The organism is Dyadobacter sp. CY356 (assembly GCF_021440195.1).
Classification (GTDB): Bacteria; Bacteroidota; Bacteroidia; order Cytophagales; family Spirosomataceae; genus Dyadobacter.
The window spans coordinates 1-115,343 of sequence record NZ_JAJTSZ010000003.1 but is presented as its reverse complement, the minus strand read 5'-3'; the positions used below and the strand labels follow the sequence as shown (position 1 = coordinate 115,343).

Genomic DNA, 115,343 nt, shown 5'->3' with positions numbered 1-115,343 from the left:
GTTTGACTTTGAGGAGCCTTATGGAATGCTGACACTCTCGACAACCCGGGAACAAATTATTCCGGTCCTTGAATATTTGAATAAGCATAAAAACTATCAGATAAACTTTCTAACAGATTTGACAGGTGTCCATTATCCTGACAATACGGGTAAGGAGTTTGCTGTGGTTTATCACGCGCATAGCTTCGTCCATAATTTCAGGATCCGTATCAAAGTTTTCATTGCAGAAGCAGATATTCATATTCCAACAGCAACGGTGCTGTATGCCTGTGCAAACTGGATGGAACGTGAAACCTATGATTTCTTCGGAATTCTTTTTGACGGACATCCTAATCTTGTACGTATCCTGAACATTGAGGAAATGGATTATTTCCCGATGCGTAAAGAATATGCATTGGAAGATGCTACCCGTGAGGATAAAATTGATGCGCTTTTTGGTCGATGACCCTACCTATCAGGAAAAGAGTAAGCTATGGCAGATATCGAATTATTACCGCATAATGTTCCTTCTCAATCAGAATTACCTGAATTGATCGAGGAACTTACAACCCTTAACCTTGGCCCTACCCACCCGGCAACCCACGGTATTTTTCAGAATATCCTGCAAATGGATGGTGAAAAGATCGTTTCCGGTGAGCAGACCATTGGTTATATTCACAGAGCTTTCGAAAAAATTGCTGAAAGACGTCCGTACTATCAGCTGACTACACTTACAGACCGCATGAACTATTGCTCGTCGCCAATCAATAATTTTGGATGGCATATGACGATGGAAAAGTTCCTGCAGATAGAAGTTCCGAAACGTGCGCAATACATCCGCGTGATCATGATGGAACTTGCCCGTATTTCTGATCATTTGATCTGTAATAGTATTCTGGGTGTGGATTCAGGTGCGTTTTCAGGATTCCTTTACGTGATGCAAAAACGTGAAGATATTTATGAGATCTACGAAGAAGTCTGCGGTGCTCGTTTGACAACAAACATGGGCCGTATCGGTGGTATGGAACGCGATTTGTCAAGTACGGCAATCCGTAAGATCCGTGAATTTATTAAAAGCTTTCCTCCCGTTCTAAGTGAATTTGACAAGTTGATGAGCCGTAACCGTATTTTTATGGACCGGGTTATCAATGTTGGACCAATTTCTTTGGAACGCGCACTCTCCTACGGCTTTACGGGACCAAATCTTCGTGCTGCGGGACTGGATTATGACGTACGTGTCATGAATCCATATTCTTCTTACGAAGATTTCGATTTCAGCATTCCAATCGGACAAAGTGGTGATACTTTTGATCGCTACAATGTGCGTATGGAAGAAATGTGGCAAAGTCTGAAAATTATCGAGCAGGCTTTGGAAAATCTGCCGGAAGGACCCTATTTCGCTGATACTCCTGAATATTATTTGCCTGCTAAAAAAGAGGTTTACAGCAATATGGAAGCGCTTATCTACCATTTCAAAATCGTTATGGGAGAAATAGATGCGCCAATTGGTGAAGTTTACCATGCTGTGGAAGGTGGAAACGGAGAACTTGGATTCTATTTGATCAGTGACGGTGGAAGAGCACCTTATCGTTTGCATTTCCGTCGCCCTAGTTTTATATATTATCAGGCCTATCCTGAAATGTGCAAAGGAAGCACACTTTCAGATGCTATTCTTACCATGAGTAGCCTGAACGTTATTGCAGGAGAACTGGACGCATAAAATCAGATTGATTATTTGATTTTCAAAAGATCGCATTAGAAATGACTGAAACACCAAATCCCGTTGCGTTTACCCCGGAACGACTTGCGAAAGTAAAAGAAGTTATAGCCCGTTACCCGGAAGGCCGCCAAAAATCGGCCTTACTCCCTGTTCTACACATTGCCCAGGAACAATGGGGATGGGTAAGCAGCGAAGTGATGGATCACGTAGCTGAAATATTGAGTATAGAGCCAGTTGAGGTTTATGAGGTAGCTTCGTTTTACACGATGTATCACCTTGACCCGGTGGGAAAACATGTGATTGAATATTGCCGTACTGGCCCTTGCTGCCTGATGGGCGGTGAAGAAATATATGATTATCTGAAACAAAAATTGGGAATCCAGGCTGGACAAACTACTGCGGATGGTTTATTTACGATCAAAGAAGTAGAATGTCTTGCAGCTTGCGGCTGGGGACCGGTTTTCCAGATCCGTGAGCAGTTCTATATGAACCTGACCCGCGAACGTGTTGATGAGATCATCGAAGAATTGAGTAAATAAGCCTTTTTATAAGCTGAAAATATTACCCTGAAAATGGCTAGAAAAATATTGACGGAGCATATCAATGTTCCAGGTATTGAAACCTTTGAGGTATATCGCAAACAAGGCGGTTATGCTGCTGTTGAAAAAGCGATAAAAACCATGTCCTCAGAAGAGGTTGTGGAAGAAGCTAAGAAATCCGGGATACGTGGACGTGGTGGTGCAGGATTTCCAATGGGAATGAAGTGGGGCTTTTTGGCGAAACCGGAAGGTGTTCCCCGTTATTTAGTTTGTAATGCTGATGAATCAGAGCCTGGTACTTTCAAAGATCACCACCTGATGAAATCGATTCCCCACTTGCTTATTGAAGGCATGATCGTTTCCAGCTATGCTTTGGGAGCGAATAAGTCTTTTATATATGTTCGTGGCGAACTTATGTATGTGATCAGAATCCTTGAAAAAGCCATTGAAGAAGCAAAAGCAAATGGTTTTCTTGGTAAAAATATATTAGGGAGCGGTTACGACCTAGAACTTGTGGTTCAGCCAGGAGGCGGTGCCTACATTTGTGGTGAAGAAACTGCTTTGCTTGAATCTTTAGAAGGTAAAAGAGGAAATCCTCGTAACAAACCACCATTTCCTGCGGTGAAAGGTTTATATCAGAGCCCAACCGTAGTTAATAATGTTGAATCCATTGCCAATATGCCCTGGGTTATCAACAATGGCGGTGATGCTTATGCTGCCATCGGAATTGGAAGAAGTACCGGAACAAAACTTATTTCTGCTTCCGGACACATCCAGAAACCAGGCGTTTATGAAATTGAATTAGGACTGAGTGTTGATGAATTCCTTAATTCGGATGAATATTGCGGAGGTATCCGTAAAGGACATTACTTGAAAGCATTGGTTGCGGGAGGTTCGTCAGTACCGATTTTACCTGCACATTTGATTACAAAAACCGCAGCCGGCGAAGACCGTTTGATGAGCTACGAATCTTTATCGGATGGTGGTTTCGCTACAGGTACCATGTTAGGTTCAGGCGGTTTTATTGTTTTTGATGAAACAGCTTGTATCGTTCGTAATACCTGGAATTTCTCCCGTTTTTATCACCACGAATCTTGCGGACAATGCAGTCCTTGCCGCGAAGGTACTGGCTGGATGGAGAAAGTACTTCACCGTATCGAACATGGTCACGGAAGCTTGCATGATATTGATCTGCTGGTTGATGTTGCTAAAAAGATTGAAGGAAATACAATTTGCCCATTGGGTGACGCAGCTGCATGGCCAATCGCCAGCGCCATCCGTCATTTCCGTGAGGAATTTGAATGGCATATCAACAGTCCAAAAGAAGCTACCCAACCGGGAGCTGTATTTATGGGTGCGGTACTAGCCTAAATATTAAGAGGTTCAGAAAGATCCCGAAGTTTTTAAATCATTTTAAAAGAAAGCGGGATCAGATATATAGATTTAAGTTACTAAGACGATTATTGAAGTCTTGATATGGAAGAAGTAAAACCTCAGTTAATAAAAATAACTTTCGACGGCATTGAGGTCGAAGTGGAACCGGGAACTACCATCATGCAGGCGGCACGTAAAATTGCCGAAGCAGATGAGAGCCAGGGACATTTGGTACCTCCTGCCATGTGTTATTACAAACCGCTTCCGACATCGGGTGGTAAATGCCGTGCTTGTTTGGTTCGCGTTGCCGCTGGTTCTGCAAAAGATCCGCGTCCAATGCCTAAGCTGGTTCCGTCATGTATCACACAGGTTCAGGAAGGTATGATCGTTGAAAATACGACCAATCCGGCCGTGCTTGATACACGTAAAAGTATTGTTGAATTCTTGTTGATCAACCACCCGCTTGACTGTCCGGTATGTGACCAAGCTGGAGAATGTCATCTTCAGGATTTCTCTTTTGAGCACGGATCTGTAAAAACACGTTACGAAGAAGACCGCAGAACTTTTGACAAAATAGATATCGGACCATTCGTTCAGCTTCACATGACACGTTGCATTCTGTGCTACCGTTGTGTTTATACTGCTGATCAGATTACCGACAAACGTGTTCATGGTGTGATGAACCGCGGGGATGCTTCTGAAATCAGTACCTATATCGAAAAAGCAATTGATAATGATTTCTCAGGAAACGTGATCGATGTTTGTCCGGTTGGTGCGTTAACTGACAAAACATATCGTTTCAAAAGCCGTGTATGGTTTTCAAAACCGGAAGATGCACATTGCGATTGCGATAAATGCAGTGGAAAAGTTACGCTTTGGTATCGTGGAGACGAAGTGATCCGCGTTACGGCCCGCAAAAATATGTGGGGCGAAGTGAACGAGTTCATTTGCAACAAATGCCGTTTTGAACGTAAAAAAACCAGCGATTGGGTTATTGAAGGTCCAACAAAGGTGAAACGTAGTTCGGTAATTTCTGCAAACAAGTATCGTAAAGATCTCATTGCAAAACCTGATTTTGCACTTAAACTTGCCGCAACGCAGTTTAAACCAATTGACGACGAACGCGAATACACAACAGACAGCGAGACAATCCGTCATCAAAGCATAGAAAATAATGATAAAGCAAATCATCGTTCGCTATTAACCGATAACAGGAATTAATTTCTGCCATCAATATTTAACTGTGAGGTAAAAAATGGAATTAACGGAGTTTATTATCAAGACTTTAACAATCCTGGTTGTTTTTGTTCTAACACTGGTGATCGCAATGTACTCAACCTGGGGAGAGCGCAAAGTGGCTGGTTTCATCCAGGACCGGATGGGACCAAACAGAGCGGGACCGGGCGGATTATTGCAACCCTTGGCGGATGCGGGTAAAATGTTTTTTAAAGAGGACTTTATCCCTGCACTTGCTAACAAATGGCTGTTTATTTCCGGACCAAGTTTGGCGATGTTAACAGCTCTGCTGGCTAGTGCGGTAATTCCTTTCGGAAGTACTTTTCGTTATGGAGGAGCAGAAGTGGTTCTTCAGGGTGTTGAATCAAACATTGGAATTCTTTACGTTTTCGGTGTTGTAGCACTTGGAGTATATGGAATTATGATTGGTGGCTGGGCTTCAAATAACAAGTTTTCGTTGCTTGGTGCAATTCGTGCAGCTTCTCAAAATATCAGTTATGAAGTAGCTATGGGACTTTCCCTGATTGCTATTTTGATGATGAGCAGTTCTTTATCTCTTGGTGATATCGTTGCTCAACAACATGGTGGAAACTGGAATATTTTTTACCAACCGTTAGGTTTCATCATTTTCCTTACCTGTTCTTTTGCAGAATGTAACCGCGTACCATTCGATTTACCTGAATGTGAAACGGAACTTGTAGGCGGATACCATACGGAATACGGAAGTATGAAACTTGGATTTTATCTGTTCGCGGAGTATATCAACATGTTCGTTTCTTCGGCTATTATTTCTGTGCTTTATTTTGGCGGCTACAATTATCCGGGAATGGATTGGGTATATAACCAGTTGACGGCTGCGTTGGGTACGACAACAGGCCACAATATTGCTACACTAATTGGTACAGGCGTATTTTTTGGAAAAGCATTATTCTTTATCTTCTTCTACATGTGGGTTAGATGGACACTTCCACGTTTCCGTTATGACCAATTGATGAATTTAGGTTGGAAGAAATTAATTCCATTGGCTATATTTAATATTATCATCACCGGAGCATGTGTGCTTTTCTTAAAACCATACATTACTGCTTTGTTGAACTAAGTAACAAAAAATCCATATTGCCATGCAATTGACAAATCGCTCTAAGCAAGTAAGCAATAAAGAAATGACGCTGATGGAGCGCGCCTACCTACCCGCTATTGCGACTGGTCTTGCGATTACTCTGAAGCATTTTTTCGCTAAAAAAGTAACAATTCAATATCCAGAGGTAAAACGGTATTTAGGACCGGTTTTCCGTGGAAGACATATACTTAAAAGAGACGAAGACGGCCGTGAACGTTGTACTGCCTGTGGCTTATGCGCAGTTGCATGTCCGGCGGAAGCAATTTCTATGGTTGCTGCTGAACGCGTGAAAGGTGAGGAAACCCTGTATAGAGAAGAAAAATATGCTGCGGTTTATGAGGTAAATATGCTGCGCTGTATTTTCTGCGGACTTTGTGAGGAAGCTTGTCCGAAACAAGCAGTATATTTGCGTCATGATGAATTTATACCTGTTTTCAACGACCGTAATCAGGTGATCTGGGGGAAAGATTTATTGGTAGAAGATATGAACAATCGTTATACCCGTGAAGCCTGGACAAAAGAGGAAGCTCATATTCTAGACCGCAAAAGAGCTGATGGCGAAGTAACCAATGTTATTCCAAGAGCTATTCCCTGATTTTCAAAACCTGAATCAGCAATTCAAAAAATACTATGAATCCGACGCTATCATTTTTTTACTTTTTGTCTTTTTTAACTGTGCTTAGTGCATTGATGGTTATCCTGTCAAAAAACCCTATTCACAGCGTACTTTATCTTATTCTGACGTTTTTTACGCTTTCAGGACACTATATTTTATTGAATGCACAGTTTCTGGCAGCGGTGAATATCATCGTTTATGCAGGGGCAATCATGGTACTATTTCTTTTTGTGATTATGTTCCTTAACGTGAAGGATATTCATGAAGAAGCTAAAAATAGTCTGACCAAAATTGCAGCAGCGATTGTAGGCGGAACAGTTTTCGTAATTCTTTTCGGAGCTTACCGCAAAACGATCATCGCCCCGGCAGATCCTAATACGTTTGACTCGCAGGTGGGTATGATCGAAAGTTTGGGAAAACTTCTTTTCCGCGAATATTTACTTCCTTTTGAATTAGCCTCAATTTTGCTTTTGGTAGCGATGGTGGGAGCTGTAATGTTAGGTAAAAGAGAGATTGGAGAGAGACATTTTTGATCGGTTTCAACATAAGTTTATAAGCAGAAAGCGGATCGTAATTGATTCGCTTTTTTTATTAATCCCCGGTTATTAATTGGCTAAAAAGTCAGTTCTAATTTAGAACTGCTCGATAGAGCATCCTGTTTATAGAAAAGAATTCTCAGAAGCCAGATCAAAACTCTGTAAGAGTTTCCTGATTTCACAGCTTGAATAAGGAGGCTCCTATGGAGCCATGCTAACCCCAACTCTAATGATCAGCGATAAACTGGATGCTCCGAAAGGAGCAAATCAATAAAAAGGAGCCACCTCTCACGAAATGGCTCCTTCTTAAACTTTTACATTTACTTTTCCTATCCCCTACTCTACCTCAGCATAAGCCTCAACGGGAATACAAGAACAAATCAAATTTCTATCTCCAAAAGCGCTGTCGACGCGACTAACGCTTGGCCAGAATTTATTGAAACGTAAATGAGGTAACGGGAAAGCAGCTTTCTCGCGACCGTAAGCATGTTCCCAAACATCTGCAAGTACAACACGCGATGTATGAGGAGCATATTTAAGTACGTTATCAACTTTATCAGCCAAACCTTCTTCCACTTCACGCACTTCATTTCTGATCGCGATCATTGTATCACAGAAACGATCCAATTCAGCTTTGGATTCAGATTCTGTTGGTTCAATCATTAATGTGCCAGCAACCGGGAAAGATAAAGTTGGTGCGTGGAATCCATAATCCATCAAACGTTTTGCCAAATCTTCCGCTTCAACACCGAATGCTTTAAACGGACGACAATCCAGGATCATCTCATGCGCACAACGTCCGTTTGTTCCAGTGTAAAGAACCTCGTAGTGACCGGCAAGACGTTCTTTAATATAATTGGCATTCAGAATCGCATATTTTGTAGCATTCGTAAGACCTTCTGCGCCCATCATTGCGATGTATGCATAAGAAATGGTCAGAATACTTGCACTTCCATAAGGTGCCGCAGAAACCGCTCCGGCTTGTCCGGCTTCCAGATGTTCAGACTGTTTGCCCAAATTAACATGACCTGGAAGGAATGGGATAAGATGCTCTGCAACACCAATTGGTCCAACACCTGGTCCGCCACCACCGTGAGGAATACAGAATGTTTTATGCAGGTTCAGGTGACAAACATCCGCGCCGATAGAAGCAGGACTTGTCAAACCTACCTGAGCATTCATGTTGGCACCATCCATATAAACCTGTCCACCGAAGGAATGGATCATCGAACAGATTTCAATGATACTTTCTTCATAAACACCGTGTGTAGAAGGATAGGTTACCAACAGACAAGAAAGCGAGTCTTTGTATTGTTCCGCTTTTGCTTGTAAATCAGCTACATCAATATTTCCGCGTTCGTCACATTTGGTAACAACCACCTTCATACCCGCCATAACAGCAGAAGCCGGGTTTGTTCCATGTGCAGACGAAGGAATCAAGGCCACGTTACGGTGATGGTCACCTCTGCTTTCATGATATCCGCGAATGGCCATCAATCCTGCATATTCACCTTGTGCGCCTGAGTTTGGCTGCATCGACATCGCCGCGAAACCTGTAATTTCACATAACCAGGCACTCAATTCTGCAACCAATTGTCCATATCCCAACGCCTGATTTGCAGGAACGTAGGGATGTATTGCACCAAATTCCGGCCAGGTCAATGGAATCATTTCAGCCGTTGCATTCAATTTCATGGTACAGCTTCCCAAAGAAATCATCGAATGAACCAAAGAAAGATCTTTGTTTTCCAGTGATTTCAGATAACGAAGCATCTCGTGTTCTGTATGATAAGAACTGAAAACCGGATGTGTCAGATAAGAGGAAGTACGAACCAGATTTTCAGGAATATTAAACTCCATTTCTTCGTCAATGACCATCTCCCCCTGAAATCCGGAAACTTCTGCGAACAGATTCAAGAGTGCTATAACATCTTCAAAAGTTTTAGCTTCATCAAATGATACACTAACGCTGTCATCTTTATTATAACGAAGATTAATTCCCCATTTCAAAGCATTTTCTCTAATCTTGGCTGACAGCGGCGTTTTGATCGTAACGGTATCAAAATAATTGGTAGTTACTACGTCGTAATGGAATTTCTTGATCGTATCTACAAACAATCGTGTCAACCCGTGAACGCGTGAAGCAATATTTTTAATTCCTTCCGGACCGTGGTAAACGCTATAAGCTCCTGCAATTACTGCAAGAAGAACCTGTGCAGTACAAATATTTGAGGTCGCTTTTTCACGACGAATATGCTGCTCACGTGTTTGAAGCGCCATTCTCAACGCACGATTTCCTTCCGCATCAACAGAAACACCAATGATACGTCCTGGAATATTACGTTTAAAAGCATCTTTTGTAGCAAAGAATGCTGCATGAGGACCTCCATAACCCATCGGTACGCCAAAACGCTGCGATGAACCAACTACCACATCAGCACCCATTTCACCAGGAGCTTTTAGTAAGGTTAACGCTAACAAATCCGCAGCAACAGCAACTGTAACATTCACATCATGCGCAGCAGCTATAAAATCAGTATAATCAATCACTTCTCCATCGGTAGCCGGGTATTGCACCAATACGCCATATAGATTTTCATCAGTCAAATCTACGGTTGCGTGGTTTCCAACGACAACTTTTATTCCAATCGGATTGGCTCTTGTGTAAATCAAATCAATGGTCTGCGGATGACAAAGCTCGGAAACGAAAAATGTATCTGCTTTTTTCTTTGAACCCGGGCGCAGGCTGTGAAGCATCGTCATCGCTTCTGCTGCTGCTGTTGCTTCATCTAACAGAGAAGCATTCGCAATTTCCATTCCGGTTAGATCGGTTATCACCGTCTGAAAATTCAAAAGCATTTCCAATCTTCCTTGGGCAATTTCTGCCTGATAAGGCGTATATGCAGTATACCAGGCTGGGTTTTCCAGAATATTTCTTAAAATCACATTGGGCGTGATGGTGTCATAATATCCTGTTCCTATATAAGTTTTCAGGATCGCATTCTTACGCGCCAGTTTCTTGATTCCATCCAAAAAATCTTTTTCAGATTTTGGATTTGGCAAATTCAAAGGCTTTTGCAGACGAATGGCTGCCGGCAGCGTTTGTGCTATCAATTCATCCAGAGAAGATGCTCCAACCGTGCGCAACATTTCCTGTAATTCCTGCTCATTCTTACCGTGATGACGGTTTTCGAATTTATCCTGGCTTCGAAGATTGATTTTCATTATTTGGGCTAACGAGACCGTTATATAGTTGGTTATAAAATACAAAAGTAAGCAAATCCGTGCAAATCTCAGAGAGATTGTCGGGAATGCTTACTCTTGAATATGTTCAAAAATCAATAAAATTTTCTTTTTAATGTTTGGGACAACCGCAGTCCGTTTTGCGTTTGAATATTCCAAGGAATTTTTTGGATTTCGGTTTTTGATATCCTCTGTTTTTCTTCCTGTTGTTAGAAAACATTTCTGACTTAACATGCTTAGGAGAAGCTTTTACTTCCTGAACACCGGAAAAGCCTAAAAGAAATCCCGACAGAATAAATAATGCAACAAATTTTTTCATAACTCTATAAATTAAACCCTTTAACCTGAATATTGAACGACTTTAGATATGTTGCAAGTATGTATAACAGAACATTAAAATCCTGATTTACAAAGATCTTCATTATTTTTAACCTCTTACCAACTCAATGATTGTAATCTCTGGCAAAATCCCTACACGTCCGGGATATCCCAAATAGCCAAATCCCCGATTTACGTATAGATGCTGGTTATTTTCAGTATATAAACCTGCCCACTCTTTGTAACGATATTGAACAGGACTCCATTTTATCCCCGCTACTTCAACTCCAAACTGCATTCCATGCGTATGACCGGCAAATGCTAAATCTATGTCATTATACTTTGGCAAAACCTGCGCGCGCCAGTGACTTGGATCATGGGAAAGTAATATTTTAACAGGGTAATCTTCTGTACCCTGATAGGCTTTGTCAAGGTTACCATATTTGGCAAAATTTCCTGCTCCCCAGTTCTGAATACCAATCAATCCAATTTCTTCATTATCAACCCGAATCGCGCGATTTTCATCAAGCATTAAATTCCAGCCCAGTAATTTATGAGCTTTTTTCAAATCAGCAAGGTTCCGATCTTTCTCTTGTTGCGAACTCCATTGATAATAATCGCCGTAATCATGGTTACCTAACGTTGAATGCACGCCAAGCGGTGCTTTCACTTTTTCAAAAATGTTGATATAATCCTTAACCTCAACGGCCCTGTCATTAACCAAATCTCCGGTAAAAAATGCGATATCCGGTTTTTCTTTTAACAACATTTCAACACCACCTTTTACCGCCGTTTTATTGAAAAAGCTCCCCGAATGGATATCAGAAAGCTGAGCGATCTTCATTCCGTGAAATGCTTTCGGAAGGTTTTTCAACACAACTTTCACCCGGCGTATCCGGTAGTCATGTGCGCCGGATAAAATTCCGAAGGCAAAGGTGCCCATCAAAGCCGTTCCTGCTACCAAGGCGGTAGTCTCCAGAAATTGCGAGCGGGGAATACCAGGCTCCGCAGTAGTAGTTGGATCGACCGGCGAAACGGATGGAATAAAGTGACCTACAACCCATTGGATCAAACGTCGAACATCATCAATCAACAAAAAGAAAACCACAAGCAGTTTTGACAAATAAGGAATTGCGATGCCCGCGATGATGAAAGTTCTGGTAATGCGATTGAAAAAGTCAGCCGGAAGAAACTGCATCATCACATAAGCAAACAATGTTAAAGACGTAAATCCCCAGTAAGCAAGGGTGATCCATCTTTGTGTCGGCTGGGAAAGATTCCGGATTACAAAACGTAAAGCCTGCCAGACATACCAGTCGATGCCAAAAAGCACAACTGTTAATAGTATAAAAAAAAGAGTACGGTTCATTCCAGTCAAAAAGGTGTATATGACGAAATTAACATCCAATCCGTTTTTCTCGTTCGGATGAAGAAAACTTTATTGAGTAAAATAGTTTTGAAGGAAAAAAATTAATGCTGAACGGTAAGGTTATTTATGTAAAAGGTGGAATTTTGTAGTTTTGTACTTTATTAAAATTTTATGTTATGCCTGATTTCGATTTTAAACGTTTCCATATTCGTTCCATGAACGCTTCCGGTGAAGAGCGTGCCGCTATCAATCAGGAATTAAAAGATCTTTATGCCTCGCTTTCGGAAGAGGATAAAACGGTTTTTAATGAACAGCTTCAAAAATTCCTTATCAGTGAAACAGCCCGTGTGAAGTCAGATTACGAATCTATTCACGGTCTGAATAGCCCGAATTAAGTTTTTAGCTATCAGCTGTAAGCGTTTAGAATTAATAATCCAGGGTTGGTAGCTTATTATAATGTCAACAAATATTGCTGCTACTTTCTAATTTAAGGTTGGATCAATTGGATAATGCGCAATTGAGCGATATTCACCACCCATATTTTTTAAAATTTCCCGCCAGAAATTAGCAGGTGGCGTTGTAAATAAAAAATCAGAAGTAGTCTGGGTAATAATCCACGAATTCTGAGAAAGCTCATCTTCAATCTGCCCCCCGCCCCATCCGGAATAACCAATAAAAAAACGGACATCATCTGCTTTCAATGTATTGATATTAAGCAGTGTTTTGACCTGATCAAAATCTCCTCCCCAAAAAACATTGGGCATAATTTCAGCTCCTCCAGGAATTAGATCCGGTTTACGGTGAATAAAATGTAAAGTATTCTTTTCAACCGGTCCGCCTAAATGCAAAGGAATATCCTGGTAGATTGTATCATCAAGCACATCTCCTAAAAACAAGTCCGTCACCTGATTAAGAACAAAACCAAAACTTCCCTGTCCGTTATATTCACATAACAGAATGACGCCCCGCTCAAAATTCGGGTCACCCAAATAGGGCTTGGCAATCAGCAAAGAGCCTTTGAATAGATTTTCTGTCATGGCCATGTTGTGTGAATTTAATTAATTAAAGAACGAAATATATTTATTTTTAAGTAACATTACCTGTGTTTTATATTTCTCGTTGATTAACGAAAAAAGGAAATATTAATTAGAAAAACGAATATATAATCATTTAAATATGGCGCTGATCAGATCGGTTCGTGGAAATCATCCTGAGTTTGGGGAAAACTGCTGGCTCGCAGAAAATGCAACAGTTGTCGGTGATGTTATTATGGGTGAGCACTGTACGGTTTGGTTTAACGCCGTAGTTCGCGGTGATGTAAATAGTATCCGGATCGGTAACTATTCCAACGTGCAGGATGGTGCAGTCATCCATTGTACTTATCAAAAAAACGGTACCTATATCGGAGATTATGTTTCCATAGCACACAATGCAATTGTTCATGGCTGTGTTATTGAAGATCACGTTTTGATTGGTATGGGATCAATTGTGATGGATGGGGCGGTAATTGGAACTGGCTCCATTATTGCAGCAGGTGCTATTGTTACACAGAATACCAAAGTTCCGCCCGGAACAATCTATGCCGGAAATCCAGCGAAATATTTGAAAGATGTCTCTCCTGAATTAGGATCTATTATTGACAGGACTGCGAATAATTATATTACTTATTCGGGCTGGTTTAAGGGGGAAGAATAAAAGATCAATCTTCCTTTCCAATCAATAAGTCAGGACTATTGTCTGTTTTTTTGAAGGATATAGGGCCCAAAAATAGGTATGTAAAACATGCTTGTAAAATACATAACCAAAATCCAGAAGTTCGCGGATCGAAGCTGCCACGGTCAAGGATGGCCATTAATCCTAATGCCATAACAACTATCATTCCGATGTTGAAATTGCGCTGCTTCTTATTATAATAAATTTTCATAGTGTGTCTTTTTCAATACTGAATTAAAAAAGTTCTACTCCTCAACCATTCCCTTTCTTGCGTTTAAGTATCCTTTGATTACCGTGAAAGTAGTAATCGCTAAAAAGAATAAAATGATATAGTGGACATAGTCAACAATCCATGGAAAGCGTTCACCAAATAAAAATCCGCCACCGGTAAGTGCGCCAATCCAGACCGCCCCGCCAATTACATTGTTCAAAAGAAAAGCGGGAAATGACATTTTTGCTACACCGGCCAAAATCGGTGCAAAAGTTCTGACAATTGGCAAAAAGCGACTGACGATCAATGTTCTACTACCATATTTATCAAAATATTTCCGGGTTGTATCAAGGTGTTTTTTCTTGAAAAATAATGAATCCGGCCTGTTCTCAAACATACCTCCAAAATATTTTCCAAAAATATATCCGGTAAGCGAGCCGAGCACAGCAGCCGCGAACATACATAACAACAGAATTCCGATCGGTACCTGTAAAATTCCTGTTCCGCAAAAAACCCCTGCAAGAAATACCAGATAATCACCCGGAAGGAAAAAAGCAAAGAAAAGTCCGTTCTCTGCAAAAACTATAAAAGTAATAACAAGCAAACCGCCGGTCCGGATTAACTCTTCCGAATTCAGCAGGTACTGGAAAAATTCTACAATTGAATTCATAGGGTTTTTACTCTAAGTATCCATTATTTTTAAGATAATGAATCACTGTACTAACAAAATGGCGGGCTTTGTGTAAAGTTTCTAAGGCTTCTTCATCATTCATTAAACTTAATATGTGCTCCTTTATGCGATTTTGAAGTTACATTTTTAGTTTCTAAAAGGGCTATCAAACAGTAATAAAGCGCATAGTAACAGCGATTCACAGTTGCAGAATAAAAACCTCCTTCGAGATTATAAACCGCGTTGTCAATACTGTCCTCAGCTTTTAATATGATTGAATTAATATCACTCATATTTCAATTCCTTCTGAACGAATATTTCGGTAAAGTGGCATAGTGCTATCTTCAAATTTCCTCTTACTCGTTGGAACAACGCTAAATACTTTATGGTAATGCCTTAAAATTTCCCCCAATACAGGGGAAATTTTTGATATTTCTGTCAAGGGACGAACTTCATCTTTATTTAAAACAACCAGGAAATCAACATCAGAATCATCACGAAAGTCATTTCGGGCAAATGAACCGAACAAAATCACTTTGTAGAGCAAGTCACCATACAAAGTTCTCATTTCATCTTTAAATTCCTTTGAAACCGTTTTGATATTCATGACGATCGCTGATTATCTTTTTCAAAATTAAGCATTTTCAGACAGTTCCAGCCAGCGCATTTCTTTATCAGATTGCGCTTGTGTTATTTCTTCAATTTGCATTGCCCATGAAGTAACCTCTACATGAGAGCCACCGTTTTCCAGTTTTTCCAACAACTGCGCTTTTTTCTTTTCCAAAGCTGCCATTTCACCTTCCAGCATTTCAAATTCACGCTGTTCTTTAAAACTTAATTTTTTCTTCGGAGCAGCAGGCATTATAACTTCTTCTTTTACAGGTGCTGGTGCGGCAGCCTGTGGACTTTTACCTGATGCAACATTTTTCTTTTCAGCCTCAACCTCGTCCTGATAATCACGAAGTTCAGTATAGTTACCCGGGAAATCGCTGATTTTTCCTTCTCCTTCAAAAACAAAAATATGCTCAACCAAACGATCCAGGAAGTACCTGTCGTGAGATACGATCATGATACATCCCGGGAAATTCATTAAAAATTCTTCCAGAACGTTCAAACTTGCAATATCCAGATCATTGGTAGGCTCATCCAGAATCAGGAAGTTTGGCTGTTTGATCAGGGTTAGTAACAATTGCAGTCGTTTCTTTTCTCCCCCACTCAACTTTGCAATAAAATCATATTGCTTGGATGGCGAAAACAAAAATGCCTGCAACAAATGTCCGACCGTGACGGTTTCTCCCGTACCAAGCTGAACGACTTCTGCAACATCCTTCACAATGTCAATAACACGCTGCGTTTCGTCAAAAACCAGATCCGTTTGTTTGTAATAACCAAACTGAACCGTTTCTCCTTTTACAATTTGTCCGCTATCCGGTTCCAATTCACCTGTGATCATGTTCAGCAACGTGGACTTACCCATACCGTTCTGACCAACAATACCGATCCGGTCACCTTTTCGGAAAGTGTATTCAAAGTTTTTGATAAGCTGACGATCACCAAATCCTTTACTTACATTTTCCATTTCAATGATTTTACTTCCCAAACGCGCTGTGCGTACGTTAAGCTCCATCTGCGTATCGAATTTTTTCTGGCTTGCTTTCTCCTTTAATTCCTCAAAAGCATCCACACGGTATTTTGCTTTTGTACCACGTGCTTTCGGCTGACGTCTGATCCAGTCGAGTTCCTTACGCATCAGGTTTCTTGCCTTATCAATTCCGGCAGCTTCGGATTCTTCGCGTTCAGCTTTCTTTTCGAGGAAATATGAATAATTTCCTTTGTAAGAATATGCCGAACCGTGATCCAGTTCCAGTACCTGATTACAAACCGTGTCAAGGAAATACCTATCGTGGGTTACTACCAGAAGGGTAGTATTTTGTGTATTCAAATATTTTTCAAGCCATTCAACCGTATCCAGATCTAAGTGGTTGGTTGGCTCATCGAGAATTAGCAATTCAGGATCTTCCAGTAGAATTTTAGCCAAAGCGACACGCTTCTTTTGCCCTCCTGAAAGGTTTCCATATAAATTTTCCGTGTCATGGATTCCCAGTCTTCCTAAAACCTCTTTGGCCTTATACTCAAAATCCCAGGCTTTGTAGGTATCCATATCTTCCATCGCGGTCGCCAATGCATCATGGTCGTCCGTCTCAATAGCATGCTCGTATTTTTTTACAGCAATCGCAACGGGATTGTTTGACGAAAAAATCACTTCCAAAACTGGTAGTAACGGATCAAAAGAAGGACTTTGATCCAGATAGCCTACACGGATATCTTTTCTCAGACTGACAGATCCTTCCTGTGGGGGAATTTTGCCCGTTAAAATATTAAGAAATGTCGTCTTTCCAGTTCCGTTTGTTCCGATAAGTGCCACTTTATCACCGCGACTGATTCCGAAACTGATATTTTTAAAAAGCCATCTGTCGCCAAACGACTTCGCAATATTTTCTGCTGAAAGGTAATTCATAGGTAAATTTTGGATTCTATAACTGCAAAGGTAGGATAGATATTAGAGAAGAAAGAAAAAATTCGTTTTCATAGGGTAAATACCATAATATTGCTACTTATTCTTTGTTATATGGTTCAATGAGAACACATTTTAAAAAATTATGTACAAAAAAATCTTAAACCTAATCCCTGTTTTTTTTCTTTGTTTAAATGCATCTGCGCAAGACAATTTCAAAAGTTACACGCAGGTAATCGGCGGAAGCCCACAAGTTTATGACATGGTTGCCATTCCGGGCGGAGAGTATACCATGGGCAGCCCTGCCACCGAAAAAGGCCGCAGACCAGATGAAGGGCCTCAGCATAAAGTTAAGATTGAGCCATTCTGGATGGGAAAAGTTGAATTGAGCTGGGATATTTATGATTTGTATGCTTTCAAAAATATGGAAAAAGAAATGGCCTTACGCCATCCTGATCCAGAAAAAAGCGTTGCAAAAACGGATGCAAGTACACGCCCCAGTCCTCCATATGTGGATATGTCATTTGGAATGGGCCGTGCCGGATATCCGGCAATTAATATGACACAATATGCAGCCATTCTTTTTTGTAAGTGGATGTATGAGAAAACCGGCGTTTTCTACCGTCTTCCAACCGAAGCTGAATGGGAATATGCTTGTAGAGCTGGATCAAACACAGCTTACTCCTTTGGAGATGACGCTACGAAACTGGATGAATATGCATGGTATCGCAAAAACAGCAGTTCGGCATATAAAAAAATCGGAACTAAAAAACCGAATGCATGGGGATTATATGACATGCACGGAAATGTGATGGAATGGACACTTGACCAGTATGTTCCGGATTATTATACCAAACAACCGGCAGGAGAAAAGTTTGCACCGGTAACAGAACTTTATCCGACTGCTGTACGCGGAGGATCATGGGATGATGAACCGGTTGATTTGAGAAGTGCGGCTCGTACGCCTTCAAAACCGGAATGGAAAGTTCTGGATCCACAACTTCCTAAAAGTGAATGGTGGATGACAAGTGCATCTTTTGTAGGTTTCAGATTGGTAAGACCTGTTAAAACGCCTTCGGCAGAAGAAATTGCCAAATATTACAGTCCTGCATTGATAGAAGATTACTGATATATAAACTCTTAATTTAACTTTAAAATGGAACAAAACAGACGCGAATTCCTTAAAGCATCCGGCCTGGTTGCAGGCAGCGTGATCCTGAATCCTTTCACGGGATATGGATATAACAGCGCAGTTGGCGAAACCATCAGAGTGGCTTTGATTGGCTGTGGCGGACGCGGAACAGGTGCTGCGGCGCAGGCTTTAAGCACAAAACAAAATGTGCAGATCGTAGCGATGGCTGATGCTTTCAAAGACAGGCTGGATGAATCTTACAAAAATCTTACTGCCAAAAAATATAAAAACGCGGCCGGTACTGTTGTAGATATAAAAACAAAAGTAGACGTTCCTGAGGATCGTAAATTTGTTGGATTCGATGCTTTCAAAAAAGCAATTGCATTGAAAGATGTGGATGTTGTTATTTTGGCAACACCTCCGGGATTCCGTCCGTCTCATTTTGAAGAAGCGGTTAAGAACAACAAACATATATTTATGGAAAAACCGGTTGCAACAGATGCGCCGGGTATCCGTAAAGTTTTAGCTATTGCAGAAGAAGCTAAGAAAAAGAAATTGAATGTGGTTGTCGGTCTTCAGCGTCGTTATCAGGCCAATTACCTGGAATCGATCAAACGAATTCATGACGGGGCTTTGGGTGATATCGTTGGCGGACAGGTTTACTGGGTTGGAAGCAGCCCATGGATGAAAGAGCGTCAGCCAAACCAGACTGAAATGGAATATCAAATGAGAAACTGGTATTATTTTAACTGGCTTTGCGGTGATCACATCAACGAACAACATGTTCATAATATTGATGTGGCGAACTGGGTAAAAAATGCTTACCCAACACAAATTCAGGGGACAGGCGGACGTGAAGTGCGTACAGGAAAACAGTATGGCGAGATTTTTGACCACCATACACTGGATCTTGTCTATGCCGATGGAACGACAATTTCAAGCCAGTGCCGCCAGTTTGAAGGTACCTGGAACAAGGTGGACGAGGCTTTTGTAGGAACAAAAGGACGCATTGACAGCTTTGATGGCAAGAAAACAGTTCTTAAGGATTACAAAGGTGGTGTGATATATGCACATGACGACAAAGGTGATATCAACCCATATCAAGTTGAACACGACGAATTATTTGCTGCTGTTGCAAAAAGTGAATATAAATTCTGGGATGCTGAAAGGGCAGCCAAAAGTACTATGACTGCCATCATGGGACGTATGGCTACGTATTCAGGAAAACTGATCAAGTGGGATGAAGCCTTAAATTCTGATATCAATCTATTCCCGGACAAGCTTGCATGGGATGCAAACCCTAAGCTGATGCCTGGACCAGATGGATTGTACCCAGTTGCAGTGCCTGGAAAAACCGTGGTTATCTAAAATTCTACTGTTAAAATAAGAAAGGCTGCGATCTAAAACCGCAGCCTTTCTTATTTCTGATTTTAATGAAATTATTTTATAGTATTCCAGGTTTGGATCTTGTCATCTTTTGTCTCCACCAGCCAGACCTTATTATTTGGAAATCGTTTCAAATATTTCTTTCCTTCTTTAATTCCGGATACACTGAACGCCGTTGCCAGCGCATCAGCTTCAACTGAGGTTGGAGAAATCACGGTGGTTCTCACATGATATAGAAGACCAATTCCAGTCTTTGGATCAACAATATGAGAATACCGTTTTCCATTATATTCCAGATACCGATAGGTCGGGCCGGAAGTTGCCATGCCAACATTGGAATATTCAATCGTTTCAATGGAATCACGACCCGAAGAAATTACAATTTTCCATCCTTTTTCACCGGGAGGCGCATCCATTAAGGCAAGTTTTCCACCTGCGTCGATCATTCCGGATTTAATACCATATTGTTTCAAAACTTTCACCGCCTCATCAGCCGCATAGCCTTTTCCCAATCCTCCGATATCCAGCCGCATCCCCTTATCTTTAAGTTGAATGCTTTGTGTTTTTTTGTCAAATTTAATTTTTTGATAACCTGTTCTGGCCAGCGCATTTTTGATCAGATCCGCATCCGGCAAATAACCTTTTCTCGTAGCACGCCGCCATTCCTGAACGATCGGTCCAAGTGTAGCATCAAAAGCTCCATTTGTTTTTTTACTAATATCGTCCGAAATAAAAAGAATATCAAAGAGGTCCTTGCTAACCGGAATCCATTTATCGGTACCGGATTGCGCGGAGACCGCATTTATTTCGCTGTCATCACGATAATCGCTTAATGCCAGATTTAGATCCTCAATCCTTTTAAAAGCACTCTGAGCTGCTTTATTAGCAGTTGAATCGTTGTTAGAATAAATGATAATCCTAAAAGGCGACCCCATTAATCCTCTTTCAAAAGTGTAGCGTTTTTCCTGGGCGAAAGTTTGGAGAGGAAAATAGCAAAGTAAAAATAGAATCCCTATATTCGATATATAGTGTTTCTTTGAACCAAAGTTAGTTAAAAGGTGGAACGAAAGATATAACCGGGTGAAACTGAATCTACTAAATGCTATTATCATCTTATCAGCAGGTCTGCTATTAATTGCCACAGGTGCACTTATTAAACCTGCACATGTGCAATTTAGTAATCCCACCATGTTGAGTGGGCTCATTATTGAATTTCTAGGAACAATTTGGCTTGTGCTCAGTCTTAACCAGAGACGAAAAAAGAATTAAAGCTTGCTGGCCTTGTTCCTTAAATAGAAATCTGCCAGAACCAACGCGGCCATGGCTTCGACAATAGGAACGGCGCGCGGGACAACACAAGGATCGTGACGTCCTTTGCCCTGCACAACAGCGGTATCTCCATTTGAATCCACACTTTCCTGATCCTGCATAATCGTTGCTACCGGCTTGAACGCAACTTTAAAATAAATATCTTCACCATTAGAAATCCCCCCCTGAATGCCTCCGGAATGGTTTGATCGGGTATGAACTTCTCCTTTGTCATCAATAAAAAATGCATCATTATGTTCTGATCCCAGCATCGCAACACCATCAAAACCGCTGCCATATTCAAAACCCTTAACGGCATTGATACTTAACATCGCTTTTCCAAGTTCAGCATGCAGTTTGTCAAAAACAGGCTCACCCCATCCGGCCGGAGCACCTTGAATTACACAATTTACAACGCCTCCGATAGAATCGCCTTTTTTCCGGATGTCATCAATGTATGTAAACATTTTTTCTGCCATTTCAGGATCCGGGCAGCGTACAGCATTATTTTCGGTTTGGGTTAAATCAAGCCCGGTGTAAAATTTATCAAGTTTCAAAGCCCCTACCTGAGAAACATATGCTTGGATATTAACTCCAAAATTGGCAAGAAGCAATTTCGCCAAAGCACCGGCTGCCACCCTTGCAGCAGTTTCTCTTGCCGAACTTCTTCCGCCTCCACGATAATCCCTCACGCCATATTTTACCTGGTAGGTATAATCTGCATGAGAAGGGCGAAATTGTGCTGCTATATGTGAATAATCCTTACTCCGCTGATCCTCATTTCTGATGATCAATGCAATTGGAGTACCTGTGGTTTTCCCTTCAAATACGCCCGACAAAACCTCAAATTCATCGGCTTCTTTCCTTTGGGTTGTGATACGCGACTGGCCTGGTTTTCTGCGTGTCAACTCGCTTTGAATAAAATCTGTATCAAAATCGACGCCGGCCGGACAGCCCTCCACGATTACTCCGATCCCTACACCATGTGATTCCCCGAAAGTAGAAATCTTGAATATTTTTCCGTATGTACTACCCATGAAATTATTTTCTTAATACCCAAACCATAGTAAACAACAACAGAATTACGATGGCGTTGGTTATTTCTTTTAGTATTTTTTTAAAATCAAAATGCTCCGCACTGCTATCTAATCGTTCGAGATTGTCATACAACCCTGTGGAGCCATGTAACGATATGTTGCCTAATTTATAATCTTCACCTTTCACCTGAAGTGTTTTTTGGGAAATCAGTGTATCGTACTTTGCTGCTTTGGGATCAAAATAAACCCATTGAAAATATCTTCCCATTGGAAAAGTCCCATCCTGGCGTGGTACTACAAAATAGTCAAAGCTCTTTTCTCCTATTACGTTCTGGTTAGTTCTTTTTATAAGCTGACTGATATCAGGCGGATAAAAGTCAAACGATGAATTGGCGATAATTTCCGGTGTTGGAATTGCTGCTATATTTCCTTTTCCTTCAATCCTGAACAAATATCTTATGCTTTCTCCGGGATACACAAGTGCACTGGACAGTCGCTCAAAAAGTTTATATTGTCCTACCGCCACCTGGTCCTTTAATGGATGTGGAGGCAATGGTTTAACATTCACTTTAACAACTTTCGACCGAAAACTTTTAAGTACTTTGCCTTCCCCTGCTTTGCCACTACCCACCAACATTTCCAAAGTTACCGAAGGAAAAATAATATCCTGCAACGTCATTGGGAAAAACTGGGCCTGATATAAATTGAATTCGGTATATTTTCTGCCGCCAATTTCAATACGACGCTTTGCAATTTCTTCAATACCAACATTTTCTTCCCAACATCCAACAGGGCGTATTTTTTTCAAAATTGACTGTAACTGAACGTTTACCTGATAAAAGTCCATTTGTATCGGTGCATTTTCGGCTACATACAGAGAAATTCCAAGTGCAAAACCTTCACGCATGAAAACGCTCTTTTTATTAGCACCTACGGAAAGAAAAACATCCTCTTCATTATTCTCAATTTCCGGCAATAGTGCGAGATCTTCTTCGCTAATCACTTCCGGGTTTATTAATACCCTGGTATTGTACTCAACCGTTATACCTTCCGACTTGATCTTCAATCCATTCACTGTCACAAAAAATGGCGGAATTACATATGTGCCTTCCTTCAGAGCGAAATACTGCTGGCTAATGGTTTGCACGACAACTTTTTCCCCACCTACTGTGTTTATTGAACTGGTGGCAGATTTGCTTCGCTTTTCAAGCCCATTAATTTCCGGAAAACTTACCGAAGGCCGGTTTTCTTCACCAGGAACAACAACTGAAATGGTAAAAGGCTCATCCATTTTGAGATTTTTAGGCCCAAATTCGATTGTTGGATCATTATTTATTATTTGCGCATGAATAGTACAAGAAAAACACAAAATTATGCTTAAAATTACATATAATTTCATCGTAAATATTCGTTACACTTATTTATGATACTTATATGGATTAATAATCTGTTCAAGTTTTTAAACGTTGTGTCATACCTAAACCGCAAAACTACATAATACTATGGCCTCTATGCTTGAATACATTAAAATTATTCTGCAAAAGGTTAGTTTCGACCGCAGATTGTTCGAAAAAGAATTAAGAAAAGCAATTCGCATGTTAATGCCTGCCGAAGTAAAACGTTTAAGAAACTGGTGTTATGAGAATTATAGCTCAGTACATTTAGCGACGCTAAATAATTGCTTTCCGCTTCCATCTACACTGGGCTGATCCACTGTAATTGAATAAGAATAAAACGAAAAGACCCGCCGAAACTGGCGGGTCTTTTCGTTTTATTCTTAAAGCCGGCTTATTTCTTAGGAGCTGGCTTTTTTGTTGTTGCTGGTTTAGTCGCAGCAGCAGCAGTTTTACCTGTTGTTTCGGTTGCTGCCGGTGCCATACCTAATGCTTCTTTTGCAGCTGCACTGGTAGGATCGATAGCAAGCAATTTGGTCCAGTATTCTTTTGATTTCGCTTCGTCCTTCAATGTAGTCTGGCTATAAAAAGCAAGGTAGTTATAAGCCAGTTTCAAGTAAGACTTGTATTTCGATGGATCCGGATCTTTTTCTGCCAGTTCAGCAAGTTTAAGATAATACGGAGCTGAAATTCCTTTATCAATATTCTCTTGTTTGTCATATGCATTGTAAAGCGCACTTGCTCTCCAATAGTAACCATATGGCCAATCCGGAAGTTTTTGAGTTACAGTCGCAAACGTAGAATCAGCAGATAGATACATATTTCTTTTGTTAGCAGCAATTTGAGCGCTATCGCCAGCAGTATTATCCAAAGATCCCAAAGCACCAGCTAACTGGAACTTGGAAAGACCTAAATAGTAATAATCATTTGCAGACGCCTTAGAAGTATCCAGTGCTATACCTTTATAGTACGCCGAAGCAGAATTACCAAAATCCTTCGCAGCGTAATACAACGCACCAACTTCTTTATAAGTCGTTGCAGCATCTGCTTTACTTGTGTCCATATCTGCACCTTTCAGGATGTAAAGCACACCTGTTGAGTCGTATCCTTTTCCGTCGGTTACTTTGGCATTGTAAGCACGACCAAGATATTTATAGTCATCTCCGATTACTTTGTCCGGAGCCACTTTGATAAACTCATTCAGGTTCTGAATAGCCATATCAGGATTATTTGTCTTGGCATAAGACCAACCGTACATACGTAATGTAATAGGGTTGTTAATCTTTCCTTTCATCTCATCCAAAATCTGCAAGGACTTTGTATAATCATCCGCAGTAAAGGCAAATTGAGCTGCACGAAGCTTCGTTTCAGGATCAGATGCAAGACTTTTTTGCATGTAAAGATCGTAGTTCTCAGCAGCCTGTTTGTATTTCCGGGCAAAGAAATAAAGCTCAGCAAGATCCTGGTATGCAGGTGCAAAATTAGGATCAGCTTCTAATGCTTTTTTATAGTTTTCCAGTGCCAGGTTATAGTTCTTACCTCTCAAATAAACCGAACCGATTCTGTTATGTGCAACGGCGTAATTAGGCTTTGCAGTTAACGCGTATTCGTAGGCAGTAACAGCAGCACCACCTTCATTACGCAACATCAAAGCATCACCTTTCACAATATATGCATCAGCAAGATTTTTATCTCTTTTGATCGCTTCATCAGCCAATCTGATTGCTTCTGCCGGATCATTGTTCTTTTCAAAAAGAGTATAAGCTTCAGCTATACGCAAAAGAACTTCAGCATCTTTACCTTTTTTCTTTTCCGCAGTTGCAAACAATTCTTTTGCTTTGGCCATATCGCCTTTTCCAAGCGCAACCGTTCCAAGACCAACCTGGTTAAGATATGATTTCTCGTCTAGTTGAGCACCTTTTTCAAAAGCTTTCTGAGCTTCATCCAATTGCTTATTAATTACATAGTAGTAACCAAGATAGTATTGATTATCTGCCGAAGGAGTACCTGTGGCAAGTTTTGTAAATAATTCACCTGCCTCTTTATTACGTTCAGCATGTATTAAGGCCAAACCATCCTGCACTGTCTGCGCATAAGCATTTACAACTGAAAAAATGCATAATACCAGCGCTACTAACTTTATTCTCATGTTTCTGTTCATTTTTACCCGGTTAATATAATGACAAAAGATTTGGTTTTTCAATAAACAAGTTCCAAATGTAATAAATTGTGTAAGAAGACTAAAGATTTTGTCCAGTCCTTATTTCCAGCTCCCTGGGATACACTACCGTAGGAATTAACCCCATCTTCTGAATAATGAGCCCACCTACGTCCCTGGCAATATAATTTACCATACCGCTGCCAAGTCCTGCGTATCCCTCCCGGATAATAATATATACATCCCGGGAAAGTGGATAATTTTTTAATTCAAGTCCATTTTGAAAAGGCTGATAATACTCCTGAATTGAAGCAGGGTTTGGATTTTTAGAAACACCTAAAACCCGTATTCCCTTTGAAAGCTCCCTTGCCAAGGCATCATGACCATCACTTATCCAGTTAACCCCAATAAAACCCAGGCTTAAAGGATTTTTCTTAATTTCGTCAATGACCTTCGAATTTGATCCGGCTGACGTTATTCTAAGTTTCTGAATACTTTTCAAATTGAATTTACTCATTACAAAGTTAAGATTGCTGGAATTAGCACTATCAAAAACAAGCGTAATGGGACCTTCCAGATTGCTACCTTTTAGCTGAGACCAATCGGTAATCTTACCTTCAACAATAGATTTCACTTCATCCATTGTTATTAAACTATCAGCATTGCCTCCGTTTACTACAAGAGCTAATCCGTCTAAAGCAATATGATGTGCTTTCTGAATTCCTTCCTGCTGGCGCACCATTGAGATCTCATTCTCACTTAACTGCCTGGTAGCAAAAACCAATCTAACGCTATCTTTCAATAATTCCAGAATAGCTTCCTGCTCTGGCTTATAAACTACGTTGAAATGAGCTTTTGGATAAATTCCCTCGTAAGCCTTTGTCAAGGCGTCTACAAGAGGTTTAAATGATTCGTCCGCCGCTATCGTGATTGTACCCTGAACAGGATTATCGCGCTCCTTTGAAGAAGTTTTGGAACATCCTGACGCCAGGATTAAAATACACAGGAAGATTCCTATGCCTGCACTGATTGGATATTTCATGCTTCTTGTGTGTAATAACTCATTTCTTCCAAACCCTGTACCCTCGGTAAAAACCGTACAAAATAAGTGTGCCAGCAAAGGCATATCGTTGCATGCTACCGACAGGGAGCAACTTAAAAGATAAGGAGGAGGAGATCAAAAAGATCCCTCCTCCCATATATACTAGAGCCATTAACAAAGAAGCAATATTGATCACTTTCTCATGCAATGGTTTTTCCTTCATGAGTTACTCAAGTTGGAAGTTGATTGGCAAGTTGTACTTCACCCTAACTGCACGTCCTGACTGCTTACCTGGTTTCCACTTTGGCATTGCTTTCACAACACGGATAGCTTCTTCATCGCAACCAAAACCTAAACCTTTGAGTACCGCAACATCCTGAATACTTCCATCCGTATTAACAACGAATGACATAAATACTCTACCAGATACGTTGGCACGAGAAGCAGCACTTGGGTACTTAATATTCTTACTTAAGTACTTATACATTTCAGTAGTTCCTCCTGGAAATTCCGGTTGTTGTTCAACCACAGTAAATACTTTTTCCTCAGCAGGAGCGGCTTCAACAACAGTACCTTTACTAGGTGCTGCAACTTGTTCCGGAGCAACGATTACCTCGTTAGCATTTGGATCACCTTCTACTGTTTTATCAGCAATTACTGCTTCCTTCAAATCCTCAACCGTTGGAGGAGGTGTTTCTTCAGGAACCTTTTCATCCATCTTCACCTCGGGAGGCAAAAACTTAACCGTTGCTACTTTCGGCTGCTCAATTGGCGGCGGCGGTGGCGGTGGCGGTTCAGTCGGATCTATTGGCGGTGGCGGCAAGTTCATTAAATCCACGTTAACCATTACTTCCTCTTTTACTTCATCGCCTTTCAGTGCATTAATAAGTGCAGGTGAAAACATTGCGAAAACAAAAAGAGCAGCGCCGATCAAAGTTGATTTGGTAATATCTGCACGATATCCCTTTCTCAGTGAAAATGCACCATACGCCTTATTACGATTGGCAAACACTATATCATCCAGTGTCGCATTCGGGCTAACTTCTGCCATGGCGTTAAAATTAAATGTTAAAAATATTAACTACTACCCTGAATTCGATCAAGGTTTAACTTTGTCTCCAAGTAACTTTTTCTCGGAGTCTGTAAGGTTGTCTACAAGTGCATACTTTTTAGACTTGGTGATAGCCATTTCATCAAGCACATCAACCATGTTTTTGTAAGTAGACACAACCGTAGGCTTAATTACGCAAACAAATGCGCCATAACCTTTTTCGTCCTTTGCATTTGCAGCATTGATACGAGTTGCCGAGTTAAAAATTACACTTCTCAAATCAGAACCAAAACGAGTTGTTTTTAAGGACTCTTCTGCTTTTGGATCATCAGCTGCAACACCATCCAGGTAATAAACATCATCGTTTTTCCCTAAAAAAAGTGTCAACACCTTAGAAGCCTTCAATGGTTCGGTTTCTTCCTGCTTCTCCGTTTTATCAGGCACGTTCAATGTCATCGACGTAGGTTTAGACATTGTTGTTGCAAGCATAAAGAACGTAATAAGCAAGAAACCTAAATCCACCATAGGCGTCATATCAACATTGGTAGATAATTTCTTACCGCGAACTTTACCGTCGCCCTTACCACCACCACCACCGGTTTCAACTATTGCTGACATATTATTCTTTTATTTCAAGTGAAATACTTAATCCATCTTAAAACCAGCAGGAGCTTGTTCGCTGCCTGTGATCAAATTGAATCGGTTAATATTCTGAGATTGAAGATTTCCTAGCACATCCTTGAAAACAGGGAATTTAGCAAGATTATCTCCTTTCAAAGCGATTCGTAATCCCGGATCCGCTTTTCTCGCAGCATAAACCCAGTCAGCAAGCTCACTTGTTCCTGTTGAATCGACAGGAATCCCTGGTTGTTTGATCTGAGCCATTTGTGCATCTGGTGTGTTCAACCAAGCCTTCAACTGATTAAGAGGAAATCCGAAGCTCGACTGAAGCGAGAACTTGCTTTTTTCCAAATCTGTAAAAGTAACTCCTTTTGATTGAGCGATGTTGTCTAACATGGAAATCCTGGTCGACTGCGCATCCACACCAAAGAAAACTTTACCCTCTTTGTCAATACTAATGATCATAATTTTATCATCCGGCACTTTAATCGTCGATACCGAACTTGGAGTAGTAACCTCCGCGTCATTGGTTTTGAACGTCGCCGTCATAATAAAGAATGTCAGTAGCAAGAACGCCAAATCCACCATAGGCGTCATATCCATGTGAGGCGGATGTTTCTTGGGCTTAACTATTGCCATAACTTTACAAATATATAAGTTTTTTTAATATTAACGATAATTATATATCAATAGTATATAATTATTAATAATGAGCTGCAAAATTTTGCTGAATGCTCAAACCGATTTCGTCAATACTGTAAGTAAGGTCATCAACACGGCTGTTCAAATACGCATAAGAAACAGTTGCAATCGCAGAAGTACCGATACCAATCGCTGTGTTGATAAGGGCCTCAGAGATACCCGCTGCAAGAGCACTTGAATCAGCAGCACCACCAGCAGCACCAAGAGCTGCAAACGCCTTGATCATACCAAGTACCGTTCCAAGAAGGGCGATAAGTGTAGAAGCTCCGGCAAGTGTTGCGATAATTGTAAGGTTCTTTTGTAGCATAGGAAGTTCAAGCGTAGTAGCTTCATCAACTTCTTTTTGCAAAGCAGCAAGTTTTTGTTCTTTATCTAGTCCGCCATCAAGAGCAAGTTGTTTGTATTTAACTAAACCAGCCTTGATAACATTACCAACTGAACCTTTTTGCTTGTCACATTCTTTAATTGCTTCGTCAACTTGATTTTTATCAAGAAGCGCTTTCACTTTACGCACGAATGAATCGATGCTACCAGTACCATTTGCTTTTCCAATTGTGATCATACGCTCAATTGTAAACACAAGAACAATAAGAAAACAAGTCATTAAAATTGGTACAATAGGTCCTCCTTCGTGAACAATACCGAAATAATCACCTGGTTTTGGTCCTTTTTCGTGATCTCCGTCGATAAAGTGATCAGGAGCTCCTAAAACGAAAATGTAAACACAAAGGGCAATAACAAATAGTAGGGGGATTACCAATGCCGGGTTCAAACCACCTGAGCCTTTTGGTGCTGCATTTGCAGGCTTTGGTGCTGGTGCCGGAGTCGTTGCTTTCTTTTCCATCAGACTTACTTTTAAAGGTTAAATTGAGATTTTGGTTGTTAATTAAATAAAAGTTTTGGTTAAACCGTGTTTTTGTAAAATAAAATTTTGATTGTGGTGTTACGATTTTAAGTCCTACAAAAGTATGAGTTTTCCTTTTAAAAAAAAGCAAGCTTTTGACGGGTTTTTTTATTCTATATTTTTATTAACTGTCATTCAATTGTATAATTTTAAGATTACTACTTAAAATAATTTGCCGCTTAAATGCCTTTTTTTCCTTGATTAAGAATGATATATAAGTAAATTCAAGGCTTATATAAAATTGTACTATCCGCCTCAAATCCTGTGAACATCTTTTTTTAAATTGGCAAAAGCATTTTAAATTATTTTCTCATATGGGTTCAAAAGCAAATATTATTCGCCTTCTACTTATTTAAGATTATAATATTTTTAAGAATCTGTTGCCCAAAAATTATCAACTATACAAATTCGGATTATTTTTAAGTCAGGCAATCTGTTTTCATACCACCATTGTGCTTAAAAAAATGCACTTTCGTTTGAGTTCGCAAAAATGTGGTATTTTCGTGACCCGATTCGCCAGGAATTACGAACATAACAAATTCTTAATATTATGAAAATTGATCACGAGTCTCTTAAAAAAATTGCAGGTCTTGCAAAACTTCATGTAAAACCAGAAGAAGAGACTGCTCTACTTACCAGTATGGATAATGTTTTAACCTGGATGGAACAACTTAACGAAATAGATACCGAAAATGTTGAGCCACTTACCCATATTATGGAGGAAGTCAACAATTGGCGTGAAGATAAAGGTAATAACAGCCTTTCGAGAGAAGAAGCACTGGCAAATGCGCCAAGTAAAAATGACACCTATATAAAGGTACCCAAAGTGATTGAATAGGTTACCTTATATCAAACGCATCAGCGTCGAGATAAGCGGGGAAAGAATCTTTATAGCTTTGTAAAGCCAATCCGGAAAACCTGATTACCTTTTCAGATTCCTTATCGCCCATGTTAATAAGCGGTTCACCCAGAAAATCCAGCGCGACGGAGTCTCCCTGGTAATCAATCCCGTTTCCGTCCTGACCCGTCCTGTTAACCCCAACCACATAGCTGAGATTTTCAATTGCCCGTGCCCGAAGCAGAACGTTCCATGCATGCGCCCGGCGTTTCGGCCAGCTTGCGATATAAATAAGCAGATCATAAGGATTATCCGAAGAATTCCGGCTCCATACCGGAAATCTCAAATCGTAACAAACCAATGGAAAGATATTCCATCCTTTCCATTCCACGATTAATTGTGCATTTCCAGGCGTATAAGTATTATGCTCTTCCCCCATTCTGAAAAGATGGCGTTTGTCGCTGTGAACAAAAGATCCGTCCGGGCGGACGCACATTAATCGGTTATAGAAATTCCCTCCCTCCTTCACAGCAAAACTTCCAATAATTAAAGCCCCGGTCTGCAAAGCCATGTGCTTCATCCATTTGGTAGTCGTCATATTCATATGCTCAGCGATCTTCGTGTTCATCGTAAAGCCCGAATTAAACATTTCAGGCAAAACGATAACATCAGCGGGATGATCAATGGCAGCAATCTTTTCTTCAAGCGAAGAAAGATTTGCTGTTACATCTTCCCAAAATATATCTGTCTGAATAAGACAAACTGCAAGTTCGTCAACCATTGGAGTGGCCATACTGATCAGTTGGATACAAAAATTTTTATCTGCGGCCAGGAAAGCGCATACGGTAATCAGCATCCGTTTTTCCTTTTGAAATATCAGTCAGTTTCTTTTTGATCAACTGTTTTTTCAATGTTGGAAGATAATCCACGAAAAGTTTTCCAAGCAAATGGTCATATTCGTGCTGGATAATTCTTGCCGCCATGCCTTTATATTCTTCCGTGATTTCGTTCCAGTCCGTATCTCTGTAACGAATTACCAACCTTTCAGGTCTGTAAACATCGCCACGGATCCCGGGAATACTCAAACATCCTTCCTCGAAAGCCCATTCTTCTCCATCTTCTTCCAGAATTTCCGGATTGATAAATGTTTTTTTAAAACCTACAAGGCTCAAATCAACTTCGTCGTCGTCATCATCATCCTCATCTTTTTCGCTGAAAGGCGTTCCGTCGGCAACAAAAACACGGATATTTAATCCCACCTGTGGCGCAGCTAATCCTACACCATTGGCAGAATACATGGTTTCGAACATATCGGCCGAAAGCTTTTGAAGATCCATTTCATCTTTTTCAATAAAGCGGGTTTGCTTTCTTAATATAGGGTCGCCGTAGGCAACAATTGGGTAAATCATCTGATTAAAATATGAGATTTCTAAATATTAATTCTTTAACTAATTAACTACCTGCGACTTTCCATAAAGGATTGCAAAATAATGGTAGCACTGATCTTGTCTATATTTCCTTTTTCTCTTCTTTCACTTTTTTTGGAACCGCCGGCAATCATGGATTGTAAAGCCATTGACGACGTAAATCGCTCATCATGGGTATGAACCGGAATATCAGGAAAACTTTTTTTCAATAATTTTATAAAAGTATGCACTCTGGCCGCATTTTCGCTTTCTGTATTATCCAGTTTTCGGGGCATTCCTATCACAAATGCTTCGATAATTTCGGTCTGGGTATATTTTTTCAAAAAATCCAGCAAGTCATGTGTTCTTACCGTATCCAATGCCGTTGCTATAATTTGCAAGGGATCAGTTACCGCAATTCCTGTGCGTTTCGCACCATAATCAATAGACAGCAGACGAGGCATTTTTTAATCGATAAGTGAGTAGTCAAACTTTGACTAAAATAATTTTGCAAAGATAAGACCTTTCACTTAGCTTTCCCTGATTCAGTACGCGATAATAGATTTTGATACATGCATCACAGAATCCCATTATCTTTGCAGATATGATTGACAAGCGTTGGATACAAATCCCTGAATTACCCTCTGATCAACTTGAAGTTGCACGTGAACTGGCTGAGGCTTTAAAAGTGAATCCATTTTTGGCTACACTTCTGGTACAGCGCGGTGTTAAAGATTTTGAACAATCCCGCAATTTTTTCCGCCCTGATCTTTCACATTTACATGATCCATACCTGATGCAGGATATGGATATCGCTGTTGAGCGCTTATCAAAAGCTATTTCCAATGGCGAAAAAATCCTGGTTTACGGAGATTATGATGTTGACGGAACTACTTCTGTCACCCTGTTTTATGGATTTTTGAAAAAAATATATGACAACCTGGATTATTATATTCCGGACCGTTACAATGAAGGTTATGGCGTTTCCTGGCAAAGCATCGATTTCGCTCAGGAAAATGGTTTCAGTCTGATTGTTACACTGGACTGTGGTATTAAATCGGTTGACAAAGTTACAGAGGCGAATAAAAGAGGAATCGATTTTATAATCTGTGATCACCACCGTCCCGGTGATGAGCTGCCTCCGGCAATCGCTGTTCTGGATCCCAAAAGAGAAGATTGCTTATATCCTTACAAAGAACTGACTGGCTGCGGTGTCGGTTTTAAATTATTGCAGGCCTTTTGTATTCAGCACGATATTCCCCAGGAATCACTTTTCGAATATCTTGATTTACTGGTTGTTAGTATCGCCGCAGATATTGTGCCCATTACCGGCGAAAACCGGATTCTGGCTTATTACGGGCTTCAACGCCTGAATGCCGCACCGCGTGTGGGTATGAAAGCTTTGATTGATATTGCTGGAATTAAAGGTGTGCTGGATATAACCAATGTCGTTTTTGGACTTGGACCGAGGATTAATGCTGCCGGAAGAATTAAACATGCGAAAGAAGCGGTCAGGCTTTTACTATGCGAGGAAGAACAGGAAGCCGTCGATTTTGCTTATGAAATAAATCAGCATAATAGCGACCGCCGCACTTTCGACAGCAGCATAACGGAAGAAGCACTGGCCATGATTGAAGGTGATAACTGGTTTACAGAGGCCAGAAGTACGGTACTATATAAGGAAGACTGGCACAAAGGTGTGATTGGAATTGTGGCGAGCCGGTGTATTGAAAAATATCACCGACCAACGATTATCCTGACACAATCACATGGAAAAGCTGCCGGCTCTGCCCGTTCAGTGCCTGGTTTTGATGTTTATGAAGCGATTGAGGAATGCGCTGAACTATTGGAACAATTTGGCGGGCATACTTTTGCCGCAGGATTGACGATGCCGATTGAAAATATTGAAGCTTTTCGTGCCAAATTTGATCAGATTGTAAGCAGCAGAATTTTGCCGGATCAATTAATTCCCATGATCAATATTGATCTTGAACTGGAATTAAGTGCAATTACTCCAAAGTTTTACAATATTCTGCGCCAGATGGGGCCGTTCGGACCAGGGAATATGACGCCGGTTTTTGAAAGCAAAGAGGTTTCACTGGCTGGTCAGCCTACGATCATGAAGGAAAAGCATATTAAATTTGATGTAAAACAAAATGGCTCTCCGATTTTTACGGCCATTGGATTTGGTATGTCACAGTATTATCAGGATTTGATCAAAGGCAGAACATTTTCTATTTGTTACAACCTGGAAGAGAATAACTTTCGGGACAAAAAAACGTTACAACTATTCCTGAAGGATATTAAATTTAATTAGGCCGTTGCGTTTTTGAATTACTAAAATCGAACAATGATATTAAGAACCGAAAATCTGGTAAAAAAATACGGTGCCCGTCTTGTGAATAACAATGTGAGCTACCAGGTTGAACAGGGCGAAATTGTAGGATTACTTGGTCCGAATGGAGCAGGAAAAACGACGTCTTTCTATATGGCTGTTGGTCTGGTTAAACCAAACAGCGGAAAAGTTTTTCTTGACGACAGGGATATTACCGATCTTCCAATGTACAAACGAGCACGTTTGGGCCTGGGATATCTTGCACAGGAAGCTTCTGTTTTCCGTTCATTAACGGTTGAAGAAAATATACGGGCGGTTTTGGAAATGACTAACCTATCCAAAAGCGACCAGAAAGCGAAAGTGGAAGAATTACTCGAAGAATTTCACTTGCAGCACGTACGCAAAAGTAAAGGAATGGTTTTGTCGGGAGGAGAACGCCGCCGGACTGAAATTGCGCGCTCTCTTGCAGTAGATCCTAAATTTATTCTATTAGATGAACCGTTTGCCGGTGTCGATCCGATTGCGGTTGAAGATATTCAAAGTATTGTTGCCAAACTGAAAACCAAAAATATTGGTATTCTCATTACCGACCACAATGTGAATGAAACACTTTCAATTACAGACAGAGCATATCTTTTATTTGAAGGGAAAATTCTGAAACAGGGAAGTGCGGAAGAACTAGCGGAAGATGAACAGGTAAGAAGAGTTTATCTTGGACAGAACTTTGAATTAAAACGAAAAGTTTAATTTAAAAATGTCTCAAGCATAGAAAAGGGAACGCTCTGGGCACTCCCCCTCTTATAATTATTCACCATGAACTGTATTATTTTTTAGGGCACTTTTTACAGTATTTCCCTTTCTTTTTATAGTTTTTGCAACAATCCTTAAATACGCATTCATCGTTCAGAATCAGCGATTTTGACCATAAATTGATTGGCTCAACAAGTACTGTTGGTTCATTCGAAAGCAACGCGTTCATTCCATCTCCGTTATTGATGAGACAAATGTAGTATCTATTTAGAATCAGTCAAAAGCTTTTTAAAAATTATTTTGAACAAATCTAAATAGATCATGCAAATGATGGTGAAATACTGATTACAAAACAGGAAAAAGATCAGGGAATTTTTCGCCTTTTACGTCCGGATGGTTTATGAGGATTTACAAACCAATCTTTCCGATATTGTGCACCTCAATTATATATTAAAAAATGTGAAGGCCATAAATTAAAAAAGGTCCTTCCATATCATAAAGACTGGAAAGACCTTTTTAGCTGTTTTTAAAATCGAATTATCTTTTCTCCCAAATCTCGTGGATTGGCTTCCCTGCGGTATTTGTTCCTTTATAATCCCAAACGCCATTATCTAACTTAGCGTCAAAAACCTGCGTTGTTCCTACCCTGTTGTTATCGCTTGATAAAAACTCAATTCTTTCGGTATATTTCCCGTTTTTGAAAGTATAAGTTCCACCCCCGGTTTTGTAAAATATTTTTTCTACTGTATCAAAAACAATCCATTGGAAACGAGTTCCTGACAACAATTTAACTGCTTTTCGGGTACCAGTTAGCTGCGGTTTTAAATCGCCATCTTTATCAGAAACTTTCCAGGCTCCTGTTAAAGCTGAATTTCCTCCGTCATCAATTTTCATCCAAACCATGGCTTCGTCATATTTCAAAGTCAGGATTCCGTCTTTCATTGTTACCGTATAAATAATGGGAATACCAACCTTTGCTGTATCCGAAGGATTAAATTCCGGTGTGTAAGTCATCTGATCACCCTGAATTGTAAATGGCCCGCCCTCTGTTCTTTCGTAGGATTTGTTCAAAACACTGTAAGAAGCAATGATCATATAATTGTCTGTCACAATCAATGTGGAAGTACTACCAGTTGGCTCCTGAGATTTCCATGCACCCTTTGGTGATTGGGCCATTACCACCGCGCTGCATAAAAAGAATGTAAAAATAAGAAGATGTTTCATTCGATATTTAGTTTACGTTTATCATCAAAGCGTATCAAAAGTATGCCAGGGCGCTCTGGAAAATCCTTTATTAATCATACCTTATCATTTCAAAACTTCTCTCAGAACTTCCAGCGAGCGGATTTCACCAAGGGAATCCATGTGGATTTTATAAAAGAAAATCAGTTTTTCGAGAATATCCACCCGACGGTTACGGTCAAGCAAAACAGAGATTCCATAAGGGTTATGCAGCAGATATTCCGTTGCATTTATCTCTTTGGCATCAGCAATTTGCGGAAAATGATTTTCCTTTAATTCATTTTCCAGATCTTCTATCGTTTCCACACCAAAGCCGAGATAAGAAGCATATTGAAGTAAGAACTGAATATGAAAATTTTCAAATCCATCTTCGGCTTCATCCAGATATAAAACCGAATCCTCAATAAACTGAAATAAAGGCTCATTTGGCTCTTCTTCTCTCAGCGTTTTCCCCAGAATTTCAGTAACAAATAAAGCCAGACTGGATTTAAAAACATCATAGGGCAGACTTTGAAATGGTGCATAACATTTAAGTTCAGAGATCCGGTGAATTGTCGCCTCTTTACTTTTATGATATACAACCATATCAAGCAAGGTAAGTGGCTGAAAGAGAGCAATTCTATTCGTCTTGGATTTACTGCTTCTCACACCATTTACAATATAACTCTGTATACCAAAGGCTTCCGTATAGACCTTCGCAATAATGGAAGACTCACGATAACGGATATAATTCAGGGCAATTCCTCTGGTTTTGTATAACATACTTACCGTTTATGCTTTTTTGGAATAAAAAATCCTGTTACACCAGAATATATCCTATGTGTGCCTGAATATTATCGCAGTATTAACAAATTAATTAAAAAAATTTAAAAACTTTTTTCGAATACTGACTTCAGACTTACCCTCTTAATATATAAATAAATGATGTTAATCTTTTCATAAACATAGCACATTGTAGCCGCCACGCCGATATAGAATACTTGTATCATTTTAATATCCACATAACCTTAAAAAATCAGACGTATTCGAAGTTTTTTAAGAGAAAGGATTTGTACCTTTATTCTGGGTTTACGAACTAACGACGATTTTCGTTCGTTAACAAATTATTAAAAGGAATAAGATTTGCAGCCAGCAAATGTTCATATTTCTAACTCATTATTCTTCTCATGAGCGACGCCATAAAGCATGAGTGCGGTATAGCACTTATCCGTCTAAGAAAGCCATTTCAATACTATATTGACAAGTACGACACGCCGCTATATGCCGTGCACAAGCTTTCAGTAATGATGGAAAAACAGGTTAACCGGGGACAAGATGGAGCCGGAGTTGCCAACATCAAAATTGATGTTCCACCTGGAAAGCGCTATATCAGCAGATACAGATCCGTTGAACCTCAGCCACTTACCGACATCTTCTCGAAAATTCACAAGAAATTCCGGAAAGGACTGAAAAATAACAAAGAGCGTATCACAGATGCTAAATGGTTACAGGAAAACCTGGCATTTACCGGAGAAGTCTGGCTTGGACATTTGCGTTATGGAACGCATGGCACGAATGAAGTAGAGAACTGTCATCCGATGTTACGTCAAAGTAACTGGAGAAGCCGGAATCTGGTAATGGCAGGGAATTTTAACATGACCAACGTAGACGAACTTTTTGGAAAACTGGTATCCTTAGGCCAGCATCCAAAAGAAAAGGTTGACACGGTTACGGTTATGGAAAAGATCGGACATTTCCTTGATGAAGAAAATCAGCGCGTCTTCGATCGTTTCAAAGGAATATATGAAAATCCGACCTTATCGGATGTTATTGAAGAAAATATTGACTTACAAAGATTGCTTTACAGATCCTGCCGTGATTTTGATGGCGGATATGCCATGTGCGGTTTAACAGGATACGGAGCTTCTTTTGTAATTCGTGACCCCGCCGGAATTCGTCCAGCTTTTTATTATGCAGATGACGAAGTGGTTGTCGTTGCATCTGAAAAACAGGCAATCAAGGCAGCATTTAATGTTGAATATTCCCAGATTCAGGAAATTACGCCTGGCTCGGCACTGATCATTGACAAAAACGGAGAGTATAACGAATTCCCGATTTTGCCGCGTTTGGAAAAACGCTCATGCAGTTTCGAGCGAATCTACTTTTCAAGAGGTACTGATCCGGATATTTATTACGAGCGCAAGCAACTTGGAAAACTGCTGATCCCGCAGATCTTAAAAGAGATCAATTATGATCTTGAAAACACTATTTTCTCTTATATTCCAAATACAGCGGAAACCGCCTTTTTAGGAATGATTGAAGGATTGGAAGAATATCTGGCGAAAAAAAGAAAGCAGGCCATTATGGATGGAATTCTTTTTGAAGCTGATCTTGAAAAAGTACTTTCTTTCCGTCCGCGTATTGAAAAGCTGGTGACCAAAGATGTGAAATCCCGGACTTTCATTACGGCTGATGCGCTTCGTGATGATATGGTTTCCAGTGTTTATGATACCACTTTTGAGGTTGTCCGTAAAAACGTGGATACTGTGGTAATTATTGATGATTCAATTGTTCGCGGTACTACGCTTGAAAAAAGTATTTTGACAATGCTTGACAGATTGCAGCCTAAGAAAATAGTCGTTGTATCTTCTGCACCGCAAATCCGCTTCCCTGACTGTTACGGTATTGACATGTCAAAAATGAAAGATTTTGTTGCTTTCAGAGCCGTATTGAAATTGCTTGAAGACCGTGATATGGATTATTTACGCGAAGATGTTTATACACAAGCTGTTGCGTCGATTGCTACAAAAAATTCATTCCATACCAATTATGTAAAAGCACTTTATGATCCTTTTACAGACGAGGAAATTTCGAATTCAGTTGCCGAAATTATTCGTCCAAAAGATCTGAACGCTGAACTTTCTGTTATTTTCCAGACCGTTGATAATCTTCATAAAGCTTGCCCGAACCATGTTGGTGACTGGTACTTCACAGGAAATTATCCAACACCTGGCGGAAATAAAGTAGTGAATAAAGCATTTGCAAATTCGCACGAAGGGAAGCTGGAAAGAGCTTATTAATAGAAGAATTTCTTATTATATTTTTGATAACCGTCCGCAGTCTGGACGGTTATTTTTTTGTTAAAACGTTAATTACGGTTAAATTCAAAAATAACTTCTAATTTGGCATTTTAATAAAAACCTAAATCTATATGACTCAATTTAACAAATTTTGTTTTAGTAAAATTTTATCTTTTCTGTTTATCATCACGCTGACAAGCTTTTCATCCAATGCACAAACAGCTGCAACAACCGGAAGCCTGAAAGATATTAATTTCCTGGATGGACGCTGGAAGGGCAATTATAATGGCGGAACGATCGAGGCTTCCTGGACTGCACCGGAAGGTGATAATATTGTTGGATTTATCCGTATGGTGAAAGATGGGAAAGCCACACTTTATGAATTATTCGCTTTTGAGCAGACAGAAAAAGGCCCCGTGGCGCATGTGAAACATTTCAAACCAGGCATGATTTCCCTGGAAGAGAAGGAAGTTTCGGATACTTATAACTTTATTGAAGCAAAGAAAAACCAGGCTCTTTTTGAAAAAGATGATATATCGGTTCGAATTATTTACGAAAGAAGAACACAGAATCAACTGGTGATCAGAAGAGGAAAACTTGAAAACAACAAGTGGGAATTTATGGATCTGTTTGTTTTTAACCGTATTCCTTAATTTTTAAGGATCAGATAGACGCCTGCAATTAATAATAATCCGCCGCAAATTCTGGGAAGACTTATTGGATGTACAGCAAAACCTTGCAAGCCGTAGTGGTCTATGACCATTGCGGCTAACATTTGTCCGGCTATTACCAGACAGATTAAATTGGCTGGACCAATGTCTTTCACAATAAAAATAACGGTGACAACGTAGAAGGCCCCTAAAAATCCGCCTGCGTATTTCCACAGGCTTACGTCGCGGAATGTGGCTAAGGTGGGTACAGGATTTTGGTTAAAGAATGGAAAGGCTACTAACAAAACGAAAAGGCCAAAGCTGAATGAGGTAATTGCAGCCATCAATGGATTTCCCAAAGCGACACGAAGTTGGGCATTTACACCAGACTGCAATGTATTAGCCATTCCAATCATAAAAGCCAGTGCCAGGAATAACCAATTCATGATAAAAGAAGATCTAAATTCATTTTACTTTTTATTGCTTTAACTCATTTACCTTATCAGGATCCACAGACCGGAAATGTCCGTAAACACGCAGAATTATCGCAAGTGCTACCGTAACTTCTGCCGCTGCAACAACAATCACAAAGAGCGCGAAAAGCTGTCCGCCGATTTTTTCAGGGTCATGGCGACTGAATGCGATCAAATTAAGATTGACTGCATTAAGCATTAATTCAATACCCAATAAAATTCCGATTAAATGCTTTTTGGTTATGGCAATGGCCAGGCCAATGCTAAATAATGCAGCTCCAACGATCAGATAATGTTCTACCGGAATATTAATCATGAGCTGGATTTCTGTTTAAGGCAAGGTAAGCGGCGCCAACTAAGGCAACGAGTAAAAGTATGGCAGCAATTTCAAAAGGTAAAAGATGGCTTGTCATCAATTCAACACCAATTGTTTTTAATGTTGACCTTGAAGTATTGGTTTCTCCGGTCATCTTAAAATTTGAAATTGCGATAATATATGACAGAAAACCGAACAAACCTGCGCCCACGACAAATCCGGAAAACTGTCTGGTTATAGATACCATCACCCGGTTTGGTGTTGATGAAACTGCCGTTCTATCTGTCTGCTGCGTTAACATGATACCAAAAATAAGCAGCACCAAAATTCCTCCTACGTAAACCATAATCTGCGTTACGGCAAGAAAATCAGCTCCTGCCAAAACATACAGCGCAGCAACGCCCAGAAATGTAAGAAACAAGGCAAAAGCTGCATATATAAGGTTTTTTGAAAACAATATAAAAAGCGCCGATACAATCGCTAATCCCGAGAAAGCATAAAAAGCAGCTATTTCCATTTATCTCAATATAAATTATTCCTGATCCGGAGATTTTGGTTTTGGTTTCATCGTCGGGCGAAACGCCGGTTTCGGCTTTGGCGTTTCCTCCTTTGCTTCCGGTATATCCTGATCCGTTTTATTTTCAACAGTTGTTTCCGGCACATTTTCATCAGTCGGCTCAACCTTTGGCTTCATTGTTGGACGAAATACCGGCTTTGCTTTCACTTCTTCATTTTCTACTTTTTCTGCCGCCGGCTCCGGGATTTCAGAAACCGGTGTTTTCGGTCTCATTGTTGGACGGAAAGCAGGTTTTGCAGCAACAGGTTCCAGTGAAATTTCAGGAATTATTTCAGCAGGTTCAGAAGCTTCAACCTTCGGTTTCATTGTTGGACGAAATGCTGGTTTGGCTTTCACTTCTTCATTCGCATCTTTTTCAACTGCTGTATCCGGAATTTCAGAAACCGGTGTTTTCGGTTTCATAGTTGGTCGAAAAGCAGGTTTGGCTTTTATTTCCTCACTTTTTACGTCTTCACCCAATACTGATTCTTCTGAATTCGTAGCTGGTTTAGGCTTCATTGTCGGTCGGAAAGCTGGTTTCGCCTGAGCAGTTTCTTCCTGATTCGAAACCGTAGATTCAGCTTCGGGAGCCGTATCTGTTTTAGGTTTCATAGATGGCCTGAAAGCTGGTTTTGCTTTCGGAGCCTCACCAGGTACTATATCACTTTCTTCTTTTACTTCCTCTGGGAGAACCCTCGGTTTCATCGTAGGTTTAAAAGGCAATTTAGCCGCCGGTTTTTCTATAATTTCTTCCGAAGTTTCATATGTTTCAGACTTGGCTTCAACCGGAGCGGGTTTGCGTGGCTGGAAAACAGGTTTTGGTCTTGGAGTTTCTACCTCCGGAGATTCCTGTTTCGCAACAATTTCTTCTTGTTTTGGCTTGATTGTAGGCTTAAAAGCAGGACGCTCGGCAGGTATCTTTGCAGTAACTTCCGAAGGCACAGCCGGTTTTTGTGCAGCTTTTAGTGCCTCTTTTTCTTTTTGGAATTGTTCAAGTAAATCTCGTTTCTCCTGTGCTTCATCAGCGGTCAGATTTCCGAAATTATAAACCATATCCCGGATATCGAGTTCGCTATAATCGAAAGTTTTTGTCATTGTAAGACATTCCGTCGGGCAAACCGTTGTACAAAGTCCGCAGTAGCAGCACTTTGCCATATCAATATCAAATTTAGCAGCATATAGACGGATCGGGGAACCGTCTGAAGCACGGCCCACTTCTTCAATTGCTTTGATAGGTTCAATTTCAATGCAATCAACCGGACAAACCTTTACACACTTATCACAAACAATGCAATCGTCTATCTCATTATGCAGGCGGTATCTTCCATTGTCCGGAATCGGGATTGTTTCCTGAGGATATTGAATGGTAACCATCCCATCCTGCATATCATAAAAATTACCTGAGCGGATATCATTATTCGTCCGACGTTTTCTTGCATCAAACAAATGGCGCAACGTCAGTTTCATACCCGTTAAAGTGGTACTGATTCCCTCTGATATATTTTTAAAGTATGTCGACAACGTTAGCAGGTCTCAATTTTCAATTCATAACTAGATCCGGAAAACCCGGAAATAAGCCTATTACAAAGATAGAGTAATCTATTAAAAAACTTACTTTTCAACAGGAACACCTTCCAATATGGCCAATAATTCTTTTTGCACCGAAAGTGTTTTATCGACCGAATACCATTTGTGAATATCCTCAGCGAATTCTTTGAAGGGTTTGTCAGGATTTTCTTTGTATTGCTCCATCATATGCTGGGCACCAGCTGGACGTGGTCCCCAATCAAAAATCTCGTTAAATTCGCCATCAACCGCAATCAATTTTGGAATAGAACGCCCTCCATTTGTAAGATACTGATCCATAACATCCGGATTTTCATCCCTTAAAATCAATTGAAGGCTAATCAACGGATTCAATTTTGCAATGGTAGCCAGAACAGGAATATTTTGTGCAGCATCTCCACACCATGCTTCCGTCAAAACATACCAGGTTTGAGGTGACTTAATCTGATTTACTGCTACTTTTAAACTTTCACTTAATACAACCGTTTTGTTCAAACGCTGCATTCTATGCAAATTCAGCCTGGTGTAATGGTTTAAATCTTCTGATTGTTTTGGACCGGTTGTTCTTTGTTCCTTAACAACCAGTTCCATCAATAACATATAATCGGAATAAGAATAAATCGTTCTTTCTATTCCGCTATTAAATAACTCTGACAGGTTCTTCATGTGTGAATTTTTGTACATAGAAAAAACCATAACCTGCTCATTTCAGTTCAGACGATACGGTTCAAATATTTACTATAATCCGTTTGTTCGGCGAAATAATCTTCATTCATTAAGGGAGAAGTAAATAAAAAATCGGCTGTGGCGCGGTTTGAGGCAACAGGAATATTCCAGACAACACATAAGCGCAGTAAGGCCTTTACATCCGGATCATGCGGCTGAGCGGACATGGGGTCCCAGAAAAAGATCAGCAGATCAATTTTTTCTTCTGCAATCATTGACCCAACTTGCTGATCGCCCCCAAGCGGACCGCTCAAAAGAAGCAAAACCGGTTGATTTAATAAAGCCTCCAATAATTTACCTGTTGTTCCGGTAGCGTATAAAGTACTTTTTGCCAGAAGCTCACGATTGGCCAACGCCCAATCCAGCAGTTCAGTTTTGCGATTATCGTGGGCTACCATTGCAATGCGTTTGCTGGAAGCTATTTTTCTGATATGTGACATTATAAATTAATTTACATGTCGCCAATATACTTCAAATATGTCTTTGCCAGAACTTCGCGGTCAAAATGATTTTTTACGTAAGAATATCCATTTTCGCCCTGCCGATCGATAAGTGCAGGATTTGCCAGATAAAATCTGATCTTATGAGCAAAGTCTTGTGCATTTTCCGGTTCAACAAATAAACCTGCATCTGCTTCTTCGATCAACTTTCTTGAAACTCCATCAATAACCATCAAAACAGGCTTTTTACAGGATAAGTAGTCAAAGGTCTTATTGGAATAAATAGTTTTAAAAATTTCTGTTTTTTTCAAAACGGACAAGCCGACATCGGATGCCAGAATATATTTAAACACTTCATTTTTTGATACAGAATCGAAAAAAAGGATATTTTTAAGTTGCCTCCTGTTAATTTCATCAATCAAGTTTTTCTTTTCCGAACCATTTCCAATAAGCATGAAAACAACATTGGTATCAACGAGCAGTTCCGCGGTTTCCACAACCTGAATCAGATCATTTGCAATTCCATGCGCGCCGACATAGATTATCACAAATTTGTCTTCAAGATTATGCGTTTTGCGAATTGGATAAGGATCAAATGATGTAAGTAATTTGTCAGAAAAAATAAAATCTGCACCGTTTGGAATACAAACAATTTTGTCTGCCGGAACCTGTTTTTGTTTGATCAAGATTTCCTGAAAGGCAGGTGTTAAAACACAAATCCGTTTTGCTTTTTGATACATCAGTTTTTCGAACCAGAATGAAAATCGAATTAAATAGCTGTTTTTTAATACGCCAGTTTCAATGGCAGATTCCGGCCAAAGATCTCTGACTTCAAAAACAAAAGGGATTTTCTTCCACCAACCCAAAAAAATTGCGATAAGTCCAACAAACAATGGTGGAGAGGTGACGATGATCATGTCGTACTTTTCTTTTGTAATAAATAGCCCTGCCAGCGTTCCGGATACTACAAATGAAAGAAATGACCAAAGGCGGCTTGAAAAAGTTTTACTGCTCGTAGTAACATGACAACGAATTACTTTTACGGAATCTCTATTCCTGGAAACATGAAAATATTTGTCGTCATATTTAACTTTCGAATTTTCCATATAATGCGTCATTCCGGCCAGAACCGTCATTTCATGCCCTTCCTCAGTCCAGATTCTAGTCATTTCATTCCAGCGGGAGCCGCCACCCTCATGATCTTCAAGAAAAAACTGATGTATCAATAAAATTCGCATCGCTGGCTTTTTCTTTAAATTTTATACAAATCTCTGTTTTTATATACCGCTCCGTCGTACTGTAAACTATCCGGTGCGCCATTTCTTTTTCTCCATAGTTATCAGAAAACCAGCCTTCAGTCTTGGATAATTTGATCATACTTCCCTCCTTTAAAAAGGCATTGATCATAAATTTTTCAAAAAACGCCGGATATGGATGCCAGATTTGGTGCATAATGATTTCCGTTGGCGCATTTTCAATCCAGTCTTCAATGATCCAATGCAGTTCCCTTTTCAATTTTGTCACCCTGCGTTTGTGAATAATGTTTTTTCCAATTTCCTTATAACCCTCAAACCATCCTTCAAAAATCACCGAATCTTGTTCTTCCTTCCAACCGGCCTCACTTTTTTCAATCCAGTTATACCATATGAATCTTTTCCCTTTTCTCATCTGGTCAAAATTTCCAAGCATTACCGTGTTATGAGACGCCGTTCCTGAAAAGTAACTCGTCCATTTTTTATCTGTATTATATTGAAAAGATCCTGCATCCCGTAAAATATTTTCACCATCAACCCAAACGTCCAGATGTAGGTTATCCGACTGAAACGGACGGTTCTGGTAACTTCCACAGCGAAGAAATGTTATGGTGTTATCGTCGTTTAAAACATAATAACCCCCATTTGGAAAAGATGAAATTTGAAATTCCTTTTTCAATTCTACCTTTTTACAAACAGCCGAATTTAGACCAAGCCAAAAACTTTCCTCTTCCCATCTCCCACCGTTATAAATGGGCTTTTCTTCCAGAACCGTTGACAAAGCCATTAATTGCGGCCGAAAATCCCGGAAATGACAATCCGTTAGTGGGAAAAATAAAGCACCATCATTATTACCATAATTTGGAAGCTGACCAGATTTGCTATCCTGGCAAGTTTGAAGAAATTTCAAAGATTTTCCTGCCCGTTCATACACAACCCTATCCCAGGTTTCCTGATTCAAATGTGCAAGTCTGATTGCCCATGTCAACAGCTGAACGGCAACCCGATGATAATTCATGGAAAATTGAAGAAAAGTGCCGTCTTCATAAATCTGATAAGCAATTTCCTCTGCAAACCACTTTTTCCCATTTTTCCTCCATTGCTCACTTTCATCAAAAAACGGGTATAACAAACCAATTAAATACAAACCCCATGTCTCCGTGAGGGCATGATTATTCCGGACCGCAATGCGTGAAAAATCAATGTTTTCAGCCACGTGCCGCATTTGTTGGTAAATACTATTCAAGATTTTCGAAATAAGCCGATCATCAAGAGCAGATGATTTTTTGTAATACTGTAAAGCGAAAGTCCAGTTCAAAATCCGGAGGGTAATTTCCTGGCTACACTGCCAGTTCGGGCCACAGTTGACCGGATTGTTATCAATCCAGTCTTCAATTTTGAAGAAAACGGTTTTAGATTGATCTCTCCCAAAATGATGGTCGTAGCGTATCAGGTCATACAAAAAAGTAAAACGCGATTTTTCCCATACATACTTTATATCACCGGATTCACGAGACAAATCTGGTATATCGGCCCAGTGTTTTTTGATGTTATACTGAAATCCGTTTTCAGGATTTGTCAGCCAGTCAGAAGTAGAAAAACTTTTTGACCCAAAATGCATATACCTGCTTTGTAAAATCGCTTCAACACGTTTTGCCAACATCCGGTAATCAATAGGCCCGCCTTTAAAAGTTGTTTCATGAAAATGATTTGAAAAGAAAAAATTTACCGGGAGATTTCGCCAATCTTCGAGCGTTATCATTTTCTTTTCAGGCGGATTAACAGGAAACCGGAATTTTAGTATCCGGGTTTTTCTTTGGAACTCAAACCAGATCCGGAACATAAAATAATGCCAGCCCATATTTTTAACAAGCTGAAAAACATCCGGCAAAAAATTAAAAAGCGTTTTCAGCTTTCGAACAAACTGTTTCATTAAAAGTATGTGTATGGATAAGCGACTTTTCAGCTGTCAATTATATTGAATGCAGGACAACAAACTGGATGCAGGTTAGTTAAAGTTCTATTTTTATCATATTGGAATAAAACGCGGGCAAAAAGTAACGGGCAAAACAACGTTGAATGGCTCTCCATTTTAAATTTAACTGTACCTTAATACCCAATTCTAATTTTGGTTTTAATTTGTGATCATGATTTCCAACACCTCTTCCAGATATACCACGCCGGTTTTAAAAAAAGATCAACCTGACGATACCTATAAATTTCAGCCCTTACCATCTCCTTCCGGCCAGTATCCATATCGGTTGACTTTGCAGGAAATTGTTCCAAATGTCAATACTGAAAAAACAATATTTCATATGCTGGGTGATACCGGCAGTATCGGAAGACCAACTTTTCAACATCTGGTAGCAAGTGAAATGGGTCGGCAATATGAAACAAGTGAAGATCAACGTCCACAGTTTTTATTTCATTTGGGCGATGTCGTTTATAGTTTTGGTGAAGCGAGCCGTTATCAAACACAGTTTTTTGAACCATATGAAAAGTATCCCGGACCAATATTTGCCATTGCCGGAAATCATGACAGTGATGTAAATCCAAACGCTACACCATACAAAAGTCTGGATGCTTTTAAAGCCGTGTTTTGTGATTCTGAACCGAGAGCAGTAAGTTTCAGCGGTGGGGTGGATCGTAAAAGTATGGTTCAGCCAAATATTTACTGGACTCTAAAAGCACCGCTCGCAAACGTTATTGGCTTACATAGCAATGTTCCAAAATTTGGCGTGATCACACCTGAGCAACAAAAATGGTTCAAAGAAGAGTTAATTGCTGCGGATAAAGAAAGACCGCATAAGGCATTGATTTTATGTTTGCATCATGCACCTTATTCCGCCGACATAAATCATGGTTCGAGTATCCCGATGATCACACTTCTTGAAGAGATTTTTGAAGAAACGGGCGTGAGACCTGATATTGTATTTAGCGGCCATGTGCATAATTATCAGCGTTTCACAAAGAAATATAAAGATGGCTTAGTTGTCCCCTTTATTGTGTCCGGTGCCGGAGGTTATGATGAACTTCATCCGGTTGCCTTAAAAAGTGATCCGCGCTTTACGAATGACAGCGATCTGTTTGAAGGATTAAATCTGGAAACTAATTGTGGAGACAAACATGGCTTTCTGAAAATCGCCATTGAGAAGAGTAGTTCAGGATTGACTTTGAAAGGAGAATACTACACGATTCCGCATGAGGAAAAAATGGATAATACAATGCGGGCATCACTGGCGGACGAATTCGAACTTCATCTTTAACCCTGTTAAAACAAAAAAAGCAAATCATTTCTGATTTGCTTTTTTAATGTGGGCCCTGCTGGATTCGAACCAGCGACCCCCTGCTTGTAAGGCAGGTGCTCTGAACCAACTGAGCTAAGAGCCCTCACGGGAATTCAAAATAATGACTTTTTTTCAGCTTTCTGAGAAAAAGTAAAACGAGTTATTGCTAACTCGTTTTCTTGTGGGCCCTGCTGGATTCGAACCAGCGACCCCCTGCTTGTAAGGCAGGTGCTCTGAACCAACTGAGCTAAGAGCCCCTCTTGTCATCATTCGGGAGTGCAAATATGCACGACTGATTTTCTATATCCAAATTATCCACAGAAAAAATTCCAAATATTTTGAATATTTTTTTCAACGAACTGATTATCAGAATTCTCTTTATTCGAAATTTAAATATAGAGTTACGGTATGTGTGGTAAGTTTTCCGATCCCCACAGCACTTGAATTTTTGGATGGATTCAGCACATTTTTCAAACCTGTGGAAAATCTTAATTCAGGAGCAAACTTGAAAAACTCAAAAAACCGTTCATAACCTACACCATAATCAAGTGTGAAATCAGACGTTTGTGTATCAAGCCGACCACCAGCACTTCCAGTTCCGGCCGTACTTTTTTTCACATTTGTTTCAAGCCCCAGCGTGACACCGGCAATCATATACATACGCGTATTGACCCTCCTTTTGGATTTATACTTTACAAGTAACGGTATTTCCAGCCAGGTAGACTCGCGTTTATCAATTTTGTCAGGACTGTTGGGATAACTATATTTAATCTGACGTTCATAAAGTGATACTGATGGTGTTGTCCGGATATCAAACCTTTCACTCAGATAAGCATTCAGAATAAAACCCATCCGAAAAGCCGTTTTCATTGGTGACTGGATCAGATAAGCCGAGTCTCCGGGAATAAAAGAATCGCTATGGCGAATGTTATAACTCGTAAACGGCATCGCAAACAAAATCCCATAGTGGATAGGTTTGTCGTCATAATATTCTAAATGCCGGCGCACATAACCTTGTCCCTGCGCCTTAACTTCCTGTGAAATAACACAGAGAATAGCAAAACTGATAATTATTTTTGTCCTGTATAAATGGAGCAAATCCCGAAGGTTAATGGTATGCATTTGGTATTTTTAAAACCTGCTTTTTTATAAATTTCAAGAAAAGCCTCACCATCCGGAAATGCCTGAACGGATTCAGGCAGGTAGGTATAGGCTGAACTGTCCTTTGAGACGGTCTTTCCTATGGTTGGTAATATATATTTAAAATAAAAATTGTAAAACTGCTTGAAAGGGAAAGCGCGCGGTTTCGAAAATTCAACAACTACACAAGTTCCGCCCGGCTTCATAACCCGGTTCATTTCAGTCAGTCCGGCCAACAGATTCTGATAATTACGTACTCCAAACGAAACGATAACAGCATCAAAATAATTGTCTTGAAAAGACAAACTTTCAGAGTCTCCGCTTTGCAAGGTGATGATATCCTGTTTGCCCAATTTTGCAATTTTCTCACGTCCAACAGCCAGCATACCTTCTGAAATATCAACCCCGTAAATTTTTTCCGGATTAAGAGAAAGTGCTTCAATTGCAAAATCACCTGTTCCGGTAGCGATATCCAGAATGATTTTCGGCTGCTGTTTTTTAAGCAGTTTTATAGCACGTTTACGCCAGTAGATGTCCACTCCACCACTAAGTACGTGGTTCAATAAATCATATTTTGGCGAGATGTTATCAAACATTTCTGCTACCTGCTCACGTTTGCTTCCGTCCTTATCTTTATAGGGTACTACACTCATTTTTGATTAGCATAAAATTAGAAGTACAAAACTAACAGATATTTATTGGTTATGGTTTTGCTGCATATATGTAAAGTTTGCATAAAGCACTGATTTTAAAGAGAAACAGCAGAATAAAAATCACGATAGTTTTATATTTGTTCCAATACCACACACACGTACTGATTATGATTCGCAAATTTTTACAATTAATTGTATTTATTGCCATATCGTTTACGGCTAATGCTCAGTATAAAAATAGCTGGAAAGAAGCGTATGAAAAATACAAAAGTGGCCATTCAAGGCAAAAAACCATTTCTCGCTATGCTTTGACGGTTCGGGGCGGACTTACCCAATTTTATGGAGAACTCGGGCAGCAGGACATGCCGGCCATGTATAGTATCGAAGTCAACAGAGCTTTTAACAAAACACTTTCGCTCAGCATGCAGTATTCTATGGGAAAACTTGGCGGACAAGATGTTTCCTTTTTCAATTCTTATTTTATCAACGAATATAACGCAATCGAACTACTTGCTAAATGGAATCTGACCAAGCAATTTGTTTCTGGTTATGATGGAGAATTTAATATAAATCTATATACCGGTATTGGGTTAATGATGTTTAGTGCCAATGCTTTTGATATTAAAACCAACAATTTGTTACGGTTCACAAACAGCAAAACAAGCGCAAGAAATCCACTTTTTTTGCGTTGGGGAAAGCCGCATGGAAAATGGGGAATCAAAAAAACGAATGAGCGAATTATTCCAATCGGCACTTCGTTTGACTATAAATTGTTTGAAAAATTGATTTTCGGTTTTGATTACCACTTTTATTTTGTGAGAAGTGATAAAGTTGACGCTACCTCAGGTATGCGTTTTATCAATCCCGAAGAGGCAGATTCTTACAGCAAAACGCCAAATGATAAATTCAGTTTTCTGGCCTTGTCGGTCACCTATAAGTTTAGCAGTAACGCAAAAAGAAGGCGACGCTAAATTGTCAGTTTTTTAAGACATTTCATCATAAATTTTTAATCTTTCTCCCTTTGGCCTCAATTGAATATAAATTTTATCCTACATTACTTAACCTTTATGACCGATATCAAAAGGGTTATATCGAAAAAGCTGATTTTCTGAACCGGATCAACCGCGTACCAATCCCGCAAACAGAATCGCAGGCAAAAGGATCATCTTTTGAAGAAGCGGTTATTAAAGGTATTAATGAAGAATTTTTTGACGCCGAAATTCTTGATAAAGTTCGCGCACTACTTCCCCGTCCGATGATGAAGACACAGGTTTATTGCGAACATCAGCTTGATAACGTCTTGCTATATGGCTATGTTGATGTTATTGGAAAAACATTGGCGGTCGATATCAAGACAACCAATAATTATCAACCTGGTCGATTTGCGCATAGCCACCAGAACTTTTATTTACCAGCGCTGCGATCCAAAGGAATCAGAACATTACGCTATGTTATTACTGATTTTCAGGAGGTGTACCAGGAAAATTATGACCAGACAATTGATTTTTCAATCCAGGAAATTCAGATCAAATTATTTTGTGATTTTCTGGAAGAGCATCGGGGAGAAATAACGGATGGGAGGATTTTCGGGAAGTGAAATGACTTAAATGTAATCTCTTTATTTGATATCAAGGCTCGTAAAGCACAAATGTCAAACCAGACACCTGCCCAAATTGTTTGTCGGCTGAAAGAAGTGGGACACCCAGGAAAATAGCGGTGGCTGCAATAATTGCATCGGGTAATTTTAAAGAATAATTACGACGGATCTGTTTTGTAATTTCTTTGATGCCGGCATTAATATCAACAATAATACACTCCTCCAAAAATAACTCAACCCAGGTTTCCTCTTTTAGAGTAATTCCTTTAAATCCTAACAGTTCAAGTTCATTGATAAAAGATGCGTAGGTTTCAACATCTTGCAAAATTGAACCCAAATTTTTATCCCCTTTAAATAAATAAAGAGCAATGTTAGTATCTATCAGAACCCTACTCCCATTCATCACGCATCCGCTTTTGAATGACTAAAGGATCTTCTTTTAAATTCAATGCTCCAACATATTTTTTAGCATTTAGCCTTTTCTTGCCTTGGGGCAAAGTACCCTGAGGAAGTATCTCTTCCAGACGTTGACCCTTTTTAAGTATGAATACCATTGTTTTATGATTTTATATCAACAAGTTAACAAATAACTATGGGCAACACAAAACTATTAATGAATTTCAGTTTTAGCTAAAACAAAAAATCCTGCCAGAAATTTTTCTGACAGGATCTTGTGGTGATGGACGGAATCGAACCGCCGACACAAGGATTTTCAGTCCTTTGCTCTACCGACTGAGCTACATCACCAGCTCAACTCGTTCCCTTTGGGACTGCAAAGGTAGAATTTGGATTTGTTTTTCCAAATTGTTTTAGAAAATAATTTGGAAAAATTTTTATGACTTTATCTTCACTGAGTCTTATGGCACTGACTTTCTTTAACTTAACTCGCTCAAAAAAATTTATTTATTTTTAAACTTGTAACTAAATACATTTTTATCATATTTGCTTTTAGTATGCTTGCATACTAATTGGAACAATCACCGTTATTGTAGCAGCAAACCTGATTCCTATGGTCATAATCCAGCAGATCATCTTTTTAGCAATTCTCGGAATTGTTGGCTGGCTGATTTTTAAGCGAGCCAGCCTGATTCGAAATACGATCTTGTTAGGTCGTGATGAGGACCGTACAGATCAACCTGCCATGCGTTTTGCGACTATGCTTCGCGTCGCCTTCGGACAAAAGAAGATGTTTGACAGGCCGCTGATTGGTGTTATGCATTTTGTAGTTTATGCCGGTTTTCTTCTTATTAACATCGAAGTCCTAGAAATTGTATTGGATGGAATACTTGGAAAACACAGGCTTTTCGCTCCTTTTCTTGGCTCATTTTATACCTTTTTGATCAGCTTTTTTGAATTTCTTGCCATTGGCGTTTTAGTAACGTGTCTTATATTTTTGATCCGCCGCACGATCTTAAAGGTTGAAAGATTTCAGTCTTCCCGACATAGAGAAATGAACGGCTGGCCGCAGCTTGACGGGAAAATCATTTTAATTTTTGAAATTGTTTTGATGGTTGCAATCCTAACTATGAATGCAGCCGACACCGTTTTGCAGGAAATGGGAAGTCAGCATTATATCCGCACGGGTGATTTTGCTTTCAGTCAATTTTTAAAACCACTTTTTGCAAGCTGGAATGAGACTTCACTCATGATTTACGAACGTTTTGCCTGGTGGTTTCACATCCTGGGCATTTTCACTTTTGCTGTTTATGTCACGTATTCGAAACATTTGCATATCGCACTGGCCTTTCCCAATACTTATTTTGCCCGTCTGATACCAAAGGGAGAGATGAAAAATATGCCGGATATTACCAAAGAGGTAAAAATTATGCTAGGTTTAACGGATGCTACAACAGCAGGAACCGGAGACGAAAATGTTATTCCTGAGCGTTTTGGCGCGAAAGATGTGCCAGATTTGAGCTGGAAAAACCTGATGGATGCATATTCATGCACAGAATGTGGACGTTGCACAGCCGCGTGTCCGGCTAATATTACGGGTAAAAAATTATCTCCTCGTAAAATCATGATGGATACCCGCGACAGACTGGAAGATATTGGCAGGAATATGCAGGTTAATAATGGAAAATTTGTTGACGACGGGAAAAGCTTGATGGGAGATTACATCAGCAATGAAGAAATTCTGGCTTGTACAACCTGTAATGCCTGCGTGCAGGAATGTCCGATCCTGATTAATCCATTGGACATTATTCTCCAACTACGCCGCTATAAAATCATGGATGAAGCGCAGGCGCCTGCGGCCTGGAACGCAATGTTTCAGAATCTGGATACCAATCAGGCTCCCTGGAAATTCTCACCGGGAGATCGTTTTAACTGGGCCGAAAAATTGAGAAATGAGGTTTAGCAATCTGTTTTATTTCTTTTTCCCGAAGTTAATCCGGTCAATAATATAGAAACCAATGAACGAAATAACATACAAAGTACCGACCATGGCCGAAATGGCGGCTAACAATGAAATGCCGGAAGTGCTTTTCTGGGTTGGCTGTGCGGGATCATTCGACGATAGGTATAAAAAAGTAACCATAGCTTTTGTAAAAATATTAAACAAAGCAGGTGTAAAATTCGCCGTTTTAGGCACGGAAGAAAGTTGTACCGGTGATCCTGCCCGACGCGCCGGAAATGAATTTACTTTTCAAATGCTGGCCATGTCCAATATTCAGGTTCTGGATATGTATGGTGTTAAGAAAATAGTAACGGCTTGCCCGCATTGTTTTAATACGTTAAAAAATGAATATCCGGAACTTGGCGGAAACTATGAGGTAATTCACCATTCCGAATATTTACAGCAATTGATTAACGAAGGAAGAGTCCGCATTGAAGGTGGCGAAACTTTCAAAGGCCGGAAAATTACATTTCATGATTCCTGCTATCTGGGAAGGGCAAATGGCATTTATGAGGCACCTCGTCATGTGCTTGAAGCTCTGGATGCTGATCTGGTTGAAATGAAACGCTGCAAAACCAAAGGGCTTTGTTGCGGAGCTGGTGGCGGACAAATGTTTAAAGAACCCGAAACCGGCAAAAAAGATATCAACATTGAACGTGTTGAGGAAGCGATAGAAACCGGTGCTACGACAATAGCAGTGGCTTGTCCGTTCTGCATGGTGATGATGACAGATGGCGTTAAAAACAAAGAAAAGGAAGACAGTGTCAAAGTTTTTGACCTGGCAGAATTAGTAGCGCAGGCAGAAGGATTGTAATGAAAATCCCAGATTCTTCGTTCTTCAGGTCAAGTGATTTACGAACTTAGTATTTGCAAGGCTTGTTTCATTTTAAGAAATTTTTGAAAAAATAAAATCATACTTTAATACATTACCATGTATATCCCTTTTAGCGAAATAAATTTATCTGCCCGCGTCTGGATTTATCAGGCCAACCGAAAATTTACGGATGAAGAAGTTGGTATCCTGACTGAAACTTTGAAAGCAGCTCTGGAAAGTTGGGAAGCACATGGGCAGCCGCTTACGGCATCCGGTAAAATTTTCGAACACCGTTTTGTGGTTATTGCCGTCGACGAATCCAAGGAAACGCCAAGTGGATGTTCCATCGACAAATCAGTTCATTGGTTACAGGAAATCGGAAGCAGATTGAATATTGATTTCTTTGATCGTTCACTGGCCTATCTTGATGATTACAACAATGTCGAAACTATTCCGGTACCTAAAATAAAACAGGCGGTTACCGAGCAGATCATTACACCATATACCACAATTTTCGACAATCAGGTAACTACCAAGGCACAATGGATGAAACGTTGGAAGACGCCTGCCTCTAACTCATGGCTCAGCCGTTATTTTTCGGAACAAACCGCTTCCTAGTTTTGAAACGTTTGTCCGGCGACTTAGCTTTGCACACTACTTACTGATACCCGCATGAAAACTTTTGGATTGTTTGCCACGCTTTGTTTTGGAATTTTACTGGCCGGGTGTGACAAAAATGTTGTTTACAAAGCATATGAAGACATTGATGACGGCCAGTGGTTTATCAAAAACACGCCTTCTTTCAAAGTTGAAATAAAAGACAGTACGCAGCTTTACAATGTATTTTATCTGGTAAGAAATACTCTGCAGTATCCATACTATAATTTATATCTGACAAGAAAGATTACCGGGCCTGACAGCAGTTTGATGTCAACCACTTTGCAGGAGGTTTTTATTTCTAATGAAATAACAGGAAAGCCATTTGGAAAGGGTTTGGGTGATTTGTTTGATCACAAAATACCATTTCTGACCAATTATAAATTCCCAAGATCCGGCACTTATACCTTCACACTCTCTCAATCGATGCGGCAAAATCCTCTTCCCTTTGTGATGGGTATTGGAATCTGTGTTGAAAAAGTTGAGAAGTAAAAATAAGGATTCCCTCCATAAAGAGAATCCTTATTTTTATTATATATTTTTATTTGGTTGATTAGCAGGCTGTCCTTCCGGTTTCTTACGGGGACGATTTCGATAATTTCTGTATCGTTTTTTATGTACTTCTTTCTGCTCCACAATCTTTTGCAGCTCTTCTGCCTTATCTTCTTCGATTTCATGAACAGGTTCACCGAGCAGAAATCCGTATGGCTCCAGACTTGGAATGGTATCTAGAATAACTTTCAAAATTGCAGTAACGGGTAATGCCAGAATCAATCCCGACAATCCCCAAAGCTGCCCTCCCAAAAACAATGCTACGATAGCCGCCATCGGATTTACACTCACCTTTGATCCGACAATATTGGGTGTAATGAAATTCCCTTCCAGAAACTGCACAAAACTCATGACACCGATAACACCAACAGCATACCAGTAAGAATCCATGGTGACTATACTCAGTAAAGCAGGAAATAATGATCCGATTAAAATCCCGATATAAGGAATCAGAATCAGAAACCCGGCTAAAAATCCGAAGAAAATAGCGTGAGGAACGCCAAGAATCAGAAGCCCGATGCTGTTTAAAATTCCTACAATAATAATCACCAGAAACAATCCGGATAAATAACTCTGGATCACTTCATAGATTTTTTTCAGCAAGGCATTCAGATCTTCATTAGGAACAGCTGCTATGGATTTGTAAAAAAACCTTCTGAAAAAGTCGCGATAAAGCAGAAAGAAAAACACATAAAGCGGAAGTAAAATAAATGTCGAAATGGCCCCGGTTGTCGTTACCAGCGTATTCAACAAAAAAGCACGTCCTTCGGTGAGCATATCAACCAGATATTTTTTCGCCTCCGTTACTTGCTGGCTACGGCTCAGGCTAAGATACCGCTCACCCATGGTCAGGGTCTGGTCAAGAATGATTTCGGCTTTTTCGGTGATTCTTGGCAACTCTTCAGCAAAACTGCCAATTTGTAAAGTGACCACATATAACAATATGGAAATTACAATTATCAGCACCAGTATACTCAGCAGAATAGCTGCGATCCGCGGAACACGGCGATGTTCAAGCCAGACACAAACCGGGTGTAAAAGTATAGCAAGCAAAACCGAAAATGCGAGAGGAATCAATGTTTCTCTTAACACAAAGAGAATATAAACTCCTGAGATTAGTGACACAAGGATACTTGCGAGCTTCAGGTAAGCAGGTGTTTCTTTATCTTTGTTTGTAAGTGATTGTAAAGGACGATTCATGAATAAGTTATATTATCTGTTATTTGCTGCAAAAACTGTTTTCTCTACCTGTAATCCGGATAAAGCTAATGGTTTTGACAAAATATATTCCCATTATACTTTTACCAAAATTGGTAAATTACCTATTCAGGCCAATGAAAGTTCAGGAATAGCCAAAAGCCAGAATAAAAATGCTTTTTGGACACACAATGATAGTGGTGGAAAACCCGAATTGTACGAAATTGATTTTAAGGGCAAGCTTTTGTCTACAAAACCTATTCCTGATGCAAAAAATTCAGATTGGGAAGATCTTGCAGAGGACAATAACGGGACGATTTATATCGGTGATTTTGGAAATAATGACAACACAAAACGCCAGCTGACGGTCTATAAAATTGCTCCGGGAGATTCGACAACCGAAAAGATTACCTTTAATTACGCTGACCAAAAACAATTTCCGCCTTCACAAGACAATTTTAATTATGATTGTGAGGCCATGTTATACCACAACGAAAATCTTTTTCTATTCTCAAAAAATTGGAGCCGTACCAATAAATATGTAAGATTATATAAGCTTCCTGCTCAGAAAGGCAATTATGCAATTGCGCCTTTTGACAGCATTCAAATTGATACACCGGTTACCTCAGCGGATATCAGCCCTGACGGTAAAATATTTGCGTTGCTGACCTATGGAAAGATATTATTATTTGGTGTCGAAAATAACGAGATCAGCTTTAAAAAACCTTTGGGTTGTTTTAAGTTTGTAAGGAAGCAGGCAGAGGCTTTAATGTTTGTCAGCAATACTGATATGATCGTCACGAATGAACAGCAGGAATTTTTCCGCATTACTTATCGCTGATGTTATGTTTTTGTTAACAATGCAATAATGTAGATAATGTCAAAATCACAACAGCTAATTTCGAATTGGATTTAACCCCGAAACATCACATGAGCAGTGCAAAAGCAACCCACTCAGCACCGAAGGTATTAGTAGTTGACGACGATTCAGACATAGTTGAGCTTCTGGAATACAATCTTGTTAAAGAAGGATATTCCGTTCAAACAGCCTCAAATGGCAGAAAAGCCATAGAAACAGCCAAAACTTTTATTCCGGATCTTATCCTTTTGGATATTATGATGCCTCAGCTTGACGGCATTGAAACGGGAAGAATTCTACGCCAGAACCCGGATATTAAGCATACTTACATTTTATTTTTAACAGCCCGTTCAGAAGAATATTCTGAAGTGGCCGCTTTTGAAGTTGGTGCTGATGATTACATCACGAAGCCGATTAAGCCCCGTGCGCTAATGAGCAGGATCAACGCCTTGTTCCGCCGTGAAGCACAAAAGGCGGATTCAGGTGATCAGATTGAAGTACTGGATTTAGTGATTAACCGAAAAAATTATACAGTAACACAAGGCCAGGACAAATCGATTGTGCTCCCTAAAAAGGAATTTGAACTTTTATTTTTCCTTGCTCAAACACCTAATAAAGTTTTCAGCCGCGACGAATTATTGCAAAAAATCTGGGGTGCCGACATCTATGTTTTGGAGCGCACCGTTGACGTGCATATTCGTAAGCTTCGTGAGAAGTTAGGCGATAGATATATCAAGACACTTAAAGGCGTTGGTTATATGTTCACAGACGAAGCGGAATGATCAGTTTTTAATTTTTTCTTCCTTTTTGTCTTCTTCATTTTCGTCCTTTTCTTCACCACTATCCTGCTTCTTTTTTCTGAAAGCAAGTTTGATATTAACCTGACCTTTTTCATCTACGGCCCGAAGATAAATTCTTGAACCTTTTTTATTCTTCGGGTCATTAGGGTTAAGCTGATAAGTGGAATCCCTTCTGCTCAGGTTTCTGAACGGAATTTCAATGCTCATATCCGTTTTATTTCCAAAACTGTAAACTCCGTCCAAAAATAGAGTCATCACATTAGACTCGATTTCCATCGGTTTAATGATGATCTCTTCTCCATTCAGAATAAGGTCGTTTCGAATGGGCGCAAAGCGAACATTTTCAAGATTTCGATTTTTGAATATCAGCTTTTTCATTTTCAAAAAAGGCTCAAAATTGTTAACCTGTGCCCTTTCCAGATCAAGTTTCACTTCCCCCTTCATACTTTTAGGGATGATCGTTGCATCATTTTTAAGATTTGTGGAAAAGTTGAATTCAGTATTCAGTTTTCCTTTCAAATTCAAATGTGTAACTGCCTTTTGACCAAAATTGTTAAAAGAATAAAAGACGGAATGGACATCTGCATTGCTGATATTTCCCTTGATCTGTACACGCGGAGGCTCCGCCGAATATGGATTATGGATGGAACCGGAAATTTTTACACCTCCTCCAAAAGCATTCATCGAGAAATTATTAAGGGCAACAATATTGTTTTTTACCGAAAGTGACCCCTTCATATTATCAGCAGAAAAGTTATGATAAACCATGTGCTTTGATTGAAGTCTTGCATCAATTTCCATCTGGTCAATTACATTATCAAGCAAATCAGAAAGTTTGACTTTTTTCTTACTTTTCTTCTGACTTGGCGTTCGTTTGCCGACAAAAACTTCCATCCAGTTCATTTTCCAGTCTGGAATATTCATATCAACCGAAGCTTTAAGTATTCTGGGAGATCCAAAAAGATAGGGTATCAGGTTCGTAATGCCACCGTTAATATACATTGCATTATGCCCGTCATTCATGTTAAGTCTGGGCATAAGGAAATCCTTTTCATCAAAAAACACGTCACCATTTATTTTTGAAATATGCACTGCCCTTGGAACATAATCCACAGCCAGACCGTCAATCAGTACCCTGCCCACAAGTTTTCCATTAAACTGATCAGTCTTTGGATTATAAAAATTTCTTAAACTTCCGTCATAATGAATCTGAATATACGCTTCGCCGCTACGGACAACATATCGCTTCGGATCTAAAAGACCACTAACGGTTGCAGAATCAGCTTTAACTTTTCCGCGGATTACAGCAATCGGATCTGTGATATTGTCAATTTTAAGATCAAAATTAAATGGCAATGTTTCGAACAAACCTTTTACACCAGGTACATTAACCTGAGTATTCAGCAACCCTGGTGGCTTCGTTTTATCACCCTGATTAGTATATACCCCTTTTGCTTTCATGTTTCGAAGCATCCCAATCGGCAACTGATACTGAAAAGTATCCGTTTCAAAAGTTACATGGACCGCAGGCGGTTCATGGGAGAAAATACCTTCAACATTTACACGGGCATCGACCTTTGTTTTTACGCCGACGGAGTCAAGTGTACCTGCAATTTTTTTCGGAAGCAATTTGAGGGCATTACTTACTTCAATTTCACGGGCACCAAAACCAAGGTTAAAATGTGCCGGCTTTTCCGACAGATCAAATAATCCCTTTATATCGATAAGATCCTGTGAAGCAACCCGAAGCTGGGATGAAGGGCGTATGAAAAGATGTTTCTCTCTTTGGTTATAAGAAAGTGACAGGTTAGCAAAAGTCTCCTGCTTAATAAGAAAACCGCCTTTTTCAGGTTTAAATGTAAGTCCCTCAAAAAATATTGGTCCGTTAATATTCGCATTCCAGGAAGAATCGGAATGACTAACCCGGTTGGTAACGTCCCGGAAAACGGCCCCAAACTTTTTCCCAGTAGTAGAATCTGCAAAATGAAATCCAAAATTATACAAGTGAATTCTGCCCAGTTTATTTATAAGCTGTTCTCCCTTCCCGCCTTTCTTTTTGGATTTTGTCTTTTTTGCGCCAAAAAGTGAGAGATTGGTATACCCATCTTTTCGGACAAATAACGTAGCATCTCCATCCTGAATAACCAGATTCTGAAGCCGGATAACACCCTTATAAAAACTTGCAAAATCTAGTGCTACATGGATAAGTTTTGCATTAAGCAAATCCGTTTTGTGCTGATTATAAAGACTGTCGCGTAAAACAACATTGTAGAGCGTAAAATTAAATCCAAATCCATCCTGAAAAGGACGAAATCTGAAATCTTCTATTTCCAGACTTCCATTAATTTCCTCATTAACCGCTGCCTTCACTTTTACAAAAATTTCCTCCTGATTTTTATAAAACCAAAGTTCGAGTCCGCCGATAAGCAGACCAATGAAAAGTGCAAAAATTGCAATACCTTTTAATATTTTTTGAAACATTGAGGGGTGTCTACGTATAAAGATAAAAGTAACTGATTTACATTGAAAGGTCTACAAAAATTCATTTCAACATCGATAGAGAAATCACTTTCAAATCAGTTCATTCGCCATATGCAGATACTCTGCAAATAATATGCCAGCTATTATGCTGCTTTTTTTTATCTACTAATGATCTTCCTTTGCTCAACTTCGTTATTAACAGCAAAAAATGCTAATTTTGCGCACTCTTTTGCAACTCAAAGAGTTATCATTTCATTAATATTGTTATAAAAAATGCTACTGAGCGAACAGGAAATATTGCGCCGCCAAAAGCGCGAGGAATTAATCAGGATGGGAATTGAACCATATCCTGCTGATGAATTTGTAGTAAATGTCACTGCTGCTGATATATTAAAGAATTACGAAAACAATAAAATAGATTATAAGAACGTCACGATTGCAGGCCGCCTGATGGGTTTCCGGATTATGGGAAGTGCGGCTTTTGCAGAAATGCAGGACAGTACGGGCCGTATCCAGTTGTATTTCCGCCGCGATGATCTTTGTCCGGGAGAAGATAAGACACTTTATAACACGGTATTTAAAAAACTGCTTGACATTGGTGATATCATTGGTGTTCAAGGATTTGTATTTACCACTCAGACAGGTGAGATATCAATCCATGTTCAGGAATTCAAGATTTTAAATAAATCACTTCGTCCTTTACCTGTTGTAAAACGTGATGAAGATGGTAAGATCCATGACGGATTTACGGATCCGGAATTGCGTTACCGTCAGCGTTATGTGGATTTGATCGTGAATCCGGAAGTACGTGATATTTTCATAAAACGAGCGCGCATCATTACCACTATGCGTTCCTATTTTGATTCAAAAGGATGGCTTGAAGTAGAGACTCCGGTGTTGCAAACCATCCATGGTGGTGCTGCTGCCCGTCCTTTTGAAACACATCATAATGCATTGGATACTGATCTTTTCCTACGTATCGCTACTGAACTTCACCTGAAACGTCTGATCGTAGGTGGGTTTGAAGGGGTTTATGAATTCGGGAAATTATTCCGGAATGAAGGTATGGACCGCACGCATAATCCAGAATTTACAACAGTGGAGTTATATGTTGCCTACAAAGATTATTTGTGGATGATGCGTATGACCGAGCAGGTTTTGGAACAGGTTGCAATTGCCACCAATGGAACTACAAAAGCTCAGTTTGGTGATGTTGAACTGGATTTTGCAGGACCTTACAAAAGATTAAGCATTACCGACGCGATTCATCAATATACAGGATTGAATGTTGATGCGCTCGACGAGGCTGCCATTCGTGAACAGTGCCGTGCATGGGGAATGGACGTAAATGAGAGCATGGGCAAAGGAAAGTTGATCGATGAAATCTTTGGTGAAAAGGTAGAAGAATTTATCATTCAGCCAACTTTCATTACCGACCACCCTGTTGAAATGTCACCTTTGACGAAAAAACATCGTGAAAAACCGGGTATGGTTGAGCGTTTTGAATTATTTGTAAACGGCAGAGAGATTGCTAACGCTTATTCAGAATTAAATGATCCGATTGAACAGCGCGAGCGATTTGAAGATCAGCTAAAACTGAAAGAACGTGGAGATGACGAAGCGATGGAAATGGATGAAGATTTCCTTCGTTCACTGGAATATGGTATGCCGCCAACTTCGGGTATCGGTATTGGTATTGACCGGCTTACAATGTTGCTGACTAATAATTCGAGCATTCAGGAGGTTCTTTTCTTCCCGCATATGCGTCCTGAGAAGAAACAGGAAATGGCAAAAGAAGCTGATTACGTGGCAGCCAATGTTCCTGCCATCTGGATTCCTGCTTTACAGAAAATGAATATTTTAACGATTGAGCAATTGAAAGCAGCAAGTCCGAATAAAATATTTAATGATTTGGGCGGAATGCGTAAAAAATTGAAGATCGACGAAAAAATGCCGGCACTTGAAGATGTAAAAACCTGGGTCGAGTAATTTTGCGTTTTCGCTATAAAACAAAAATACCGCAACTGAACACTGCGGTATTTTTTTGACCTGACAAGAAAGAAAAACTATATCTTTTTAACTTGTACAGCGTTTAGTCCTTTTTTTCCTTCAACGACTTCGTATTCAACCTGGTCGTTTTCACGGATAGTAAGTCCTCCCAATCCTGTCACGTGAACAAAGATGTCTCTGTTTGTGTCGTCTTCAACGATGAAGCCGTATCCCTTAGCTTCATTGAAAAATTTTACAGTACCTGTTGGCATAATAGTGGAAATAAAAAAATGAAATAAGTTGAAAATACATCAAGAAATGCAAACGTCCCATTAGTAATCTTTAACACTATTTTGCCAAATTATTGAGGGAGGCTCAAAGGATTGACAGAATAAATTTTGGATATTTTTACCGAGGCTTCCCAATAATAATGTAACATTTACAAATTCTCTAATCACAAAGAAACAAAAATTGTTCGGAAAACAATTTATTTAAACCAAGAATTTGCAAATTTCCAAGTTAACGGTCAGATTCTAATAAATTTTGAACTGTAAAAATTCCGGTACTCTTTGTATATTGCAGAGAAAATTGCTAGTGCTGAGCTAACTATTCCATAAGCTACTATGAATCGTCTTCGTTATTTTGTAGAGAATCAGATATTTGGAGTTTGTGCAAGAATGGGTGAAAAACTCAATTTCCCGGCTAGTAGTATCCGCCGTTATTTCATTTATGCCACCTTTATGACTTTCGGCTCCCCGATCATTTTGTATCTGGTGCTGGCATTCTGGATGGAAATGCGCCAAAACTGGCGGAAGCATAATACCCCTACGATTTGGGAGCTTTAAGAGGAAACAGGATTCTGGTGAGTTCTGAAAAGCGGTGTTTTCCCAAAACAAAATATTCCCATACAATACTTCTGTAATAAAGCGGAGCCCGATAGGTTGTTTGGTGCCGTTCCTTTATCAATTTGGGCATCATGGCATAAAAAGCAAAATGCGCTCTGATAATGGCAAAAACGTCGGGCCAGGCACCCGAAGCAACAAATCGTGCGCTGGAAATTCCGTCTAATATCAACCTGAAAAACAATGTTTTCTTCCGTCTTCCTACGGGAAGATTTTTGAAAAGCATGATCAGATTATTTCTGTAATTCAGAAATGTTTTTTGGGGATTAGATTTGTGAAGTGTTCCACCACCAACGTGATAGACCAGCGATTTTCCTGAAAATGTGATTCGGTAACCTAAATCTAACAAACGCCAGCAAAGGTCAATTTCTTCCATATGCGCAAAAAAACGCTCATCAAAACCATTCGCTTTATGAAACGCATCTGACCTTATAAAAAGACAGGCACCAGTTGCCCAAAAAACATCGATTTCATCATCGTATTGCCCCAGATCTTCTTCCCTGGTATCAAAAATTCGTCCCCGGCAAAAGGGATAACCCAGGTAATCCATATAACCCCCGGCTGCTCCGGCATACTCAAAGTGGGTTGGAAGATCGTACGCCCTTATTTTAGGCTGACAGGCTGCAATATTTACATCCGTTTCCATAAAAGAAATCACCGGGTCTATCCAGCCCGGCGTTACTTCTATATCAGAATTTAACAACACGTAATATTCAGCATCAATCTGACTTAGCGCCATGTTGTAACCTCCGGCGTATCCTTTGTTTTCTGCAATTGAAAGCGTTTTTACAGAAGGATACTGGCTTTCAAGCCATTCCATGGACTGATCTGTGGATGCGTTATCCGCAACCCAAATTTCGTATCCCTCAGAATGGGTTAAAACCGTTGGAAGAAACTTTTCAAGATAATGCCTGCCATTATAATTCAGGATAACAATTGCAACAATTGGAGTCATCTAATGGAGGGACGTTATTTCATGAATCCCCCTAAGTCCAACCCTGGAATATTGGGAAGAACTCCGTCAGTTGCTTTTGCCAGATGCTCCTTTATCTTTGGTTCAAGATTTTCAAATGCTTTGTTTACTGCGGCAACAATTAAATCCTGAAGCATTTCTTTATCATCAGGGTTAATAAGGTCCTTATCAATTTCAAGTCCGATCAGCGTTTTTTGGCCATTTACAGTTGCGCGCACCATTCCACCACCAGATTCGGCAGTTTCAATAATACCAGCCAGTTGATCCTGAGCTTCTTTCATTTTAGACTGAAGGTCTTTCATTTTACCCATCAGTCCCATCATGTCTGCCATATTTCCAAACATATCAATTCTATATCTTAATGATGTATTAAACCAGGTATCTCATTATTTCAAGAGCACAAAAGTACCGTTTTTTTTAACGGTTTGATCAATATTATTAACAATTTCGATATCATAAATGTATGATCCGACTGCTGCAATTTCACCTTTAAACATCCCGTCCCAACCTTTTGATATATCATTGGAATGAAAAATAACTTCTCCCCAACGGTTTAAAACTGACATTTTAAAAGATTTATACATGGAAACTTTTACTTCAAAAATATCATTGATTCCGTCTTCATTTGGGGAAAACGCAGTCGGCACAAAAATGTCCGCATCTTTTTTATAGTTTATGACATTGGAAAAGCTTTGAAAGTTTCCCGTTTTAGAATCGGCCACAATCTGAAAAGTATAGGCAGGATCACTTTTCTCAGTAAATTGAGAAGAAAACGACAATTGAAGTTTCAAATCAGTTTCTACACGAGAGCCCGTCGAACCGATTTGTATCATTTTATAAGACTTAATCTCGTCTGTAAATGGCTTCTCCGACGACCAGGAAAAAGCTGAAATCGTATTTTGAAGTAAAATAGAGCATACCGGCTCAGACATAGGAGCCTTTTGTCCGCAGCCATTCTGATACATTACCCGGTAGCAGTAAGAGTTTTGGTTAGCTTTTACATCAAAATCCTGGTATGTAATTTCATTGTATAGTGTAGTTACTTTCTTAAAAGGACCGCCCAATCCCTCCGACCTTTGCACCAATAACTCAAAATTACTTTTAGAGCTTGCTCCGGGCACCAGTGCATCAAACTGAATCTGGTCATCTCCCAGGACGGTTACAGATAAATTCTGCAATGCCTGAGGAGCAGTGGTTGAAGTTTTAACAATGATAGGTGCTGAAACCGACTGAATATTTTTGGTGACAGCAGTAATTGAGTATTCAAAATTATCTCCACATTCCACATCCTCGTCGCTGAACGAAGTTGTTTTGATATCAGTGAAAGATTTTAAGAGCGTTCCATCCCGCATAAGCTGATACTCCTGAAAGTCGTCAGCGTTAGGATATTCATTCCAGGTTAAAGAATTTTTTTCATTTGCTGAAATGCCCTTTAAGGACATACTCGTGCCTATCTCACTATCCTGCTGTCCGCCACACAAATCTTTGGAAGCAAGTTTTACCCGATAAACCTGAGCAATATTTAAATTTGGGATTCTGTAAGACTGCGTACCGCCAGACGTTCTTGTTCCGCCGACTGTATAATTAGCACCGCCATCGCTGCTTGTTGAAATATTGGTGGAAATGGATGCCACACCTTCATACGTAACATCCATACTCCCGTTACCATTCATCTGTATTGTTTTGATCTGAATATTTTTCAATAGAGGTTGCTGGAAAGATATTCCGATCGATAATACCAGACCTCCCGAACAGGTTGTATTTGAAGTATACAATCCCCTTATTTTTACAACCGGGCTGGTTGTTATACTTGCATAATCATGTTCCAGCTCAAGAGAATTTCCTTTATTTAAAATGTCAGAAGAATTATCCCCCCAATTGATTTCTACCTGATCGTAGGTCTGTAAAATAATGTCGTCAGTAAATAATAGTTTTACTTTCCCTCCACCGCAGGAAGTATATTGTACGTTGGGATATCCTGCTTCGTAAACTTTTACTTTTTTACATGCGTAAATCGGACCCGTTGAAATACTCCCACCCTGTAAAATTGTGAAAGTGCCTCTTGTGTAGTAAGTCGTAGACTGTAACCCTTGGGCTAGTAGTGGTGTCTGTGATTTTCCGTCGTAATTCACATCATAACCAACACTAAAAGAATTCGGAACCGTATTTTGAATTTTTACGGTCAATGGAGCACAACCTTCATATTTATCCAGCTCAAATCCACCACCGCTGTTATCACATAAGCCCTGACCGCGGACGTCAAAAACATTGCATACCAAAAGGCATGACAGAAAGGTTACAAGTAATTGTTTTTTCATATGTGTGTATAACTGACCGGTTTTAAAACTGATACGAGGTATTTATCTCAAATAGACATCAAAGTTAAAATTTTCAGCATTAAGAAGTTCATCTTCAACCAAAAAGATATAAACACTTGCAATAATCCCGTTACCTAATAAGTAAAAAACTACCACTTTTAGTGAACAACTTATCGTTGCTATCGGTTATTTCAGCCTTGTAAACATAAGATCCGGCAGGCGCTTTTTCTCCGTTAATGATCCCATCCCAACTATTATTGATGTCTGCCGTCTGAAAAACGACTTCACCCCAACGGTTGAAAACAGACATTTTAAATGTGTTGACGAACAAGCCTTTTACTTCAAATGTTTCATTAATATTATCTGCATTTGGTGTAAAAGCATCCGGAATCAGGAGGATAAATTCCTGTGTGTAGTTTACAATGTTGGAAAAACTCAAAAAATTTCCATTTTGGGAATGACCAACGATTTGAAACGAATAGGTCGATTTGGTCTGTGTATTTAAATTTAAGGGATAGGTGTTGATTAAACCGACTGGTGTATTCGTAGCACCTATGTTCGATTCATTCTGTATGACATCATACGATTCTACACCTGCTAAAAATGGTGAGTCATTTGTCCAGGAAATATCTGATGGTGTCTGTTTAAGCAATATAGAACAAACCGGGTCGCTGAATTCTGAGCGGAGCGGACATGAATTTTCGTAACTGAAACGATAACAATAGGATTTACTTCCTGTATTCACAGTTTTGTCTTCAAATTCCGTTTGCTGATTTTTTGCACCTGAAATTTGGGTAAAGTCCGAACTTCCCAAATCTGCTCTTTCAACAATAAGATCATAAGTTCCAGTTAAGCCGTCCCCTCCTAAAACAACTTCCGTTCTTATCACATTTGGAGCGGTAACGCTTACACTGGCCTGGGTAATTTTTTCAGGTTTTGAACTTGTCATCGTAACTTTTTTTGGCGCAGAAAAAGAGCGTAACAAATTTGTAAGTGCTACGATCCTGTATTCATAAGTTTGTCCACAAATTGCATCTTCATCAATCCATTTTAGATCGTCGATGGACTGAAAACCATGAATCGGAGCATTATCTCTCAAAAGCTGATAACCCGTAAACGCACCTGGATAAGCGTATCTGTTCCATTCAAGCACATTTCCTTTTTTTTCCGTACTCGTTTTCAAAACCATTGTTCCTACTTCATCACTCAAAAATGTGCCCCCGCAGGCATCCTGGGATACAAGTTTTACTTTATATTGACTTTCAGGATTTAAGTTTTCTATTAAAACGCCATTATCCCCTCCATTAGACCCTTTTTCAACAGACTTATAGGTGTCGCTGACCTCGCTGAAAAAAACTTCCGTCTCTGTTTTTTCAATTCCCCTATACAAAATATTGACTTTGCCGTCGGAGCTCATTTCAACTCTCCTGACTTTAATATCATCAAGCGAAATATTTTGTGAAGTTGCTGACAAAATATTTTCCAGTCCCGTACAGGAAACCCCCGCCTTGTGAACACCTTTAATTTTTATTTGAGAAATTGTCCCTGTATAGGCATGTGTAAGTATCAGCCCTTCACCTTTTCGCCATTCTGAATTAACCTTCCCATCCCCCCAATTGATCTCGATATGATCGTATGACCTGGCCAGGGTATCGTTTACAATAGTCACTTTTGCTATAGTCCCACAGACTTCGAGGAGTGCATTCACCTTTTGTCGTTCGTATATGGTGACTTGCTTGCAAAGTGCAAATCCCGAGCCATTTTTGCTCCCTACCTGCAAAATGGTGTAAACGCCCGGTTTATCATAAGTATACGAAAAGGGATTCGGTGGGTTAATTGGATCACTGACTTTATCATAATCAAATATGTAACCGATATTTAGTCCGCCAACAACATTGTTTTTGACAGAAACGGTTTGACTGCCACAACCATCAAAAGGGATAACGTCAAAGTCTCCATCAGCCTTGTCACAATACTTTCCTCCTTTCACAATCGGCGCCTGCCCATTGACATTAAATGATTGAAGTAAAGCTGTAAAAAATAATATAGACAGTAATCGTAACCTCATGAAGTATGTTTCAAAATTGAGTAATAACACTTACAAACCTGGAAATAACAGACTTTGAAACCCTTCATTGAAATGGATTGTTCACTCATTGAAGGTCAAAATTAAAACATTTCGACATTAAGACTGTACCTTTATAACCTAAAACGTGTTTTCCCGTAAAACTATTTTTTGTCTACCCGAATAATGAATAATAATAGTAATTCCATAGTACTGGATTCGATAGAAGATGCCATTGAAGCGATTAAAAACGGACAAATGATAGTTGTCGTTGATGATGAAGATCGTGAAAATGAAGGTGATTTTATTTGTGCCGCTGAGCTGGTTACACCAGAAATCGTCAATTTTATGGCGAAAGAAGGCCGCGGACTCATTTGTGCGCCTATTACAGAAGAGCGTTGTGTTGAACTGGAACTGGACATGATGGTTGGAAATAATACCGCCCTTCATGAAACTGCCTTTACCGTTTCGGTTGACTTACTGGGCAATGGTTGTACAACCGGAATCTCCGCCAGCGACCGTGCAAAAACAATTCAGGCGCTTGTAAATCCAACGACAATTCCGGCTGATCTTGGGCGCCCGGGACATATTTTTCCATTGAGAGCAAAACAAGGTGGCGTATTAAGACGTACCGGACATACAGAAGCTGCCATCGATTTTGCAAGACTTGCCGGCTTGGCACCTGCGGGTGTTCTGGTTGAAATTTTGAATGAAGATGGCTCCATGGCCCGCTTGCCTCAGCTTCGGGAAATTGCCAATCGATTTAACCTGAAACTGGTTAGTGTTAAAGATTTAATTGAATATCGTTTACGTAAAGAATCTCTTATCAAAAGAGAAATCGGCGTTGATATGCCTACGGAATGGGGACATTTTGATCTGATTGCTTACCGTCAGATTAATACAGGTGATATGCATCTGGCTTTGGTAAAAGGCACCTGGGAAAAAGATGAGCCTGTTTTGGTACGCGTTCATTCTTCCTGTATGACAGGTGATATTTTTGGTTCATGCCGCTGCGATTGCGGTCCTCAACTTCATGCGGCCATGGATCTGGTCAGCAAAGAAGGAAAAGGTGTGATCGTTTACATGAATCAGGAAGGCCGTGGAATTGGTTTGTTAAATAAATTAAAAGCCTACAAGCTTCAGGAAATGGGCCGGGATACGGTTGAAGCAAATATTGAACTGGGTTTTGGTAGTGATGAACGCGATTATGGCGTTGGTGCACAAATCCTGCGGGACCTCGACATTACCAAAATAAAACTGATCACAAATAATCCAAAAAAACGTGCCGGTTTAATCGGGTACGGACTGGAAATTGTTGATTCAGTTTCTATTGAAATTCCCTCAAATCCCTACAATGAAAAATATCTGTTGACCAAGCGTGATAAAATGGGACATAATCTTAGTAACCTATCTTTTCCTGGAACTCAGGTATGACAGACATACAAGTTGTCGTAACGGAAAGCGACATTCTTAAATGCCGCAGCACTATCCAGGCGCTGCGGCCTGCTTTAACGGACGATCTTTACCTTGAAGCCGTTCAAAAGACCCTGGAAGACAACCGGCAGATTATTTTTATTGAAGAAGAAAACCAGGCTGCAGCAGTTGCCGTTTTTGAGACCGGTTATAATCTCTTCCGTGGAAAATATATTTATATCGACGACTTGTCAACACTTCCGGGCAATCGCGGGAAAGGTTATGCCGGAAAATTGGTCGACTGGATTTTAGATTATGCTAAAAAGGAAGGTTACGCGCAGGTTCATTTAGATTCAGGAGTTAGCGCAGCCCGGACGGACGCACATCGACTTTACCTCAACAAACGTTTTCAAATTACAAGCATGCATTTTGTTGTTAATGTTTGATAGGTTTGATTTTTTCAGACCTTTGTACGAATTTTGACGGCCGTCCAATAAAGATAGCCTTCCAAATTCTTTCATCAACAACGGGAAACCAGGCCTAAATTAGATTTAATGAATATCCATCAGGTTTTTGAAGCATTCAATTCTTTACGTGTTCTTGTCATTGGTGATGTTATGCTCGACTCCTATGTCTGGGGAAAAGTAGAACGTATTTCACCCGAAGCGCCTGTTCCGGTTGTGAATGTAAGTAACCGTGAATATCGGCTTGGTGGTGCAGGAAACGTACTTTTGAATGTTCAGGCACTGGGCGCGGAAGCCATTGTTTGTACCGTGATCGGAACTGACAGTTCAGGCGATTTATTGGAAAACAGCCTGAAAGAAAAAGGCCTGAATTGTGAAGGATTAATCCGCAGCAGCGATAGAATCACAACCATAAAAGAAAGAATCATCGCTGGCTCCCAGCAAGTGGTACGAATTGATACCGAAACGGACAAACCTGTTTCAACCGAAGAAAAAGACAGACTTGTTAACAAAGCAAAAGAACTTATCCCTTCCTGCAATGTCATTATTTTTGAAGATTATGACAAAGGCGTTTTAACTTCCGAATCTATAAAAGAAATTACAGATTTCGCTATCGAGCATAATGTCCCAACGGTTGTTGACCCTAAAAAACGCAATTTCCTTTCTTACAATAATGTAACGCTTTTCAAGCCAAATCTGAAAGAACTACGTGAAGGTTTAAAAGTGGAATTTAATGTCGATAATCCTGCGGAATTACAGGCAACTGTTCAACAATTAAAAGAAACTCTGAACGCAAAAGGGGCATTAATCACGCTTTCTGAACGTGGGGTAATTATTGATTTTCAAGATGAAGTACATAAACTTCCTGCACACATTCGTCAGATCGCTGACGTATCCGGCGCGGGAGATACCGTAATCAGTATCGCAGCCTGTTGTGTCGCGCTTGGGCTTCCTCCACGATCAATTGCAGGAATTTCGAATCTTGGTGGTGGTTTGGTTTGCGAATTGGTTGGTGTGGTACCGATTGATAAAGCGTTATTAAAAACAGAGGCGGAGAAGTTTGGATTGGTTTAAAACAACTTATTACGGTGCGCTGCACCTTAACATTCAGGAGGACAATCGCCTTTTCTACAAATATTGAGGTGCTCTGCACCAGTGTCTCTTTTGAAATGTAGAAAATTCCGGAAATACTTTAAGAACAAATTATTTCGGTGCGCTGCATCTTAACATTCAGGAGGACAATCGCCTTTTCTACAAATATTGAGGTGCTCTGCACCAGTGTCTCTTTTGAAATGTAGAAAATTCCGGAAATACTTTAAGAACAAATTATTACGGTGCGCTGCACCTTAACATTCAGGAGAACAATCGCCTTTTCTACAAGTATTTGGGTGCTCTGCAACAGTGTCGCTTTTGTAATTAAGAAAATTCCGGAAATACTATAAGAACAAATTATTTCGGTGCGCTGCACCTAAACATTCAGGATGACAATCGCCTTTTCTACAAGTATTTGGGTGCTCTGCACCAGTGTCGCTTTTGAAATGTAGAAAATTCCTCAAATACTTTAAGAACAAATTATTATGGTGCGCCGCACTTTAACATTCAGGAGGACAATCGCCTTTTCTACAAATATTGAGGTGCTCTGCACCACTGTCTCTCGTAAAATGAAAGATTGCTTTGTGATATCTTGTGCTACCAGTTTATTCCTCCGCCTCCACCTAAACCCATTTTACGGGTAAAACGATTAGATAATTTGGATTTGCTGGTAATGTAACGCACACTGGCTCCGATATAAGGCATGGTTGCCGGCGTGTAGGCAGTCAGTGTTTCATGCGCGCTGTTAAAAGTTTTTATTTGTCTGAAAGTAGTAACACCGGCTTCCAGAGAAATATTAAGTACCGTAAATAAATGCGCATTCGCCGAAACACCGAGTTTGATCTGACGGTAATTTTCACGACGCAGCATTTTCTCTTCCGGTGTCTGTATCTGGAAACCGCCGCTATAACCGTTCAGCCCGGCTAGCATATCCACATTAAACCACTTTGTTGAGCGGTAATTAACATTCATCATAAAAGGCAATAATGCTGAAACGCGCCAGTCTCTGCCAAAACGCTTATTCACACCAAACACCGGCACAAAACGTATTTTTTGGTTATAAGCCAAAATGGATCCATACAGGATCTGCGTATGCAATCCAAGAATATGCATCCGCGCCGCGCCTCCCCAGAAAAATGGCTGAGGTGTAAAAAATGTTTCATTGCTTTCTGTCATACCAAGTCCTCCACCATAAACCCAAAGACGGTCTTTGATACTGGCTTGCAATCTGATCACACCAACAGATAATGTTTTATATCCATTATCCGGAATATTTTTCCCGTCAACTGTCGGCTGAATTTGTGTGTATTGTGTTAATAAAACGGTATGAACCGCTCTCAGATCAAACTTTTTTTGCAAACTATAACCCAGCTGCACTTCACTTTGAATCGGCACGATCCCAAAAAAACCAGCCCTGGAATAGCCAAAATCTTTTCCTGTACCCCCACCCAAATTTGACGGAACGTTGTAATCTGCCTTTAAAGTCACATTAGGATAAAACAACCTGCTCAAAGCAAAGTGCTGAGCCTGAACCGACGAAACCGTCGTAATAAGAAATCCGAAAAGTAAATGTCGGGAAAATTTCATGCGTTGTTCAGGGGTGTGATTGTCGGCAAATAACGAGAAAAGAGTTACGGTATTGTATCTGAGAAAATTGAGGCATTAAACTGTAAGAATTTAAAAATATTTCCATTGTATGAACGGCGTTTTCCTGTCTTACCTTCTTTTGTAATTATGTTACCATTTGACTAATAACAGTCTCAAAAAAAGTTTGTTCATTTACATCCGACAAACCTTACTTCACAATATGGTCAAATTACCTTCTCTCGAAACCCTGAAAAAGAGTCTTTTAACCACAATTATCCGTTATCCCTGGGTAGTTCTTATAGCTGTTATCAAACTCGTATTGCTAATCAGTTACACAGAAACACCGAACGAAAATGAATCTTTACGTAACATTTTGGTACGACTTTCCTACGTTTTCTTTGTAGCTATGCCTCTTGTACTTAGCGTTAAAATACTATTTGAGAGAAGGTCCTCGAAAAAGGAATTAAAATATGGCTTGCTCGCACTGGTAGCTTTGCTGTTGTTCTGCTACTATTTTTATATCAGTCCGGATCCAAATCAAAATGATTATTACCGTTTTATTTTATTCATGGCGGCGTCTCACTTGTTAGTATCCTTCGCTGGTTTTATCCGTTTCAACGAGCCCAACGGTTTTTGGCAATTTAATAAAACGCTTTTTTTACAGTTCCTAACCGCCACTTTATATTCGGTTACTTTGTACGCTGGCCTGGTTATTGCGGTTGAAACAGTCATATTTTTGTTCAACATCCAGTTTCTTTTCAAGATTGAGGCCGACCTTTTTTATACACTGTTTATACTTTTTCACACAGTCTTTTTTTTAAGTAAAATTCCAGAAAACCTTCAAATTCTTGAAGAGCAAACTGACTATCCTTCTGGTTTAAAGATATTCACACAATACGTTCTATTGCCACTTGAAGTCGTTTATCTGGTCATTTTATATGCTTATACAGCAAAAATAATTTTTCAATGGCAACTTCCGGAAGGTGGAGTGGCCTATCTTGTATTAGCATTTTCAGTAGCTGGAATTTTAGCACTATTGCTTTTATACCCGCTGCGGGACACGGTAAAAGATCGTTGGGTAAGTCTTTTCAGCCGCCGTTTTTATATTGCCATCTCGCCTTTGATCCTACTTCTTTTTGCAGGAATTTCTCGCCGTATTAATGATTACGGTCTAACAGAAAATCGATACCTCGTAGCGGTATTAGCAATTTGGCTTGCCGGCATTACGATTTATTCACTCGTAGTGAAACGAAACGATATTCGCTGGATTCCGGTCAGTCTTTCCATCATAAGTTTTTTTCTCGCAGTTGGCCCATGGAATATTTTCAGAGTTGCTGAAAAAAGCCAGTTAAAGCTTTTTCGTAAAATCCTGACGGAGAACAAGCTTTTAAATTCTCAGGATAAAATAGCCGGAAATGCAGTTTTATCAGTAGAAGATTATGAACAACTTTTTTCTATTGTAGATTTTTTCAAGGCAAGAGACCGGTCAGTTATTGCGAGCTATTTCCCAAAATTTGGTGAGAATGCTAATAAGCACAGATATTCAAATGTTATGAATAATTTCCTAGAAAAGCACGTATCCTCGACTGGTAACAACCTTTCCGACATATATTGGACTTTTTCTCTAGATTCAGAAACCCAAAACAAAATCGATATACACGGGTATAATTTCATGGTTCCTTTTCTGGTAAGTAATAATGAAAAACTAACTGAGAAAGAGTACGAAATTGCATCTTCCGATCATGGCCAGCTATTGATTTTATATCATAACCACAAGAAAATTGTGTCGTTAGATATTAAAAAGAAAATTGAAGAATTAAGTAATCAATATGAAAACAATTCCTATCGGGTTCCGTCAAATGTATTAACGATCAATTATGAAAATTCTGGATATCACATAAAAATTCTGATAACCACATTATCGGGAGATAATGAAAAAAATTATTCTGTACGCGGCTACTTTTTTTACAAATAATAACATGTAATAATTAACAAGAAGCATATTATTGAATACCAGCTTAATAACAAAAATTGCATCAAAAAAACCAGCCATGAATTTAATCCGAAATAGTTTGATCCTGTTGGTAAACATTCTGTTACCATTAATGTTAAATGCTCAAACCACGGAGTCCACTTTCGCCGAAAAACTCGGTTATCCAAAAGGGAAAAAGGTACTGATTATCCACGTGGATGATGTCGGCATGTCTTATGAATCCAACCAGGGAGCTATAAAAGCAATAAAAGAAGGCGTTGCCAATTCGCTTAGTGTGATGATGACTTGCGGTTGGGTGCCAGGTTTCGTTCATTATTTGAAAGAAAATCCGGATATAGACGCGGGACTGCATTTGACATTAACTTCCGAATGGAAGGATTATCGCTGGGGACCGCTTGCCGGCAAAAATCAGGTGAAAGGTTTGGTTGATTCCGAAGGTGCGATGTGGAGAGGTGTTGCCGAGGTCGTTAAAAATGCCACGCCGGATGAGGTTGAAAAAGAAATCCGCGCACAACTTGACCGGGCAAAAACGATGGGTTTCACACCAACGCATCTGGACTCACATATGGGAACGCTTTTCGCTACACCGGAATTTTTGCAGCGTTATCTGAAAGTAGGTATGGAAGAAAAAATCCCGGTCATGTTTCCGGGCGGACATAATTCTGTCGTCCAGATTCAGGAGAAAATAATTGCTGATCAGCTCGCCATGACACAAATGGTTGGAAAACAGCTTTGGGACGCCGGTTTACCCGTTCTGGATGATCTGGAAAATTCAAGTTATGGATGGAAAGGTCCGGAGTCTGGTGACAAATCTGAAAAAGCACTTCAAAAATATAAAACACAAAAATACATTGAGGCTATCAAAAACATTAAACCCGGCCTTACGATGGTGATTATGCACTGCACGATCCATACCGAAGTTTTTCCAAAAATCACAGATTCATACCCAACCCGCGAAGGCGATTTTCTGGCAATGATCGATCCGGAATTGAGAAAATATATTGAAAAAGAAGGGATTATTCTGACAACGTGGAGGGAAGCGATGGAGCGTCGTCAGAAAGTAAAGTAAAACTAAGTTACAGCATGTCAGATTATTTCAGATTTGGCATGCTGTAAGCTGACTTAATCCAACTAAATTTTTACAATTGCTGCTCCTCCCAAATACGCTGCAATTCTTCAATGTCAGCCAAATCCTTACGTCGTCCTGTTGCCTCTTTTTCGGTAATCAAATCCTTAAGCTGAATCACAGAAAACGGAATTCCATCAAGATCTGCCTGTAAAGCTCTTTCATAACAAGCATCAAAATCAGCCTCCGAAAATGCTTTTAGGGAATGTCCAAGATCCAGCTCAAAACCTGACATTCCAAAACAGACGGAAGTATAACCGAAAATAAGCGGCATATTTAAAAGCAAATCGCTACCAACCACATCATTTTCGGATAAGGCGTTAATTAGGGCTTTTGTATTTTCTGTTTCGTTTTTTATCCAAAGATTTAAATTTAATGCAGTAGTAATATGACCGTAAACAACGCCTGCAACATTTCCAACCAAAAGATATTTGACACCAAAATCTTCCAGGCTTTTAAAAAGATTTTTGAAATCGTCAATATTTATATAAAAACAAAACGCCTTCGTATTTAGTCGATTTGAAGAATACAACTTGGCCGCCAAATGGTTGAGTTGGGCTAGTTTTTTTATATTTTCTAAATATTGAGATTCGGATTGAACAACAGGAATATTCATGATTTGAATAGTGTGGATGCTAAGTATTTACAACATTAAAATATAAATTATTTGAAACAAAAAACAAAAACCCCGGCAGACCAAAATCCACCAGGGTTTTCATAATATTCTGTGGCCAAGCTCATCGCTAAAAGCCAAAAGCTAACTTCTAAAGATCGATTGCTTCACCATAAGCCGCCTCAGTTGCTCCTTTTAAAGCTTCTGACATCGTTGGGTGGGGGTGGATTGAACGCATAATTTCGTGAGCAGTCGTTTCCAGTTTACGGGCCACTACAACCTCAGCGATCATTTCAGTAACGTTTGTACCAATCATGTGTGCTCCAAGGAACTCACCATATTTGGCATCAAAAATAACTTTTACGAAACCATCCGTAGCGCCGGCAGCCGTAGCTTTACCAGATGCCTTAAATGGAAATTTACCCACTTTGATATCGTAACCAGCTTCTTTCGCTTTTTTCTCAGTAAAACCAACAGATGCAATTTCAGGTTGGCAATACGTACAACCAGGAATGTTTCCATAATCCAAAGCTTCCGTTTTGTGACCTGCAATTTTCTCTGCGCAGATGATACCTTCGGCAGTCGCAACGTGTGCCAAAGCAGGGCCAGGCGTACAGTCACCGATTGCGTAGAAACCAGGGACGTTGGTTTCATACCATTCGTTAACAGAAATTTTACCTTTATCTGTTTTGATACCAGCCTCTTCCAGACCGATATTTTCGATATTCGAAACGATACCAGCTGCTGAAAGCACAACATCAACTTCAAAAGTTTTTTCTCCGTCTGGTGTTTTAACAGTAACTTTGCAACCGTTTCCGCTTGTGTCAACTTTCTCAACGGAAGAATTAACAAAAGTATCAACACCCAGTTTTTTGTATTGTTTCGCGATTTCTTTCGAAATATCTTCGTCTTCTACCGGAACAAGATTTGGAAGGAATTCAACAACCGTAACTTTCGTTCCCATGGTTGCATACACATAAGCAAACTCCATACCGATCGCACCAGAACCTACTACCAAAAGACTTTTTGGCTGTGTTTCAAGGCTCATTGCTTTACGGTATTCGATTACTTTCGTACCGTCAATTTTAATATTTGGCAATTCACGTGCACGTGCTCCTGTTGCAATCACAACACCTTTACCAGCAGTATAATCAGTTTTATTTCCGTCCTTATCAGTAACTTCAACTGTTTTTACACCTTTCACTTTACCTGTTCCCATGATGACGTCGATTTTATTCTTCTTCATCAAAAAGGCAACGCCTTTACTCATTGTATCTGCAACACCACGGCTACGTTTGATAACGCCTCCAAAGTCAGCAGAAGATTCGCCTACGTTGATACCGTAGTCTTTTGCATGCTTAATGTATTCAAAAACTTGTGCACTTTTAAGAAGAGCTTTGGTTGGAATACAGCCCCAGTTAAGGCAAATCCCACCTAAAAGTTCTTTTTCTACAATTGCTACCTTCAGTCCTAATTGGGAAGCACGGATAGCTGCCGGATATCCGCCAGGACCGCTACCAACCACAATCACGTCATACGTTTGAGCCATTTTCTAGTATTTTTATTTGAAAGAAATGGGTTGACAAAAATTTCATGCAAAGGTAGTGAATATCGTTATGAAAACGGCAGGTAATCGTCAGGAATGGTTAAGTGTGGTCAGGAAATTGTCAGGATTTGTCATTGGTAGTCAGGAAGTCGTTGATTCTGGGTAATTGTCAGGATTTGTCATTGGGGGTCAAGGATTGTCATGAATTGTTCTAAGTTACCAGATCATGAATTGTGCGTACTTATGGAGATTAATGATCCCTATTTTTCTTGTACTAACCATTATTTTATGAAACTTGAAGAGCTGCATATTTATCAGGTGGCTATGGCCTTAGGTGAAGACGTATGGAAACTTGCTGATGCCTGGAGCTATTTTATTAAGGATACAATTGGTAAACAACTGGTGAGATCAGCGGATTCAGTGGCGCAAATATTGCGGAAGGTTATGGTCGGTATCATTACAAAGAAAATCTGAACTTTTGCTTCTACGCCCGTGGTTCTTTAAAGGAGACAGTAACCTGGCTTGCAAAAGCAAAAAACAGAAATCTGATAAGCATAGAAAAATTCACGGAATTAAGCCAACTTTGTGAATCATTATCGGTGAAGCTTAATAACTATATCAGGACGATTGGGAAATAAATTGTCATGATGTGGTCAATAATAGTCAGGTTTTGTCAAGGGTTGTCATTTATAGTCAGGCATCGCTCACAACGACCTGACCATTTCCTGACAACAAATGACAATTTCCTGACCACACTTGACAATAAATGACTAAATAAATTAATAACTATAAATTCAAAAAATTCAATGACACTTGATCAATTGAAAGACTTGAAGGCCCGTGTAGAGGCTTTGGGGAGGTATCTTTGACTACGCTAACCGTAAAAAACAGCTAGACGACCTTGAACAACAAACTTCTCAACCGGAATTCTGGGGCGACTCCGAGCGGGCTGAGAAAACAATGAAGGAAATTCGCGGATTGAAGTTCTGGACCACAGGTTATGAAGAACTTTCAAGATTACGCGACGACCTGGATACGATCTGGGAATTTTATGATGCAAGTGAAGCTACCGAAGAAGAGGTAGACGAGGAAGGCAAAAAGCTGGAAGCCAAACTTGACGAAATTGAATTCCGTAAAATGATGGGTGAAGAAGGCGACGAACTTCCGGCCGTTATTGAAATTAACTCAGGTGCCGGTGGTACTGAATCGCAGGACTGGGCGTCGATGCTCATGCGGATGTACATCATGTGGGCTGAAAAAAATGGCTACAAAGTACGTGAGGTAGATTTGCAGGATGGTGATGTAGCTGGTATCAAATCAGTAACATTGGAAATTTCCGGTGAATATGCTTATGGAAATTTGAAGTCGGAAAACGGCGTTCATCGTCTTGTCCGTATTTCACCTTTTGATTCGAACGCCCGCCGCCATACTTCATTTACTTCGGTTTATGTATATCCTTTGGCGGACGATACGATTGAAATTGATGTCAATCTGGCCGATATTACCTGGGATACCTACCGTTCTGGCGGAGCGGGTGGACAGAATGTGAACAAGGTGGAAACGGCAGTTCGTCTGCATCATAAACCATCCGGAATTATCATCGCCTGTCAGCAGGAACGTTCTCAGCTTATGAATAAAGAGGTTGCAATCCGTTTATTGAAATCGCGTCTTTATCAGATCGAGCTTGAAAAACGTAATGCAGCACGTGCCGAAGTGGAGGCTTCCAAACGTAAAATCGAATGGGGTTCTCAAATCCGCAGTTATGTTTTGGATGACCGCCGCGTGAAAGATCACCGCACGGATCACCAGACTTCTAATACGGATGCAGTGTTGAATGGTGAGATTAATGATTTCATTAAAGCTTATTTGATGGAGTATTAAGAGATATTTAAATTAAGGAAACCTTCGGACAAGATTCATGAGTGGATTTGTTGGGAGGTTTTTTTATATTTATAAAAAAAAGCTATGACGGGTATTCGATTTATTACCAATGAAAAAGGTCAAAAGACGGATCTTATTATTTCTATGGAAGAACACGGACAGATTGTTGAAGATGTACTGGATGCACTCCTTGTTGAAGAAAGGAAATCAGAAGATTCCATGTCATTTGATCTTTTTGTTCAGGAATTAAAGGCAGAAGGAAAATTCGATGCCTAAAATTTACGAGGTAATTATTTCAAGCTCTGCTCAAAGAGAAATTCGTAAACTTCAAAAAATAGAAGTTCAAAGAATTATTCCTGCAATTCAATTATTATCTAACGATCCGCGCCCCCCGGGTTGTAAAAAATTAACCTCAACTCAAAATATATATAGAATTCGAATTGGAAATTATCGCGTCCTGTATTCAATTGACGATGTAATAAGGATCGTGGAAGTATCCGGTGTCAGGCATCGAAGAGACGCTTATGAGTAATACTCTTCATTACCATCGCCTCGGCCACGGCCCAAAAATTCTTCTCGCCTTCCACGGCATTGGCCAAACTGGTTTAAATTGCTTCGAGTCCTTTTCTCAACTTTTAGGAGATCATTACACCATTTACGCTTTCGACCTATTTTTCCACGGACAAAGTAAAGGTATCCAAGGAAATGATGATTTTTCCGATCAGGATATTATTACCAAAACATTTTGGAACAAACTGATTTCTGACTTTTTGGAAGAAAATAAAATTGACCGTTTTGATATCGTTGCGTTTAGTATGGGTGGGAGATTTGCCTTGGCAACTTTGGAAGAATTTTCAGAAAAAATCGATAATGCATTTCTGATTGCACCAGACGGCGTTTCCGAACATCCTCTTTATACACTGGTCTCACGTTTCTGGCCAACCCGAAAACTTTTTCACTGGGTAATTCAAAACCCGGACATCTTAATTAAATCAGCTCATTTATTTGAAAAACTGGGACTTATCCACAAAAGTCTGATTCGTTTTACACAATTCATGCTCGCCGATCCAAAACGGCAGGAAACAATTTACCGCTCTTGGCTGGCTTTCCGGATGTTAAAATTTGATATTCCTGAGGTTTACAAAAAACTTAATGGTACGAAGGTTTACCTGTTTATTGGAAAATATGATAAGTTGTTGAAGGCAAAAGATGTAAAGAAACTATCTGAGCTTCTTCCGGAAGAACAGTATTTTTTGCTTTCTGCGGGGCATTCTAATTTGGTTGAAAAGGCGATGTTTCTGATTCGGGATTTGGCAAAATAAATTTGGCGGGCTAACGCCGCCCGCGTGGACTTGTTTGGTTTAGCGTTTTTGACTCGGAACTACAGAATTATAACGTTTCGGTAATTTTAATCATGGAAGCAATGTTGCATGATTTCGCGTTACAAATGAAATACCAAATAACCCTGATTACAAATCGGGGCTATTTGGCAACATTACAAAAATTATTTCAACCTAAACCTGGTTTGTTAAAATTAGGGAGAAATTAATGGTTGATAAATTCTGTCGCTTAACTTTGAAGTTATTTTATAATGATAACTTTTTTAATCTCAATTCCATTTTCCTTTTTTAATTGCAGAATGAACGTTCCAGATGAACGGTTTTCCAGATTTATCTTTTCGTTGTGAATCCCTTTACCAACTATGGGCAGTTCAAACCAGGATCTACCTTTAACATCAAATACTGACAGAGTTGCCTTCTTATCTTTTTGGAGATAAAACAATACTTCAAATATCCCTGTGTTAGGGTTTGGTGATACAACCAGATTTTCTTTGTCAGGGCAGATTCATTTTTACTACTAAAAAAAATATCATCGTTTACGCCAAACCTGCCACTGGATCCCGATTCACCACACAACTGTCTGAAACAAAAATATCCACTGTTACTTGCTAGTTCCATGGTGTTACTTCCCGACAAATAATAATTTCCTATGCTTACTTCTACATATTGGTTAACACTTGTTTGGGTAAGATTGTACGTTTGCCATGTACCTCCGTTGATCCGAATACGACCTACCGAAGCACTTTCATGAGACTTATATGTAAGTCGCAATTGATAATTGCCACTAGATGGCGGATTAAGTGTGTAAGAGCGGATTTCAGAAGAGTTGCCTGAGCACTGATCCCCAAGATTGATACATGTATTGCCACTTGATATGTTACCAACCGTAATACTTGTGCTGGCGGTTTTGTTAGCACAGCCCTCTTTGCTTGCCGTAACTGTGTAAGTGTAGGTTCCAGATGAGCCAGGGGCATTTATATTGAATGGAGTTGAAGAACCACTTACACCATTTCCACTCCATAAATAAGATGTGCCACCGCAGCTGACACCTGCGCAGTTATAATTTAGCTGCAAAGCCTGATTTATAATGGGGTTACTATTTGTGTTTCCAACAGAAACATTAAAGTCACAACTAGAACCAGTTTCTGTACCTGCGCACAGCTGTCTGAAACAGATGTAGCCCCCAGCACTGGCAAACTCAACAGTATTATTTCCGCTGTTCAAGTTAAAGCTGCCTATTGTTATTTCCACGTACTGGCTTGCACTCGTTTGTCCCAGGTTAAAGCTCTGCCATGAACCACCATTAATTCTAACGAGCCCAACCGATGGGCCTTCGTGTGCACGATATGTCAATTTAAGTGGAAAGGTACCACTGGAAGACATATTTGTTGTATACGTACGTACTTCGGAGGAATTTCCCGAACATTGGTCCCCTAAGCTTATACACGTTCCGGTAACATTACCAACCGTTATGCTGGTTGTTGCCGTTTTATTACCGCACCCGCTTTTGCTTGCTGTGACTGTATAACTGTAAGTCCCAGCTGAACCTGGTGCGGTGATATTTAGCGGAGATGAATTCCCGCTGACACCATTTCCACTCCAAGAGTAGGAAATGCCTGCACAGTCATTGCCTGAACAGCCGTATGTGAGTTGTAAGCTCTGACCAGGAGAGGGATTATTATTTGTACTGCTGGCAGAAACATTAAAATCACAATTGGCCTGAGTACTGCCACAGCTTACGGAATTAAAATAAAACCTTTGGTTATTTCCGTTGGTTTCACTCCAAAAATGAAGGCCGGCTCCATCATCTCCGCTTACGCCTTCGACATCGGCTAAACCCACACCAAACTTACTGGAAACCCCAATCGTATAGGCTCCCTCACCGGTAGATCGCAACGCCATTTTTGATAGTAAATTCCACTCCAGTCAGCTTGCTGGATGGGCGTTCCGGAATTGGTATTACCGCCAGCCAATTCCCATACTTTGTTTGTACTTCGCGAAATGATCCTGTATGAATCAGAACTCACACTTTCCAACTGAAAGATCTGATTGTTTTGCCCGTTAGCCCCATATTGTCTGATCCTTGCACCGTTGTTGCCATTTTCTGGCTGCATAAATTTATTGGAGTGTTTGGCTTTAATGGTATAACATCCGTTGGAAAGTGGCAGATAATTAACAGGAGCACATCCCTGGTCGGCGATGGCTAGTTGTGCACGGATGAAGTCTACGCCGGCTTGAGTTATTATGGTATGCCTCTCATTAGCATCCGGCGCATAAATGGCGTCAAACGGCGTATCTGTCTGCACATTGATGTTATTGAGCGAAGCCCCCCAGTCACGATTCAGGTTTTTTAGCGCGAAGGAGCTCACGGATGGAATGAAAGATGGTGTCGGGAATTGTACCGAGCCAGTAGTCTTGTACAACCATTTATTTGTTTTCGCCTGATCAACGACAAGCTCAAAGTATTAACCATAACCACCCGGTAGAATATCCATACCGGCCTGGCCCACCCCATAAATATAACGCTCTGCTCCGCCCAATCCAAAAGTCAGAAAGCTTTTATCCATGACCTTACCCCGGTTAGTAGCTGACGGAGAAGTAAAAACCTTCATACTAAAAGCCCTGTCCTTCGCAGCCAGACAAAAGAACCCCGCCGTAAAAGCACATGTTATTGAACCCAGAGTAGTAAGTTCAGCCTTGATTTCCATAGCCTGTCCACCGGCAGGAAAATTTTGACTCGTCCCATTTTTACTACCATTATTGAGTGCTACTCTGCGTAAGCACGGAGCTTGAGGGAAACCCATTGCGCTCATGGTTTGAACAAAACGGTCACGGAATCCAGGCGAGCCACCAGGATGCTCATTTACTGTTCCTTCATAATGATGAATTAACATTTGCCGCGCAGCCGGTACAAACAGCAGTTCCTCTACTGCCTTTCGTGGTCCTTCCAAACCCATGTCATAGCCCATATGTACCAACATATCCTGCAACCCTATCGGAATGTTGGCTCCATGATGTGGTGAATCAAATGAGACCCAAAGCTTGCAGTTGTGGTTCATATTGTTTTGCTCCATGTAACGAAGCGCGTAGCGAGAAATAAGCCCACCCATACTTGGACCAATGATCGTGATCTTTTCACTACTGCCATTGGCTTGCAACTTCTGATTTACCGTTTGGATCAGTTTCACCAGTACCATGGCATTACGCTCTATATAATCTCCTCCCCCAGCACGGTATCTTTTCACATCCTGCAACCAACAACTGGTACCTTCAAAGTTGAAAATAGGGCAAACAAGTTCTTGAAAGGAAGTGTATTCATACTTTGGTGCGTTGAGTATGACAACATCATATCCGTTCCCCGGGCTATTTTCACGGAATTTGTCACCTAATAATGGGTTTTCCCCATTACCATCAGTATACTGCATATTATTTTCGTAAAAGGACCTCCCGCTTCGCCGATCTGTTGGATCAAATCCATCAATAAGAATAATGGGCTTACGGAGTTGTGAACGTCCGGAAGCATAATAAGTAAGTACGTCACCTTTTCCTGGATAGCCCGTAAACTCATCATAACCCTGAAAGTAAATATCGGCCTCTATTCGGGTAGAGTCAACGGTTGAAATTCCATCAAAATAAGGATAAGTGATAGCAACCCGCGCATTGGGAAGCACTTCCAGTTCCGATTTGGCTGTCCGCTGGCTTCCATCAGAGCAGATAATGGTAAAATTCAGTTGTTTGATCCCAGCGTTACCGTAAGTTACCTGTACCGGAGGGCCTCCCGGAGTAAGGGTTCTTGTGGCACCTCCGTCACCAAAATTCACAACTACGCTGTTGATACCCACGCCCTGGTTGCTAAAAGCCGCCCAACGTGGAAACTGGAAGTTACTGGTCCCTAGCGGTACCGACGGAACCAATGCTGAGGCGACAACGGCCTGTTTAGTATTAAACGTCTGTGAAGGGACAAAGCCGGTCTTTAATCTGAGCCTCCCATTTGGATCTGTTTCCACTGCGGCGGAATTAACTTCCTGAAGTCGGGCTAAAGTGATCCCAATAGGTACAATGTTCTGCTCTTTATTACTCTGATAAATCAGGCTTTGTAATGATTCTGTGGAAAGTATCCCACTGGTGTTCAAAGCACCTTTGTAGAGTTCGGCCCGGGATTCGAGCCAGTGTCCTGAATTGGAAGTTTCTGACGAACTGAAGATATTAAGTGAGGCAGCAGGGAAGGCCCTGTTGTATAAGATACCCGAAGTAACAAAGCTTTTATCCAGATTCCCCATATAGTCGTCAGCTTCTGCCTGCGTGGTGCGGGCGTTTGACTGCCCGAAGGCGGTAAATAAAGGGCATAACAATGCCAGGCCTATAAATAGGCTATAAAAATTTCTCATGATTTTAATTGGTTAGGAGTTAAAGATTTACGGTTCTGCTGTTTACATCAAATCGTCCGTCCGTGATCTTCACCCTTTGGCCAAGTGAATTCCCCCCCTCAAACTCGAAGGTGCCGGATATAACACCGGATATCGTATCTGCTTTTGTGATAACAACTCTGCCTCTTTGATTTGGGTTTGTCATAAAACCTATCCCCTCGGCACCCTGATACCATCCGTAGTTTTCTGGGAAAAAGTTTCTATCCCGCAAATTCGTTTTTTGATTTAGTTCGTGAATTCCTACTGCAATGGTTTTTAGAAAAATGTGCAGCTCTGTTTTGTCCTGCTTATAGGTTCTCAGGTAAATAGTCCGGTCATTAGCATTGTTTGTTGTAAAACCTCCATTAATCGCCCTGGCTACACCAAACCAGTCCCCTGTTCCATCCGGTATCCACACTTTCCCATTCACTTTACAGGAAAAGGTATTCTTTCCTTCCTGTGTAGTGGGCGTTAGATCAGGTCCTTTGTCGCAGCTCCACAAAAGCAGTACAGTCACTAACGTAGATAAATATAGGTTTGCATTTTTCATTTGGTTTTTTAGTTTAGAGGTGAAACATTTAATCATCAAGTATTTCAGTTATAGCTTCTAGGCGATATATCTATGTGGTATGCATGGGCAGTTGACTGCGCAAGGCCAGTAATTAAAGGGCATAGCAATGCCAGGCCTATAAATAGGCTATAAAAATTTCTCATGATTGTAGTTGATTAGGGCTTAAAAATTTAAGGTTCTGCTGTTTACATCAAATCGACCGTCCGTAATTTTCACCCTTTGCCCGAGCGAATTCCCTCCTTCGAACTCAAAGGTGCCGGATATAACGCCGGATATTGTATCCGCTTTTGTGACTGTTACACTCCCCCTTTGGTTTCTATTGGTTATACAGCTTGTACCATCCGCAGCCCGATACCAACCGTAGTTTTCAGGAAAAAAATCCCGGTCTATTCTATAAGTATCCTTATTTAGATCGTGAATACCTACTTCTATGGTTTTTAAGAAAATATGCATTTCGCTATTGTCCTTGCTGTAGGTCCACAGGTGAATAGTTGGGGGATTATGAGAACCATAACCAGCGAAACCTCCATTAATCGCCTTGGCTACACCAAACCAGTCCCCTGTTCCATCCGGTATCCACACTTTCCCATTCACTTTACAGGAAAAGGTATTCTTTCCTTCCTGTGTAGTGGGCGTTAGATCAGGTCCTTTGTCGCAGCTCCACAAAAGCAGTACAGTCACTAACGTAGATAAATATAGGTTTGCATTTTTCATTTGGTTTTTTAGTTTAGAGGTGAAACATTTTTTTAAATCGATGTATTTCAGTGGTAGTTTCATAGGCGATCTATTTATGATGATCAACTCCTTCGACCACATGAATTTAACGCTTTCAAAAGGATTTATATCTTGTCGTAGGACAACATTTCAGCTTGTCGTACGACATTAATTTGAATTGTCGTACGACAAGAAAATACCAATTGAGAACTTATATTCAGTAGATTAGGTATCTTACATTGATATACGTTATAAGTGTAAATAGCTCGAACCCCTAGACATAAAATAGTTACAGCCTACTTAGTGGGTGTGAGATGTGCGCCATTATTGACTAGAAAAGAGGAACATCATAAAGCACATCAGCAAATATTATTATTTGCGCTTTTATCGGCTTGGTTTCCAACGCTTAAATTTGTTGTTTACAATAACAATTTCCAGGATCTACTGGCAAATAATTAGGTAATAATTAAGTATTTTGGAGTGCAAATTTTTACATTGTTCGTTGACAACACATCTTTAAAAACTTAAACCACACTATAAAATGCAAAATACCAAGCCCCTGTATACGTTACAGGAAATTGAAGATTCTATTCTTTCACCCGGCAGCAAAGAGCATTTTTCAAAACTTTTCAAACTTTCACTTATTCCAAAGGGAAGGATTATACTGGATATTGGCCAGGTGAGTTCTACTTTATATATAATCAGGAAAGGCATTATGAGGGCATATTATATCAAAGGCTCAAAGGACATCACCTCCTGGCTGGTTTCGGATGGAGATATTGCTTGCATTGCTGAAAGCTTCTTCTACAAAACTGAATCAAATGAGGCAATGGAAGCTTTGGAAGATACCTGGGTCTACGCTATATCCTTCGAGGCTTATCAGCAACTGATCACGGAAGACAATAGTATGGCAAGAGTAGCTATAAGATTGCTGCAGGATCATTTGATACATTTTAGTGACAGAATCAGACTATTTAAATGCTTGGGAGTGGAAGAGAGGATCACTGCTTATATTAATCAGCCATCTTCACTTTTCCGTAAGATTCCGGATCACTACATCGCCACTTACCTCGGAACTACAAGTGCGACTTTCAGCCGTTGTCTGAAAAAAATTTTATATGATAAATAATGTAGCCGACTACTAGATTGCCTTCAAAACCTCACAAATACTTAACCCCTTTCATCGAAGCAACCCCTCGCCGGTAAGAATAAAATTTAAGCTTCTTCCTACCTGATGATGTTATAACAATCGCATCTGCTCCGCATGCACAGGCTTTATTTTTAGCATTTTCTATGGCTGCTTCGGCTGTTCTTTTATTCCAGATTGAGTTTCCTGTTTTGCTATTGAGTAGGCATACCACCTCAAATTTCCTTTTTACCTCACTTTCATTGTTAAAAACCTCCAGATTGCAGTTTTTTGGTTTTGGCGAATTGGAAATTAATTTTTCTACTTTGACCGAAGCGCAGGATGATAAAACAAAGATTAGCAAAACCAGTTTGATTAGATTTTTCATTTGAGGGTAATTTAAATGATCATTATTTGAAATATAGGATCAGATATATTCAATCTTTATTAGAAAACTTCACAAAAAACATATTAAGTACAATAGTGCTGGATACAGCGCTCCAAACCGCTAACCAAAACCCCAATTCTTTCGGATTATGACTATGCGATGTGCCTGGCGTATACATTAATGCCAAAGCGTGAATGACCATCAGCACTAATGAAACATTTCGGATTTTCTTGTTTGCAAATACCTTCATGACCAACTTTTCGCAATGTAATTTTTAATATCCAAAAGGTAACAATTTCTATTGATTAGACACATATCCTTCGTATTATTAACATTTTCAACATCTCCGCTTAACCTCTCCCCAAAATCTTATATCTTTAAGAACTCCCGTTTTCCCTTGAAACCCTTATTGTAAATGATCGAAACAAATACTTCCGAGACACTTCCGCATAAAGACGATACCAGCTGGCGGTTAAAGGCCATTATGGGCGGTTCCATAGGTAATTTGGTCGAGTGGTACGACTGGTATGCATATTCAGCTTTCTCGCTGTATTTTGCGGGAACATTTTTTCCCGGCTCCAACCCTACGGTTCAATTGATCAATACAGCCGGAATTTTTGCCGTTGGTTTTTTGATGCGGCCGATCGGTGGATATGTTTTTGGAAAACTGGCAGATACAAAAGGCAGAAAAGAAGCCATGACTTTATCAGTTTTACTGATGTCTTTTGGCTCTCTGTTAATTGCGTTTTTACCTGGTTATGGCACGATCGGAATCGCTGCACCTATTTTATTGCTGGTTGCACGATTGCTACAAGGATTAAGCGTTGGCGGAGAATATGGCACTTCTGCCACTTATTTAAGTGAAGTAGCGACAAAAGAAAGACGCGGATTTTATTCCAGTTTTCAGTATGTTACTTTAATCGGTGGACAATTGATTGCTCTTGGCTTACAATTAATCCTGCAAAGAATATTTTTGACAGAACAACAAATGCATGAATGGGGATGGCGGATTCCATTTGTGATCGGTGCGATACTTTCATTGATCGCCCTGTATTTACGGAGCAATTTACATGAAACGGAAGCTTTCAGAAATAAAAGTACTTCTCCTGCCAAAAAAGAAGGTTCATTAAAAGAGCTTTTAAAACATCCCAAAGCACTTTCCGTTGTGGTAGGATTAACGCTTGGCGGAACTTTGGCTTTTTATACTTATACCACCTACATGCAGAAGTTCCTGGTGAATACGGTAGGATTAACCAAAGGCCAGTCAACCACTTTAACTTTTTGCTCGCTTTTGATCTTTGCGTTGTTACAACCTGTTTTTGGTGCTTTGAGTGATAAAGTCGGAAGACGGCCGTTATTGATTGGATTCGGAGTTTTAGGAACATTATGTACCGTTCCTTTGCTGACAACTTTAAGCCATACCACAACCCAATGGGGCGCCTTCGGCTTATTGATGGCAGCATTGATCATTGTCAGCGGTTATACTTCCATTAATGCCGTAGTAAAAGCAGAATTATTTCCGGTGGAAGTTCGTGCGCTCGGCGTTGGATTACCCTATTCACTAACCGTCGCCATTTTTGGCGGAACGGCTGAATATCTGGCACTTTGGTTTAAAAATGCAGGTCACGAAAGTTATTATTACTGGTACGTAACGGTGTGTATTTTGATTTCTCTGACGGTTTATATTACCATGAAGGACACCAAACATACTTCACTCATTGAACATTAATTTTCATAATTTAAATTTTAAACAGAAATGTACTTTTCAAATTAAAAAGATAATTTATCTATTGACATCCTGTTTGTAATTTTATAACTTTCTGGAAATCAAAACATTCTGACAGTTATGGAGACAATAAACCGGATTGAACGCTGGGGTGATACACATCACCCGGCTTGGATGGATGTAGTTCGTATTGGCCTGGGCGTACTTTTGTTTGTAAAGGGTATCAGTTTTATTAGCGATACAGCCCGGCTCTCGCACCTGATCAGCAATATGGATTTTCATTTATACTCTGTGATGGCCGTTCATTACGTGGCTTTTGCGCATATCTTCGGAGGATTTTTGATTGCACTAGGCTGCCTTACCCGTACGTCTTGTCTTTTTCAGATACCCATTTTAATTGCTGCTGTTTTTATGGTAAACCTCAGAGCTGGTTTCTCCTATTTCAATTCTGAATTATGGCTGTCGGCCATTACACTTATTCTGGTTATCACTTTTACAGTCATCGGTTCAGGAAAATTTTCTATGGATGAATGGATGAAGAATCACGATAATTAATATAATGACTTCGGCGGTCGGCTTTCGGCGGGGCCGCCCAGGCAGTCTGACTGTTGTAGAGAATAACAATTAATCTTACAGACAGCATAAGAAAATAGATTTACCAAAAACTTCTTCTTGTGCTGTTTTTTATATCAAAATCTGTTCAGACTTTCCGCCACTTTTCCTGCTTCTTTGCTCCCTTTGAACAAATACTTCTTTTTATATTCCAGAGGCGTCATGTCAGTAACATTTTTGAAATGCCGGTAGAAATTTGAAATGTTATTAAAACCACATTCAAAACAGATGACCTCGATCGTCTGCCTGTCTTCAATCAAAAAACGACATGCATGGCTGATACGGATCTCGACAAGAAAATCATTGTATGTTTTCTTGGTCATCAATTTGAAATAACGGCAAAAAGAGGTTACGCCAAGATTGGCTATCGCTGCCACTTCCTGTAACGTGATGGGGTTTTTGTAGTTTGACAAAGTATAGGCATATACTTTATTCAATCGAAGTGTTTCGGAATCGTTAGATTTATAAAAAGCATGAGCCGAAGTAATTGTTTCAGTTTCATCAGTTTCTGCAAGGATTTTAAGAATTGTTAACAGCGCGATCAACCTGTCCAGATTTTGCATCGTCACTGCCGGGCGCATAATGGCAATCACCTCTTCTTTTGCTTTTCCATTTACAACCAATCCTTTTTTTGCCTTTTCAAAAAGTTTTGGAATAAGATACGCTTCCGGAAGATTCAGCAGATCCGCACCCAGGCAATCCGGCAAAAAATGAATAATAATAACCTCAACCGCAGAGCTTCCTTCTCCCCCTTCAACCCGCCAGGTATGCGGCAGGTTTTCTCCCAATAGAATCAATTCTCCGTCCGAAAAATTACTGATATCATCACCAATGAAACGTACACCATGACCCTTAATCAGATAATGTAATTCCAGTTCGGGATGATAATGCCAGACTGTACCAAAGCTTGACTCTTGCTCGTGCCTGATACTGAACGAATTACGTGATTTTATCGGAACTTTATGAAAATGAGGCTTCATGGTACTAAATTGAATCAGGATAATTATCTGCTATATCCTACTGTTTTCAATCTAATAAGTACTAACCGCATCATTTCTATTCCTTGAAAAAATTAAGAATTTTGGCAATCCGTTATCAGTTGTCGGCAATCAGCCGCAATGCAATTCGATTATGGGTGTCATTGACCTTACAAAATTGTTAATTACGAAATAGCCAGACGGGATTGATGGCGTAAAATTTCTTTTGCCTTGATTAACTGATTCTTAACTGTATTGGTTGAGATATTCAGAAAACCGGCTATCTCCTTATATGACTTTCCTTCCTCAATGTTCAGCTTCAGAATTTGCTTTCTTCGTTCAGAAAGTAACTCAACAGCACCCAGTAAAAATTTGATCCTGGCTTCCTTGTCGTCACCATCTTCATCATTCAAAAAAGTCATACGGTCCACATACTGCTGGCGTAACTGCTGATCTTTTTCGAATTTTTTAAACTGATCAAAAACCTGGTTCCGCAGGCTGACAAACAAATAAGCCTGAAAACTATGCTCCGGTTTGATCTGTACGCGACGATCCCAAATCTTGGCAAATACATCCTGTGTGACGTTTTCAGCTTCTTCTTCATCTTTGAGCAAAGTAGTACAAAATTTCAGCGCCGGTGACCGGAAATGCGTGTAAAGCATCGAGAAAGCTGCTTCGTCTCCCTGTGTTACGCGATAAAGGATTTGTTCGTTTGGAAAGTTCATAGGATTAGGAAATTTTTGGTCCGTATTATTTCACAAGATATTCGGTAAAATTGCTTGTAATGCCCAATTCATTTTGAAGCTTCTCAACTGTAATCAGCAGTTGATCCATTTCATTTTTTAATTCTTTTGTTAGTTCTTCGACCTCTCTTCTTGTATAAGTTAAAATCGGAAAACCTCGCTTTTGCAGACTGTATTTCGCAATGGTAGGATAAGCCGAGTGTACAATATCCATTGAATCCACAAAAAATTGCTGTACCTTTTTCACATCTCCCTGACGATCAGCATCGTTGAAATATTTGCAGATCCACGCAATCAGTTCCGGATAAATATTCCCCTGAATACAGGATAATCCTGCTGCACCTGCTTTCAAAGATGATACCGCATTCACCATATAGGCATCATAAAGTCCAAACTGGTATCCCTCCGCAACCTGGATTCTGCGCTTTACTTCTTCGTAGTCCAGACAAGTATCTTTGTGATATATAACTCTTCCTGTTTCAACCAATTCTTTAAGTACTTTAACTGGTATTAATCTTTTATAGGGAACCGGACATTCATAAAAACCCAATGGGATATCATTCGTTAAGCTTATTAATTCTTTCGCGTTTCTCTGGAAAATCGCATCTGATTCATTCTCCTTAACGATAAGGCTGGAAATAATGATAACCGCTTCTACTCCGGTAGCGTATATACGTTTTACAAATTCGGCCTGTTCTGTGATAGTCCCACCGAAAGTCCCTGTGGCTACCACCGGGACTCTGCCCGCAACCTGATCAACAACCGTTTTCGTTACATCAATCCTTTCCTGTTCACTCAATTCATACATTTCACTGGAAAGACAGTTTGCAAAAAGTCCCGCCGAACCAGCGTTTAAGTAAAATTCAGTCAGCGTTTTCAGCCCGTCATAATCCACTTCCCCGGATTCAAGAAATGGAGTTAACATAACTGGAATAAATCCTTGCGGCAAAGATGTTGTTGTTGAGGTCATACCAAATTAAAATCAATAAGTGTCAGGGTAACTTAACCGGCCCCTTGTTTGCCGGATATATTCATGTCAGAATAAATTCTCAACCTCAAGAATATGATCAAATACCCGGGTGGTTTGCCAGTGCTTCTTTTTCAACTTGTATGGCTTTTCCTTTCAACCGTGTTAAAATCAAACCCCCAAGAAAAATAGTCAGCGTACCAACTACCATCACCATATTCTGATGCAGCGGGTTTCGTAAATGTGCATATTCATCAGGCAATTGTTTTGAAAATGTCATCCAGATTATGACAACAATACCAATGAGCGTAGCCGTAAGTGCTTCTGCATTTTTTGTATTTCTTGAAATTATCCCTAAAAGAAATAACCCCAGCATGCCGCCGGCAAAAATTCCGGAAAGCAGCCACCAGACATCCAGCACACTTTTGACGCCGATCATCGCGATACCGGTTACCATGCCAAGAAGTCCAAAACCTGTGGTTGCAATGTATAACAAGGTCATCGACTGTTTCGAGCTCATTTCAGGTTTAATATACCGCTGATAAATATCAACCATAAAAACCGTCGCAGAAGCATTCATTCCTGAACTGATCGTACTCATGGCTGCAGACATTATGGCTGCAATAATCAATCCCAAAAGCCCGACCGGCACTTTGTTCACCATAAAATGTGGCATTACTTTGTCGCCAATATCTGCGGCAGTCAATGTAGATGCCAGCTTTTGAAGTGCTTCCGGTGTTCCGTTTGGCAAACGTTCAACCGCAACCTGCATTTGGACTGCATGAAGCAGATCGGGATTACTTTGGTAATAAGCAAACAAACAGGAGCCTATCACAAAAAACATCAGCGAAACCGGCAGATACAGATAAACACATAGCCAGATGGAGCCAGCGGCTTCTTTAACTGAGGTTGTGGTGTGATAACGCTGCACATAATTCTGGTCCATTCCGAAATTGTTGAGGTTCATGAAAAACCCGTACAGCAAAACAACCCAAAAAGACGATTGTGTAAAATCAGGCGCGAAACTTCCCAGACTGAATTTATCATCTGCTTTCCCGATATCAATAATTTTAGAAACGCCGCCTTCCATACCGGATATAACCAGATAAAGAATGACAAGTGCTCCGGCGGTTTTGACAACACCTTGCACAACTTCCGTCCAGATAACGGCTTCCATACCGCCCATGACGGTATAAAGGACAATACAAATACCTACTACGATCATTATCGTAGCCATTGGATAACCCGTCAGGGCCTGAAGACTGAGTGCTATTCCGAAAAATATAGAGCCCATTCTGGCAAGTTGTGTCAGCAAAAAGCAGGCAACGGCATATGTTCTTGCCCAGGGACCGAAACGTTCTTCCAAATGGGTATAGGCCGAGACCGTTCCGGTATTCCTATAAAACGGTATGAAAAATTTAGTTGCAACCCAGGCTGCCAACGGCATTGACAAACTGAAAACAAAAGAATTCCAGTTGCTGCCAAAGGCTTTACCCGGAACTCCGAGGAAAGTATTACTACTAAGAAAAGTGGCATAAATAGAAATACCGATCGCCCAGCCAGGGATTTTTCCGGAAGCTTTTGTAAACTGATCTGCTGTTGTGTTTTTGCGTGAAAAATAAATCCCGACGGCCACCATCCCCACCAGATAGCTTATAACAATAACCAGATCGATAACGGGCAAGGATTTCATTCTACTTTGTTAATAAGTATAACTTAATTGCAAATAAACAGGATTACTTTCATGCATTTATGTGGTTTTATATCCTTTTATTATACGATCTTATCATACACAATAATTTAACATTGAAATCCGGATACCGGATATCAATCTTTTTTATCCCTAAACAGAAATCCAATCCCGACAGTGGAAATGATGATCAGGGAAAGCAGGAGAATTTTTGTTCCTAATCCTTCATTGGGATGTTCCAGCAAATAACGGATTTCCTGTGCTTCTCTCCCGGCCCAAACTGCGAGTACAGTACGTGGAATCATCCCCAAGGTTCCGCCCGCAAGTACTTGTGGAAGTTTTGCTCCGACAACGTTGAAGAATAAATTGGTGATCGTAAATGGTAAAACGGGTGAAAGTTTGGCAAAGAAAATCAGACGGAACTGGTTTGCCTTAAATTTCCTGATGAGTGATTCAATTTCAGGGTAAATCTGCACCAGATAAATCCGGATCGATTCTGCGTTAAAAAAATCTGCCAGTATGTAAAGAAGCGCAATGGCGCCAAGGTTCAATAAAAATAGAAACGGGACTGCGTACCATCCAAGGAAATAACCGAAAACGAGAGCAAGGAATGTTGGCGGCGTCAAAGCAATGGCCGAAGTGAATGTTAATCCAATCGTAACGAGCATCCAGGTTCCATAAGACCAGCTTCGTAATAATTCTTCATGGGCAACTGCCGAAGCGGTCAGCAAGGAAGTGGTTACCAATGGAACAACAGTGAGTAAAACGCTTACAACGAGAGGTAAAGGAAGTTTTTTTACTAATGGATTCGCCAAAAGAAGATATTTTTAGTCAATACAATAATTTCAGTTATCAAATTAACCACTTCTTTCTGTAAAAGGTTTTTCCGGAAGGTTATCTTTGATCTTTTACTGCAAATCCGAGGATTTAAGCTAACTATTTTTCTATGAAATTCGGGACGAAAGCCATACATGCGGGTGTTGAACCAGACCCAACCACTGGTGCGATCATGACGCCGATTTACCAGACTTCAACCTACGTTCAGGAAAGTCCTGGTAAACATAAAGGTTACGAATATTCGCGCACACACAATCCGACCCGTACGGCTTTGCAAAATGCACTTGCCGCTTTGGAAAATGGGAAACACGGCATTTGTTATGCATCCGGCCTTGCAGCAACAGACGCAGTATTGAAACTATTCCGGCCTGGTGACGAAATTATTGCCACCAATGATATTTATGGCGGCACTTACCGGATCATGAAAAAGATCTATGAGCCCTTTGGTCTTGTATTTCATTTTGTTGATATGAGTGATATCGCCGAAATGGAAAAGGTGATTTCTGAAAAAACAAAAATGATCTGGGTGGAAACGCCAACCAATCCTTTGTTAAAAATCATTGACATTGAAGCCGTAACGCATGTTTGTAGGCAAAAAGGAATTTTGAGCGTAGTTGATAATACTTTTGCTTCGCCTTATTTGCAAAACCCGTTAGACCAGGGTGCGGACATTGTGATGCATTCGGTAACGAAATATCTTGGCGGTCATTCGGATACGGTTATGGGCGCGCTGATTGTTAATGACGATGAGTTGGCCAAACAACTTGCTTTTATCCAGAATGCAAGCGGCGCAGTTCCGGGGCCTCAGGATTGTTTTCTGGTTTTAAGAGGAATTAAAACATTACATATCCGGATGCAGCGGCATTGTGAAAATGCAAAAGTAGTCTCCTTATGGCTTGAAGATCATCCCAGAGTTGGGAAAGTATATTATCCCGGACTCGCCTCCCATGACGGTCATGTTTTGGCAACTCGTCAAATGCGCGGATATGGCGGAATAATTTCTTTTGAGTTAAAAGGAGACAATTATCAGGAAGCTGTTCATGTCATGGAAAATTTACACGTGTTTTCTCTGGGCGAATCTCTGGGTGGCGTTGAGTCACTTTGCACGCATCCTGCAAGCATGACACACGCGAGTATTCCAAAAGATGAACGGGAGAAAACGGGATTAAAAGACACACTGATACGCCTCAGCGTAGGCATTGAAGATGTGGAGGATTTGATAGAAGATCTGGCCCAGGCAATTGGCTAAGTTTCATTTCTCTTTTGCATTCCAAAGCCAAAACCATTACTTTTGATCTCTACAATTATAGCAAAACAAACAATACGTTATACATGGAATTAACAGGAACTGTCATCGCTTTACTTCCTGAGGTGTCTGGTCAGGGTAAAAATGGAACATGGCGGAAGCAGGAATTTATTCTTGAAATCCCTTCGCAGTATCCAAAAAAAGTATGCATTTCATTGTGGGGTGATAAAATCGATCAGGCTGGTTTACAGGTGAATGATGCTGTAACGGCATCAATTGATGTAGAAAGCCGCGAATATAACAATCGCTGGTATACTGAGGTAAAAGCTTGGAAGGTTGACAAAGCCGGCAGTGCTGGCGGTGGCGGAGTTTCTTTTAGTGGAGGAAGCAATAACAGTACTTTGCCTCCGGTAACAACTTTTACGGAAGACGAATCTGACGATCTGCCTTTCTAAAAAATACAAGAGCGATCCACCGTCGCGATGAGAGAATTCGTCAATGAGTTAATGGTCATTTATCGTCCTCATTACTGAGGTTATTGTCATCATTCTTTCAGCGCGACGGCGGACTGCTTTTTATAAATCCATTTGGCTGATTATGCCATCGCTACTGTGAAATGATCAAAAACTTCATGCGGATGTACTTCCAAAACATTGGCAAGAACAAGCATCACCAGCGTATTGGAAGCCATTTTTCGGGGAATCCCGGCTGCTGCAGCAAATAATTCTACCGTTACGGTTTGCTTTTCATCCAGCAGCTTCATAAGCTTTTCTTCCTTATCCCCATACTGAAATCTGACATCTCTCTTAAAACGTCCTCGGCGCATAATTTCACGCATTTCCCGGCTTGCCTGAATTGATTTATCCGCAACACGAACATATGCCTTTTTTATTCCCAAAGAGTCAACAACATAATGTGGCTTGTCCAGACTTCGCGGGATAGTCAAAACCAGTACCTCGCGATCCGAATCGATAGGGATTCTTTCTAAATGATAATCAAGTTTGGGGAAACAATAGGTGTCAATGGCTTTGACCAGGGTGTATTCATCTTCAAAAGAATCTTTAACTCCTTTGATTGTCCGGTCGTCTCCAACACCGACGAAAAGTTTTCCACCCCCCGAATTAGCGAAGGCAACAAGCTCGCGGACAATTTTTTCAGGATGATTGGATTTCAATTTGAATTCCACATGTTCACCCTCACCTTTTCTGACCAACTCTTTAAGCAATCGTAGTTCCATCAATTGGCCTGGATAGATACTTAACTATGAAAAAACAATCGGGCTTTCCGGTATTTGCTTTTATTAACAACGTTACCAATTTACATTCCTTTCATGATATTAAAAAAATATTATTAATGAATCTTTGAACATTCTATAATCATTCTCATAACTAGTTGATTCAAACCTATAATCGTCACACTCAGGTCTCTTTGAAGTAGAAAATGAAATAATTTGGCATAGAATTTTCTCTATTATGCCGAACATTTTATTTAATCCTGGTCTTTAACAAGACCAGGCCAACTGCATGAGAAACCTGGCTATTGTTACATTATTATACATCACACTACCAACTTACTTCTTTTTATACTTTTGGGTAAATAGTAATTATTCGATTGTATCAATCATTACGCTTACGGCTGTAATTATTTTTTCAATTTATAAAACGAATGATAAAAAACCGGATTCAATCCAGCTACCATTTTCCTTAAAACCAGTACTTCTTTTTTCTTTCATTATATCTTTAACACTTTCCTACTTTTCTGAATTTGGCGGATTTAATTACCAGAGCTACGATTATCAGGCGCATAATTTCAAATTCAACTTATTGGCAACACAATCCCTGCCATTGTATGATCAGGATCATGACGTTTACATGTGTTATTATCTGGGCTATTACATTATACCCTCGTTGCTTGGAAAAATTTCGTCTCTTCATTTTATAAAAGGTTTTGCTTTTATCTGGACTTGGTTTGGACTTTTTCTTAGTTTTTCCTGGATCCAGATCCGGTTTAAAGACTTAAAAAACCGTCAGCGGATACTTATCAGTATACTTATCATTTTTGGGTCTTATGTCAGCGTGCTTTTACCTGCGTTAAGTAAGTTACTATCAGGAGCACTTAATTTTCAAAATAATTCTGTTCTTATCAATGGTAAATTTGTTCTGAATCAGCTTCCAGTTTTTTCAAAAAGCCTGTCAGAAGCTCCTCAACATACACTACCTGCCATCCTGGGAACCTGCTTTTTTCTGGTGGCCATTACGGATCTGAAATATTTCTATGCATTTGCGGTTTTTATTTTCAGCTCCTTTTTCTGGACTCCGTTTACAACCATAGGGCTCTCGCTTTTCTGTTTGTATTTTGTCTATGTAGGATTTCAGCGAGATCAATTCCGTTTTATTATCACTGCCGCCATATTCGGCTGTTTGTTGTTGACTGCATTTTATCCGGTCATTGCATTTCTACTGAGTTCTGCCGCGACATCTATGGAGAGTAATTTATTTATATGGCAAGCCGGAAGTTCAGTCTGGCCTTTGTACTACCTGCTTTATCTTTTCGGATTCTTCGGAATCTGGTTTATATTTTTCAAAAAACGCTTACTTGAATTTGACAGAGCACTTTTGCTCATAGCATTTATAACGTTTGCTTTGTTAGGCCTCGTTCAGGTTGGCCACTTTAACGATTTGAACACACGTGGTTCCATCGCAGCGCAACTTGTATTGGGCACGAGCGTTGCCTATGCATTTTTGGCCGGATCCCGAAGCAAAGTAAAAAATATCCGGATGATCGCCGCAGCATTATTTCTGGCCGTTAATACGCTGAGTTTCGTTAAATTCTACTATGAACGGTTATTTACACTTGATATGGGATCCATAAATACCATAGAGCATCCGGAGGTTTCAGAGTTGGGAGACAACTATTATGACTTTTTGGAAAAAGGTTATAGTAATGGAAAAGAAGTGGTGCAGCAATACTCACTGAAAAAAGGAAGCATTTTTGAAAAATATTTGCTGAAACGCAATTTTTCAATTGCACTTGATTCAAAGGAGGATAAACAAAAAACGGCGCCTCGTGGCGCCGCTCTTATTAATATTCGTCTTCATTAAAGAAGAAGTCATCTTTGGTCGGATAATCCGGCCAAATTTCCTCAATGCTTTCATAAGGCTGACCATCATCTTCCAATTCTTGTAGGTTTTCAACTACTTCTAACGGAGCGCCTGTTCTAATTGCGAAGTCAATCAGCTCGTCTTTGGTAGCTGGCCAAGGAGCATCCTCCAGATATGATGCGAGTTCGAGAGTCCAGTACATAATTTTTTTCGCCTATTAAATAGTTACTTAATTTTTTCAGGATTGCAAAAGTAAAAAAATTTGCATCTTTTAATAATTTTAAACAAAAAAAATCTAAAATAATTGTTTTTTATTTTTAATATTTTCTGTCAATATGTTAAAAGATTGAAAATCATAAAATTAGGACAAAGTTTAAGTAAACACAGGTTATTAACTTTATCTTCTCGCACAATATAAAATATCATTCCATAGCAAATTCCCCATTTTGCTGAATTATTGTTTTCTCAAACCGGGACAAAATCTTTTGTAAATTTCCGGATCATTATAATTAAAATAATATGACAATTGAAGTTTGCGCATACTCTCTGGAATCTTGTATGAATGCCCAGGTAGGCGGCGCAGGTCGCATTGAGCTGTGCGGAGGATTAGGCGAAGGCGGCACCACGCCAAGTGCCGGTCTTATAGAAATGGTTCGCGAGCATATCCAAATTCCTGTTTACGTCATGATCCGTCCCCGTGGTGGTGATTTTGTTTATGATTTTTTTGAAGAGGAAATCATGAAACGTGATATTGCAATGGCAAAAAAACTAGGCGCAGATGGTGTTGTTTTGGGAATCCTTCTTCCTGACGGGCAGGTTGATGTGGCCCGGACAAAAGTACTTATAGATTACGCCGCTCCGATGAAGGTAACTTTTCACCGCGCGTTTGACCTTACGCCTGATCCAATCAAAGCGCTTAAAGCAGTAATTGAAACTGGTGCAGAAAGAATTCTGACTTCTGGTCAAAAATCAAACGCACTGGAAGGTATCAAGCTTTTGGAGCAGCTGGCCAAAGCTGCCGGAAGCTCCATTGAAATCATGGCCGGTGGTGGTGTGAATCATAATAATGCAGCTGAGCTGAAAGAAGCCGGTGTACATTCATTACACTTAACTGCGAAATCTTTTCGTCCGGGACGACAAAAATATTTTCCGTCCGATATATCTATGGCTGGTGAAATTCCTGACGAAAAATCAGTAATGTATAGTGATTTAGGTTTGGTCGAGGCAATTGTGAGTGCGGTGGCAGAAAAATAACTTTAAGTGTCTGTTATGTGAAAAAGATCTTCATTGGAATTGCGCTGCTGTTGGTTGCTTTCCTTCTTGTAGCAGTTTTTATTCATAATCTGGAATACTGGTCTGTTGTAAAATGGTGGTCGCTAAATATTACGACCGTCGGTTTTCTATTTCTATTTTTTCCTACATTGAAAAGATATGAAGATAATGGAATTGTCAAACTCCTGTTTATACCGGGAAAGTCGTATTTCAAAATTATAGGAGTTCTTATTTTTCTAGCAATATTAACTTTGTGTTATTCAATTTCACAACAGCTTGCTCTTGGTCTAAATGAAAAGATCAAAGGCTATTACTTAAATCGCAAAACAATTGAAACGACAGCAACAGTATTAGGAATAACTAAGATTTCTTTCACTTTAAAAACTAGATTTACTCAACCATTTATGATTATAGAATATGTTACGGATGAAGGCATTTCAAGGCAGGGTTTGGACCCTAAAAAATATGGTTACCTTCGTCCAGCTCAAAAAATACAAATTTCATATTCCAAATATCATCCTTCCTTCTTTAAAGTAGAGTAAAAAATCGCATAATTGTAGGGCTTGAAACACAAATCATTATCTTTGCGGCTCTTTCAAAAAACAAAATCTTAAAAACGTGAATAACAATACTTCGTTAATTTGGAACATCGTGCTTAGCATAGCCGTAGCGGTGTTATTTTTCTTACATTTCTCAGGTGGTAAATCTGAATCCGTAGCAGCAGGATCGGATGGAGTAGTTGCCGGCCGTCGTACTGTTTATGTGCAGGTTGATTCACTTTTGACGAATTACGATTTCTTCAAGGACACTAAGAAAGCACTTGAAAACAAGCATTTCCAATTGGAAAACGAGTTGAATACAAAAGGACGCTCGTTGCAGAATGAAATTGCATTTTTTCAGCAAAAAGCACAAACCATGACCCCTGACCAGGCGCGTTCCACCGAACAGCAACTTGGCAAAAAACAGCAGGATCTTGTCGCTTACCGTGATCAGGCGATGGCTGGACTTCAGCAGGAAGAAGCTGGTAAAAATGAGGAGCTTTACAAACAAATCAGATCTTATATTGAGAAATATAACAAGGATAACAAATACGAATATGTATTAGGTTATTCATTAGGCGGCGGTATTTTGTTCGCTGACAAATCTCTGGATGTTACTCAGAAAATAATTGAAGGTTTAAATAAGGAATATAAAGGTTCTGACGCTGGTAAAGCTGCGGCTGATTCTACTAAGAAATAAGTATAATCAATCAGATTAAAACAGAAAGGCGACTGATTTAAATCGGTCGCCTTTCTGTTTTTAAATGGAAATCATATCGTTCATGCCGATGGCATTTGACACAAATCCATAACTGTACCTTTTACACCACAAAAAAGAGGTGATTTAAATTAATAAATCACCCCCCAATATATTTTCAAAGCTTCCGAATTATTTCTAAAGTACTTTTGACGATGATTTCGCGCCAATATATTCACGGTTCATACGGGCAATGTTTTCAAAGCTGATTTCTTTTGGACATTCAGCTGAACATGCATGCGTATTGGTACAGTTACCAAAACCTTCTGCATCCATTTGCGCCACCATTTTCTCTGCACGGATACTGCGTTCTGCCTGACCTTGTGGTAATAATGCCAGCTGTGAGATTTTTGCAGAAACAAATAACATAGCCGAAGCATTTTTACATGCCGCTACACAAGCTCCACAAGCAATACAAGCAGCAGCACTGAATGCCTCATCAGCATTTTCTTTTGGAATCGGCAAACTATTCGCATCCTGTGCATTTCCTGTATTCACGGAAACAAATCCACCAGCTGATATGATCCGGTCAAAACCATCACGGTCTACAACCAAATCCTTGATAACCGGAAATGCACCGGCTCTCCATGGCTCAACCGTTATGGTATCCCCATCCTGGAAAGAACGCATGTGCAACTGGCAGGTAGTCACACCTTTCAACGGTCCATGTGGCTGTCCATTGATAAACATAGAACATGATCCGCATATACCCTCTCTGCAATCGTGATCAAATGCGACAGGTTCTTTATTTTCTTCAATTAATTGTTCGTTAAGAATATCGAACATTTCAAGGAAAGACATATCCGGAGAAACACCATCCAGATTATAATTTTCAAATCCTCCTTTTGTATCTGTATTGCTTTGTCTCCACACTTTAAGCGTAAGACGCATATTGCCTGCACTCATTTTTTCTAAACTGTTAATGATTAACTATTAACGAAATTTATTAGTTATAAACTCATAAGAAGTACCGGGTTTTAAGCCGATAGCTGAAAGCCGAAAGCCGATAGCTACTTATAACTTCTCTGAGCGATTTTTATATTATCGTAAACAAGGTCTTCTTTGTGAAGCTCCCATTTCTCAGTTGCGATATGCTCCCATGCCGACACAAACATAAAGTTTTCGTCATCACGAAGTGCTTCACCCTCTTCTGTCTGGAATTCCTCACGAAAGTGACCTCCACAAGATTCGTCACGTGTCAGGGCATCGATACACATCAATTCACCTAACTCGATAAAGTCAGCAACGCGGTTTGCTTTGTCAAGCTCTGGATTAAAATCACCGATTTTACCCATTACTTTCACATCTTTCCAGAATTCTTCACGTAGCGCACGGATTTCAACAATCGCTTCTTTCAACCCTTTTTCATTGCGGGCCATTCCACATTTATCCCACATGATCTTGCCTAAACGGCGATGGAATACCTCTGGAGATGTCTTGCCCTGGATTGTAATCAATTTCTGGATTCTGTCACTAACTTCTTTTTCAGTTTGAACAAAAGCTTCGTGATCCGTTGAAATATGTCCGGTTCTGATCTCTCCTGCGAGATAAGCTCCAACTGTGATTGGTATCACGAAATATCCATCCGCCAAACCTTGCATCAAGGCAGACGCTCCCAGACGGTTTGCACCGTGATCGGAGAAATTCGCTTCACCCAATGAATATAAACCAGGAACAGTTGTCATCAGGTTATAATCAACCCAAAGTCCACCCATAGTGTAGTGAACAGCAGGATAAATACGCATAGGCACTTCATAAGGATCTTCTCCCGTGATCTGCTTATACATATCGAAAAGGTTACCATACTTTTCTTTCACTACCGCCTTACCCCATTCCAGAATCTGGCTTTCAGGCGCATTGGTAATATTATTTTTATTTGCTTCTCCCTGTCCGTAACGGTGGAAAGCAGCAGAGAAATCAAGGAATACCGCCAGTTTTGAAGATCCTACGCCATATCCTGCATCACATCTTTCTTTGGCTGCGCGGGAAGCGATATCACGCGGAACCAGGTTACCAAAAGCAGGGTAACGACGTTCCAGATAATAATCTCTTTCTTCTTCCGGAATTTCATTTCCGGCACGTGTATCATTTTGTTTTTTCGGAACCCAGATACGACCATCATTACGAAGTGATTCTGACATCAAAGTCAGCTTCGACTGATGCTCACCAGATACCGGAATACAAGTCGGGTGAATTTGGGTAAAACATGGGTTGGCAAAGAATGCACCGCGTTTGTGCGCCTTCCAGGCAGCAGTAACATTGCTACCCATGGCGTTTGTCGACAGATAAAATACGTTACCGTATCCACCGGTACAAAGCAAAACTGCGTGAGCAGAATGTCTTTCCAATTCCCCTGTCACCAGGTTTCTTGCAATAATGCCACGGCACTTTCCGTCGATTTTCACAACGTCAAGCATTTCGTGACGGTTGTACATGGTGATTGTCCCCATACCAACCTGACGCTGCAAACCTGAATAAGCACCTAATAAAAGCTGCTGACCCGTCTGTCCTGCCGCATAAAATGTACGCTGAACCTGTACCCCACCGAAAGACCGGTTGGAAAGAAGTCCGCCATATTCACGTGCAAAAGGAACTCCCTGGGCAACGCACTGGTCAATAATATTTCCGGAAACTTCCGCCAGACGATGCACATTGGCTTCGCGTGACCGGTAATCTCCTCCTTTAATTGTATCGTAAAAAAGACGATGAACTGAGTCACCATCATTCTGGTAATTTTTAGCTGCATTGATACCACCCTGTGCCGCAATTGAGTGCGCACGACGTGGAGAATCCTGGAAACAAAATGCTTTTACTTTATATCCCATTTCCGCCAGCGTAGCAGCAGCAGAAGCACCAGCCAAACCGGTTCCAACTACAATTACTTCAATGTTACGCTTGTTGGCAGGGTTTACAAGGGGTACTGACGATTTGTATTTTTCCCACTTATCTTCCAGCGAGCCTTGAGGTATTCTGGCATCCAGACGAGATGAAGTTGCCATATATTTTGAAATGTTAATTAACCTGAAAAATTAGATTCAACTATTTAAACAAGAACATTTAACTTTTGAAGTCAATATCCACGCAGGATACAGACAGTCAAATGCCGGAACTTAATAAACCCATCCAAGATAAATCGAGATAGGCATCAGAGCGAAAAGGGTTGGAACAATAATCGAAAAAGCAACGCCAATAACACGAATTGCATCATTGTATTTTACATGGTAAAGACCCAATGTCTTAAATGCGCTTTTGAAACCATGCAGCAAATGCCAGGCCAGAGAAATGCAACCAAGTACGTAGATGATAACAACCCATATATTCTGGAAAATATCAAGCATCATCTGATAAAGATTCAGCTCTTCTCCTGTTGCAAACTGGTTGGAACGGTTTGGAATCCAGAAATGCGAAGTATGGATAACCAAAAAGATCAGAATAAGCGTACCCAACAAACCCATGCTGCGGGAATACCAGGTGCTGTTGGCACTGGCATTGGTTACAGCATATTTCACAGGTCTTGCACTCTGATTCAGTTTTGTTAACCAAAGGCCATCCGCGATGTGAATGAGAAAGCCCAAAACCAAACCAATTTCAAGTGTACGAATTATGGGATTTGTCCCCATAAAATGCCCCCAGTGAGAAAATGTTTCGCCTCCATCATTGTAAAAAATCATAGCATTGATGGATGCATGTATTACCAGAAAACTGATCAGAAATAAACCGGTAAGCGACATGATCACTTTCTTACCGATTGAACTTGTTAATGCTTGTGTAAACCAAGACATAGCAAACACGAATAGTTTTAGTACAAAAAAATAATGTATATTTAGAACCTTTCAAAGGTATAGCACAAACCTGTGCGACACAATAAAAGAGGATCATTTTTATGACCTGCCAGACAATTTATAATCATTATGAAGTACCTCTCCCGAATTATTAAATCCTGATAATTACATTTTTAAACCGTAACGTTATCCTATCCCAAGGCTTGTTATTTATGTATCATTAATCCAGTTTTCCGGATACATTTTTAATACGATTTTTCGTTTATGGGATAGCATTATATTCCGCCAGGATTTAATGCACTTACCTCTATCATGAAAATGTTTTAAATGTGTATGCGAAATAATCTACGATTTCAGCTATTAATCTTCTTTTTATCCTGTTTTTTCGTATCTCAGAAGGTACATGCTACGCACGCAAGAGCTGGTGAGATCACCGCCAAAAGAATTGGAAATACTAATACCTATGATGTAACTTTTACGGGATACTTTGACGTAAATACTGGCAAGGATGCAGCGGATGCACAGACATATGTTTTCATGTACTTTTATCCATCGGGTAGTGAAGGTAAAGTTGATCCAAGGCGAGTTGATCGAATCGACGCTCTAACCCGCAATATTGGAAACAATACCACAATAAATGTTTATACAACCCGATATGCCTTCCCATCGACTGGCGACTGGACGATAGCAGTTATGATCGATAAGCGGAATAATAGCATTCTAAATTTAAGCCCAGCACCAACAAACAATCTTAATTTCTTTGTTCATACCAATCTTATTATCAACGCTTTCACTGGAGCGAACCAAACCCCCATTTTACTTAATGCACCTATTGATCTGGCAGTAGTCGGACAACGATACATTCACAACCCCGGTGCATTTGATGCGGACGGAGATAGCATTGCTTATCATCTTTACAATCCACAACAAAATGTAACAGGAACAGGTCTTGGTGTTAACATTGGCTACAAAGATCCGAACCTGGTAACTCCCCCTGGCAGAACAGAAACCGGAGCGAGCCCTGCTACTTTTAGTATGAATGCCCGAACGGGTGATTTGATCTGGGATGCACCTGTCACCAAAGGATTTTACAACGTAGCTTTTGTCGTAGAGGAATGGCGTGACGGCGTGAAAATTGGTGACATTATCAGAGATATGCAGATTATCGTAGTCGATGCCCGAAATGACCGGCCAAAACTGGATTTAATTCCGGATGTCTGCGTTGAGGCGGGAACACTCATTAATCAGATTGTAAAAGCTACCGATAAAAACGGGGATAAACTCACGCTGACCAGTACCAGTGGTCTGTACCAGTCCACCGCTTTGGTTAAACCTGCTTATGCTACTTTCGCCGTTCCACAGCAAGGTGCACAAGGCACGCTCACCGGACAATTTACCTGGCAGACCGGCTGTAACCAGATCAGGCTGGAACCATATGAAGTACTTTTTAAAGTGGAAGACGGGGCCGTAGCAGGAACGCCAAACGCGAATTTGTTTCAGAAACTCGTCGATATTACAACTTTGCATATCCGGGTCTACGGACCGCAGCCAAAGAATCTGGCCGCAGCTCCGGTTACCGATGCTGCCGGAAAAGCTTTTAAACTCACCTGGGATTCCTATATATGTCAGGTGCCCGGTGCCAAAATCGTCATTTACAGAAGAGAGGGTTGCCGTGTTATTCCGGTAGAAAAATGTTTTACAGGATTAGATGGTTATGGTTATGAGGAAATTGCAAGGGTCAACGCAGACCAGGTTTCTTACACCGACAACAATGCCGGAGCCGGACTCAAATCAGGAATTTCTTACAGTTACCGCATCGTGGTTATATTCCCAAGACCGGATTCTGATATTACACAACCAGGTTATCTGATCGGTGGCGGTGAAAGTGTTGCTTCTGAACAGGTTTGTATCGAAGTACCCCTTCTTATGCCGGTTATTACCAATGTGACTGTCGATTCAACAAGCGCAGCAAGCGGTATTATCACCGTAAAATGGACAAGACCAACGCTTTCTGCGGGTGCTTCCATTCCGGCACAATACAGACTTTTCCGTGCAACAGGACTTGCAGGTACTAATTTTACAAGCATCGCCACCATCAATACCAATCTGGTGGCTGGTGCGCCGGATACAATTTTTGTTGACAAAAACCTGAATACCGTTGACAATGCTTACCGGTATAAACTTGAATACTATTACACTGACGCCGGTGGGCTGGTGAAACTGGATGAAACCGATCCGGCCAGTAGTGTGCGTTTGTCACAAGGTTCAGCCAATCCGAATGCCATCAGGGTCAACTGGACGGCCAATGTGCCATGGAGCAATGATGGCCAGACACACCGGGTCTACCGTGAAGACAAATCCAAACCAGGTACTTTCAACAGGATTGCTGATGTGCCTGTGACCGGTGCGGCTTCCTATACTTTCACTGATGACGGAACAGACAAATATGCACAGGACGGAACAGTCAATGTGACGATTGCCAAAGATGTTGTTTATTGTTACAAAGTAGAAACAGTCGGGTCTTACAACAATTCACAGATCAAGGTCGATCCACTTTATAACTTCTCACAGATTATCTGTATATCTGCTTCGGATACCACCAAACCTTGTGTGCCGGTGCTGAGCATCGATCTGCTGGATTGTGCCACCATTACCCCGGAAGAATTCTGTGACCAGACTTCGTTTACCAATAATCTGTCATGGACCTATCCGAACACAGCAAACTGTGACCAGGCCATCACCGCTTACAGACTTTATTACACCCGATATGAAGGTGATACGCCTACCCTTTTGAAAGAAATTGCAGCGCCGGCAGCCACTTCTTTTGCACATGAAGGACTGACTTCTTTTGCAGGTTGTTATTATGTGACCGCAGTCAATAAATATGGTACGGAAAGTGCGCCGAGCAATACCGTTTGCAAAGACAACTGCCCGATATTTGCGCTGCCCAACGTGATTACGCCAAATGGTGATGGTAAAAACGATCTGTTTACACCGCTGAAATGCCCAAGTTTTGTCCAGTCGTTGGAATTTAAAGTATTCAACCGATGGGGTGCAAAAGTGTATGATTCCAAAGATGTAAATATCAACTGGAACGGGAAAAATAATGGCGGAAGCGATCTGGCTGCGGGTCAGTATTACTACGAGGTTACCGTTTATTTTGAATCTGTTCAGCGCGGTGGAAAACCGGCCACATTCAAAGGATGGGTACAGCTGCTCAGATAATCATTAAACTAATTTTTAAGCCCGTCAAAAAAACAGACTTTTTTTCTTTCAACTTCTAGTACGTTATTTGTAGCCCGGTTGGTTTCCAGCCGGGCTACGGATTTTGTTACCAACCTTTCCCTCTCCTATTTAGTAATTTTAGAGACGTAGGTAGCAGGAAATTAAATCAATAAAAATGTGTTAATTCTTTTATATGCCGCTAAAAAGAAAAAATGATTGACAAACTTCCACAAGAGTTCAATAATTTAGCGTAATAGGGAATAAAACACACATTTTTAATTAAATTTTCGTTCAATACATGTATGTTAGGAGCATTAATCCGATTCTATCATGAAGGCCTGTTGAAAATTATAAAACAAGATAACATATCAGTATTCTTTTTCTGATTAATGCCTCTGTCTAAAGTAAGTCTTATGTCTATGCGTTACATTTTACAATTATCATTTCTTTTTGCTTTTATCCTTGTGTTAACCGGCCACAAAGCTCAGGCAACACATGCACGGGCAGGGGAAATTACGGCAAAACGCGTGAACGGCAATTCGCTTGCGTATGATGTAACCTTTACCGGTTATTTTGACATTTCTCCAAATGGAGGACTTGGTGCAGCCAATGCCCAGACATCTGTCAATATGTATTTTTACACGGGAAACGGTACCACTGCACAGCCTGTGCAAGTTCCCAGAATTGACGCATTGACAAGAAACATCGGAAACAATACCACGCAAAATATTTATACAACAAGGTATACTTTTCCTTCTGCCGGCGACTGGAGTATTTCAGTTGGTATTGATAACCGTAACGTAAGTATTTTAAATTTAAGTCCTGCTCCAACAGACAGGCTTAACTTTTATGTACATACCAATATTTCAATTAATGCCTTTGTCGGAGTAAACCAAACGCCGGTTCTTCTAAATGCGCCAATAGATATCGGTGCTGTTGGACAACGTTACATTCACAATCCTGGTGCTTTTGATGCGGATGGAGATAGTATTGCTTATCATCTTTACACTCCACAACAAGGCACAACCAGAGGCTTAGGTGAAAACCTTGGCTACAAAGACCCTAATCTTGTAACGACTCCCGGTACAACCGAAACCGGAGCAAGCCCTGCTACTTTTAGTATGAATGCCTTAACGGGCGATTTAATCTGGGACGCGCCAGTCACCAAAGGACTTTATAATGTTGCCTTTGTGGTTGAAGAATGGCGGGACGGCGTACTGATCGGTGAGATCATTCGTGATATGCAGATCATCATTGTCGATGCCCGAAACGACCGGCCAAAACTGGATTTAATTCCCGATATCTGCGTCGAGGCAGGAACGCTTATTAACCAGATTGTAAAAGCTACCGATAAAAACGGGGACAAACTCACGCTGACCAGTACCAGTGGTCTGTATCAGGCCACCGCTCTGATCAACCCTGCTTATGCTACTTTCGCCGTTCCACAGCAAGGTGCACAAGGTACGCTCACAGGACAATTTACCTGGCAGACCGGCTGTAACCAAATCAGGCTCGAACCGTATGAAGTACTTTTTAAAGTAGAAGACGGGGCGGTAGCAGGAACGCCAAACGCGAATTTGTTTCAGAAACTCGTCGATATTACAACTTTGCATATCCGGGTCTACGGACCGCAGCCAAAGAATCTGGCCGCTGCTCCGGTTACCGATGCTGCCGGAAAAGCTTTTAAACTCACCTGGGATTCCTATATATGTCAGGTGCCTGGTGCCAAAATCGTCATATACAGAAGAGAGGGTTGCCGTGTTATTCCGGTAGAAAAATGTTTTACAGGATTAGATGGTTATGGCTATGAGGAAATTGCAAGGGTCAACGCGGACCAGATTTCTTACACCGATAACAATGCAGGAGCCGGATTGAAATCAGGAATTTCTTACAGTTACCGCATCGTGGTTATATTCCCAAGACCGGATTCTGATATTACACAACCAGGTTATCTGATCGGTGGCGGTGAAAGTGTTGCTTCTGAACAGGTTTGTATCGAAGTACCCCTTCTTATGCCGGTTATTACCAATGTGACTGTCGATTCAACAAGCGCAGCAAGCGGTATTATCACCGTAAAATGGACAAGACCAACGCTTTCTGCGGGTGCTTCCATTCCGGCACAATACAGACTTTTCCGTGCAACAGGACTTGCAGGTACTAATTTTACAAGCATCGCCACCATCAATACCAATCTGGTGGCTGGTGCGCCGGATACAATTTTTGTTGACAAAAACCTGAATACCGTTGACAATGCTTACCGGTATAAACTTGAATACTATTACACTGACGCCGGTGGGCTGGTGAAACTGGATGAAACCGATCCGGCCAGTAGTGTGCGTTTGTCACAAGGTTCAGCCAATCCGAATGCCATCAGGGTCAACTGGACGGCCAATGTGCCATGGAGCAATGATGGCCAGACACACCGGGTCTACCGTGAAGACAAATCCAAACCAGGTACTTTCAACAGGATTGCTGATGTGCCTGTGACCGGTGCGGCTTCCTATACTTTCACTGATGACGGAACAGACAAATATGCACAGGACGGAACAGTCAATGTGACGATTGCCAAAGATGTTGTTTATTGTTACAAAGTAGAAACAGTCGGGTCTTACAACAATTCACAGATCAAGGTCGATCCACTTTATAACTTCTCACAGATTATCTGTATATCTGCTTCGGATACCACCAAACCTTGTGTGCCGGTGCTGAGCATCGATCTGCTGGATTGTGCCACCATTACCCCGGAAGAATTCTGTGACCAGACTTCGTTTACCAATAATCTGTCATGGACCTATCCGAACACAGCAAACTGTGACCAGGCCATCACCGCTTACAGACTTTATTACACCCGATATGAAGGTGATACGCCTACCCTTTTGAAAGAAATTGCAGCGCCGGCAGCCACTTCTTTTGCACATGAAGGACTGACTTCTTTTGCAGGTTGTTATTATGTGACCGCAGTCAATAAATATGGTACGGAAAGTGCGCCGAGCAATACCGTTTGCAAAGACAACTGCCCGATATTTGCGCTGCCCAACGTGATTACGCCAAATGGTGATGGTAAAAACGATCTGTTTACACCGCTGAAATGCCCAAGTTTTGTCCAGTCGTTGGAATTTAAAGTATTCAACCGATGGGGTGCAAAAGTGTATGATTCCAAAGATGTAAATATCAACTGGAACGGGAAAAATAATGGCGGAAGCGATCTGGCTGCGGGTCAGTATTACTACGAGGTTACCGTTTATTTTGAATCTGTTCAGCGCGGTGGAAAACCGGCCACATTCAAAGGATGGGTACAGCTGCTCAGATAATCATTAAACTAATTTTTAAGCCCGTCAAAAAAACAGACTTTTTTTCTTTCAACTTCTAGTACGTTATTTGTAGCCCGGTTGGTTTCCAGCCGGGCTACGGATTTTGTTACCA

General features: G+C 40.2%; 110 protein-coding genes, 3 tRNA genes and 1 pseudogene (1 of these 114 running past the window's edge). 50 read left to right on the top strand and 64 right to left on the bottom strand.

Annotation, left to right across the window (positions count from 1 at the left end):
• From LXL81_RS12355 to LXL81_RS12320, 8 genes are all read left to right on the top strand, one after another.
• Nucleotides 1-445, top strand: partial view of an NADH-quinone oxidoreductase subunit C gene (locus tag LXL81_RS12355; RefSeq protein ID WP_234647098.1) — the 3' portion only. The gene continues 56 nt to the left of window position 1, outside the view; the window shows 445 of its 501 coding nt (coding positions 57-501); the start codon falls outside the window, past its left edge; the stop codon is at nucleotides 443-445.
• Between the two features lie 27 nt (nucleotides 446-472).
• Nucleotides 473-1,699, top strand: coding sequence for an NADH dehydrogenase (quinone) subunit D (gene nuoD / locus LXL81_RS12350; RefSeq protein WP_234647097.1), 1,227 nt, complete (start codon nucleotides 473-475; stop codon nucleotides 1,697-1,699).
• 41 nt (nucleotides 1,700-1,740) lie between these two features.
• Nucleotides 1,741-2,238, top strand: a complete 498-nt coding sequence (gene nuoE / locus LXL81_RS12345; RefSeq protein ID WP_234647096.1) for an NADH-quinone oxidoreductase subunit NuoE — start codon at nucleotides 1,741-1,743, stop codon at nucleotides 2,236-2,238.
• Between the two features lie 33 nt (nucleotides 2,239-2,271).
• Complete coding sequence (nuoF, locus tag LXL81_RS12340) at nucleotides 2,272-3,609, top strand: NADH-quinone oxidoreductase subunit NuoF (RefSeq protein ID WP_234647095.1); 1,338 nt, start codon at nucleotides 2,272-2,274, stop codon at nucleotides 3,607-3,609.
• 105 nt (nucleotides 3,610-3,714) lie between these two features.
• Complete coding sequence (locus LXL81_RS12335; protein WP_234647094.1) at nucleotides 3,715-4,833, top strand: 2Fe-2S iron-sulfur cluster-binding protein; 1,119 nt, start codon at nucleotides 3,715-3,717, stop codon at nucleotides 4,831-4,833.
• A 34-nt stretch (nucleotides 4,834-4,867) separates the two neighbouring features.
• Nucleotides 4,868-5,947 carry an NADH-quinone oxidoreductase subunit NuoH gene (gene nuoH / locus LXL81_RS12330; protein ID WP_234647093.1) on the top strand — a complete coding sequence of 360 codons (1,080 nt, stop codon included), beginning with the start codon at nucleotides 4,868-4,870 and terminating at the stop codon, nucleotides 5,945-5,947.
• 22 nt (nucleotides 5,948-5,969) lie between these two features.
• Nucleotides 5,970-6,563: an NADH-quinone oxidoreductase subunit I gene (locus tag LXL81_RS12325; RefSeq protein WP_234647092.1), complete on the top strand. Its 594-nt coding sequence runs from the start codon at nucleotides 5,970-5,972 to the stop codon at nucleotides 6,561-6,563.
• Nucleotides 6,564-6,598: 35 nt separating this feature from the next.
• On the top strand, nucleotides 6,599-7,117 hold the full coding sequence (locus tag LXL81_RS12320) for an NADH-quinone oxidoreductase subunit J (protein ID WP_194124433.1): 519 nt from the start codon (nucleotides 6,599-6,601) through the stop codon (nucleotides 7,115-7,117).
• 339 nt (nucleotides 7,118-7,456) lie between these two features.
• Here LXL81_RS12320 and gcvP read toward each other — a convergent pair whose 3' ends face one another.
• The 3 genes from gcvP to LXL81_RS12305 form a co-directional block, all read right to left on the bottom strand.
• Nucleotides 7,457-10,345: an aminomethyl-transferring glycine dehydrogenase gene (gcvP, locus tag LXL81_RS12315; RefSeq protein ID WP_234647091.1), complete on the bottom strand. Its 2,889-nt coding sequence runs from the start codon at nucleotides 10,343-10,345 to the stop codon at nucleotides 7,457-7,459.
• 130 nt (nucleotides 10,346-10,475) lie between these two features.
• Nucleotides 10,476-10,682, bottom strand: coding sequence for a hypothetical protein (locus LXL81_RS12310; protein WP_234647090.1), 207 nt, complete (start codon nucleotides 10,680-10,682; stop codon nucleotides 10,476-10,478).
• A 108-nt stretch (nucleotides 10,683-10,790) separates the two neighbouring features.
• Nucleotides 10,791-12,050: a metallophosphoesterase gene (locus LXL81_RS12305; RefSeq protein WP_234647089.1), complete on the bottom strand. Its 1,260-nt coding sequence runs from the start codon at nucleotides 12,048-12,050 to the stop codon at nucleotides 10,791-10,793.
• 176 nt (nucleotides 12,051-12,226) lie between these two features.
• On the opposite strand from LXL81_RS12305, the gene LXL81_RS12300 reads away from it, so the two are divergent.
• Complete coding sequence (locus LXL81_RS12300; RefSeq protein ID WP_234647088.1) at nucleotides 12,227-12,445, top strand: hypothetical protein; 219 nt, start codon at nucleotides 12,227-12,229, stop codon at nucleotides 12,443-12,445.
• Nucleotides 12,446-12,532: 87 nt separating this feature from the next.
• Here the strand turns inward: LXL81_RS12300 and LXL81_RS12295 are convergent, their stop codons facing one another.
• Entirely contained in the window at nucleotides 12,533-13,093 is a 561-nt protein-coding gene (locus LXL81_RS12295) for a YqgE/AlgH family protein (protein WP_409013886.1), read from the bottom strand.
• 133 nt (nucleotides 13,094-13,226) lie between these two features.
• Here LXL81_RS12295 and LXL81_RS12290 point away from each other — a divergent pair, with 133 nt between their 5' ends.
• Nucleotides 13,227-13,745 (top strand): gamma carbonic anhydrase family protein, encoded by a 519-nt coding sequence (locus LXL81_RS12290; protein ID WP_234647086.1) that lies wholly within the window; start codon nucleotides 13,227-13,229, stop codon nucleotides 13,743-13,745.
• 263 nt (nucleotides 13,746-14,008) lie between these two features.
• Here the strand turns inward: LXL81_RS12290 and LXL81_RS12285 are convergent, their stop codons facing one another.
• The 4 genes from LXL81_RS12285 to LXL81_RS12275 all read right to left on the bottom strand — a co-directional run bounded on the left by LXL81_RS12285 (nucleotide 14,009) and on the right by LXL81_RS12275 (nucleotide 17,162).
• Nucleotides 14,009-14,644 carry a DedA family protein gene (locus LXL81_RS12285; RefSeq protein WP_234647085.1) on the bottom strand — a complete coding sequence of 212 codons (636 nt, stop codon included), beginning with the start codon at nucleotides 14,642-14,644 and terminating at the stop codon, nucleotides 14,009-14,011.
• 95 nt (nucleotides 14,645-14,739) lie between these two features.
• Nucleotides 14,740-14,937: a HEPN domain-containing protein gene (locus LXL81_RS29320; protein WP_409013885.1), complete on the bottom strand. Its 198-nt coding sequence runs from the start codon at nucleotides 14,935-14,937 to the stop codon at nucleotides 14,740-14,742.
• Nucleotides 14,934-15,251: a nucleotidyltransferase domain-containing protein gene (locus tag LXL81_RS12280; RefSeq protein ID WP_234647084.1), complete on the bottom strand. Its 318-nt coding sequence runs from the start codon at nucleotides 15,249-15,251 to the stop codon at nucleotides 14,934-14,936. The genes LXL81_RS29320 and LXL81_RS12280 overlap by 4 nt, the downstream gene beginning before the upstream one ends.
• A 27-nt stretch (nucleotides 15,252-15,278) precedes the next feature.
• Entirely contained in the window at nucleotides 15,279-17,162 is a 1,884-nt protein-coding gene (locus LXL81_RS12275) for an ABC-F family ATP-binding cassette domain-containing protein (RefSeq protein ID WP_234647083.1), read from the bottom strand.
• A 142-nt stretch (nucleotides 17,163-17,304) separates the two neighbouring features.
• On the opposite strand from LXL81_RS12275, the gene LXL81_RS12270 reads away from it, so the two are divergent.
• Both LXL81_RS12270 and LXL81_RS12265 read left to right on the top strand, forming a co-directional pair.
• Complete coding sequence (locus LXL81_RS12270; RefSeq protein ID WP_234647082.1) at nucleotides 17,305-18,288, top strand: formylglycine-generating enzyme family protein; 984 nt, start codon at nucleotides 17,305-17,307, stop codon at nucleotides 18,286-18,288.
• A gap of 27 nt (nucleotides 18,289-18,315) precedes the next feature.
• Entirely contained in the window at nucleotides 18,316-19,659 is a 1,344-nt protein-coding gene (locus tag LXL81_RS12265; protein WP_234647081.1) for a Gfo/Idh/MocA family protein, read from the top strand.
• Between the two features lie 71 nt (nucleotides 19,660-19,730).
• Here the strand turns inward: LXL81_RS12265 and LXL81_RS12260 are convergent, their stop codons facing one another.
• The 3 genes from LXL81_RS12260 to LXL81_RS12250 form a co-directional block, all read right to left on the bottom strand.
• The gene (locus LXL81_RS12260) at nucleotides 19,731-20,612 is read right to left on the bottom strand and encodes an FAD:protein FMN transferase (RefSeq protein WP_234647080.1); all 882 of its coding nucleotides are present in this window, start codon (nucleotides 20,610-20,612) and stop codon (nucleotides 19,731-19,733) included.
• A gap of 330 nt (nucleotides 20,613-20,942) precedes the next feature.
• Complete coding sequence (aroC, locus tag LXL81_RS12255) at nucleotides 20,943-22,022, bottom strand: chorismate synthase (protein WP_234647079.1); 1,080 nt, start codon at nucleotides 22,020-22,022, stop codon at nucleotides 20,943-20,945.
• A gap of 4 nt (nucleotides 22,023-22,026) precedes the next feature.
• Nucleotides 22,027-23,421, bottom strand: coding sequence for a BatD family protein (locus tag LXL81_RS12250; RefSeq protein WP_255713703.1), 1,395 nt, complete (start codon nucleotides 23,419-23,421; stop codon nucleotides 22,027-22,029).
• A 103-nt stretch (nucleotides 23,422-23,524) separates the two neighbouring features.
• On the opposite strand from LXL81_RS12250, the gene LXL81_RS12245 reads away from it, so the two are divergent.
• A complete protein-coding gene (locus LXL81_RS12245) occupies nucleotides 23,525-23,731 on the top strand; it encodes a hypothetical protein (protein ID WP_137338192.1) in 207 nt (68 codons plus the stop codon).
• A 79-nt stretch (nucleotides 23,732-23,810) separates the two neighbouring features.
• Here LXL81_RS12245 and LXL81_RS12240 read toward each other — a convergent pair whose 3' ends face one another.
• From LXL81_RS12240 to LXL81_RS12215, 6 genes are all read right to left on the bottom strand, one after another.
• A complete protein-coding gene (locus tag LXL81_RS12240; RefSeq protein ID WP_234647077.1) occupies nucleotides 23,811-25,565 on the bottom strand; it encodes a tetratricopeptide repeat protein in 1,755 nt (584 codons plus the stop codon).
• Nucleotides 25,566-25,656: 91 nt separating this feature from the next.
• Nucleotides 25,657-26,616: a PstS family phosphate ABC transporter substrate-binding protein gene (locus LXL81_RS12235; RefSeq protein ID WP_234647076.1), complete on the bottom strand. Its 960-nt coding sequence runs from the start codon at nucleotides 26,614-26,616 to the stop codon at nucleotides 25,657-25,659.
• Nucleotides 26,617-26,842: 226 nt separating this feature from the next.
• Nucleotides 26,843-27,667 (bottom strand): energy transducer TonB, encoded by an 825-nt coding sequence (locus LXL81_RS12230; protein ID WP_234647075.1) that lies wholly within the window; start codon nucleotides 27,665-27,667, stop codon nucleotides 26,843-26,845.
• 48 nt (nucleotides 27,668-27,715) lie between these two features.
• Entirely contained in the window at nucleotides 27,716-28,285 is a 570-nt protein-coding gene (locus LXL81_RS12225) for a biopolymer transporter ExbD (protein WP_234647074.1), read from the bottom strand.
• Nucleotides 28,286-28,312: 27 nt separating this feature from the next.
• Nucleotides 28,313-28,927: a biopolymer transporter ExbD gene (locus LXL81_RS12220; protein ID WP_234647073.1), complete on the bottom strand. Its 615-nt coding sequence runs from the start codon at nucleotides 28,925-28,927 to the stop codon at nucleotides 28,313-28,315.
• Between the two features lie 64 nt (nucleotides 28,928-28,991).
• Nucleotides 28,992-29,834: a MotA/TolQ/ExbB proton channel family protein gene (locus LXL81_RS12215; protein ID WP_234647072.1), complete on the bottom strand. Its 843-nt coding sequence runs from the start codon at nucleotides 29,832-29,834 to the stop codon at nucleotides 28,992-28,994.
• Nucleotides 29,835-30,444: 610 nt separating this feature from the next.
• Here LXL81_RS12215 and gatC point away from each other — a divergent pair.
• On the top strand, nucleotides 30,445-30,732 hold the full coding sequence (gene gatC / locus LXL81_RS12210; RefSeq protein WP_234647071.1) for an Asp-tRNA(Asn)/Glu-tRNA(Gln) amidotransferase subunit GatC: 288 nt from the start codon (nucleotides 30,445-30,447) through the stop codon (nucleotides 30,730-30,732).
• 1 nt (nucleotide 30,733) lies between these two features.
• Here the strand turns inward: gatC and LXL81_RS12205 are convergent, their stop codons facing one another.
• Genes LXL81_RS12205 through ruvX form a run of 3 tightly spaced genes read right to left on the bottom strand, consistent with a single transcriptional unit; the run spans nucleotide 30,734 to nucleotide 32,602 of the window.
• The gene (locus LXL81_RS12205) at nucleotides 30,734-31,588 is read right to left on the bottom strand and encodes an amidohydrolase (protein ID WP_310589567.1); all 855 of its coding nucleotides are present in this window, start codon (nucleotides 31,586-31,588) and stop codon (nucleotides 30,734-30,736) included.
• Nucleotides 31,551-32,141, bottom strand: coding sequence for a peptide deformylase (def, locus tag LXL81_RS12200; protein WP_234647070.1), 591 nt, complete (start codon nucleotides 32,139-32,141; stop codon nucleotides 31,551-31,553). The genes LXL81_RS12205 and def overlap by 38 nt, the downstream gene beginning before the upstream one ends.
• Before the next feature lie 47 nt (nucleotides 32,142-32,188).
• On the bottom strand, nucleotides 32,189-32,602 hold the full coding sequence (ruvX, locus tag LXL81_RS12195; RefSeq protein ID WP_234647069.1) for a Holliday junction resolvase RuvX: 414 nt from the start codon (nucleotides 32,600-32,602) through the stop codon (nucleotides 32,189-32,191).
• A 140-nt stretch (nucleotides 32,603-32,742) separates the two neighbouring features.
• Here ruvX and recJ point away from each other — a divergent pair, with 140 nt between their 5' ends.
• Nucleotides 32,743-34,455 (top strand): single-stranded-DNA-specific exonuclease RecJ, encoded by a 1,713-nt coding sequence (gene recJ, locus LXL81_RS12190; protein WP_234647068.1) that lies wholly within the window; start codon nucleotides 32,743-32,745, stop codon nucleotides 34,453-34,455.
• Nucleotides 34,456-34,488: 33 nt separating this feature from the next.
• Nucleotides 34,489-35,220, top strand: coding sequence for an LPS export ABC transporter ATP-binding protein (gene lptB / locus LXL81_RS12185; protein ID WP_234647067.1), 732 nt, complete (start codon nucleotides 34,489-34,491; stop codon nucleotides 35,218-35,220).
• Between the two features lie 540 nt (nucleotides 35,221-35,760).
• Here the strand turns inward: lptB and LXL81_RS12180 are convergent.
• Together LXL81_RS12180 and recO are read right to left on the bottom strand one after the other, a co-directional pair.
• Nucleotides 35,761-36,447, bottom strand: coding sequence for a hypothetical protein (locus tag LXL81_RS12180; protein WP_234647066.1), 687 nt, complete (start codon nucleotides 36,445-36,447; stop codon nucleotides 35,761-35,763).
• Between the two features lie 84 nt (nucleotides 36,448-36,531).
• Entirely contained in the window at nucleotides 36,532-37,227 is a 696-nt protein-coding gene (recO, locus tag LXL81_RS12175) for a DNA repair protein RecO (RefSeq protein WP_234647065.1), read from the bottom strand.
• A gap of 404 nt (nucleotides 37,228-37,631) precedes the next feature.
• Here recO and LXL81_RS12170 point away from each other — a divergent pair, with 404 nt between their 5' ends.
• A complete protein-coding gene (locus LXL81_RS12170) occupies nucleotides 37,632-39,524 on the top strand; it encodes an amidophosphoribosyltransferase (RefSeq protein WP_234647064.1) in 1,893 nt (630 codons plus the stop codon).
• 131 nt (nucleotides 39,525-39,655) lie between these two features.
• Nucleotides 39,656-40,177 (top strand): DUF6265 family protein, encoded by a 522-nt coding sequence (locus tag LXL81_RS12165; protein ID WP_234647063.1) that lies wholly within the window; start codon nucleotides 39,656-39,658, stop codon nucleotides 40,175-40,177.
• On the opposite strand, the gene LXL81_RS12160 is transcribed toward LXL81_RS12165, so the two are convergent.
• From LXL81_RS12160 to LXL81_RS12125, 8 genes are all read right to left on the bottom strand, one after another.
• Nucleotides 40,174-40,620 (bottom strand): DMT family transporter, encoded by a 447-nt coding sequence (locus LXL81_RS12160; RefSeq protein WP_234647062.1) that lies wholly within the window; start codon nucleotides 40,618-40,620, stop codon nucleotides 40,174-40,176. The genes LXL81_RS12165 and LXL81_RS12160 overlap by 4 nt on opposite strands.
• Nucleotides 40,621-40,651: 31 nt before the next feature.
• Nucleotides 40,652-40,963, bottom strand: coding sequence for an NADH-quinone oxidoreductase subunit NuoK (gene nuoK, locus LXL81_RS12155; protein ID WP_255713702.1), 312 nt, complete (start codon nucleotides 40,961-40,963; stop codon nucleotides 40,652-40,654).
• The gene (locus LXL81_RS12150; RefSeq protein ID WP_234647061.1) at nucleotides 40,956-41,480 is read right to left on the bottom strand and encodes an NADH-quinone oxidoreductase subunit J; all 525 of its coding nucleotides are present in this window, start codon (nucleotides 41,478-41,480) and stop codon (nucleotides 40,956-40,958) included. Before LXL81_RS12150 ends, nuoK begins: the two co-directional genes overlap by 8 nt.
• Nucleotides 41,481-41,495: 15 nt before the next feature.
• Complete coding sequence (locus LXL81_RS12145) at nucleotides 41,496-42,986, bottom strand: 4Fe-4S dicluster domain-containing protein (RefSeq protein ID WP_234647060.1); 1,491 nt, start codon at nucleotides 42,984-42,986, stop codon at nucleotides 41,496-41,498.
• Between the two features lie 144 nt (nucleotides 42,987-43,130).
• Entirely contained in the window at nucleotides 43,131-43,751 is a 621-nt protein-coding gene (locus LXL81_RS12140) for a thioredoxin family protein (protein WP_234647059.1), read from the bottom strand.
• Nucleotides 43,752-43,798: 47 nt separating this feature from the next.
• Nucleotides 43,799-44,251 (bottom strand): methylglyoxal synthase, encoded by a 453-nt coding sequence (locus tag LXL81_RS12135; protein WP_234647058.1) that lies wholly within the window; start codon nucleotides 44,249-44,251, stop codon nucleotides 43,799-43,801.
• 11 nt (nucleotides 44,252-44,262) lie between these two features.
• On the bottom strand, nucleotides 44,263-45,489 hold the full coding sequence (locus LXL81_RS12130; RefSeq protein WP_234647057.1) for a glycosyltransferase family 4 protein: 1,227 nt from the start codon (nucleotides 45,487-45,489) through the stop codon (nucleotides 44,263-44,265).
• A complete protein-coding gene (locus LXL81_RS12125; RefSeq protein WP_234647056.1) occupies nucleotides 45,455-47,437 on the bottom strand; it encodes an alginate lyase family protein in 1,983 nt (660 codons plus the stop codon). Before LXL81_RS12125 ends, LXL81_RS12130 begins: the two co-directional genes overlap by 35 nt.
• 214 nt (nucleotides 47,438-47,651) lie before the next feature.
• Here LXL81_RS12125 and LXL81_RS12120 point away from each other — a divergent pair, with 214 nt between their 5' ends.
• Nucleotides 47,652-48,770, top strand: coding sequence for a metallophosphoesterase (locus LXL81_RS12120; protein WP_234647055.1), 1,119 nt, complete (start codon nucleotides 47,652-47,654; stop codon nucleotides 48,768-48,770).
• A 49-nt stretch (nucleotides 48,771-48,819) separates the two neighbouring features.
• Here LXL81_RS12120 and LXL81_RS12115 read toward each other — a convergent pair.
• The 4 genes from LXL81_RS12115 to ubiE all read right to left on the bottom strand — a co-directional run bounded on the left by LXL81_RS12115 (nucleotide 48,820) and on the right by ubiE (nucleotide 50,584).
• Nucleotides 48,820-48,894, bottom strand: a tRNA-Val gene (locus LXL81_RS12115).
• Between the two features lie 79 nt (nucleotides 48,895-48,973).
• A tRNA-Val gene (locus LXL81_RS12110) sits at nucleotides 48,974-49,048 on the bottom strand.
• A gap of 121 nt (nucleotides 49,049-49,169) precedes the next feature.
• Nucleotides 49,170-49,913 (bottom strand): porin family protein, encoded by a 744-nt coding sequence (locus LXL81_RS12105; protein ID WP_234647054.1) that lies wholly within the window; start codon nucleotides 49,911-49,913, stop codon nucleotides 49,170-49,172.
• Entirely contained in the window at nucleotides 49,862-50,584 is a 723-nt protein-coding gene (gene ubiE, locus LXL81_RS12100; RefSeq protein ID WP_234647053.1) for a bifunctional demethylmenaquinone methyltransferase/2-methoxy-6-polyprenyl-1,4-benzoquinol methylase UbiE, read from the bottom strand. The genes LXL81_RS12105 and ubiE overlap by 52 nt, the downstream gene beginning before the upstream one ends.
• A gap of 167 nt (nucleotides 50,585-50,751) precedes the next feature.
• Between ubiE and LXL81_RS12095 the strand changes: the two genes are divergently transcribed.
• Both LXL81_RS12095 and LXL81_RS12090 read left to right on the top strand, forming a co-directional pair.
• A complete protein-coding gene (locus tag LXL81_RS12095; RefSeq protein WP_234647052.1) occupies nucleotides 50,752-51,555 on the top strand; it encodes a hypothetical protein in 804 nt (267 codons plus the stop codon).
• Nucleotides 51,556-51,605: 50 nt separating this feature from the next.
• The gene (locus LXL81_RS12090; RefSeq protein ID WP_234647051.1) at nucleotides 51,606-52,181 is read left to right on the top strand and encodes a hypothetical protein; all 576 of its coding nucleotides are present in this window, start codon (nucleotides 51,606-51,608) and stop codon (nucleotides 52,179-52,181) included.
• A 31-nt stretch (nucleotides 52,182-52,212) separates the two neighbouring features.
• Here LXL81_RS12090 and LXL81_RS12085 read toward each other — a convergent pair whose 3' ends face one another.
• The 3 genes from LXL81_RS12085 to LXL81_RS12075 form a co-directional block, all read right to left on the bottom strand.
• Nucleotides 52,213-52,584: a type II toxin-antitoxin system VapC family toxin gene (locus LXL81_RS12085; protein WP_234647050.1), complete on the bottom strand. Its 372-nt coding sequence runs from the start codon at nucleotides 52,582-52,584 to the stop codon at nucleotides 52,213-52,215.
• Nucleotides 52,571-52,735 (bottom strand): hypothetical protein, encoded by a 165-nt coding sequence (locus tag LXL81_RS12080; protein ID WP_234647049.1) that lies wholly within the window; start codon nucleotides 52,733-52,735, stop codon nucleotides 52,571-52,573. Before LXL81_RS12080 ends, LXL81_RS12085 begins: the two co-directional genes overlap by 14 nt.
• Before the next feature lie 120 nt (nucleotides 52,736-52,855).
• Nucleotides 52,856-52,928: transfer RNA gene (locus tag LXL81_RS12075), tRNA-Phe, on the bottom strand.
• Between the two features lie 262 nt (nucleotides 52,929-53,190).
• Between LXL81_RS12075 and LXL81_RS12070 the strand changes: the two genes are divergently transcribed.
• The 4 genes from LXL81_RS12070 to LXL81_RS12055 all read left to right on the top strand — a co-directional run bounded on the left by LXL81_RS12070 (nucleotide 53,191) and on the right by LXL81_RS12055 (nucleotide 56,542).
• A complete protein-coding gene (locus tag LXL81_RS12070; protein WP_234647048.1) occupies nucleotides 53,191-54,540 on the top strand; it encodes a (Fe-S)-binding protein in 1,350 nt (449 codons plus the stop codon).
• Nucleotides 54,541-54,595: 55 nt separating this feature from the next.
• Nucleotides 54,596-55,393, top strand: a complete 798-nt coding sequence (locus LXL81_RS12065) for a (Fe-S)-binding protein (RefSeq protein ID WP_234647047.1) — start codon at nucleotides 54,596-54,598, stop codon at nucleotides 55,391-55,393.
• Between the two features lie 117 nt (nucleotides 55,394-55,510).
• Nucleotides 55,511-56,011 (top strand): hypothetical protein, encoded by a 501-nt coding sequence (locus LXL81_RS12060; protein WP_234647046.1) that lies wholly within the window; start codon nucleotides 55,511-55,513, stop codon nucleotides 56,009-56,011.
• A gap of 54 nt (nucleotides 56,012-56,065) precedes the next feature.
• A complete protein-coding gene (locus LXL81_RS12055; RefSeq protein ID WP_234647045.1) occupies nucleotides 56,066-56,542 on the top strand; it encodes a gliding motility lipoprotein GldH in 477 nt (158 codons plus the stop codon).
• Between the two features lie 39 nt (nucleotides 56,543-56,581).
• Here the strand turns inward: LXL81_RS12055 and LXL81_RS12050 are convergent, their stop codons facing one another.
• The gene (locus tag LXL81_RS12050) at nucleotides 56,582-57,802 is read right to left on the bottom strand and encodes an AI-2E family transporter (RefSeq protein ID WP_234647044.1); all 1,221 of its coding nucleotides are present in this window, start codon (nucleotides 57,800-57,802) and stop codon (nucleotides 56,582-56,584) included.
• On the opposite strand from LXL81_RS12050, the gene LXL81_RS12045 reads away from it, so the two are divergent.
• Complete coding sequence (locus LXL81_RS12045) at nucleotides 57,801-58,640, top strand: hypothetical protein (RefSeq protein WP_234647043.1); 840 nt, start codon at nucleotides 57,801-57,803, stop codon at nucleotides 58,638-58,640. The genes LXL81_RS12050 and LXL81_RS12045 overlap by 2 nt on opposite strands.
• An 89-nt stretch (nucleotides 58,641-58,729) precedes the next feature.
• Entirely contained in the window at nucleotides 58,730-59,440 is a 711-nt protein-coding gene (locus tag LXL81_RS12040; protein WP_159468620.1) for a response regulator transcription factor, read from the top strand.
• Here LXL81_RS12040 and LXL81_RS12035 read toward each other — a convergent pair whose 3' ends face one another.
• Nucleotides 59,441-61,939 carry an AsmA-like C-terminal region-containing protein gene (locus tag LXL81_RS12035; RefSeq protein WP_234647042.1) on the bottom strand — a complete coding sequence of 833 codons (2,499 nt, stop codon included), beginning with the start codon at nucleotides 61,937-61,939 and terminating at the stop codon, nucleotides 59,441-59,443.
• Nucleotides 61,940-62,212: 273 nt separating this feature from the next.
• Here LXL81_RS12035 and lysS point away from each other — a divergent pair, with 273 nt between their 5' ends.
• Nucleotides 62,213-63,928, top strand: a complete 1,716-nt coding sequence (lysS, locus tag LXL81_RS12030) for a lysine--tRNA ligase (RefSeq protein ID WP_234647041.1) — start codon at nucleotides 62,213-62,215, stop codon at nucleotides 63,926-63,928.
• Nucleotides 63,929-64,005: 77 nt separating this feature from the next.
• Here lysS and LXL81_RS12025 read toward each other — a convergent pair whose 3' ends face one another.
• On the bottom strand, nucleotides 64,006-64,200 hold the full coding sequence (locus LXL81_RS12025; protein WP_026629450.1) for a cold-shock protein: 195 nt from the start codon (nucleotides 64,198-64,200) through the stop codon (nucleotides 64,006-64,008).
• A 351-nt stretch (nucleotides 64,201-64,551) separates the two neighbouring features.
• Here LXL81_RS12025 and LXL81_RS12020 point away from each other — a divergent pair, with 351 nt between their 5' ends.
• Complete coding sequence (locus LXL81_RS12020; RefSeq protein ID WP_159468617.1) at nucleotides 64,552-64,773, top strand: PspC domain-containing protein; 222 nt, start codon at nucleotides 64,552-64,554, stop codon at nucleotides 64,771-64,773.
• On the opposite strand, the gene LXL81_RS12015 is transcribed toward LXL81_RS12020, so the two are convergent.
• From LXL81_RS12015 to LXL81_RS12000, 4 genes are all read right to left on the bottom strand, one after another.
• Entirely contained in the window at nucleotides 64,754-65,785 is a 1,032-nt protein-coding gene (locus LXL81_RS12015) for a glycosyltransferase family 2 protein (protein ID WP_234647040.1), read from the bottom strand. The genes LXL81_RS12020 and LXL81_RS12015 overlap by 20 nt on opposite strands.
• 14 nt (nucleotides 65,786-65,799) lie before the next feature.
• Nucleotides 65,800-66,147, bottom strand: a complete 348-nt coding sequence (locus LXL81_RS12010) for a YbaB/EbfC family nucleoid-associated protein (RefSeq protein WP_234647039.1) — start codon at nucleotides 66,145-66,147, stop codon at nucleotides 65,800-65,802.
• Between the two features lie 42 nt (nucleotides 66,148-66,189).
• Complete coding sequence (locus LXL81_RS12005; RefSeq protein WP_234647038.1) at nucleotides 66,190-68,121, bottom strand: gliding motility-associated C-terminal domain-containing protein; 1,932 nt, start codon at nucleotides 68,119-68,121, stop codon at nucleotides 66,190-66,192.
• 130 nt (nucleotides 68,122-68,251) lie between these two features.
• Complete coding sequence (locus tag LXL81_RS12000; protein WP_234647037.1) at nucleotides 68,252-70,189, bottom strand: gliding motility-associated C-terminal domain-containing protein; 1,938 nt, start codon at nucleotides 70,187-70,189, stop codon at nucleotides 68,252-68,254.
• Nucleotides 70,190-70,372: 183 nt separating this feature from the next.
• Between LXL81_RS12000 and LXL81_RS11995 the strand changes: the two genes are divergently transcribed.
• The 3 genes from LXL81_RS11995 to LXL81_RS11985 all read left to right on the top strand — a co-directional run bounded on the left by LXL81_RS11995 (nucleotide 70,373) and on the right by LXL81_RS11985 (nucleotide 73,137).
• Nucleotides 70,373-71,620 carry a bifunctional 3,4-dihydroxy-2-butanone-4-phosphate synthase/GTP cyclohydrolase II gene (locus tag LXL81_RS11995; protein ID WP_234647036.1) on the top strand — a complete coding sequence of 416 codons (1,248 nt, stop codon included), beginning with the start codon at nucleotides 70,373-70,375 and terminating at the stop codon, nucleotides 71,618-71,620.
• On the top strand, nucleotides 71,617-72,045 hold the full coding sequence (locus LXL81_RS11990) for a GNAT family N-acetyltransferase (protein WP_234647035.1): 429 nt from the start codon (nucleotides 71,617-71,619) through the stop codon (nucleotides 72,043-72,045). The genes LXL81_RS11995 and LXL81_RS11990 overlap by 4 nt, the downstream gene beginning before the upstream one ends.
• Nucleotides 72,046-72,153: 108 nt before the next feature.
• Entirely contained in the window at nucleotides 72,154-73,137 is a 984-nt protein-coding gene (locus LXL81_RS11985) for a bifunctional heptose 7-phosphate kinase/heptose 1-phosphate adenyltransferase (RefSeq protein WP_234647034.1), read from the top strand.
• Nucleotides 73,138-73,752: 615 nt separating this feature from the next.
• On the opposite strand, the gene LXL81_RS11980 is transcribed toward LXL81_RS11985, so the two are convergent.
• Nucleotides 73,753-74,742, bottom strand: coding sequence for a hypothetical protein (locus LXL81_RS11980; RefSeq protein WP_234647033.1), 990 nt, complete (start codon nucleotides 74,740-74,742; stop codon nucleotides 73,753-73,755).
• A 220-nt stretch (nucleotides 74,743-74,962) separates the two neighbouring features.
• Between LXL81_RS11980 and LXL81_RS11975 the strand changes: the two genes are divergently transcribed.
• Nucleotides 74,963-76,717, top strand: coding sequence for a DUF4153 domain-containing protein (locus LXL81_RS11975; RefSeq protein ID WP_234647032.1), 1,755 nt, complete (start codon nucleotides 74,963-74,965; stop codon nucleotides 76,715-76,717).
• A gap of 76 nt (nucleotides 76,718-76,793) precedes the next feature.
• On the top strand, nucleotides 76,794-77,804 hold the full coding sequence (locus LXL81_RS11970; protein WP_409013883.1) for a polysaccharide deacetylase family protein: 1,011 nt from the start codon (nucleotides 76,794-76,796) through the stop codon (nucleotides 77,802-77,804).
• Nucleotides 77,805-77,874: 70 nt separating this feature from the next.
• Here LXL81_RS11970 and LXL81_RS11965 read toward each other — a convergent pair whose 3' ends face one another.
• Nucleotides 77,875-78,477 carry a hypothetical protein gene (locus LXL81_RS11965; protein WP_234647031.1) on the bottom strand — a complete coding sequence of 201 codons (603 nt, stop codon included), beginning with the start codon at nucleotides 78,475-78,477 and terminating at the stop codon, nucleotides 77,875-77,877.
• Nucleotides 78,478-78,625: 148 nt separating this feature from the next.
• Complete coding sequence (gene lpdA, locus LXL81_RS11960) at nucleotides 78,626-80,023, bottom strand: dihydrolipoyl dehydrogenase (RefSeq protein WP_234647030.1); 1,398 nt, start codon at nucleotides 80,021-80,023, stop codon at nucleotides 78,626-78,628.
• 198 nt (nucleotides 80,024-80,221) lie between these two features.
• Between lpdA and LXL81_RS29315 the strand changes: the two are divergent.
• From LXL81_RS29315 to LXL81_RS11935, 5 genes and pseudogenes are all read left to right on the top strand, one after another.
• Nucleotides 80,222-80,658, top strand: a pseudogene (locus LXL81_RS29315) (four helix bundle protein).
• 168 nt (nucleotides 80,659-80,826) lie between these two features.
• A protein-coding gene (gene prfB, locus LXL81_RS11950; RefSeq protein WP_234647028.1) for a peptide chain release factor 2 occupies nucleotides 80,827-81,901 on the top strand; the annotation gives its coding sequence in 2 pieces (ribosomal slippage) (nucleotides 80,827-80,886 and nucleotides 80,888-81,901; 1,074 coding nt in all).
• 84 nt (nucleotides 81,902-81,985) lie between these two features.
• The gene (locus LXL81_RS11945) at nucleotides 81,986-82,177 is read left to right on the top strand and encodes a hypothetical protein (RefSeq protein ID WP_234647027.1); all 192 of its coding nucleotides are present in this window, start codon (nucleotides 81,986-81,988) and stop codon (nucleotides 82,175-82,177) included.
• Nucleotides 82,170-82,433 carry a type II toxin-antitoxin system RelE/ParE family toxin gene (locus LXL81_RS11940; protein WP_234647026.1) on the top strand — a complete coding sequence of 88 codons (264 nt, stop codon included), beginning with the start codon at nucleotides 82,170-82,172 and terminating at the stop codon, nucleotides 82,431-82,433. Before LXL81_RS11945 ends, LXL81_RS11940 begins: the two co-directional genes overlap by 8 nt.
• The gene (locus LXL81_RS11935) at nucleotides 82,426-83,223 is read left to right on the top strand and encodes an alpha/beta fold hydrolase (protein WP_234647025.1); all 798 of its coding nucleotides are present in this window, start codon (nucleotides 82,426-82,428) and stop codon (nucleotides 83,221-83,223) included. The genes LXL81_RS11940 and LXL81_RS11935 overlap by 8 nt, the downstream gene beginning before the upstream one ends.
• Before the next feature lie 259 nt (nucleotides 83,224-83,482).
• Here LXL81_RS11935 and LXL81_RS29310 read toward each other — a convergent pair whose 3' ends face one another.
• The 6 genes from LXL81_RS29310 to LXL81_RS11910 all read right to left on the bottom strand — a co-directional run bounded on the left by LXL81_RS29310 (nucleotide 83,483) and on the right by LXL81_RS11910 (nucleotide 88,932).
• Complete coding sequence (locus tag LXL81_RS29310) at nucleotides 83,483-83,683, bottom strand: T9SS type A sorting domain-containing protein (RefSeq protein ID WP_409013882.1); 201 nt, start codon at nucleotides 83,681-83,683, stop codon at nucleotides 83,483-83,485.
• The gene (locus tag LXL81_RS11930; protein ID WP_234647024.1) at nucleotides 83,602-85,143 is read right to left on the bottom strand and encodes a hypothetical protein; all 1,542 of its coding nucleotides are present in this window, start codon (nucleotides 85,141-85,143) and stop codon (nucleotides 83,602-83,604) included. Before LXL81_RS11930 ends, LXL81_RS29310 begins: the two co-directional genes overlap by 82 nt.
• Entirely contained in the window at nucleotides 85,074-85,664 is a 591-nt protein-coding gene (locus LXL81_RS11925) for an RICIN domain-containing protein (protein ID WP_234647023.1), read from the bottom strand. The genes LXL81_RS11930 and LXL81_RS11925 overlap by 70 nt, the downstream gene beginning before the upstream one ends.
• Before the next feature lie 42 nt (nucleotides 85,665-85,706).
• Nucleotides 85,707-87,629 carry a triacylglycerol lipase gene (locus LXL81_RS11920; protein ID WP_234647022.1) on the bottom strand — a complete coding sequence of 641 codons (1,923 nt, stop codon included), beginning with the start codon at nucleotides 87,627-87,629 and terminating at the stop codon, nucleotides 85,707-85,709.
• Between the two features lie 19 nt (nucleotides 87,630-87,648).
• A complete protein-coding gene (locus tag LXL81_RS11915; RefSeq protein WP_234647021.1) occupies nucleotides 87,649-88,197 on the bottom strand; it encodes a DUF6252 family protein in 549 nt (182 codons plus the stop codon).
• A 183-nt stretch (nucleotides 88,198-88,380) separates the two neighbouring features.
• Nucleotides 88,381-88,932 carry a DUF6252 family protein gene (locus tag LXL81_RS11910; protein WP_234647020.1) on the bottom strand — a complete coding sequence of 184 codons (552 nt, stop codon included), beginning with the start codon at nucleotides 88,930-88,932 and terminating at the stop codon, nucleotides 88,381-88,383.
• 541 nt (nucleotides 88,933-89,473) lie between these two features.
• Here LXL81_RS11910 and LXL81_RS11905 point away from each other — a divergent pair.
• Entirely contained in the window at nucleotides 89,474-90,061 is a 588-nt protein-coding gene (locus LXL81_RS11905; RefSeq protein ID WP_234647019.1) for a Crp/Fnr family transcriptional regulator, read from the top strand.
• A 31-nt stretch (nucleotides 90,062-90,092) separates the two neighbouring features.
• Here the strand turns inward: LXL81_RS11905 and LXL81_RS11900 are convergent, their stop codons facing one another.
• Nucleotides 90,093-90,446 carry a hypothetical protein gene (locus LXL81_RS11900; RefSeq protein WP_234647018.1) on the bottom strand — a complete coding sequence of 118 codons (354 nt, stop codon included), beginning with the start codon at nucleotides 90,444-90,446 and terminating at the stop codon, nucleotides 90,093-90,095.
• A 415-nt stretch (nucleotides 90,447-90,861) separates the two neighbouring features.
• On the opposite strand from LXL81_RS11900, the gene LXL81_RS11895 reads away from it, so the two are divergent.
• Together LXL81_RS11895 and LXL81_RS11890 are read left to right on the top strand one after the other, a co-directional pair.
• The gene (locus LXL81_RS11895) at nucleotides 90,862-92,175 is read left to right on the top strand and encodes an MFS transporter (RefSeq protein WP_234647017.1); all 1,314 of its coding nucleotides are present in this window, start codon (nucleotides 90,862-90,864) and stop codon (nucleotides 92,173-92,175) included.
• A gap of 117 nt (nucleotides 92,176-92,292) precedes the next feature.
• Nucleotides 92,293-92,727, top strand: a complete 435-nt coding sequence (locus LXL81_RS11890) for a DoxX family protein (RefSeq protein ID WP_234647016.1) — start codon at nucleotides 92,293-92,295, stop codon at nucleotides 92,725-92,727.
• Between the two features lie 134 nt (nucleotides 92,728-92,861).
• On the opposite strand, the gene LXL81_RS11885 is transcribed toward LXL81_RS11890, so the two are convergent.
• From LXL81_RS11885 to LXL81_RS11865, 5 genes are all read right to left on the bottom strand, one after another.
• Entirely contained in the window at nucleotides 92,862-93,764 is a 903-nt protein-coding gene (locus LXL81_RS11885) for an AraC family transcriptional regulator (protein ID WP_234647015.1), read from the bottom strand.
• Nucleotides 93,765-93,946: 182 nt separating this feature from the next.
• Nucleotides 93,947-94,486 carry an RNA polymerase sigma factor gene (locus LXL81_RS11880; protein ID WP_234647014.1) on the bottom strand — a complete coding sequence of 180 codons (540 nt, stop codon included), beginning with the start codon at nucleotides 94,484-94,486 and terminating at the stop codon, nucleotides 93,947-93,949.
• Nucleotides 94,487-94,511: 25 nt separating this feature from the next.
• Nucleotides 94,512-95,474, bottom strand: coding sequence for a dihydrodipicolinate synthase family protein (locus LXL81_RS11875; RefSeq protein WP_234647013.1), 963 nt, complete (start codon nucleotides 95,472-95,474; stop codon nucleotides 94,512-94,514).
• A 97-nt stretch (nucleotides 95,475-95,571) separates the two neighbouring features.
• A complete protein-coding gene (locus tag LXL81_RS11870) occupies nucleotides 95,572-97,164 on the bottom strand; it encodes a sodium:solute symporter (protein ID WP_234647012.1) in 1,593 nt (530 codons plus the stop codon).
• Between the two features lie 134 nt (nucleotides 97,165-97,298).
• The gene (locus LXL81_RS11865) at nucleotides 97,299-97,976 is read right to left on the bottom strand and encodes a TVP38/TMEM64 family protein (protein ID WP_234647011.1); all 678 of its coding nucleotides are present in this window, start codon (nucleotides 97,974-97,976) and stop codon (nucleotides 97,299-97,301) included.
• Nucleotides 97,977-98,107: 131 nt separating this feature from the next.
• Between LXL81_RS11865 and LXL81_RS11860 the strand changes: the two genes are divergently transcribed.
• Together LXL81_RS11860 and LXL81_RS11855 are read left to right on the top strand one after the other, a co-directional pair.
• Nucleotides 98,108-99,247 carry a cystathionine gamma-synthase gene (locus LXL81_RS11860; RefSeq protein ID WP_234647010.1) on the top strand — a complete coding sequence of 380 codons (1,140 nt, stop codon included), beginning with the start codon at nucleotides 98,108-98,110 and terminating at the stop codon, nucleotides 99,245-99,247.
• Between the two features lie 83 nt (nucleotides 99,248-99,330).
• Complete coding sequence (locus tag LXL81_RS11855) at nucleotides 99,331-99,699, top strand: DUF3127 domain-containing protein (RefSeq protein ID WP_234647009.1); 369 nt, start codon at nucleotides 99,331-99,333, stop codon at nucleotides 99,697-99,699.
• Between the two features lie 140 nt (nucleotides 99,700-99,839).
• Here LXL81_RS11855 and LXL81_RS11850 read toward each other — a convergent pair whose 3' ends face one another.
• On the bottom strand, nucleotides 99,840-100,481 hold the full coding sequence (locus tag LXL81_RS11850; RefSeq protein ID WP_234647008.1) for a helix-turn-helix domain-containing protein: 642 nt from the start codon (nucleotides 100,479-100,481) through the stop codon (nucleotides 99,840-99,842).
• A gap of 286 nt (nucleotides 100,482-100,767) precedes the next feature.
• Here LXL81_RS11850 and LXL81_RS11845 point away from each other — a divergent pair, with 286 nt between their 5' ends.
• Nucleotides 100,768-102,345 (top strand): hypothetical protein, encoded by a 1,578-nt coding sequence (locus LXL81_RS11845; protein WP_234647007.1) that lies wholly within the window; start codon nucleotides 100,768-100,770, stop codon nucleotides 102,343-102,345.
• Here LXL81_RS11845 and LXL81_RS11840 read toward each other — a convergent pair.
• Complete coding sequence (locus LXL81_RS11840) at nucleotides 102,326-102,547, bottom strand: DUF2795 domain-containing protein (protein WP_013927448.1); 222 nt, start codon at nucleotides 102,545-102,547, stop codon at nucleotides 102,326-102,328. The two genes, LXL81_RS11845 and LXL81_RS11840, sit on opposite strands and share 20 nt — an antisense overlap.
• 317 nt (nucleotides 102,548-102,864) lie before the next feature.
• Between LXL81_RS11840 and LXL81_RS11835 the strand changes: the two genes are divergently transcribed.
• The 3 genes from LXL81_RS11835 (at nucleotide 102,865) to LXL81_RS11825 (ending at nucleotide 104,856) form a co-directional block, all read left to right on the top strand.
• Nucleotides 102,865-103,599, top strand: a complete 735-nt coding sequence (locus LXL81_RS11835) for a copper homeostasis protein CutC (protein WP_234647006.1) — start codon at nucleotides 102,865-102,867, stop codon at nucleotides 103,597-103,599.
• Between the two features lie 17 nt (nucleotides 103,600-103,616).
• Entirely contained in the window at nucleotides 103,617-104,159 is a 543-nt protein-coding gene (locus LXL81_RS11830; RefSeq protein WP_234647005.1) for a hypothetical protein, read from the top strand.
• A gap of 76 nt (nucleotides 104,160-104,235) precedes the next feature.
• A complete protein-coding gene (locus tag LXL81_RS11825; RefSeq protein ID WP_234647004.1) occupies nucleotides 104,236-104,856 on the top strand; it encodes an OmpH family outer membrane protein in 621 nt (206 codons plus the stop codon).
• A gap of 195 nt (nucleotides 104,857-105,051) precedes the next feature.
• On the opposite strand, the gene LXL81_RS11820 is transcribed toward LXL81_RS11825, so the two are convergent.
• From LXL81_RS11820 to LXL81_RS11810, 3 genes are all read right to left on the bottom strand, one after another.
• Entirely contained in the window at nucleotides 105,052-105,804 is a 753-nt protein-coding gene (locus LXL81_RS11820) for a succinate dehydrogenase/fumarate reductase iron-sulfur subunit (RefSeq protein ID WP_234647452.1), read from the bottom strand.
• 119 nt (nucleotides 105,805-105,923) lie between these two features.
• Nucleotides 105,924-107,912, bottom strand: coding sequence for a fumarate reductase/succinate dehydrogenase flavoprotein subunit (locus LXL81_RS11815; RefSeq protein WP_234647003.1), 1,989 nt, complete (start codon nucleotides 107,910-107,912; stop codon nucleotides 105,924-105,926).
• 111 nt (nucleotides 107,913-108,023) lie between these two features.
• The gene (locus LXL81_RS11810; RefSeq protein WP_234647002.1) at nucleotides 108,024-108,695 is read right to left on the bottom strand and encodes a succinate dehydrogenase cytochrome b subunit; all 672 of its coding nucleotides are present in this window, start codon (nucleotides 108,693-108,695) and stop codon (nucleotides 108,024-108,026) included.
• A gap of 333 nt (nucleotides 108,696-109,028) precedes the next feature.
• Here LXL81_RS11810 and LXL81_RS11805 point away from each other — a divergent pair, with 333 nt between their 5' ends.
• Both LXL81_RS11805 and LXL81_RS11800 read left to right on the top strand, forming a co-directional pair.
• Nucleotides 109,029-111,920, top strand: coding sequence for a gliding motility-associated C-terminal domain-containing protein (locus LXL81_RS11805; protein WP_234647001.1), 2,892 nt, complete (start codon nucleotides 109,029-109,031; stop codon nucleotides 111,918-111,920).
• A 413-nt stretch (nucleotides 111,921-112,333) separates the two neighbouring features.
• Complete coding sequence (locus tag LXL81_RS11800; RefSeq protein WP_234647000.1) at nucleotides 112,334-115,231, top strand: gliding motility-associated C-terminal domain-containing protein; 2,898 nt, start codon at nucleotides 112,334-112,336, stop codon at nucleotides 115,229-115,231.
• Nucleotides 115,232-115,343: the final 112 nt, after the last annotated feature.

Excerpts from the sequence above, each read along its gene's own strand:
- nuoD (WP_234647097.1), top strand. The coding sequence starts at position 473 with ATGGCAGATATCGAATTATTACCGCATAATGTTCCTTCTCAATCAGAA.
- nuoE (WP_234647096.1), top strand. The coding sequence starts at position 1,741 with ATGACTGAAACACCAAATCCCGTTGCGTTTACCCCGGAACGACTTGCG.
- nuoF (WP_234647095.1), top strand. The coding sequence starts at position 2,272 with ATGGCTAGAAAAATATTGACGGAGCATATCAATGTTCCAGGTATTGAA.
- LXL81_RS12335 (WP_234647094.1), top strand. The coding sequence starts at position 3,715 with ATGGAAGAAGTAAAACCTCAGTTAATAAAAATAACTTTCGACGGCATT.
- nuoH (WP_234647093.1), top strand. The coding sequence starts at position 4,868 with ATGGAATTAACGGAGTTTATTATCAAGACTTTAACAATCCTGGTTGTT.
- LXL81_RS12325 (WP_234647092.1), top strand. The coding sequence starts at position 5,970 with ATGCAATTGACAAATCGCTCTAAGCAAGTAAGCAATAAAGAAATGACG.
- LXL81_RS12320 (WP_194124433.1), top strand. The coding sequence starts at position 6,599 with ATGAATCCGACGCTATCATTTTTTTACTTTTTGTCTTTTTTAACTGTG.
- gcvP (WP_234647091.1), bottom strand. The coding sequence starts at position 10,345 with ATGAAAATCAATCTTCGAAGCCAGGATAAATTCGAAAACCGTCATCAC.
- LXL81_RS12310 (WP_234647090.1), bottom strand. The coding sequence starts at position 10,682 with ATGAAAAAATTTGTTGCATTATTTATTCTGTCGGGATTTCTTTTAGGC.
- LXL81_RS12305 (WP_234647089.1), bottom strand. The coding sequence starts at position 12,050 with ATGAACCGTACTCTTTTTTTTATACTATTAACAGTTGTGCTTTTTGGC.
- LXL81_RS12300 (WP_234647088.1), top strand. The coding sequence starts at position 12,227 with ATGCCTGATTTCGATTTTAAACGTTTCCATATTCGTTCCATGAACGCT.
- LXL81_RS12295 (WP_409013886.1), bottom strand. The coding sequence starts at position 13,093 with ATGGCCATGACAGAAAATCTATTCAAAGGCTCTTTGCTGATTGCCAAG.
- LXL81_RS12290 (WP_234647086.1), top strand. The coding sequence starts at position 13,227 with ATGGCGCTGATCAGATCGGTTCGTGGAAATCATCCTGAGTTTGGGGAA.
- LXL81_RS12285 (WP_234647085.1), bottom strand. The coding sequence starts at position 14,644 with ATGAATTCAATTGTAGAATTTTTCCAGTACCTGCTGAATTCGGAAGAG.
- LXL81_RS29320 (WP_409013885.1), bottom strand. The coding sequence starts at position 14,937 with ATGAGTGATATTAATTCAATCATATTAAAAGCTGAGGACAGTATTGAC.
- LXL81_RS12280 (WP_234647084.1), bottom strand. The coding sequence starts at position 15,251 with ATGAATATCAAAACGGTTTCAAAGGAATTTAAAGATGAAATGAGAACT.
- LXL81_RS12275 (WP_234647083.1), bottom strand. The coding sequence starts at position 17,162 with ATGAATTACCTTTCAGCAGAAAATATTGCGAAGTCGTTTGGCGACAGA.
- LXL81_RS12270 (WP_234647082.1), top strand. The coding sequence starts at position 17,305 with ATGTACAAAAAAATCTTAAACCTAATCCCTGTTTTTTTTCTTTGTTTA.
- LXL81_RS12265 (WP_234647081.1), top strand. The coding sequence starts at position 18,316 with ATGGAACAAAACAGACGCGAATTCCTTAAAGCATCCGGCCTGGTTGCA.
- LXL81_RS12260 (WP_234647080.1), bottom strand. The coding sequence starts at position 20,612 with ATGGGGTCGCCTTTTAGGATTATCATTTATTCTAACAACGATTCAACT.
- aroC (WP_234647079.1), bottom strand. The coding sequence starts at position 22,022 with ATGGGTAGTACATACGGAAAAATATTCAAGATTTCTACTTTCGGGGAA.
- LXL81_RS12250 (WP_255713703.1), bottom strand. The coding sequence starts at position 23,421 with ATGAAATTATATGTAATTTTAAGCATAATTTTGTGTTTTTCTTGTACT.
- LXL81_RS12245 (WP_137338192.1), top strand. The coding sequence starts at position 23,525 with ATGGCCTCTATGCTTGAATACATTAAAATTATTCTGCAAAAGGTTAGT.
- LXL81_RS12240 (WP_234647077.1), bottom strand. The coding sequence starts at position 25,565 with ATGAGAATAAAGTTAGTAGCGCTGGTATTATGCATTTTTTCAGTTGTA.
- LXL81_RS12235 (WP_234647076.1), bottom strand. The coding sequence starts at position 26,616 with ATGAAATATCCAATCAGTGCAGGCATAGGAATCTTCCTGTGTATTTTA.
- LXL81_RS12230 (WP_234647075.1), bottom strand. The coding sequence starts at position 27,667 with ATGGCAGAAGTTAGCCCGAATGCGACACTGGATGATATAGTGTTTGCC.
- LXL81_RS12225 (WP_234647074.1), bottom strand. The coding sequence starts at position 28,285 with ATGTCAGCAATAGTTGAAACCGGTGGTGGTGGTGGTAAGGGCGACGGT.
- LXL81_RS12220 (WP_234647073.1), bottom strand. The coding sequence starts at position 28,927 with ATGGCAATAGTTAAGCCCAAGAAACATCCGCCTCACATGGATATGACG.
- LXL81_RS12215 (WP_234647072.1), bottom strand. The coding sequence starts at position 29,834 with ATGGAAAAGAAAGCAACGACTCCGGCACCAGCACCAAAGCCTGCAAAT.
- gatC (WP_234647071.1), top strand. The coding sequence starts at position 30,445 with ATGAAAATTGATCACGAGTCTCTTAAAAAAATTGCAGGTCTTGCAAAA.
- LXL81_RS12205 (WP_310589567.1), bottom strand. The coding sequence starts at position 31,588 with ATGCTGATTACCGTATGCGCTTTCCTGGCCGCAGATAAAAATTTTTGT.
- def (WP_234647070.1), bottom strand. The coding sequence starts at position 32,141 with ATGATTTACCCAATTGTTGCCTACGGCGACCCTATATTAAGAAAGCAA.
- ruvX (WP_234647069.1), bottom strand. The coding sequence starts at position 32,602 with ATGCCTCGTCTGCTGTCTATTGATTATGGTGCGAAACGCACAGGAATT.
- recJ (WP_234647068.1), top strand. The coding sequence starts at position 32,743 with ATGATTGACAAGCGTTGGATACAAATCCCTGAATTACCCTCTGATCAA.
- lptB (WP_234647067.1), top strand. The coding sequence starts at position 34,489 with ATGATATTAAGAACCGAAAATCTGGTAAAAAAATACGGTGCCCGTCTT.
- LXL81_RS12180 (WP_234647066.1), bottom strand. The coding sequence starts at position 36,447 with ATGAAACATCTTCTTATTTTTACATTCTTTTTATGCAGCGCGGTGGTA.
- recO (WP_234647065.1), bottom strand. The coding sequence starts at position 37,227 with ATGTTATACAAAACCAGAGGAATTGCCCTGAATTATATCCGTTATCGT.
- LXL81_RS12170 (WP_234647064.1), top strand. The coding sequence starts at position 37,632 with ATGAGCGACGCCATAAAGCATGAGTGCGGTATAGCACTTATCCGTCTA.
- LXL81_RS12165 (WP_234647063.1), top strand. The coding sequence starts at position 39,656 with ATGACTCAATTTAACAAATTTTGTTTTAGTAAAATTTTATCTTTTCTG.
- LXL81_RS12160 (WP_234647062.1), bottom strand. The coding sequence starts at position 40,620 with ATGAATTGGTTATTCCTGGCACTGGCTTTTATGATTGGAATGGCTAAT.
- nuoK (WP_255713702.1), bottom strand. The coding sequence starts at position 40,963 with ATGATTAATATTCCGGTAGAACATTATCTGATCGTTGGAGCTGCATTA.
- LXL81_RS12150 (WP_234647061.1), bottom strand. The coding sequence starts at position 41,480 with ATGGAAATAGCTGCTTTTTATGCTTTCTCGGGATTAGCGATTGTATCG.
- LXL81_RS12145 (WP_234647060.1), bottom strand. The coding sequence starts at position 42,986 with ATGAAACTGACGTTGCGCCATTTGTTTGATGCAAGAAAACGTCGGACG.
- LXL81_RS12140 (WP_234647059.1), bottom strand. The coding sequence starts at position 43,751 with ATGAAGAACCTGTCAGAGTTATTTAATAGCGGAATAGAAAGAACGATT.
- LXL81_RS12135 (WP_234647058.1), bottom strand. The coding sequence starts at position 44,251 with ATGTCACATATCAGAAAAATAGCTTCCAGCAAACGCATTGCAATGGTA.
- LXL81_RS12130 (WP_234647057.1), bottom strand. The coding sequence starts at position 45,489 with ATGCGAATTTTATTGATACATCAGTTTTTTCTTGAAGATCATGAGGGT.
- LXL81_RS12125 (WP_234647056.1), bottom strand. The coding sequence starts at position 47,437 with ATGAAACAGTTTGTTCGAAAGCTGAAAACGCTTTTTAATTTTTTGCCG.
- LXL81_RS12120 (WP_234647055.1), top strand. The coding sequence starts at position 47,652 with ATGATTTCCAACACCTCTTCCAGATATACCACGCCGGTTTTAAAAAAA.
- LXL81_RS12105 (WP_234647054.1), bottom strand. The coding sequence starts at position 49,913 with ATGCATACCATTAACCTTCGGGATTTGCTCCATTTATACAGGACAAAA.
- ubiE (WP_234647053.1), bottom strand. The coding sequence starts at position 50,584 with ATGAGTGTAGTACCCTATAAAGATAAGGACGGAAGCAAACGTGAGCAG.
- LXL81_RS12095 (WP_234647052.1), top strand. The coding sequence starts at position 50,752 with ATGATTCGCAAATTTTTACAATTAATTGTATTTATTGCCATATCGTTT.
- LXL81_RS12085 (WP_234647050.1), bottom strand. The coding sequence starts at position 52,584 with ATGAATGGGAGTAGGGTTCTGATAGATACTAACATTGCTCTTTATTTA.
- LXL81_RS12080 (WP_234647049.1), bottom strand. The coding sequence starts at position 52,735 with ATGGTATTCATACTTAAAAAGGGTCAACGTCTGGAAGAGATACTTCCT.
- LXL81_RS12070 (WP_234647048.1), top strand. The coding sequence starts at position 53,191 with ATGGTCATAATCCAGCAGATCATCTTTTTAGCAATTCTCGGAATTGTT.
- LXL81_RS12065 (WP_234647047.1), top strand. The coding sequence starts at position 54,596 with ATGAACGAAATAACATACAAAGTACCGACCATGGCCGAAATGGCGGCT.
- LXL81_RS12060 (WP_234647046.1), top strand. The coding sequence starts at position 55,511 with ATGTATATCCCTTTTAGCGAAATAAATTTATCTGCCCGCGTCTGGATT.
- LXL81_RS12055 (WP_234647045.1), top strand. The coding sequence starts at position 56,066 with ATGAAAACTTTTGGATTGTTTGCCACGCTTTGTTTTGGAATTTTACTG.
- LXL81_RS12045 (WP_234647043.1), top strand. The coding sequence starts at position 57,801 with ATGAATAAGTTATATTATCTGTTATTTGCTGCAAAAACTGTTTTCTCT.
- LXL81_RS12050 (WP_234647044.1), bottom strand. The coding sequence starts at position 57,802 with ATGAATCGTCCTTTACAATCACTTACAAACAAAGATAAAGAAACACCT.
- LXL81_RS12040 (WP_159468620.1), top strand. The coding sequence starts at position 58,730 with ATGAGCAGTGCAAAAGCAACCCACTCAGCACCGAAGGTATTAGTAGTT.
- LXL81_RS12035 (WP_234647042.1), bottom strand. The coding sequence starts at position 61,939 with ATGTTTCAAAAAATATTAAAAGGTATTGCAATTTTTGCACTTTTCATT.
- lysS (WP_234647041.1), top strand. The coding sequence starts at position 62,213 with ATGCTACTGAGCGAACAGGAAATATTGCGCCGCCAAAAGCGCGAGGAA.
- LXL81_RS12025 (WP_026629450.1), bottom strand. The coding sequence starts at position 64,200 with ATGCCAACAGGTACTGTAAAATTTTTCAATGAAGCTAAGGGATACGGC.
- LXL81_RS12020 (WP_159468617.1), top strand. The coding sequence starts at position 64,552 with ATGAATCGTCTTCGTTATTTTGTAGAGAATCAGATATTTGGAGTTTGT.
- LXL81_RS12015 (WP_234647040.1), bottom strand. The coding sequence starts at position 65,785 with ATGACTCCAATTGTTGCAATTGTTATCCTGAATTATAATGGCAGGCAT.
- LXL81_RS12010 (WP_234647039.1), bottom strand. The coding sequence starts at position 66,147 with ATGTTTGGAAATATGGCAGACATGATGGGACTGATGGGTAAAATGAAA.
- LXL81_RS12005 (WP_234647038.1), bottom strand. The coding sequence starts at position 68,121 with ATGAAAAAACAATTACTTGTAACCTTTCTGTCATGCCTTTTGGTATGC.
- LXL81_RS12000 (WP_234647037.1), bottom strand. The coding sequence starts at position 70,189 with ATGAGGTTACGATTACTGTCTATATTATTTTTTACAGCTTTACTTCAA.
- LXL81_RS11995 (WP_234647036.1), top strand. The coding sequence starts at position 70,373 with ATGAATAATAATAGTAATTCCATAGTACTGGATTCGATAGAAGATGCC.
- LXL81_RS11990 (WP_234647035.1), top strand. The coding sequence starts at position 71,617 with ATGACAGACATACAAGTTGTCGTAACGGAAAGCGACATTCTTAAATGC.
- LXL81_RS11985 (WP_234647034.1), top strand. The coding sequence starts at position 72,154 with ATGAATATCCATCAGGTTTTTGAAGCATTCAATTCTTTACGTGTTCTT.
- LXL81_RS11980 (WP_234647033.1), bottom strand. The coding sequence starts at position 74,742 with ATGAAATTTTCCCGACATTTACTTTTCGGATTTCTTATTACGACGGTT.
- LXL81_RS11975 (WP_234647032.1), top strand. The coding sequence starts at position 74,963 with ATGGTCAAATTACCTTCTCTCGAAACCCTGAAAAAGAGTCTTTTAACC.
- LXL81_RS11970 (WP_409013883.1), top strand. The coding sequence starts at position 76,794 with ATGAATTTAATCCGAAATAGTTTGATCCTGTTGGTAAACATTCTGTTA.
- LXL81_RS11965 (WP_234647031.1), bottom strand. The coding sequence starts at position 78,477 with ATGAATATTCCTGTTGTTCAATCCGAATCTCAATATTTAGAAAATATA.
- lpdA (WP_234647030.1), bottom strand. The coding sequence starts at position 80,023 with ATGGCTCAAACGTATGACGTGATTGTGGTTGGTAGCGGTCCTGGCGGA.
- LXL81_RS11945 (WP_234647027.1), top strand. The coding sequence starts at position 81,986 with ATGACGGGTATTCGATTTATTACCAATGAAAAAGGTCAAAAGACGGAT.
- LXL81_RS11940 (WP_234647026.1), top strand. The coding sequence starts at position 82,170 with ATGCCTAAAATTTACGAGGTAATTATTTCAAGCTCTGCTCAAAGAGAA.
- LXL81_RS11935 (WP_234647025.1), top strand. The coding sequence starts at position 82,426 with ATGAGTAATACTCTTCATTACCATCGCCTCGGCCACGGCCCAAAAATT.
- LXL81_RS11930 (WP_234647024.1), bottom strand. The coding sequence starts at position 85,143 with ATGGCGTTGCGATCTACCGGTGAGGGAGCCTATACGATTGGGGTTTCC.
- LXL81_RS11920 (WP_234647022.1), bottom strand. The coding sequence starts at position 87,629 with ATGAGAAATTTTTATAGCCTATTTATAGGCCTGGCATTGTTATGCCCT.
- LXL81_RS11915 (WP_234647021.1), bottom strand. The coding sequence starts at position 88,197 with ATGAAAAATGCAAACCTATATTTATCTACGTTAGTGACTGTACTGCTT.
- LXL81_RS11910 (WP_234647020.1), bottom strand. The coding sequence starts at position 88,932 with ATGAAAAATGCAAACCTATATTTATCTACGTTAGTGACTGTACTGCTT.
- LXL81_RS11905 (WP_234647019.1), top strand. The coding sequence starts at position 89,474 with ATGCAAAATACCAAGCCCCTGTATACGTTACAGGAAATTGAAGATTCT.
- LXL81_RS11900 (WP_234647018.1), bottom strand. The coding sequence starts at position 90,446 with ATGAAAAATCTAATCAAACTGGTTTTGCTAATCTTTGTTTTATCATCC.
- LXL81_RS11895 (WP_234647017.1), top strand. The coding sequence starts at position 90,862 with ATGATCGAAACAAATACTTCCGAGACACTTCCGCATAAAGACGATACC.
- LXL81_RS11890 (WP_234647016.1), top strand. The coding sequence starts at position 92,293 with ATGGAGACAATAAACCGGATTGAACGCTGGGGTGATACACATCACCCG.
- LXL81_RS11885 (WP_234647015.1), bottom strand. The coding sequence starts at position 93,764 with ATGAAGCCTCATTTTCATAAAGTTCCGATAAAATCACGTAATTCGTTC.
- LXL81_RS11880 (WP_234647014.1), bottom strand. The coding sequence starts at position 94,486 with ATGAACTTTCCAAACGAACAAATCCTTTATCGCGTAACACAGGGAGAC.
- LXL81_RS11875 (WP_234647013.1), bottom strand. The coding sequence starts at position 95,474 with ATGACCTCAACAACAACATCTTTGCCGCAAGGATTTATTCCAGTTATG.
- LXL81_RS11870 (WP_234647012.1), bottom strand. The coding sequence starts at position 97,164 with ATGAAATCCTTGCCCGTTATCGATCTGGTTATTGTTATAAGCTATCTG.
- LXL81_RS11860 (WP_234647010.1), top strand. The coding sequence starts at position 98,108 with ATGAAATTCGGGACGAAAGCCATACATGCGGGTGTTGAACCAGACCCA.
- LXL81_RS11855 (WP_234647009.1), top strand. The coding sequence starts at position 99,331 with ATGGAATTAACAGGAACTGTCATCGCTTTACTTCCTGAGGTGTCTGGT.
- LXL81_RS11850 (WP_234647008.1), bottom strand. The coding sequence starts at position 100,481 with ATGGAACTACGATTGCTTAAAGAGTTGGTCAGAAAAGGTGAGGGTGAA.
- LXL81_RS11845 (WP_234647007.1), top strand. The coding sequence starts at position 100,768 with ATGAGAAACCTGGCTATTGTTACATTATTATACATCACACTACCAACT.
- LXL81_RS11840 (WP_013927448.1), bottom strand. The coding sequence starts at position 102,547 with ATGTACTGGACTCTCGAACTCGCATCATATCTGGAGGATGCTCCTTGG.
- LXL81_RS11835 (WP_234647006.1), top strand. The coding sequence starts at position 102,865 with ATGACAATTGAAGTTTGCGCATACTCTCTGGAATCTTGTATGAATGCC.
- LXL81_RS11820 (WP_234647452.1), bottom strand. The coding sequence starts at position 105,804 with ATGCGTCTTACGCTTAAAGTGTGGAGACAAAGCAATACAGATACAAAA.
- LXL81_RS11815 (WP_234647003.1), bottom strand. The coding sequence starts at position 107,912 with ATGGCAACTTCATCTCGTCTGGATGCCAGAATACCTCAAGGCTCGCTG.
- LXL81_RS11810 (WP_234647002.1), bottom strand. The coding sequence starts at position 108,695 with ATGTCTTGGTTTACACAAGCATTAACAAGTTCAATCGGTAAGAAAGTG.
- LXL81_RS11805 (WP_234647001.1), top strand. The coding sequence starts at position 109,029 with ATGCGAAATAATCTACGATTTCAGCTATTAATCTTCTTTTTATCCTGT.
- LXL81_RS11800 (WP_234647000.1), top strand. The coding sequence starts at position 112,334 with ATGTCTATGCGTTACATTTTACAATTATCATTTCTTTTTGCTTTTATC.